Origin of the sequence: Rhizobium bangladeshense (assembly GCF_017357245.1) — a bacterium.
Classification (GTDB): domain Bacteria; phylum Pseudomonadota; class Alphaproteobacteria; order Rhizobiales; family Rhizobiaceae; genus Rhizobium; species Rhizobium bangladeshense.
In genome coordinates this window covers 745,662-860,311 of the sequence record NZ_CP071612.1, presented here as the reverse complement: position 1 = coordinate 860,311, position 114,650 = coordinate 745,662, and the positions used below count along the sequence as shown (strand labels likewise).

The 114,650-nt window shown below is 60.6% G+C and carries 104 protein-coding genes, 2 tRNA genes and 1 pseudogene (1 of these 107 only partly in view); 33 read left to right on the top strand and 74 right to left on the bottom strand.

Going from position 1 to position 114,650, the window contains the following annotated elements:
- Both J2J98_RS04130 and J2J98_RS04125 read right to left on the bottom strand, forming a co-directional pair.
- A protein-coding gene (locus J2J98_RS04130) for a 3'(2'),5'-bisphosphate nucleotidase CysQ (protein ID WP_207602410.1) crosses the window boundary here: on the bottom strand, positions 1-33 show its 5' portion. 777 nt of this gene lie to the left of the window's left edge; only the first 33 of its 810 coding nucleotides appear in the window; its start codon is at positions 31-33; the stop codon falls past the left edge of the window.
- Between the two features lie 32 nt (positions 34-65).
- Positions 66-1,412 carry a TldD/PmbA family protein gene (locus tag J2J98_RS04125; RefSeq protein WP_138393842.1) on the bottom strand — a complete coding sequence of 449 codons (1,347 nt, stop codon included), beginning with the start codon at positions 1,410-1,412 and terminating at the stop codon, positions 66-68.
- A gap of 118 nt (positions 1,413-1,530) precedes the next feature.
- Here J2J98_RS04125 and J2J98_RS04120 point away from each other — a divergent pair, with 118 nt between their 5' ends.
- The 4 genes from J2J98_RS04120 (at position 1,531) to J2J98_RS04105 (ending at position 5,753) form a co-directional block, all read left to right on the top strand.
- Positions 1,531-3,345 (top strand): monovalent cation:proton antiporter-2 (CPA2) family protein, encoded by a 1,815-nt coding sequence (locus tag J2J98_RS04120; protein WP_064706256.1) that lies wholly within the window; start codon positions 1,531-1,533, stop codon positions 3,343-3,345.
- An 82-nt stretch (positions 3,346-3,427) separates the two neighbouring features.
- Positions 3,428-3,832 (top strand): hypothetical protein, encoded by a 405-nt coding sequence (locus J2J98_RS04115; protein WP_207603076.1) that lies wholly within the window; start codon positions 3,428-3,430, stop codon positions 3,830-3,832.
- Between the two features lie 85 nt (positions 3,833-3,917).
- Complete coding sequence (locus J2J98_RS04110; RefSeq protein WP_207602409.1) at positions 3,918-5,291, top strand: PepSY-associated TM helix domain-containing protein; 1,374 nt, start codon at positions 3,918-3,920, stop codon at positions 5,289-5,291.
- A gap of 12 nt (positions 5,292-5,303) precedes the next feature.
- Positions 5,304-5,753 carry a copper uptake system-associated protein gene (locus tag J2J98_RS04105; RefSeq protein WP_207602408.1) on the top strand — a complete coding sequence of 150 codons (450 nt, stop codon included), beginning with the start codon at positions 5,304-5,306 and terminating at the stop codon, positions 5,751-5,753.
- Positions 5,754-5,777: 24 nt separating this feature from the next.
- On the opposite strand, the gene J2J98_RS04100 is transcribed toward J2J98_RS04105, so the two are convergent.
- From J2J98_RS04100 to J2J98_RS04090, 3 genes are read right to left on the bottom strand one after another with little or no spacing between them, the layout of a single operon-like run.
- The gene (locus J2J98_RS04100) at positions 5,778-6,659 is read right to left on the bottom strand and encodes a patatin-like phospholipase family protein (RefSeq protein ID WP_064706253.1); all 882 of its coding nucleotides are present in this window, start codon (positions 6,657-6,659) and stop codon (positions 5,778-5,780) included.
- A gap of 13 nt (positions 6,660-6,672) precedes the next feature.
- Positions 6,673-7,233: a 16S rRNA (guanine(966)-N(2))-methyltransferase RsmD gene (rsmD, locus tag J2J98_RS04095; RefSeq protein WP_207602407.1), complete on the bottom strand. Its 561-nt coding sequence runs from the start codon at positions 7,231-7,233 to the stop codon at positions 6,673-6,675.
- A complete protein-coding gene (locus J2J98_RS04090) occupies positions 7,214-9,118 on the bottom strand; it encodes a pseudouridine synthase (protein ID WP_207602406.1) in 1,905 nt (634 codons plus the stop codon). The genes rsmD and J2J98_RS04090 overlap by 20 nt, the downstream gene beginning before the upstream one ends.
- A gap of 90 nt (positions 9,119-9,208) precedes the next feature.
- Between J2J98_RS04090 and J2J98_RS04085 the strand changes: the two genes are divergently transcribed.
- Complete coding sequence (locus J2J98_RS04085; protein WP_207603075.1) at positions 9,209-9,646, top strand: nucleoside deaminase; 438 nt, start codon at positions 9,209-9,211, stop codon at positions 9,644-9,646.
- Positions 9,647-9,890: 244 nt separating this feature from the next.
- Here J2J98_RS04085 and J2J98_RS04080 read toward each other — a convergent pair whose 3' ends face one another.
- From J2J98_RS04080 to J2J98_RS04065, 4 genes are all read right to left on the bottom strand, one after another.
- Entirely contained in the window at positions 9,891-10,520 is a 630-nt protein-coding gene (locus J2J98_RS04080) for a hypothetical protein (RefSeq protein ID WP_064706250.1), read from the bottom strand.
- A gap of 131 nt (positions 10,521-10,651) precedes the next feature.
- Complete coding sequence (ileS, locus tag J2J98_RS04075) at positions 10,652-13,558, bottom strand: isoleucine--tRNA ligase (protein WP_207602405.1); 2,907 nt, start codon at positions 13,556-13,558, stop codon at positions 10,652-10,654.
- A gap of 286 nt (positions 13,559-13,844) precedes the next feature.
- Entirely contained in the window at positions 13,845-14,828 is a 984-nt protein-coding gene (locus J2J98_RS04070; protein WP_207603074.1) for a bifunctional riboflavin kinase/FAD synthetase, read from the bottom strand.
- 14 nt (positions 14,829-14,842) lie between these two features.
- The gene (locus J2J98_RS04065) at positions 14,843-15,691 is read right to left on the bottom strand and encodes a TIGR01459 family HAD-type hydrolase (protein ID WP_207602404.1); all 849 of its coding nucleotides are present in this window, start codon (positions 15,689-15,691) and stop codon (positions 14,843-14,845) included.
- Positions 15,692-16,041: 350 nt separating this feature from the next.
- On the opposite strand from J2J98_RS04065, the gene groES reads away from it, so the two are divergent.
- From groES to J2J98_RS04050, 3 genes are all read left to right on the top strand, one after another.
- On the top strand, positions 16,042-16,338 hold the full coding sequence (groES, locus tag J2J98_RS04060) for a co-chaperone GroES (RefSeq protein ID WP_007530391.1): 297 nt from the start codon (positions 16,042-16,044) through the stop codon (positions 16,336-16,338).
- 71 nt (positions 16,339-16,409) lie between these two features.
- A complete protein-coding gene (gene groL / locus J2J98_RS04055) occupies positions 16,410-18,047 on the top strand; it encodes a chaperonin GroEL (RefSeq protein ID WP_064693968.1) in 1,638 nt (545 codons plus the stop codon).
- Positions 18,048-18,860: 813 nt separating this feature from the next.
- Positions 18,861-19,319: a hypothetical protein gene (locus tag J2J98_RS04050; protein WP_207602403.1), complete on the top strand. Its 459-nt coding sequence runs from the start codon at positions 18,861-18,863 to the stop codon at positions 19,317-19,319.
- Between the two features lie 46 nt (positions 19,320-19,365).
- Here the strand turns inward: J2J98_RS04050 and J2J98_RS04045 are convergent, their stop codons facing one another.
- Positions 19,366-20,076: a glutathione binding-like protein gene (locus J2J98_RS04045; protein ID WP_207602402.1), complete on the bottom strand. Its 711-nt coding sequence runs from the start codon at positions 20,074-20,076 to the stop codon at positions 19,366-19,368.
- Between the two features lie 213 nt (positions 20,077-20,289).
- On the opposite strand from J2J98_RS04045, the gene J2J98_RS04040 reads away from it, so the two are divergent.
- A complete protein-coding gene (locus J2J98_RS04040) occupies positions 20,290-20,727 on the top strand; it encodes a DoxX family protein (protein ID WP_064710873.1) in 438 nt (145 codons plus the stop codon).
- Between the two features lie 80 nt (positions 20,728-20,807).
- Here the strand turns inward: J2J98_RS04040 and hisG are convergent, their stop codons facing one another.
- From hisG to hisS, 3 genes are all read right to left on the bottom strand, one after another.
- Positions 20,808-21,503 (bottom strand): ATP phosphoribosyltransferase, encoded by a 696-nt coding sequence (gene hisG, locus J2J98_RS04035; RefSeq protein ID WP_064706245.1) that lies wholly within the window; start codon positions 21,501-21,503, stop codon positions 20,808-20,810.
- Positions 21,500-22,621: an ATP phosphoribosyltransferase regulatory subunit gene (locus J2J98_RS04030; RefSeq protein ID WP_138393851.1), complete on the bottom strand. Its 1,122-nt coding sequence runs from the start codon at positions 22,619-22,621 to the stop codon at positions 21,500-21,502. Before J2J98_RS04030 ends, hisG begins: the two co-directional genes overlap by 4 nt.
- A 231-nt stretch (positions 22,622-22,852) precedes the next feature.
- On the bottom strand, positions 22,853-24,376 hold the full coding sequence (gene hisS, locus J2J98_RS04025; protein ID WP_207602401.1) for a histidine--tRNA ligase: 1,524 nt from the start codon (positions 24,374-24,376) through the stop codon (positions 22,853-22,855).
- 128 nt (positions 24,377-24,504) lie between these two features.
- On the opposite strand from hisS, the gene J2J98_RS04020 reads away from it, so the two are divergent.
- Together J2J98_RS04020 and copM are read left to right on the top strand one after the other, a co-directional pair.
- Complete coding sequence (locus J2J98_RS04020) at positions 24,505-25,269, top strand: hypothetical protein (protein ID WP_207602400.1); 765 nt, start codon at positions 24,505-24,507, stop codon at positions 25,267-25,269.
- A pseudogene (gene copM, locus J2J98_RS04015) lies at positions 25,232-25,584 on the top strand (CopM family metallochaperone). Before J2J98_RS04020 ends, copM begins: the two are co-directional and overlap by 38 nt.
- A 61-nt stretch (positions 25,585-25,645) precedes the next feature.
- Here the strand turns inward: copM and J2J98_RS04010 are convergent.
- Positions 25,646-26,695: an aldo/keto reductase gene (locus tag J2J98_RS04010; protein WP_138393855.1), complete on the bottom strand. Its 1,050-nt coding sequence runs from the start codon at positions 26,693-26,695 to the stop codon at positions 25,646-25,648.
- 239 nt (positions 26,696-26,934) lie between these two features.
- On the opposite strand from J2J98_RS04010, the gene J2J98_RS04005 reads away from it, so the two are divergent.
- The gene (locus J2J98_RS04005; RefSeq protein ID WP_207602399.1) at positions 26,935-27,639 is read left to right on the top strand and encodes an HAD family hydrolase; all 705 of its coding nucleotides are present in this window, start codon (positions 26,935-26,937) and stop codon (positions 27,637-27,639) included.
- Positions 27,640-27,650: 11 nt separating this feature from the next.
- On the opposite strand, the gene J2J98_RS04000 is transcribed toward J2J98_RS04005, so the two are convergent.
- On the bottom strand, positions 27,651-28,163 hold the full coding sequence (locus J2J98_RS04000) for a hypothetical protein (RefSeq protein ID WP_207602398.1): 513 nt from the start codon (positions 28,161-28,163) through the stop codon (positions 27,651-27,653).
- Positions 28,160-28,789, bottom strand: a complete 630-nt coding sequence (locus tag J2J98_RS03995; protein ID WP_207602397.1) for a DNA-3-methyladenine glycosylase I — start codon at positions 28,787-28,789, stop codon at positions 28,160-28,162. Before J2J98_RS03995 ends, J2J98_RS04000 begins: the two co-directional genes overlap by 4 nt.
- Before the next feature lie 228 nt (positions 28,790-29,017).
- Here J2J98_RS03995 and J2J98_RS03990 point away from each other — a divergent pair, with 228 nt between their 5' ends.
- From J2J98_RS03990 to J2J98_RS03980, 3 genes are all read left to right on the top strand, one after another.
- Entirely contained in the window at positions 29,018-29,764 is a 747-nt protein-coding gene (locus tag J2J98_RS03990) for a L,D-transpeptidase (RefSeq protein ID WP_207602396.1), read from the top strand.
- 135 nt (positions 29,765-29,899) lie between these two features.
- Positions 29,900-30,592, top strand: coding sequence for a L,D-transpeptidase (locus J2J98_RS03985; RefSeq protein WP_207602395.1), 693 nt, complete (start codon positions 29,900-29,902; stop codon positions 30,590-30,592).
- A 122-nt stretch (positions 30,593-30,714) separates the two neighbouring features.
- Positions 30,715-31,389: an outer membrane protein gene (locus J2J98_RS03980; protein WP_207602394.1), complete on the top strand. Its 675-nt coding sequence runs from the start codon at positions 30,715-30,717 to the stop codon at positions 31,387-31,389.
- Positions 31,390-31,412: 23 nt separating this feature from the next.
- Here J2J98_RS03980 and J2J98_RS03975 read toward each other — a convergent pair whose 3' ends face one another.
- The 4 genes from J2J98_RS03975 to J2J98_RS03960 all read right to left on the bottom strand — a co-directional run bounded on the left by J2J98_RS03975 (position 31,413) and on the right by J2J98_RS03960 (position 35,935).
- Positions 31,413-31,850, bottom strand: a complete 438-nt coding sequence (locus J2J98_RS03975; protein WP_064706235.1) for a hypothetical protein — start codon at positions 31,848-31,850, stop codon at positions 31,413-31,415.
- 46 nt (positions 31,851-31,896) lie between these two features.
- Positions 31,897-33,207, bottom strand: coding sequence for a glycolate oxidase subunit GlcF (gene glcF / locus J2J98_RS03970; RefSeq protein WP_207602393.1), 1,311 nt, complete (start codon positions 33,205-33,207; stop codon positions 31,897-31,899).
- Positions 33,208-33,299: 92 nt separating this feature from the next.
- Positions 33,300-34,499, bottom strand: a complete 1,200-nt coding sequence (gene glcE / locus J2J98_RS03965) for a glycolate oxidase subunit GlcE (RefSeq protein ID WP_207602392.1) — start codon at positions 34,497-34,499, stop codon at positions 33,300-33,302.
- Positions 34,496-35,935, bottom strand: coding sequence for an FAD-linked oxidase C-terminal domain-containing protein (locus J2J98_RS03960; RefSeq protein WP_207602391.1), 1,440 nt, complete (start codon positions 35,933-35,935; stop codon positions 34,496-34,498). The genes glcE and J2J98_RS03960 overlap by 4 nt, the downstream gene beginning before the upstream one ends.
- Positions 35,936-36,094: 159 nt before the next feature.
- On the opposite strand from J2J98_RS03960, the gene J2J98_RS03955 reads away from it, so the two are divergent.
- Positions 36,095-36,991 carry a LysR family transcriptional regulator gene (locus J2J98_RS03955; RefSeq protein ID WP_207602390.1) on the top strand — a complete coding sequence of 299 codons (897 nt, stop codon included), beginning with the start codon at positions 36,095-36,097 and terminating at the stop codon, positions 36,989-36,991.
- 16 nt (positions 36,992-37,007) lie between these two features.
- Here J2J98_RS03955 and J2J98_RS03950 read toward each other — a convergent pair whose 3' ends face one another.
- Both J2J98_RS03950 and J2J98_RS03945 read right to left on the bottom strand, forming a co-directional pair.
- Positions 37,008-38,165, bottom strand: a complete 1,158-nt coding sequence (locus J2J98_RS03950; protein ID WP_207602389.1) for an adenosylhomocysteinase — start codon at positions 38,163-38,165, stop codon at positions 37,008-37,010.
- Between the two features lie 99 nt (positions 38,166-38,264).
- Positions 38,265-39,143: a LysR substrate-binding domain-containing protein gene (locus J2J98_RS03945; RefSeq protein WP_207602388.1), complete on the bottom strand. Its 879-nt coding sequence runs from the start codon at positions 39,141-39,143 to the stop codon at positions 38,265-38,267.
- A gap of 258 nt (positions 39,144-39,401) precedes the next feature.
- Here J2J98_RS03945 and J2J98_RS03940 point away from each other — a divergent pair, with 258 nt between their 5' ends.
- The 5 genes from J2J98_RS03940 to J2J98_RS03920 all read left to right on the top strand — a co-directional run bounded on the left by J2J98_RS03940 (position 39,402) and on the right by J2J98_RS03920 (position 44,873).
- Positions 39,402-39,914, top strand: a complete 513-nt coding sequence (locus J2J98_RS03940) for an NUDIX hydrolase (protein ID WP_207602387.1) — start codon at positions 39,402-39,404, stop codon at positions 39,912-39,914.
- A gap of 63 nt (positions 39,915-39,977) precedes the next feature.
- On the top strand, positions 39,978-41,477 hold the full coding sequence (locus tag J2J98_RS03935) for an inorganic phosphate transporter (RefSeq protein WP_207602386.1): 1,500 nt from the start codon (positions 39,978-39,980) through the stop codon (positions 41,475-41,477).
- Positions 41,478-41,595: 118 nt separating this feature from the next.
- Complete coding sequence (locus tag J2J98_RS03930; RefSeq protein WP_138393868.1) at positions 41,596-42,333, top strand: 16S rRNA (uracil(1498)-N(3))-methyltransferase; 738 nt, start codon at positions 41,596-41,598, stop codon at positions 42,331-42,333.
- 146 nt (positions 42,334-42,479) lie between these two features.
- A complete protein-coding gene (locus J2J98_RS03925) occupies positions 42,480-43,853 on the top strand; it encodes a glutamate--cysteine ligase (protein ID WP_207602385.1) in 1,374 nt (457 codons plus the stop codon).
- A gap of 150 nt (positions 43,854-44,003) precedes the next feature.
- Complete coding sequence (locus tag J2J98_RS03920; RefSeq protein ID WP_207602384.1) at positions 44,004-44,873, top strand: DUF937 domain-containing protein; 870 nt, start codon at positions 44,004-44,006, stop codon at positions 44,871-44,873.
- A gap of 86 nt (positions 44,874-44,959) precedes the next feature.
- Here the strand turns inward: J2J98_RS03920 and J2J98_RS03915 are convergent, their stop codons facing one another.
- Entirely contained in the window at positions 44,960-45,259 is a 300-nt protein-coding gene (locus J2J98_RS03915) for a DUF1127 domain-containing protein (protein WP_207602383.1), read from the bottom strand.
- A gap of 204 nt (positions 45,260-45,463) precedes the next feature.
- On the opposite strand from J2J98_RS03915, the gene J2J98_RS03910 reads away from it, so the two are divergent.
- The gene (locus tag J2J98_RS03910) at positions 45,464-46,420 is read left to right on the top strand and encodes a LysR substrate-binding domain-containing protein (protein WP_138393871.1); all 957 of its coding nucleotides are present in this window, start codon (positions 45,464-45,466) and stop codon (positions 46,418-46,420) included.
- A 6-nt stretch (positions 46,421-46,426) separates the two neighbouring features.
- On the opposite strand, the gene J2J98_RS03905 is transcribed toward J2J98_RS03910, so the two are convergent.
- From J2J98_RS03905 to J2J98_RS03895, 3 genes are all read right to left on the bottom strand, one after another.
- Entirely contained in the window at positions 46,427-47,113 is a 687-nt protein-coding gene (locus tag J2J98_RS03905) for a TetR family transcriptional regulator (protein ID WP_138393872.1), read from the bottom strand.
- 227 nt (positions 47,114-47,340) lie between these two features.
- A complete protein-coding gene (locus J2J98_RS03900; protein ID WP_138393873.1) occupies positions 47,341-47,757 on the bottom strand; it encodes an MAPEG family protein in 417 nt (138 codons plus the stop codon).
- Positions 47,758-47,861: 104 nt separating this feature from the next.
- Complete coding sequence (locus tag J2J98_RS03895) at positions 47,862-48,617, bottom strand: SDR family oxidoreductase (RefSeq protein ID WP_138393874.1); 756 nt, start codon at positions 48,615-48,617, stop codon at positions 47,862-47,864.
- A 94-nt stretch (positions 48,618-48,711) separates the two neighbouring features.
- On the opposite strand from J2J98_RS03895, the gene J2J98_RS03890 reads away from it, so the two are divergent.
- Complete coding sequence (locus J2J98_RS03890) at positions 48,712-49,629, top strand: LysR family transcriptional regulator (RefSeq protein WP_138393875.1); 918 nt, start codon at positions 48,712-48,714, stop codon at positions 49,627-49,629.
- A gap of 8 nt (positions 49,630-49,637) precedes the next feature.
- Here the strand turns inward: J2J98_RS03890 and J2J98_RS03885 are convergent, their stop codons facing one another.
- The 3 genes from J2J98_RS03885 to J2J98_RS03875 form a co-directional block, all read right to left on the bottom strand.
- Complete coding sequence (locus J2J98_RS03885) at positions 49,638-50,192, bottom strand: hypothetical protein (RefSeq protein ID WP_138393876.1); 555 nt, start codon at positions 50,190-50,192, stop codon at positions 49,638-49,640.
- 1 nt (position 50,193) lies between these two features.
- Positions 50,194-51,678, bottom strand: a complete 1,485-nt coding sequence (gene guaB / locus J2J98_RS03880) for an IMP dehydrogenase (RefSeq protein ID WP_064706219.1) — start codon at positions 51,676-51,678, stop codon at positions 50,194-50,196.
- 380 nt (positions 51,679-52,058) lie between these two features.
- Positions 52,059-53,051 (bottom strand): MBL fold metallo-hydrolase, encoded by a 993-nt coding sequence (locus J2J98_RS03875; RefSeq protein ID WP_207602382.1) that lies wholly within the window; start codon positions 53,049-53,051, stop codon positions 52,059-52,061.
- A gap of 245 nt (positions 53,052-53,296) precedes the next feature.
- Between J2J98_RS03875 and J2J98_RS03870 the strand changes: the two genes are divergently transcribed.
- Positions 53,297-54,721 carry a DHA2 family efflux MFS transporter permease subunit gene (locus tag J2J98_RS03870; protein ID WP_207602381.1) on the top strand — a complete coding sequence of 475 codons (1,425 nt, stop codon included), beginning with the start codon at positions 53,297-53,299 and terminating at the stop codon, positions 54,719-54,721.
- 9 nt (positions 54,722-54,730) lie between these two features.
- Here J2J98_RS03870 and J2J98_RS03865 read toward each other — a convergent pair whose 3' ends face one another.
- The 3 genes from J2J98_RS03865 to J2J98_RS03855 are packed head-to-tail and all read right to left on the bottom strand — an operon-like array spanning position 54,731 to position 57,458.
- Positions 54,731-55,114, bottom strand: a complete 384-nt coding sequence (locus J2J98_RS03865) for a VOC family protein (RefSeq protein ID WP_064706217.1) — start codon at positions 55,112-55,114, stop codon at positions 54,731-54,733.
- A gap of 57 nt (positions 55,115-55,171) precedes the next feature.
- Complete coding sequence (locus J2J98_RS03860) at positions 55,172-55,891, bottom strand: RlmE family RNA methyltransferase (protein ID WP_064706216.1); 720 nt, start codon at positions 55,889-55,891, stop codon at positions 55,172-55,174.
- A gap of 10 nt (positions 55,892-55,901) precedes the next feature.
- Entirely contained in the window at positions 55,902-57,458 is a 1,557-nt protein-coding gene (locus J2J98_RS03855) for a Ppx/GppA phosphatase family protein (protein ID WP_138393879.1), read from the bottom strand.
- Positions 57,459-57,703: 245 nt separating this feature from the next.
- On the opposite strand from J2J98_RS03855, the gene J2J98_RS03850 reads away from it, so the two are divergent.
- Positions 57,704-57,777 (top strand) — tRNA-Gln (locus J2J98_RS03850).
- 67 nt (positions 57,778-57,844) lie between these two features.
- Here the strand turns inward: J2J98_RS03850 and J2J98_RS03845 are convergent.
- From J2J98_RS03845 to gmd, 3 genes are all read right to left on the bottom strand, one after another.
- Positions 57,845-58,867 carry a methyltransferase gene (locus tag J2J98_RS03845; RefSeq protein ID WP_207602380.1) on the bottom strand — a complete coding sequence of 341 codons (1,023 nt, stop codon included), beginning with the start codon at positions 58,865-58,867 and terminating at the stop codon, positions 57,845-57,847.
- Positions 58,868-59,372: 505 nt separating this feature from the next.
- Positions 59,373-60,323 (bottom strand): GDP-L-fucose synthase, encoded by a 951-nt coding sequence (gene fcl / locus J2J98_RS03840; RefSeq protein ID WP_207602379.1) that lies wholly within the window; start codon positions 60,321-60,323, stop codon positions 59,373-59,375.
- Positions 60,324-61,385, bottom strand: a complete 1,062-nt coding sequence (gene gmd, locus J2J98_RS03835; RefSeq protein WP_207602378.1) for a GDP-mannose 4,6-dehydratase — start codon at positions 61,383-61,385, stop codon at positions 60,324-60,326.
- Between the two features lie 183 nt (positions 61,386-61,568).
- On the opposite strand from gmd, the gene rfbB reads away from it, so the two are divergent.
- Positions 61,569-62,624, top strand: a complete 1,056-nt coding sequence (rfbB, locus tag J2J98_RS03830; RefSeq protein ID WP_207602377.1) for a dTDP-glucose 4,6-dehydratase — start codon at positions 61,569-61,571, stop codon at positions 62,622-62,624.
- Positions 62,625-62,663: 39 nt separating this feature from the next.
- Here the strand turns inward: rfbB and J2J98_RS03825 are convergent, their stop codons facing one another.
- The 21 genes from J2J98_RS03825 to rfbA form a co-directional block, all read right to left on the bottom strand.
- Positions 62,664-63,635: a hypothetical protein gene (locus J2J98_RS03825; protein ID WP_207602376.1), complete on the bottom strand. Its 972-nt coding sequence runs from the start codon at positions 63,633-63,635 to the stop codon at positions 62,664-62,666.
- Positions 63,632-64,444, bottom strand: coding sequence for a class I SAM-dependent methyltransferase (locus tag J2J98_RS03820; protein ID WP_138393883.1), 813 nt, complete (start codon positions 64,442-64,444; stop codon positions 63,632-63,634). The genes J2J98_RS03825 and J2J98_RS03820 overlap by 4 nt, the downstream gene beginning before the upstream one ends.
- Positions 64,444-65,244: a CgeB family protein gene (locus tag J2J98_RS03815; RefSeq protein ID WP_245296556.1), complete on the bottom strand. Its 801-nt coding sequence runs from the start codon at positions 65,242-65,244 to the stop codon at positions 64,444-64,446. The genes J2J98_RS03820 and J2J98_RS03815 overlap by 1 nt, the downstream gene beginning before the upstream one ends.
- Before the next feature lie 344 nt (positions 65,245-65,588).
- Entirely contained in the window at positions 65,589-66,551 is a 963-nt protein-coding gene (locus J2J98_RS03810; protein ID WP_246569418.1) for a class I SAM-dependent methyltransferase, read from the bottom strand.
- A gap of 41 nt (positions 66,552-66,592) precedes the next feature.
- Positions 66,593-67,471 (bottom strand): glycosyltransferase family 2 protein, encoded by an 879-nt coding sequence (locus tag J2J98_RS03805; protein ID WP_138393886.1) that lies wholly within the window; start codon positions 67,469-67,471, stop codon positions 66,593-66,595.
- Positions 67,462-68,388, bottom strand: coding sequence for a TIGR04325 family methyltransferase (locus J2J98_RS03800; protein WP_138393887.1), 927 nt, complete (start codon positions 68,386-68,388; stop codon positions 67,462-67,464). The genes J2J98_RS03805 and J2J98_RS03800 overlap by 10 nt, the downstream gene beginning before the upstream one ends.
- Positions 68,385-69,251, bottom strand: a complete 867-nt coding sequence (locus tag J2J98_RS03795) for a motility associated factor glycosyltransferase family protein (protein ID WP_064710836.1) — start codon at positions 69,249-69,251, stop codon at positions 68,385-68,387. The genes J2J98_RS03800 and J2J98_RS03795 overlap by 4 nt, the downstream gene beginning before the upstream one ends.
- Positions 69,236-69,868: a PIG-L deacetylase family protein gene (locus J2J98_RS03790; protein WP_207602375.1), complete on the bottom strand. Its 633-nt coding sequence runs from the start codon at positions 69,866-69,868 to the stop codon at positions 69,236-69,238. The genes J2J98_RS03795 and J2J98_RS03790 overlap by 16 nt, the downstream gene beginning before the upstream one ends.
- Positions 69,865-70,566, bottom strand: a complete 702-nt coding sequence (locus tag J2J98_RS03785) for a WbqC family protein (RefSeq protein ID WP_138393889.1) — start codon at positions 70,564-70,566, stop codon at positions 69,865-69,867. Before J2J98_RS03785 ends, J2J98_RS03790 begins: the two co-directional genes overlap by 4 nt.
- A complete protein-coding gene (locus tag J2J98_RS03780) occupies positions 70,563-71,531 on the bottom strand; it encodes a PseG/SpsG family protein (RefSeq protein ID WP_207602374.1) in 969 nt (322 codons plus the stop codon). The genes J2J98_RS03785 and J2J98_RS03780 overlap by 4 nt, the downstream gene beginning before the upstream one ends.
- Positions 71,513-72,187: a glycosyltransferase family protein gene (locus J2J98_RS03775; RefSeq protein WP_246569389.1), complete on the bottom strand. Its 675-nt coding sequence runs from the start codon at positions 72,185-72,187 to the stop codon at positions 71,513-71,515. Before J2J98_RS03775 ends, J2J98_RS03780 begins: the two co-directional genes overlap by 19 nt.
- A complete protein-coding gene (locus J2J98_RS03770) occupies positions 72,187-73,203 on the bottom strand; it encodes an N-acetylneuraminate synthase family protein (RefSeq protein WP_138393892.1) in 1,017 nt (338 codons plus the stop codon). The genes J2J98_RS03775 and J2J98_RS03770 overlap by 1 nt, the downstream gene beginning before the upstream one ends.
- A gap of 112 nt (positions 73,204-73,315) precedes the next feature.
- Positions 73,316-74,386, bottom strand: coding sequence for a radical SAM/SPASM domain-containing protein (locus J2J98_RS03765; protein ID WP_207602372.1), 1,071 nt, complete (start codon positions 74,384-74,386; stop codon positions 73,316-73,318).
- A gap of 1 nt (position 74,387) precedes the next feature.
- Positions 74,388-75,233 carry an NAD-dependent epimerase/dehydratase family protein gene (locus tag J2J98_RS03760; RefSeq protein WP_138393894.1) on the bottom strand — a complete coding sequence of 282 codons (846 nt, stop codon included), beginning with the start codon at positions 75,231-75,233 and terminating at the stop codon, positions 74,388-74,390.
- A complete protein-coding gene (locus J2J98_RS03755; RefSeq protein ID WP_064710828.1) occupies positions 75,226-75,939 on the bottom strand; it encodes a nucleotidyltransferase family protein in 714 nt (237 codons plus the stop codon). The genes J2J98_RS03760 and J2J98_RS03755 overlap by 8 nt, the downstream gene beginning before the upstream one ends.
- Positions 75,932-76,912, bottom strand: coding sequence for an NAD-dependent 4,6-dehydratase LegB (locus J2J98_RS03750; protein ID WP_138393895.1), 981 nt, complete (start codon positions 76,910-76,912; stop codon positions 75,932-75,934). Before J2J98_RS03750 ends, J2J98_RS03755 begins: the two co-directional genes overlap by 8 nt.
- A complete protein-coding gene (locus tag J2J98_RS03745) occupies positions 76,909-78,228 on the bottom strand; it encodes an ABC transporter ATP-binding protein (protein ID WP_064710826.1) in 1,320 nt (439 codons plus the stop codon). Before J2J98_RS03745 ends, J2J98_RS03750 begins: the two co-directional genes overlap by 4 nt.
- A complete protein-coding gene (locus J2J98_RS03740; RefSeq protein WP_138393897.1) occupies positions 78,228-79,106 on the bottom strand; it encodes an ABC transporter permease in 879 nt (292 codons plus the stop codon). Before J2J98_RS03740 ends, J2J98_RS03745 begins: the two co-directional genes overlap by 1 nt.
- Positions 79,103-80,209 carry a DegT/DnrJ/EryC1/StrS family aminotransferase gene (locus J2J98_RS03735; RefSeq protein ID WP_138393898.1) on the bottom strand — a complete coding sequence of 369 codons (1,107 nt, stop codon included), beginning with the start codon at positions 80,207-80,209 and terminating at the stop codon, positions 79,103-79,105. The genes J2J98_RS03740 and J2J98_RS03735 overlap by 4 nt, the downstream gene beginning before the upstream one ends.
- 1 nt (position 80,210) lies before the next feature.
- The gene (locus J2J98_RS03730; protein WP_082928014.1) at positions 80,211-80,585 is read right to left on the bottom strand and encodes a sugar 3,4-ketoisomerase; all 375 of its coding nucleotides are present in this window, start codon (positions 80,583-80,585) and stop codon (positions 80,211-80,213) included.
- Between the two features lie 22 nt (positions 80,586-80,607).
- A complete protein-coding gene (gene rfbA, locus J2J98_RS03725; protein ID WP_207602371.1) occupies positions 80,608-81,519 on the bottom strand; it encodes a glucose-1-phosphate thymidylyltransferase RfbA in 912 nt (303 codons plus the stop codon).
- Positions 81,520-81,768: 249 nt separating this feature from the next.
- Here rfbA and J2J98_RS03720 point away from each other — a divergent pair, with 249 nt between their 5' ends.
- On the top strand, positions 81,769-82,566 hold the full coding sequence (locus J2J98_RS03720; RefSeq protein ID WP_064711255.1) for a glycosyltransferase family 2 protein: 798 nt from the start codon (positions 81,769-81,771) through the stop codon (positions 82,564-82,566).
- A gap of 28 nt (positions 82,567-82,594) precedes the next feature.
- On the opposite strand, the gene J2J98_RS03715 is transcribed toward J2J98_RS03720, so the two are convergent.
- Genes J2J98_RS03715 through J2J98_RS03705 form a run of 3 tightly spaced genes read right to left on the bottom strand, consistent with a single transcriptional unit; the run spans position 82,595 to position 84,580 of the window.
- Positions 82,595-83,395 carry an anti-sigma factor family protein gene (locus J2J98_RS03715; RefSeq protein ID WP_207602370.1) on the bottom strand — a complete coding sequence of 267 codons (801 nt, stop codon included), beginning with the start codon at positions 83,393-83,395 and terminating at the stop codon, positions 82,595-82,597.
- Positions 83,392-83,997, bottom strand: coding sequence for an RNA polymerase sigma factor (locus J2J98_RS03710; protein WP_207602369.1), 606 nt, complete (start codon positions 83,995-83,997; stop codon positions 83,392-83,394). Before J2J98_RS03710 ends, J2J98_RS03715 begins: the two co-directional genes overlap by 4 nt.
- Positions 83,998-84,043: 46 nt before the next feature.
- Positions 84,044-84,580 carry a tetratricopeptide repeat protein gene (locus J2J98_RS03705; protein WP_207602368.1) on the bottom strand — a complete coding sequence of 179 codons (537 nt, stop codon included), beginning with the start codon at positions 84,578-84,580 and terminating at the stop codon, positions 84,044-84,046.
- A 167-nt stretch (positions 84,581-84,747) separates the two neighbouring features.
- On the opposite strand from J2J98_RS03705, the gene J2J98_RS03700 reads away from it, so the two are divergent.
- The 3 genes from J2J98_RS03700 (at position 84,748) to J2J98_RS03690 (ending at position 87,620) form a co-directional block, all read left to right on the top strand.
- On the top strand, positions 84,748-85,800 hold the full coding sequence (locus J2J98_RS03700; protein ID WP_207602367.1) for a type III polyketide synthase: 1,053 nt from the start codon (positions 84,748-84,750) through the stop codon (positions 85,798-85,800).
- Positions 85,797-86,300 carry an isoprenylcysteine carboxyl methyltransferase family protein gene (locus J2J98_RS03695; RefSeq protein WP_207602366.1) on the top strand — a complete coding sequence of 168 codons (504 nt, stop codon included), beginning with the start codon at positions 85,797-85,799 and terminating at the stop codon, positions 86,298-86,300. The genes J2J98_RS03700 and J2J98_RS03695 overlap by 4 nt, the downstream gene beginning before the upstream one ends.
- A 72-nt stretch (positions 86,301-86,372) precedes the next feature.
- The gene (locus tag J2J98_RS03690; RefSeq protein ID WP_207602365.1) at positions 86,373-87,620 is read left to right on the top strand and encodes an NAD(P)/FAD-dependent oxidoreductase; all 1,248 of its coding nucleotides are present in this window, start codon (positions 86,373-86,375) and stop codon (positions 87,618-87,620) included.
- On the opposite strand, the gene J2J98_RS03685 is transcribed toward J2J98_RS03690, so the two are convergent.
- The 10 genes from J2J98_RS03685 to J2J98_RS03640 form a co-directional block, all read right to left on the bottom strand.
- Positions 87,610-88,146, bottom strand: a complete 537-nt coding sequence (locus tag J2J98_RS03685) for a gluconokinase (protein WP_207602364.1) — start codon at positions 88,144-88,146, stop codon at positions 87,610-87,612. The two genes, J2J98_RS03690 and J2J98_RS03685, sit on opposite strands and share 11 nt — an antisense overlap.
- Positions 88,147-88,249: 103 nt before the next feature.
- Positions 88,250-89,203 carry a peptide ABC transporter ATP-binding protein gene (locus tag J2J98_RS03680; RefSeq protein WP_064706183.1) on the bottom strand — a complete coding sequence of 318 codons (954 nt, stop codon included), beginning with the start codon at positions 89,201-89,203 and terminating at the stop codon, positions 88,250-88,252.
- Positions 89,200-90,216 (bottom strand): ABC transporter ATP-binding protein, encoded by a 1,017-nt coding sequence (locus tag J2J98_RS03675; RefSeq protein ID WP_064706182.1) that lies wholly within the window; start codon positions 90,214-90,216, stop codon positions 89,200-89,202. Before J2J98_RS03675 ends, J2J98_RS03680 begins: the two co-directional genes overlap by 4 nt.
- Positions 90,216-91,106, bottom strand: coding sequence for an ABC transporter permease subunit (locus J2J98_RS03670; RefSeq protein WP_064706181.1), 891 nt, complete (start codon positions 91,104-91,106; stop codon positions 90,216-90,218). The genes J2J98_RS03675 and J2J98_RS03670 overlap by 1 nt, the downstream gene beginning before the upstream one ends.
- Before the next feature lie 9 nt (positions 91,107-91,115).
- Entirely contained in the window at positions 91,116-92,120 is a 1,005-nt protein-coding gene (locus tag J2J98_RS03665) for an ABC transporter permease subunit (RefSeq protein ID WP_064710817.1), read from the bottom strand.
- Between the two features lie 87 nt (positions 92,121-92,207).
- Positions 92,208-93,803, bottom strand: a complete 1,596-nt coding sequence (locus tag J2J98_RS03660; RefSeq protein WP_064710816.1) for an ABC transporter substrate-binding protein — start codon at positions 93,801-93,803, stop codon at positions 92,208-92,210.
- A gap of 336 nt (positions 93,804-94,139) precedes the next feature.
- On the bottom strand, positions 94,140-94,622 hold the full coding sequence (gene rirA, locus J2J98_RS03655; protein ID WP_064710815.1) for an iron-responsive transcriptional regulator RirA: 483 nt from the start codon (positions 94,620-94,622) through the stop codon (positions 94,140-94,142).
- A gap of 110 nt (positions 94,623-94,732) precedes the next feature.
- Positions 94,733-95,782 (bottom strand): M48 family metallopeptidase, encoded by a 1,050-nt coding sequence (locus tag J2J98_RS03650; protein ID WP_207602363.1) that lies wholly within the window; start codon positions 95,780-95,782, stop codon positions 94,733-94,735.
- Positions 95,772-96,839: a YjgN family protein gene (locus J2J98_RS03645; protein ID WP_138393911.1), complete on the bottom strand. Its 1,068-nt coding sequence runs from the start codon at positions 96,837-96,839 to the stop codon at positions 95,772-95,774. The genes J2J98_RS03650 and J2J98_RS03645 overlap by 11 nt, the downstream gene beginning before the upstream one ends.
- A 157-nt stretch (positions 96,840-96,996) precedes the next feature.
- A complete protein-coding gene (locus J2J98_RS03640) occupies positions 96,997-98,493 on the bottom strand; it encodes a CoA-acylating methylmalonate-semialdehyde dehydrogenase (RefSeq protein ID WP_138393912.1) in 1,497 nt (498 codons plus the stop codon).
- A gap of 166 nt (positions 98,494-98,659) precedes the next feature.
- Between J2J98_RS03640 and J2J98_RS03635 the strand changes: the two genes are divergently transcribed.
- Complete coding sequence (locus J2J98_RS03635; RefSeq protein ID WP_207602362.1) at positions 98,660-98,971, top strand: putative quinol monooxygenase; 312 nt, start codon at positions 98,660-98,662, stop codon at positions 98,969-98,971.
- Positions 98,971-99,852, top strand: a complete 882-nt coding sequence (locus tag J2J98_RS03630; protein ID WP_138393914.1) for a LysR family transcriptional regulator — start codon at positions 98,971-98,973, stop codon at positions 99,850-99,852. The genes J2J98_RS03635 and J2J98_RS03630 overlap by 1 nt, the downstream gene beginning before the upstream one ends.
- On the opposite strand, the gene J2J98_RS30250 is transcribed toward J2J98_RS03630, so the two are convergent.
- From J2J98_RS30250 to J2J98_RS03610, 5 genes are all read right to left on the bottom strand, one after another.
- The gene (locus tag J2J98_RS30250; RefSeq protein WP_082928013.1) at positions 99,824-100,015 is read right to left on the bottom strand and encodes a hypothetical protein; all 192 of its coding nucleotides are present in this window, start codon (positions 100,013-100,015) and stop codon (positions 99,824-99,826) included. The two genes, J2J98_RS03630 and J2J98_RS30250, sit on opposite strands and share 29 nt — an antisense overlap.
- A 45-nt stretch (positions 100,016-100,060) precedes the next feature.
- Positions 100,061-100,498 (bottom strand): DUF4174 domain-containing protein, encoded by a 438-nt coding sequence (locus J2J98_RS03625; protein WP_207602361.1) that lies wholly within the window; start codon positions 100,496-100,498, stop codon positions 100,061-100,063.
- Positions 100,499-100,914: 416 nt separating this feature from the next.
- Positions 100,915-109,062, bottom strand: a complete 8,148-nt coding sequence (locus J2J98_RS30660) for a M10 family metallopeptidase C-terminal domain-containing protein (protein ID WP_207602360.1) — start codon at positions 109,060-109,062, stop codon at positions 100,915-100,917.
- Positions 109,063-109,764: 702 nt separating this feature from the next.
- Positions 109,765-109,841 (bottom strand) — tRNA-His (locus tag J2J98_RS03615).
- 130 nt (positions 109,842-109,971) lie between these two features.
- Entirely contained in the window at positions 109,972-110,421 is a 450-nt protein-coding gene (locus tag J2J98_RS03610) for a phasin (protein WP_064709924.1), read from the bottom strand.
- A 213-nt stretch (positions 110,422-110,634) separates the two neighbouring features.
- Here J2J98_RS03610 and J2J98_RS03605 point away from each other — a divergent pair, with 213 nt between their 5' ends.
- The gene (locus J2J98_RS03605; protein WP_207602359.1) at positions 110,635-114,459 is read left to right on the top strand and encodes an ATP-binding protein; all 3,825 of its coding nucleotides are present in this window, start codon (positions 110,635-110,637) and stop codon (positions 114,457-114,459) included.
- Positions 114,460-114,650: the final 191 nt, after the last annotated feature.

Sequence of the window (114,650 nt, the reverse complement as noted above, 5' to 3'; positions counted from 1 at the left end):
GCTCTGCCAGCGGAGCTTTTCCCTATCGCTCATCCCGTCAATCCATTTCCTGCTGCCCGTTTTTTTCACTGGCCGGCGAGCGTCATGCCTTCGATCGCGAAGGTCGGAGCCGCGACGCCGAACTTGCGGTCGATGTCATTTGCCGGCGTCAGGCGCATGAACATATCCTTGAGGTTCGAGGCGATCGTCACCTCGGACACCGGGAAAGCGAGTTCGCCGTTCTCGATCCAGAAGCCGGTGGCGCCGCGGCTGTATTCGCCGGTGATCATGTTGACCCCGTGGCCGATCAGTTCGGTGACGTAAAAACCGTTGCCGACGCTGCGGACCAGTTCCTCCGGCGAGATGTCGCCTGGTTCAAGGGCAAGGTTGGTGGAAGCCGGCGTGACGGCGCTACCGCCGCGCACGCCGCGGCCATTGGTCTGGAGGCCGAGTTCGCGGGCGGTCGAAGTCGAGAGGAACCAGTGCTTCAGGACACCGTCTTCGATCATGACGAGCCGTTCGCCTGATACGCCCTCCCCGTCGAAGGGACGCGAGGAAGGCCCGCGCACGACCAGCGGGTCGTCGGTGATCGACAAGCCCGACTTCAGCACCTGCTGACCCATTCTGTCACGCAGGAAGCTGGTCTTTCGGGCGACGGCGGCACCGTTGATCGCACCGGCGATATGGCCGACGAAGCCGCGGGCGACACGCGGATCGAAGACGACGGTGACGTTCTTGCCCGTGGGCACCTGGCGCGGATTGATGCGCTTGACCACCCGTTCGCCGGCACGGCGGCCGATTTCGGAGGGGTTGTCGAGCTCGGCGTAATAGAGCCGGCTGTCGAAGTCATAGTCACGCTCCATGCCGGTGCCTTCACCTGCGATGACGCTGACGGAGTTGCCGAAACGGGAGGCCATGTAGCTGCCTTCGAAACCATGCGAAGTGGCAAGAACGAGGCCGCCCATGCCGGCCGACGCGCCGGCGCCGGAGGAATTGGTGACGCCATTGACGGCAAGTGCAGCCGTCTCGGCGGCAAGAGCCGCCTCGCGCAGCATTTCCGAGGAGACTTCCGTGGCATCGAACAGTTGCAGGTCAGGGTAGGACTTCGCAAGGCCCGCCTCGTCCGCAAGGCACGCGAAAGGGTCTTCCGGAGAAACCTTGGCCATGGCGACGGCACGTTCGGCAAGCGCCTGCAGGTCGAAGCCCGGATTGGCCGAAACGCTGGCGACGCGCTTGCCGATAAAGACGCGCAACGAAAAATCGTCGCTTTCGGAGGATTCCGTTCCCTCGACCTTGCCGAGCCGAACGCTGACCGATTGCGAGCGAGAGCGCACGACGACGGCGTCGGCGGCGTCGGCCCCTGCCTTCCTTGCCAGATCGATCAATTGAGTTGCGCGGGAAAGAAGTGTCGAGGAATCGATTTCTGAGGACATGATTTGGCCTTTCCTTCGGCTTCCATTTATTGTGCACTCTGTCAGGCATCAAGGCCGCCGCCGCCGATTCTTTGTGAGGGCAGCCGGATGTTTCCCGCCATCGAAAGAAATTGCCAGCATGTCAGCGCCCAACGACCTTTTTTCCGAAACGATCCTGCTGCTCGGCGGCGCGGTGGTCGCCGCTCCGATCTTCAAGAAGCTCGGGCTTGGCACGGTGCTCGGCTACCTCGCCGCCGGCATCGTCATCGGCCCGGTCTTCCACGGCATTACCGACGGCGAACAGATCCTTGCCGTCGCCGAGCTGGGCGTCGTCTTCCTGCTCTTCATCATCGGCCTGGAGCTGAAGCCAAGCCGCCTCTGGCAGATGCGGCGCGACATCTTCGGCCTCGGCACGGCGCAAGTGATGGCGACAGGGCTGGTGCTGACCCTGCTCGCCTGGTTTTCTGAAGTCCTCGATTGGCGCGGCAGCATCGTCGCCGGCTTCGGCCTGGCGTTGTCTTCGACGGCCTTCGCCATGCAGATCCTCGAAGGCGACGGTGACGTCAATACGAGATACGGGCAGCGTTCCTTCTCAATGCTCCTGTTCCAGGACCTGGCGATCGTGCCGCTGCTCGCGCTGATCACCGTTCTCGACGGCAGCGGCGAGGGCAGTAACGCGCCGCTTTCCGATTTCGCCATCGCCATCGGCGCGGTGGCGGCGATGATCGTCATGGGACGCTATCTGCTGACGCCGCTCTTCCAGGTCATTGCCCGTACCGGCGCGCGCGAGGCGATGATCGCGGCAGCTCTTTTCGTCGTCATGGGATCGGCAAGCCTCATGCAGCTTGCCGGGCTTTCGATGGCGATGGGCGCTTTCCTGTCCGGCGTGATGCTCGCCGAATCCTCCTACCGGCACGAACTGGAGGCCGATATCGAGCCTTTCCGCGGCGTGCTGCTCGCCATCTTCTTCATAGCCGTCGGCCTGTCGCTGGAGCTCGGCGTTCTTCTCGACAATGCGCTCTTCGTCATCGTCGCAGTGCCGATCGTCATGGCCGTCAAGGCGATCATCATCTATGGGCTCTGCCGGATATCGGGCTCTGCGCACAATGACGCGATCCGGATCGCCTTTCTGCTGCCGCAGGGCGGCGAATTCGGTTTCGTGCTGTTCACCACCGCAGGTGCGGCCGGGCTGATGTCGACGAGCACTGCATCGCTGCTGGTGGCGATCGTCACGCTGTCCATGGCGCTGACGCCGATCGGCGCGGCGCTGTCGAAGCGGCTGCTCAACGGCGATGAACAGGAGGAACTGGACGAGGATTTCGAAGGCGCCGGCGCCGACGTGCTGATGATCGGCTTCTCGCGTTTCGGCCAGATCGCCGCCCAGATCCTGCTTGCCGGCGGGCGCAGCGTCACCGTCATCGATTTCTCCGCCGACCGCATCCGCCAAGCCTCCTCCTTCGGCTTCCGCATCTATTTCGGCGACGGCACCCGAAAGGATGTGCTGCGCTCGGCGGGGATCGACCGGGCGAAAATCGTGCTCGTCTGCACCCAGAAGAAGGAGATCACCGACAAGGTGGTGGAACTGGTACAGGCGGATTATCCGCATACCCGCCTTTATGTGCGCTCCTACGACCGCCTCCATTCGATCGAACTGCGCAACAAGGGCGTTGATTATGAGCTACGCGAAACGCTGGAATCCGGGCTGCTGTTCGGACGGCGAACGCTGGAAGCGCTCGGCGTCTCCGAAATCGACGCCTTTGACATCGGCGAGGATATCCGCAAGCGCGACGAGGCGCGGCTGGCGCTGCAGGTTTCCGAAGGGCTGCAAGCCGGTCGCGATATGCTGTTTGCCCACCCTGTCCGTCCCGAACCGCTGGTCAAGCCTAAGCGGGCCGCCGATCCCTTCGGGGACGATCCGCTGGCCGGCACCGCGGAGGCGACGGCGGACGCCTGACCGCGGCTGATCGTCTTGCGAAATTGACGCATTGAACCCGGGCCTGCGAGCGTCTATCAGACGGGCGGCTGGAGAGAGCATGGTGATCAGACGGGTGAGATACATCGAAGAATGGGCGCTGCGCATCCTGTGCGCGCTCACGCTCGTTCTCGTCGGATTCGCCCATCAGCCTCCTGCCATCGCCGGCGATCCCGGTCCGGCGGGCCTTGCCCAACATGTGCTTCCTGATGGGACGCTGCCGACGCTTTGCGTCACCGTCAGCGACACGTCCGATCAGGGCCGGCAAGACAAAATTCATTCGCATGGCTGCGAGGCCTGCCGGATCAGCGCCTCGGTCCTGATGCCGGCGCTGGCTGATGTCGCCGGCGCTCCCATAGTCTTTGCGGCCGCGGTCGAATTGCCGCGTCGGGCAGAGAGCTTCCGGCGCCGGCCTTTCCCGCCCAATACCCGTCCCCGCGCGCCTCCCTCCGATCCGATCCTTGCCTGAACTTCGTGTTGCGGCGGGCGCCGTGACGCGCCTTTCAACGCCGGCCGAGCTGCATGGCATCGGCCGTGGATACGGACCCATTCTGATGTCAACTATTTCCGCTGCCGCAGCGGTAGAGGGCGCCGCAAGCGGCGTTTCGCTCTACCGCGCCATCTGGCGCTGGCATTTCTTCGCCGGGCTTCTGGTCATACCTTTCATGCTCAATCTCGCCGTTACCGGATCGCTCTATCTTTTCAAGGATGAGATCAACAGCACCTTCTTCGGCTATCGTTACACCGTCCAGCCGACCGGCAAGGCGCTGTCCGCCGAGCGGATCGCAGAAATCGCCGCATCGGCCGTGCCTGACGCAAAGGCGACATCCTATAAGGATCCGGCTCGGGCCGATCGGTCGGCCATCGTCACGCTGTCCGGCAGTACGGGCTCGACGCTGGTTTTCGTCAATCCTTATGACGGCAAGGTGCTCGATGTCATCAAATCGACCGACGAGTTCAACTATGTGGTCAAGCGCATCCACAGCCTCGCCTATTTCGGCAGCATTGCGAACCGGCTGACGGAAATTGCCGGCGGCTTCGCCATGGTGCTCGTCGTCACCGGCATTTACCTCTGGTGGCCGCGACGCCAGACTGGGGGCGTCGTAACGGTGCGGGGAACACCCGGCCGGCGCGTTTTCTGGCGCGATCTTCATGCGGTGACCGGCGCTTTCGCAGGCATGCTGATCTTCTTCCTTGCGATCACCGGGATGCCGTGGTCGGGCTATTGGGGCGCCAACGCCAATGCCTGGCTGACCGAGCACGGCCTCGGCTACCCGGTCCAGCTCTGGGACGCGGTGCCGAAGTCGCGCAAAGTTGCCGAGGACATTCTTCCGAAGAGCGGCTGGGTCATCGAGAAGGCGCCGGTTCCGCTTTCCGATATCGCCGCGGCGCAGTCAGCAAGACCGATCGGGCTCGACAAAGCCGTCGAGATCGCCAGACGGCTCGGCATGACGCGGGGCTTCGATGTGGCGATCCCTTCGGAGGAGACCGGCGTCTATACAGCCTCTGTTTATCCGGACGATCTTGCCGGCGAACGTACCGTCCATATCGACCAGTATTCCGGCAAAGCCTTGATCGATGTTGCCTTCGATCAATATCCGTTCCTTGGCAGGGCGATCGAGTGGGGCATCAATGTCCACCAGGGACAGGAATGGGGACTTTTCAACCAACTGCTGATGCTCGCCACCTGCCTCGCCATCATTCTAAGCTCGGTGACGGCCGTCGTCATGTGGTGGAAACGGCGGCCGGCCGGCGGCCTCGGCGTGCCACCCATGCCGCCGAAGCGCTCGGTCTATTACGGTCTGTGGGTGATTGCGGGGCTTTTTGGCGTCGCTTTCCCGATGAGCGGGCTCGCCATTCTCGTCATGATCGCCTTCGACCAGATCGTCGTGCGGTTCGTGCCGCTGCTGAAACGCGCTCTTGCCTGAGGAGGACATCCGATGAAGACGATCATCGCTATTCTTGCAGGCCTGCTGCTCGCATCCGTGGCATCTGCAGACGACGATCCGCAACAGGTGATACCGGCAGGGCTGAAGATGATGTTCGAAAGACCGGACAAGCCGCTCGATATCAACCCGGTCGTCGTTCAGGCCGGTTGGGCGATCGTCGGGTGGCGACAGGACGGACGGGGCGGACGCGTCCTCATGAAGAAGACGCATCATGGCTGGAGCGCCTATCTCTGCAGCGGCGACAGTTTGAAGGATGCCGGGACGCTGGAAAAACTTGGGCTCCCGGCCGATGACGCCGCCGCCCTGGCTGGCAAGCTGGAGAATGCCGAGGCCGGCCTCGATTCGTCCGCGCTCGCGCTCTTCTCAAGCTTCGAGGGTACAGTCATGCTGAACGACGCATCGACCGGCGCGGCCGGCGGCCATGAGGGTCACGGGCCGTGAGCTCACACCCTCAGGCATTCTGCTTTAGCGCTTCAGCCGCGCCTCGATTTCGCGGTCGAGGGCGAATTTCAGGTCGTCCTTGACGCCGACGGACATGGCCAGCACTTCGCGGGCCTTGAGGAAATCCATGACACCGGTGCGGCCGACCGTCGGGCGCAGAAAAATGTGCGGCTGGCAAAGCTTCAGCTTTAGGGAGATCGCCGTCTGCATCATCAGCTGGCCGGACCCGAAGATGCTCTCCATGCGGTTCGGGATATGAGTGCCGTCGCCTTCCGGCGCGCCGACGACATCGATGCCGATGACGATGTCAGCCAGATCCATCAGGCATTCATAGGGGACCGGATTGCTGATGCCACCATCGATCATCACGCGGCCATGCAGGCGCACCGGCATGAAAACGGCTGGAATGGAGGAAGAAGCGGCCAGTGCAGGAAAGAGCTCGCCCGCTTCGATGATGACCTGGTTCTGCCCATAATAGTCCGTCGTGATGACCTTCATCGGCACCAGCAGATCGTCAAATCGGGCCGGCAGCTCTGACGGCAGGAAGGCTTTCAGGATTCGCTCCAGATTGAACTGGCCAATGCGGATGCCTTTGGCCACCGCATCGCGCACGGTGGTCGGCCTCAGGCCCCAGATGCGGGCCACAACGGCCGTCTTATTGCCGACGGTGGCCAGCGCATGTTCGCGGATTTCAGCGCCGGACATACCGGCGGCCATGCCGGCCCCCATGATGGCGCCGATCGACGAACCTGCAATCGCCACCGGGCGGATGCCGAGTTCGTCGAGGGTTTCGATGATATGAATATGAGAAAGGCCGCGTGCGCCGCCGCCACCGAAGGCGACCGCGACTGTCGGCAAATCGCTGATCGCAGGCAGTTTCGGACTGATGATCTCTGCCTGCTGCACGCCCCGCCCCCGCTTATTGCGGCTGATACCGGAAGAAATGCACCCTCGTATCGCCAAAGATGCGGCTTTCGAGGAAAACATAGGAAGGGTGGACCGAAACGACAATGTCGGCGCGTTCTTCGAGCACCGCCATGGCGCCCGGCCGCAGCCAGCCGCCTTCGGCTGCCGCCGCCATCGCCTTCTCGCCGAGACCCTTGCCATAAGGGGGGTCGGCAAAGAGCACATCGAAAGGCTCAAGGTTGCCGACGCTGCCGAGATCGGTCGCATCCCGGCGCAGGATGCGGGTGCGGCCGTGCAGGCCGAGCGCATCGATATTCTCCCAGAGCAGCGCCCGGCCCTCGACGCTGTTTTCGACGAAGAGCGCGTGGCGACAGCCGCGCGAGACAGCTTCGAGGCCGACGGCGCCGGTTCCGGCGAAAAGATCGAGGATCCGGGTGCCGTCGACGCATTCCGGATAGGCATGGCTCAGGATGTTGAACAGGCTCTCGCGCGTCCGGTCGGCAGTCGGCCGGATCTCGTTGGATTTCGGCACGGCGAGAGACCGTCCGCGAAACTCACCGCCGACGATCCGCACCGCGCGCCATTCCCTTTCCTCTAGCACCACCTCGGGACGGGCCGCCCGCAGGCCTGTCACCGCCCGGCCTGTCACCGCCCGGCTTGCCACTCTTCGGCTTGCCGGAAAATTTCTTGGGGCCGCCGGGCTTGCCGGCAAAGCTCTTGCCGCGGGGCTTGTCACTCGAAGGCTTGTCTCCGAAGGACCTCTCTCCGCGCGGACGCTCGGAGCGGCCCTCGCCGGCAAAGCTTCTGGCTGCCCGCGGGCGCTCGTCACCCTCCTCGCGCGGCTTTCGATCGCCACGCGGCTTGCCGGCGAAAGTTCGATCGCCACGCGACGGACGATCGCCGAAGGGGCGTTCGCTGCGCGGACGCTCAGACCGGCCCTCGCCGGTGGAAGCTCTGGCGGCGCGAGGACGCTCATCACCATCGGCACGCGGCTTGCGATCACCACGCGGCTTGTCGCCAAAAGGCCGGTCGCCGCGCGAAGGACGATCGCCGAAACCGCGGTCTTCGCGAGCAGGACGGTCACCGAAGCCGCGCTTGCGGCCAAAGCCTTCGTCCTCATCCTTGCGGCGAGGCTGCTCGCTAGAGCGGATCCATTCGCCGTCCTCTTCGCGCACGCGGTTGATCGGCGTGCGCGGACGATCCTCGATGCGATCGAAAGCATTGTTCTTTGCCGCCGGCTGCTCGCCGCGCCGGCGCGCGGTCTGCGCATTCTTGGCGGCCTTGGCAGCCGCCTTTTCGCCGAGCGGCCGGGCGCCCGGCGCCATCCAGACATTGGTGCTGCGGCGCTGACCGAGCGGCTGCGGACGCTTCGGCTTGTCGTCGTCCCTGCGGCCGCCGTCGCGGCGATCGTCGTCTCTGCGCCCGCCGTGGCGGTCGTCACGTTTGGTGTCGAGGCGGCTTAGCGCTCGTTCGCGCTTGTCCTCCTGGCGACGCGGCCGTTCGCGCTTTTCCGGCGCCGCGACTTCTTCCTCTTCCTCGGCGGCGACAGGCGGTGCGTTGTAGATCGGCGCCTCGAAATTCGCCTTGGCTTCCTCGATCAGGCGCGGGCCGAGCTGGTCACGCAATGTGCGGCCGCGCACCTCGACGACATGGCCTTCGGGCAAGTCGCCGAGCTGGAACGGCCCATAGGAGATACGGATCAGACGGTTGACGTCGAGGCCGAGGGCGCCGAGCACGTTCTTGATTTCACGGTTCTTGCCTTCGCGAAGGCCCATGGTGATCCAGACGTTCGAGCCTTGAGTCCGGTCGAGCGTCGCCTCGATCGAGCCGTAGAGCACGCCGTCGACGGCGATGCCGTCCCTCAGCTTGTCGAGCGCCTCCTGATCGATCTCACCATGAGCGCGGACGCGATAGCGCCTCAGCCAGCCGGTCGCCGGCAGTTCGAGGGCGCGGGCGAGACCGCCGTCATTGGTGAGCAGCAGCAGACCTTCGGTGTTGATATCGAGACGGCCGATCGACATGACGCGCGGCAGTTCTTCCGGCAGGCTGTCGAAGACGGTCGGACGGCCTTCCGGATCGGCATTTGTAGTCACCAGCCCCGCCGGCTTGTGATAGAGCCAGAGCCTGGTGCGCTCGATGCCGCGGATCGGCACGCCGTCCACCTCGATGCGATCGGCCAGCGTGACGTTGACGACGGGAGTTTCGAGAACCGTGCCGTTCAGCGTCACACGGCCTTCCATGATCATGCGCTCGATGTCCCGGCGGGAGGCAACGCCTGCGCGCGCCATCACCTTTGAAATGCGTTCGGCCTTGGTCTCGCTGTCGGTTTCAGCCGCTGCCGGGCGCGCGGCTGAAACCTTCGCCGGCTTCGCGCCGCCCGCCTTCGGACCGGCCTTCGGCCTGATATCCCGTGAAAGGGGCTTGCCGCCCGGGCGTTTTGGCTTGTCTTTGAGTGTCATTTGCTGTTTGCCTGCCTTTTGGGCCTGTCTATCAGGTCACGCATCTGCGGTTAAGTGGAAATTCTTGCGATCGTGAAGACAAATCGTTTCATGGAGATGGCGCTTGAAGAAGCGCGCGCCGCCGGAGAACGCGGCGAGGTGCCGATCGGCGCGGTGGTCGTTGTCGACGATATTGCCGTTTCACGCTCGGGAAACCGCACGCGGGAGCGCAAAGACGTCACTGCGCACGCCGAAATCGCCGCAATCCGTCTCGCCTGCGAGGCGCTTGGGCAGGAGCGCCTTGTCGGCGCCGACCTCTATGTGACGCTGGAGCCTTGCACCATGTGCGCAGCAGCCATCTCGTTTGCGCGTATCCGAAGGCTCTATTACGGGGCCGAGGATCCGAAAGGCGGCGCCGTTGATCATGGCGTGCGATTCTATGCGCAACCGACCTGCCACCACGCACCGGAGGTCTATTCCGGCATCAACGAGGTCCAGTCGGCCGAGATATTGCGGAGATTCTTTGCGGAACGGAGGGATCCGCCGTAACCGCACGCGCCACGGCTGTCGGGTTCGGGCCTGTAGTTCTCCCCTCACCCTAGCCCTCTCCCCGTCAACGGGGTGAGGGCATGCGCCCTGCGAAAGGTTAACGGTTAACGGAGAGGGTGCGGCATACTCCCTTCGCCGCGTTTACGGGGAAAAGGTGCCGGCAAGCGGATGAGGGTCTGGCCAGCGATGGCGGCATGTCACACGACATTTGAAGCAACCGGACAACGCCTACATCCGAGATAAGCTACTGCAGGAAGTTCCACCACTGCTTGCCGGAATTGGCGATCGCCGCATCCTTCTTGCGCTTCTTCTGCTTCTTGAGCTCGGGCTCGCCGAGGTCCTCGAGCTTTGCCGGATCGTCGACGGTGCGGTAACCGGGCGGCGGGTCGGAAATGTAGCGGCGCTGATCGATATAGGAGCCCTTCTGCAGAGCGCGGGCCTCGCGATAGGCCTGGGTCTGGGCTTCGGTCGTACGCCGGCCGCCTTCAATGGCCGAGCTCGCCAGCGGCGAGCGATAATTCGGATTGTCCGAATTGGCGTCAGCCTCGGAAACGAGGCGAGCGCGGGTCTCCTCCGGCGATTCAAGCCATTGCGGATTGTCCTTGTTGGCCACCGTCGGCTGTGGCGCGACGAGGGTCTCGCGCTGCCCCTGGGCCGGCAGCACCAGCGTCGGACGCGGCGTATATTTGACGCCCTTGTTCTTCGGTTCCGGTCCGGTCAACGATACGGACTGGCCGAGATCGTCGGTCAACTGCTCCATGGCGGTCTTGTCGGTGCCGTAGGTCGGGCTGCTGGCGCAGCCGGACATCAGGGAGCATCCCGCCATGACAACAGACAGGCAGGCGCCTACACGGAACCAATGCGTTGCGAACATGAAAACCCTTCCAGCCACCGGTGCAATCGTCGCCCTACCGGACAACCGTCCCCCTGACGCAAAAATCCGGCCATTTTCAGGCAGCTTTTACCGGATGAACGCCGCAAAGGCAATTCACCCGGCAAATATCTTCAGGCGCGGATGCCGAGTTCGCGCAAGGCGGCAGCGTCCCGCGCCGACACGTCGGGATAATCCGGATCGGAACCGACATCGGTCGTGATGCGCCAGGAACGAGCGCATTTGACGCCTTCGGCAAGCGTCGGCACGACGGCGACGTCAGGCACCTCGGCCAAGCGGAAGGCGTCGGCCGGGCCGGCATCCGCCTTGATCGTGATATCAGAGGTGATGCAGACTTCGCTGAAATCCTGACCTTCGAGCGCCTTGCGAAGCTCAGCATCGGCGACATGCACGACGGGAGCTGCCTCGAGCGAGGAACCGATGCGCTTGTCCTTGCGCTCGATTTCGAGCGCGCCGGTCACGACGCTGCGGATTGCGCGGATCTTCCTCCACTTTTCGGCCAGCGCATCGTTGCGCCATTCCTTCGCGACCGGAGCAAACTGCTCCAGATGTACCGAGACGGCCGAGGGATTGCGCGAAAGCCACGCCTCTTCCGTCGTGAAGGGCAGCATTGGCGCAAGCCAGGTCACCACGCAATCGAAGATCATGCGGATGACGTAAAGCGCCGAGCGGCGGCGAAGGCTGGAGGGCGCATCGCAATAGAGCGCATCCTTGCGCACGTCGAAGTAGAAAGCCGAGAGCTCGACATTGGCGAAGTCGATCAAGGCGCGGGCGATCTTCTTGAAGTCGAAGGCGTCATAGTTCTCGCGCACGAGCCGGTCGAGCTCGGAGAGACGGTGCAGCATCAGCTGCTCCAGCTCCGGCAGATCGGTTAGCGCGATGACCTCGCCGTTGTCGTGGGCCAGAGTTCCGAGCATCCAGCGGATGGTGTTGCGCAGCTTGCGATAGGCGTCGACATTGGTCTGGATGATCGTCTTACCGACGCGCAGATCATCGGCATAGTCAGAGGTCATGACCCAGAGACGCAGGATGTCGGCGCCAGCGTCCTTCATCACTTCCTGCGGCGAGGTGACGTTGCCCTTCGACTTCGACATCTTCTCGCCCTTCTCGTCCATGGTAAAACCATGGGTGAGAACGGCGTCGTAAGGGGCGCGGCCGCGGGTGGCAGCCGATTCCAGCAGCGAGGAATGGAACCAGCCGCGATGCTGGTCGGATCCTTCGAGATAGAGATCGGCCGGCCATTTCAGATCGGGGCGGTCTTCCAGCGTGAAGGTGTGCGTCGAGCCCGAGTCGAACCAGACGTCGAGGATATCCATGACCTGCGTCCACTTGGCCGGATCATGCTCGTTGCCCAAGAAGCGCTCCTTGGCGCCTTCGGCAAACCAGGCGTCGGCGCCCTCGACATCGAAGGCATTGAGGATGCGCTGGTTAACGGCCTCGTCCTTCAGGACTTCGCCCTGCTCATTCACGAAGACGCAGATCGGCACGCCCCACGCTCTTTGACGGGAAAGAACCCAGTCCGGGCGCTGCTCGATCATCGCACGCAGACGGTTCTGGCCGGCCGCCGGCACGAAACGGGTGTCGTCGATCGCGCCGAGGGCCCGGCTGCGCAGCGTCGTTCCATCCGGCAGCGTCTTGTCCATATAGACGAACCACTGCGGCGTGTTGCGGAAGATCACCGGCTTCTTCGAGCGCCAGGAATGCGGATACTGATGTTTAAGGCGGCCGCGGGCAAAGAGCGCATTGCGCTCGATCAGCGCCTTGATGACGCGATCATTGGCATCGCCCTTCTTGCCGTTGTCGTCGATGACCCGCGCGCCTTCCAGGCCGGGAGCATCGGATGTGTAGAAGCCGCCGTCGTCGACCGGGAACGGGATCTTGGTCTCGATGCCGCGCGCCTCGATTTCACGGGCATGCGCCATCCAGACGTCGAAGTCTTCGCGGCCGTGGCTGGGTGCCGTGTGCACGAAGCCGGTACCGGCATCGTCGGTGACATGGTCGCCGTCGAGCAGCGGCACGGCGAATTGGTAGCCGCCGTCTAGACCCTTGAGCGGATGGGCGCAGGTGATGGCGGCAAGATCGGCAGCCGTGACATCCGAAAGACGCTTGTACTGCAGCTTCGCCTTGGCAAAGGATTCCTCAGCCAGCTTGTCGGCGAAGATCAGCTTCTCACCCGGACGCGGGCCGAAATCGTTCTCGGCAGCCGTGACCTCGTAAAGGCCGTAGGCAACACGTGAGGAATAGGCGATCGCCCGGTTACCGGGGATCGTCCAGGGCGTGGTCGTCCAGATGACGATGAAGGCATCCTTGACGCCATCGGGAGCCTTCTCGACCGGAAATTTCACCCAGATCGTGTCGCTCTCATAGTCGTGATACTCGACCTCGGCTTCGGCCAGCGCAGTGCGCTCGACGACCGACCACATGATCGGCTTTGAGCCGCGGTAGAGCTGACCGCTTGCGGCGATCTTCAAGAGTTCACCGGCAATGCGGCTTTCCGCGTGGAAGTTCATCGTCAGATACGGGTTTTCGAAGTCACCGACGATGCCGAGGCGCTGGAACTCGTCACCCTGGACCTTGATCCACTTTTCGGCATAAGCGCGGCACTCGCGGCGGAACTCGATCATCGCCGCCGGCTCGGTCAGGTCGGGCTTGGCCTTGCCCTTGGCGCGGTAGTTCTCCTCCTCGATCTTCCATTCGATCGGCAGGCCGTGGCAATCCCAGCCCGGCACGTAGTTGGCGTCATAGCCGCGCATCTGGAACGAACGGTTGATGACGTCCTTGAGGATCTTGTTCAGCGCATGGCCGATATGGATGTTGCCATTGGCATAGGGTGGGCCGTCATGCAGGACGAATTTTTCGCGGCCGGCGGCAGAGGCGCGCAGTTTCTTGTAGAGGTCCATCTCCTGCCAGCGCTTGACGAGCTCCGGCTCCTTCTGCGGCAGGCCGGCGCGCATCGGGAAATCGGTTTCGGGCAAATAGAGGGTCTTCGAGTAATCGATCTTTTCGGCTGTGTCGGTCATATCGGGACAATCGTTTCTGGCGGCCCAGGAAGGGGCGCTACGTGCGTGAAAAAGCTGGTGACGGAAGCGCTCGTGTCCAAGCGCCGAAAACCCGGACCTCCCGGCCGCTTAGCGCGCGCGGAAGGCCGGGCCGATAATTCGCATCGTGATCGCCAGCCGAAATTTCGTCATAGCGCCGGTTCATAGGCGTTTTTGCCGGGAAAAGGAAGAGAAGAATTCGTGAGCCTGTGATCACGGGTCATCACCCAAACCCGGCTCCCGGCAGAAGTTTTTTACCCGTGGCAATCTAGGGAAAACAAAGCTTCCGATCGAGTTCGCCTAGCGGCTTGACACCTGCCAGCAGCACCCTCGCCTCTTCCTCGTCGCGCTTGATCTGGGCGACGAGCGGATCGAGGCCGTCGAATTTCAGCTCAGGCCTGATATAGCCGAAGAAAGAGACGGCGCAGAGCTGGCCGTAGAGATCGCCGCTGAAATCGAACAGATAGGTTTCGAGCAGCGGCGCGCCGTTTTCGGTGACGGTCGGCCGGCGGCCGTAGCTCGCGACGGCATCGTGGAGCGTTCCGTCCTGGCGCCGGAAGCGGACGGCATAGATGCCGGCGGCGAGTTCGGCCTCCGGCGGCAGGCGCATGTTGGCGGTGGGAAAACCGAGCTGCCGGCCCAGTTTTTCGCCATCGATCACCTCGGCCTCGACCGTATAGCGGTAACCCAGCATGCCGGCGACTTCGCTGACATTGCCGTCCTTCAAGAGCGCGCGGATATGGCTCGAGGAAACGACATCAGCGTTTTCGTCGCGGAAGGCATCGATGAGAGTGACGCCGAAGCCATAGGTCTGACCGGCATTCATCAGGAAAGCCGGACCGCCTTCGCGGCCGCGGCCGAAATGGAAATCGAAGCCGGTGACGACTTCGGAAGCGCCGAGCCAATCCTTCAGGATCGAATGGATGAAATCGTCGGCCGAGCGCTGCGAAAACTCGTAATCGAAGGGATATTCGATGACCGCGTTGAAACCGAGCGTTTCCAGGATGCGGGCCTTGAGCGGCGCAGGCGTCAGCCGGAAGACCGGCATCTCGGGCCGGAAGACCGTGCGCGGATGCGGCTCGAAGGTCAGCACCAGAGCAGGAATGCCGCGCGCCTTCGCGATTTCGAGCGCGCGGTTCAGCACCGACTGATGGCCGCGGTGCACGCCGTCGAAATTGCCGATGGCGATGACCCCTCCCTTCAGATGGGCAGGCAAGGGATCCCGGGTTTCATTGCGGTGGAAGACGGTCATCGGCGGGCTTCTCTTCATGCAAGGCGCGGCATCCACCATTTCGGCGCGGCTTTTTCGCGTTCGAGATAGGCGTTGAGGATCGCCTCGTCGGTCTCGCCATTCAAGGTATATTCCTTAGCGTGGATACCGCCGCTGATGTAGAGAAGGTCGAGGCCGTAATTCAAGGCGCCGCGCACGTCGGTCGGCATGCCGTCGCCGATCGCCAGCACGCGGTCGATGGAGAAATCGCCGCGAAGCTCGCGGGCGGCCGCGAGCGTCGCCTCGTAGATCGGCCGGTGTGGCTTGCCGGCAATGCGGGTCTTGCCGCCGAGCTGCTCGTAATAGGCGGCCATGGCGCCGGCGCATGGGATGATGCGATGGCCGCGCTCGACGACGAGGTCGGGATTGGCGCAGATCATCGGCACGTCGCGCGCCTGGAAATCCAGGAGCATGTCGGTGTAATCCTCCGGCTTCTCCGTTTCGTCGTCAAAAAAGCCGGTGCAGACGAGCGATTGCGCTTCGGCGGCCGGCCGGCGCTCGACGCCGATGCCTTCGAGAAGCGCCTTGTCGCGTTCGGGACCGAGCAGAAAGACCGTCTTCGGCCCTTCGGAAATCAGCCCGCGGGTGACGTCCCCCGAGGTGACGATCCTGTCATAGGCGCCGTCGGGAACGCCGACATGGCGCAACTGCTCGACGACCTGCCAGGAAAGGCGCGGCGAATTGGTGATGAGGACGACGGCAAGGCCGCTCTCGCGCGCGGCTTGAAGGGCCGCGGCGGCCTTCGGAAACGGATCGACGCCGTTGTGAACCACGCCCCAGACGTCGCAGAGCACCACGTCGTAGTGAGCTGATATCTGCGAGAAGTTTTCGATCCGCCTGGCCATTCCAATTTCCCGATTTGCTTCAGTCACCGGTGACATTGCAAAGGCGCAAGGCGAAGGCAAGGCATTTTCTTCACCTTGGCAGGCAAGATCGCCGGCAAGCCCTGCGAGCGCGGACGGCAAGACATGGCGAGGTTGCCAAACGCAACGGCTAGACAACATTTCGGCGACAATCTCGGATAATTCGCCGCCTCTTCACAATTCCGGCGCAAAAATTCGTGATTGCTCTCATTGACTCCTCTCGGAGCCATCCCTAAATGCTCGAGCGCTAGCACTCACTATGGAGGAGTGCTAACACTTATCCATGTGGACCGCTCCGGTCCGCGAATGTCATTCGATCGAGGGATTAGACAATGGCAACCACCAATTTCCGTCCGCTTCACGACCGCGTCGTCGTTCGTCGCGTCGAGTCCGAAGAAAAGACCAAGGGCGGCATCATCATTCCCGACACCGCCAAGGAAAAGCCGCAGGAAGGCGAAATCGTCGCCGTCGGCTCCGGCGCTCGTGACGAGTCCGGCAAGGTCGTCGCTCTCGACGTCAAGGCCGGCGACCGCGTCCTGTTCGGCAAGTGGTCCGGCACTGAAGTCAAGATCAACGGCGAAGACCTTCTGATCATGAAGGAAGCCGACATCATGGGCATCATCGGCTGATCGGCCGGCCCGCTTCCCGAAATGACTGACGGGCCTTCTGCCCGAACACATCGAATTCAGGAGACACAAACATGGCAGCTAAAGAAATCAAGTTTGGCCGCACCGCGCGCGAAAAGATGCTGCGCGGCGTCGACATTCTCGCCGATGCAGTCAAGGTAACGCTCGGCCCAAAGGGTCGTAACGTCATCATCGACAAGTCCTTCGGTGCGCCGCGCATCACCAAGGACGGCGTTTCCGTCGCCAAGGAAATCGAACTCGAAGACAAGTTCGAAAACATGGGCGCCCAGATGGTCCGCGAAGTCGCTTCGAAGACCAACGACATCGCCGGCGATGGCACCACGACCGCAACCGTTCTCGCCCAGGCGATCGTTCGCGAAGGCGCCAAGGCCGTTGCAGCCGGCATGAACCCGATGGACCTGAAGCGCGGCATCGACCTCGCCGTTGCCGAAGTCGTCAAGGATCTCCAGGCCAAGGCCAAGAAGATCAACACCTCGGAAGAAGTCGCCCAGGTCGGCACGATCTCTGCAAACGGCGAACGTCAGGTCGGTCTCGACATTGCTGAAGCCATGCAGAAGGTCGGCAACGAAGGCGTCATCACGGTTGAAGAAGCCAAGACCGCCGAAACCGAACTCGAAGTCGTCGAAGGCATGCAGTTCGACCGCGGCTACCTCAGCCCCTATTTCGTCACCAACCCGGAAAAGATGGTCGCCGACCTCGAAGACGTCTTCATTCTCCTCCACGAGAAGAAGCTCTCGAACCTGCAGTCGATGCTGCCGGTTCTCGAAGCCGTCGTCCAGACCGGCAAGCCGCTCCTCATCATCGCTGAAGACGTCGAAGGCGAAGCCCTCGCAACCCTCGTCGTCAACAAGCTGCGCGGCGGCCTGAAGATCGCTGCCGTCAAGGCGCCTGGTTTCGGCGACCGCCGCAAGGCCATGCTCGAAGACATCGCCATCCTGACCGGCGGCACCGTCATCTCCGAAGACCTCGGCATCAAGCTCGAAAGCGTCACGCTCGACATGCTCGGCCGTGCCAAGAAGGTTTCGATCTCCAAGGAAAACACCACGATCGTCGACGGTTCGGGCGCCAAGTCCGACATTGAAGGCCGTGTTGCCCAGATCAAGGCCCAGATCGAAGAAACCACCTCCGACTACGACCGCGAGAAGCTGCAGGAGCGTCTTGCCAAGCTCGCCGGCGGTGTTGCCGTCATCCGCGTCGGCGGCTCGACGGAAGTCGAAGTGAAGGAAAAGAAGGACCGCATCGACGACGCCCTCAACGCGACGCGCGCTGCCGTTCAGGAAGGCATCGTACCGGGCGGCGGCGTTGCCCTGCTCCGTTCTTCCGTCAAGATCTCGGCCAAGGGCGTCAACGACGACCAGGAAGCCGGCATCAACATCGTTCGCCGCGCTCTGCAGTCTCCGGCCCGCCAGATCGCCGAGAACGCTGGAGATGAAGCCTCGATCGTCATTGGCAAGATCCTCGACAAGGATCAGGACAACTGGGGTTACAACGCCCAGACCGGCGAATATGGCGACATGATCGGCATGGGCATCATCGACCCGGTGAAGGTCGTTCGCACCGCCCTGCAGGACGCCGCTTCCGTTGCATCGCTGCTGATCACCACCGAAGCCATGATCGCCGAGCTGCCGAAGAAGGACGCTCCGGCTATGCCGGGCGGCATGGGCGGCATGGGCGGTATGGACATGATGTGATAGGCCTCTGGCCTGTCACAGCATCGTCCATGAAACCGCCCATCAACCAAGATGGTTCAGCGCGTCAAGCGCGCTGAACTGGCGGTATGGACATGATGTGATAGGCCTCCGGCCTGTCACAGCATCGTCCATGAAACCACCCATCAACCAAGATGGTTCAGCGCGTCAAGCGCGCTGAACTGGCGGTATGGACATGATGTGATAGGCCAAAGCCATCACTGACATCCATTCCGGCACATTCGGAACAGGAAGGGCGACCCTCGGGTCGCCCGTTTCTTTTGCCGCTGCGATTCGATTCATTGCGCACTATTTTATCCCGTGCAGCGCGCCAGCCGACCTCCAAGCTTTCGTCAGGCTTGTGTCGCTGCTCATTTTCCGATCCGGCGAAATAGGCAGAGGCGGCCCGTTCCGCGGCAGAATTTGTCCAGCGTCCTGGAGTAAAGGCGCTATAAACGCGTCAAAAGGGGCAATTTTCGTTGCTTTTCCGACGAGCGGTTAGATACATGACGGAGCCTCCGGAGAAAGCGGCCGCACCACCGCCCCCCGAAAAAGCCGTTGCCGTTTGTTTAAAAGCTCCTATAAATCCGCGCAGCAATTGACGTGCGCCCCGGCGATAATCTTCGCCTGCAGGCGAGCCCGGAGCGCGAAATGCGACGCCATAATGTTCGGCCTAACGTTTCCGGTTTCGGAGGCCGATGGCTGTGGCAACGGCCGGCGACCGCCAGCGCGGGCATAATGCCCGCTGCTACATGATCCTGTTTCTTGTGTTGACGCGCGTGCGGCGGAGGGGCCGCATCCGAACTGGGGAACGCCTTGTTTAAGATCGCCAAAGCCAATGCAGCCGTCCCGTTGATGCCGGGGCTGAACGATAACAAGCGAAATCACGAGATGTTGTCGCAGCTTTCCGTTTCTGAGGCGTGGAGCGGAGATTTCTCGAGCGGCGTGATCCATCTCGGCGAATGGAGCTCGATGCTGCACGGGCTTTCCACACGGGAATGCGGGCTGTTGAGCCTGATCCGCTGCTATGAGGCAAAGGATCGCACCCGTGTGCTGGAGTTGTTAGAGCAGGCGGCGACGCACTGCTCCTCCTTCTGCTTTTCGACGACGATCATCATGCCGAACGGCTTGCGCCAGCCGCTCTTCTGTATGGGCGAGTCGAACGGGTTCCAGGAGAAATACAGCGGCAGCATTACCGGCGTCTTCATCTTTCCCCGCTTCAAGCTCGAAGGCGCAAGGCAGATCACAAGCCGGCAACAAGAATGGCGATTATGAATAAGGCCGCCTATCGGGCGGCCTCCGTGATTTCCGGGAACCGTCGCTACTCCGGTTTGACCGGAATATTCAGGCCCCTTTCGCTTGCCGGACGATCGATGCAGCGCGCCAGCCAATCGAAAATCGCTGGGAATTTCGCATATTCGAGAACTTCGCGACCGCCATAGAAGATGTCGGCACCGCGAATCCAGGTGAAGGTGGTGATGTCGGCGATCGTATATTGATCGCCCATGATCCACTGGCGACCCTGCAGCCGGTTCTCGAGTACGCCGAGCAGGCGCTTGGATTCATCGCGATAACGCTCCACCGGATAGGAGTTGTTGGCGACCTTGTCGGCGGCGAATTTGTAGAAATGACCAAACTGGCCAAACATCGGCCCAATGCCAGCGGTCTGAGAAAATACCCACTGGATGCATTCGTAGCGGCCGGCGGCATCGGTGGCGATGAGCTTGCCGGTCTTTTCGGCGAGATAAAGCAGAATCGCGCCGGATTCAAAAAGGCCAATCGGTTTCCCTCCGGGCCCGTTCGGATCGATGATCGCGGGAATGCGGCCGTTCGGGTTCAGAGATTCGAATTCGGGTGACTTCTGCTCATTGGCAGCAAAGGAAACATAATGCGGCTCATAGGCGAGGCCGAGTTCCTCAAGGGCAACTGATACCTTCACGCCGTTCGGCGTCTGCAGCGAATAGAGCTGGATGATGTCGGGATTTTTTGCCGGCCAGCGCTCGGTGATCGGAAACTCGGATAGGTCTGCCATCGGGTTCTCCTTGCTGGGTGCCGACCATAAGAGACCTGGCTCAACAAAGGCAAGCGGTGCCTCGCAAGCACATCGTTTCATATTATTGAACGAAGTGTCCGCTTCCGTTTATCTTTCCACAACCGAAGAAAAAAGCGACATAGGAGCCATCCGAGGTCGATACGGTGCCGGGGCACCAAGATCTCCAGAGTCATTCAAACGGAGACAACGTCCATGTCGAACAACGTCATCATCCTGATTGCCCGTGTCCTGCTTTCCTTCATGTTCATCTTCGCCGGCTTCGGCAAAATAACCGATCCGGCTTCGACTGCCGGCATGATCGCCGGTGCAGGCCTGCCGGCTGCCACGGCGCTCACCTATCTCGCCGGCCTCTTCGAACTCGCTGCCGGCCTTGCCGTTCTCGTCGGTTTCCAGGTTCGCATCGTCGGCTGGCTGCTCGCCGTCTTCTGCGTCTTCACCGGCTTCGTCTTCCACTTCTCGCCGATCAACGTTCCGGATTTCCCGGCGGCCGCCAATGCCTGGCTGAACGGCCTGAACTTCGTCAACTTCATGAAGAACATCACGCTCGCCGGCGCCTATATCATGCTCGCCACCAACGGCGCAGGCGCCTATTCGCTCGATGCCCGCCGCGGCGCCTACGCGGTTGCCTAATACAGCAGGTCCTCCTCCCAGACATGCAGAACCCGCCGTCACATCCGACGGCGGGTTTTCTTGTGCCTCGATCGCGGAGTTCAGAGGGCGGTGCGCACGGCCTCGATGATCGCCTGCACGGCCGGCTCATCCGCGTGGCTACCCTTGCAGGCCCGCACGAGGCAAGCCTCTGAATGCAGGATGATCCCGTCCTTGAGAACCTTCAGATGATTGGCGCGCAGCGTGGAGCCGGTGGAGGTGATATCCACGATGATATCGGCCGAACCGGACGCCGGAGCCCCCTCGGTCGCGCCAAGGCTTTCGACGATGCGATAAAGCTGGATGCCGTGCTGGCTCGAAAAGAACTGCTGGGTCAGGCGCCAGTACTTGGTAGCGATGGCAAGGCGCCGGCCGTGGCGGGCGCGGAAATCGGCAGCGACATCGCCGAGATCGGCCATGGTCTCGACATCAAGCCAGATTTCAGGCACCGCGACGACGACATCGGCGTGACCGAAGCCAAGCCGGGCGCAGAATTCGACACGCTTGTCGACCTCGGCAAAACCCTCCCGCATCAGGTCTTCGCCGGTGACGCCGAAATCGACGGTGCCGTTGCCGAGCTCCCGGGAGATTTCAGACGCCGAAAGAAAGGCGATCTCCACATTGTCCCAGCCTTCGACGCGGCCGCGATAGGAGCGGTCGTTGCCGACTGCCGATATCGGCATGCCGGCCCGCTCGAAGATCGCCGAAGCGTCGTCCTTCATCCGGCCCTTGGAGGGAAGCGCAATGGTGATGGTCATGCGGCTGCCCTTTCGGTTTCGATGCGGTCGAGCCAGAAGGAGAAGCCGACGGCAGGAATGCGATCCGTCGCGCCGAGGAAGGTTAAGAGCCGGTCGAAGCGGCCGCCGCCGGCGAGAACAGCGCTCGAGCCTTCCGCGGTGACCTCGAAGACGAGGCCGGTGTAATAATCGAGCGGACGCCCGAAAGCGGCGCGGTAATCAAGGCAGGACAGGTCGACACCGGCATCGGCAAGGGCGCCGACGCGGCCGTTGAAGCGAGACAGCGCATTGCCCAGCTTCAGGCCGGCAGCGTCGGCAAAGCCGGCAAGCGCTGCGGACGCATTGACGAGCGGCACGTGCAGCGACAGGAACTCTTCCAGCACATGGAAGGCGGCGTCGTCGAGGCGTGTTTCCGACAGAATCAGCTTTTCCTTGAGCCGCCGCGCGATCTCCAGCGGCGAACGGCTGGCATTCGTCGAGTAACCCGTCGCCTGCATTTCCTGCTCGATATGGGCGACCAGCGCCGGCTCGTCGTCTGATGCGACAAGCCGGGCAATATCGTCGTCGAGGCCGGTGACGAATTGCGAACTGACGAGGCTGGCCAGCAGCGCCTCCAGCTGCGTCATATTGCCGAAAGCATGGATCAGCCGCTTCTGCCAGCCGAGCGGCAGGCCGAGTGCCTGAACGACCGCCTCGAACACTGCCTGATCGCCAAGCGTCACCGACAGGCGCCGGCCCGGCAGCAGGCGGGCGAGAATGCCGGTGGCGTCACCGATGGCACGGGCGTCGGCGCCCGGTATGTTGATGTCACCGAGATCCTCGATACCGGCCTGATAGAACTCGTTGGCGCCGTCGCGGCGCTGGCGGAAGACCTCGCCGAGATAGGCGTAACGCTTGGGCGTGCCGGTCGCCGTCTCGATGTGGCGCAGACAGACGGGGATGGTGAATTCGGGACGCAGGCAGAGGCTCGCTCCCGTTTCGCTCTCGGTCATGAAGATGCGCCGGCGCAGATCCTCGCCGGCAATATCGAGGAATGGCTCGGCCGGCTGAATGACAGGCGTGTCGATGCGCTCGGCCTTGCGCGCGTCGAACTCCGCCAGCAGGTCAGCGGCGAATTCGGGGAGGTTGATCAGGGGCATGCCGCACTCCAAGTAACAGGCGAGGAGCGTTCCGGAAGTGCCCCCCCTCTGCCCTGCCGGGCATCTCCCCCACAAGGAGGGAGATCGGCAAGACGCACCGGTCTCCTGCTATATTGAGGGTGCGCCAAGTGGCGCTGGCGAACTATGGCGTTTGACGGGGGCAAGAGGCCGCCCCCATTCAATCTCCCCCCTTGTGGGGGAGATGCCCGGCAGGGCAGAGGGGGGTATAGCTCAGACATCGCCGCCCGCTCTCTTCCGATCCTCCGCCTGCGCGGCAAGGATTTCCTGCACCTTGGCGACGAGATCGGCTTCCGTAACCGTCTCCTGCGCCACGCGGGCTTCGCGCCAGCTGGCATTGTCCTCGATCTCGCCGGAAAGCCGCTTGCCCTCGATCAGATCCTTGATCTGGACGACGCCCTGAGCGCGCTCGTCACCACCCTGAATGATGGCGACGGGGCAGCCGCGGCGGTCGGCATATTTCAGCTGGTTGCCGAATTTCTTCCAGTTGCCCTGGAACATCTCGGCGCGGATGCCGGCGGCCCGAAGCTGCTGGGTAAAGCGCTGATAGCGCCCCATCGCCTCGACGTCGCCATCCATCACCGTCACCAGCACCGGCTCTATCACCTCGCTCGCCCCAAGCTTGCCGAGGTTCTTCAGCGCCGTCATCACTCTGGAGACGCCGATCGAAAAGCCGGTCGCCGGGACCGGCTGGCCCATGAAGCGGGAGACCAGTCCGTCGTAACGGCCGCCGCCGCCGACGGAGCCGAAGACGACCTTTTCGCCCTTCTCGTTGGTGACGTCGAAGAGAAGCTCGGCCTCGTAGACCGGGCCGGTATAATATTCGAGGCCGCGCACGACGGAGGGATCGATCTTGATGCGGTCGGAGCCGTAGCCGGCGCTCGTGATGAGCGCACCGATGAAATTCAGCTCCTCGACGCCTTCGGCGCCCTTCGACGTGCCCGCAACGAGATCGGCGAGACGTGCGGCGCTTTCGGCGTAATCCCTGATGCCGACGAAGAACAGCACCTTGTCGATCTGCTCCTGGTCGAGCCCGGCGCCCTTGGTGAAGTCGCCGGATTCATCCTTGCGGCCGGGACCGAGCAGCAGCGCCACGCCTTCCGGGCCGAACTTGTCGAGCTTGTCGATAGCGCGCAGCACGTTGAGCCGCTGGCCCGCCTTGCCGTCGCCGCCGAGGCCGATCGCCTCCAGAACGCCGTCCAGGACCTTGCGGTTGTTGACGCGGATGACATAGTCGCCGCGCTTGATGCCGAGGGCCTCAAGCGTATCGGCCATCATCATGCACATTTCGGCATCGGCCTGGACACCCGGCGCGCCGACCGTATCGGCATCGAACTGCATGAACTGGCGGAAACGGCCGGGACCCGGCTTCTCGTTGCGGAAGACGTAACCGGCGCGATAGGTGCGGTAGGGAAGCTGGATCTCGTTGAAATTCTCGGCGACATGGCGGGCGAGCGGCGCCGTCAGGTCGTAGCGCAGCGACATCCATTGCTCATCATCGTCCTGCAGCGAGAAGACGCCTTCATTCGGCCGGTCGCTGTCGGGCAGAAACTTGCCGAGCGCGTCGGTATACTCGAACAGCGGCGTTTCCACGGGGTCGAAACCATAATGCTCATAGACTTCCCGGATCTTTGCCGTCATCTCGTTGACGGCGCGGATATCGACGGCCGCACGGTCGACGAAGCCGCGCGGCAGGCGGGCCTTGAGCTTTTGCGGTTTCTTCTGCTTGTCGTTCATTTCCGGGAGTTCCGCTGACTATGACAGTGGCGGTGTCCTAGCGGATTGGGCGGGGAGCGGCAAGGGCGAAGGGACTTGATGGCGCTGCCAGAATCGATTGAACAATCAGGCATCTTCAGAATGCGGATATGCTCATGATCACCGAGGCGCTCCTCTATGCCACGACATTGCCGCTGACCGGCAAGCCCCACCGGAAGTTCATCCGCTATTCCGTCAACCTCTGGTCACGGGCCGGGCGCTGCGCCGGCGATTGGGCCGACCACGAGGAGAAGAGCCGCAACGCAATCCGTGCGGCGGCGGCCGGACTGAGGCAGAAGCGGACCGCAGTCGTGCTGGGGTCCGGCCTGTTGCGGGACGTGCCGATCGAAGAGCTGGCGCGCGATTTCGACACGGTGGTGCTCATCGATCTCGTTCATCTCGCCTCGGTGCGGCTGTGGCTTGCGGCGAAGGGCTATCGCAACATTCGGCTGATAGAGCGCGACCTCTCCGGCTATGACGATCTCGCCGCCGGCAGAGAGGTGGAGCCACTCGGCTTCCTGCGTGGCGTGCCCTATCTCGATCTTGTGATTTCCGCCAATCTCCTGTCCCAGATCGGCCGCGGCGTGAAGCGGCGCCATGCAGCCGAGGCGGCCGGTCGAATGCCTGAAGATACGGTGGAGAGACTGATCGCGGCGCATCTCACCGGGCTTTCGGGACTTTCCTGCCAGCACTGCCTTGTGACCGATATCGCCTATGCCGTCATAGACCGCAACGGCAAGACACATGAGGAGGCCGACCTGCTGCACGGCGTCGCCCCGCCGCCGGCAAAAGCTGCCTGGAAATGGCCTGTCGCTCCGCTCGGCGAGGAGAGCAGGGATTACCGGATCGAACACAAGGTCATTGCCGGCTGGTGATCAGGATGCCGGCCCCGTATTTGCCGAAGACAAGCTCATGAGCAAGCCGATGGGCAGCCATGATGCGGCCAGCCAAGCCTTCAGCAAGGCAAATGACAAGATGCACAAGAATATGATGATCGAATAGAGAGGCGATGCCGAAGTCGATTTCGTCCGCAGCATGACCCGCACCATCAGGGCGCAATCGACATGGCCAAGGTCGAGCTCCAATCCGGCAAGGATCCCGAAATCCGCAAGCTCGCCGAATCGGTCATCAAGGCGCAGGAAGCCGAGATCGCGGAGATGAATGCCTGGCTCAAGGCCCACGGGAAGTAATCAGCCATTGCTGAAGGGGATCGCCTGATACGGCAGGCGATCCCCAATCTTCAAACCGACCTCAGTCCTTCGGCTCGAAATCGGCCGGGCGGCGTCCGGCGGCCTGGCGGGCGAGCATCCAGCCCGGATATTCAGGCGCCAGCGCGCTCACCTCGTCGAGCCTCTGCATATCGCCTTCGTCGAGCTTCAGCCCAACGGCGGCAAGGTTCTGGTCGAGTTGATCGACACGCTTGGCGCCGATGATCACCGAGGTGACGAAAGGCTTGGCGAGGATATAGGCCAGCGCGACGGTCGCGACGCTGGCACCATGCTTTTCCGCGATCTCCCGCATGACGGCGACGCAGGCCCAGGCCCTGTCCCTGTCGACGGGCGGAAAATCGAAATTGGCGCGGCGGCCTTCGCCGTTGCCGGGTGCGCCGGGGCCATATTTGCCTGAGAGCAGACCGCCGGCGAGCGGCGACCAGACCATCAGCCCGAGCTTCTCCTCCTGCATCATCGGCACGATGTCCCGTTCGAGATCGCGGCCGGCAATGGAATAATAGGCCTGCACGGTTTCGAAGCGGGCAAAGCCGCGGCGTTCGGAGAGACCGAGCGCCTTGGAAATACGCCAGGCCTGCCAGTTGGAAACGCCGATATAACGCACGAGGCCGCGCGAAACGAGGTCGTCGAAAGCGCGCAGTGTCTCCTCGATCGGCGTCACCGTGTCGGTCGCGTGGATCTGATAGAGGTCGATATGATCGGTCTGCAGGCGCTTGAGGCTCGCCTCCACCGAATCCATGATATGGCCGCGCGAGGCGCCGCGGTCGTTCGGCTTGTCGCCCATGACGCCATAGACCTTGGTGGCGATGACGACGTCCTTGCGCGGCACATCGAGGTTCTTTAGCGCCTGGCCGAGCAGCCTTTCGGACTCGCCGGATGAATAGACGTCGGCCGTGTCGATGAAATTGACGCCTGCTGCAAGCGAGCGCTCGACGATCCGGTCGGCGGCATTCTGGTCGACATCGGCGATGGCGCCCCACATGCTGCCTTCTTTGGCTTCGCCGAAGGTCATCGTGCCCAGGCAGATTTCCGAGACGAAAAGCCCCGTATTTCCGAGTTGGTTGTAACGCATGGTCGAAAAAAATCCTTTGTTTCTGCCGCAAGAGGGACTTGCGGACTCAAGAACTTCATTTTTTGATTATTGGCCTGCGCGCGACAGGCACAGCCGTGGCTGGCTGCTGGGTGAGGCCAATTCGATGTAGTGCGACGGCGGCGTTTTTCAACGCCAGGCCTTGTCGCATCCGAAGCGAACGCCCTTGTCTCGACACAGGCGGCCGATAGATTGCCGGCCATAGTTCAAGAGGTGCACATGTGACGACGCGAGCCCTGACGACGATCGGCTTCGATGCCGACGACACGCTCTGGCAGAACGAACAATATTACCGACTGACGGAAGCTCATTTTACAGAGCTGCTTGCCGATTTCGCCGAAGGTCCGAAGATTTCCGAGCGGCTGCTGGAGGCCGAGAAACGCAACCTTCGCCATTACGGCTTCGGCATCAAAGGCTTCACGCTGTCGATGATCGAGACCGCAATCGAGATCACCGAGGGCAAGGTGCCGGCGAGCGTCATCGCCAAGATCCTCGATACGGGCCGCGACCTCCTCAGCCACCCGGTCGAGACCATGCCGCATGCACGCGAAACGCTGGAAGCGCTCGCCGGCAAATATCTCCTTGTCATGATCACCAAGGGCGATCTCTTCGACCAGGAGCGCAAGCTCGCCCAATCCGGGCTCGGCGACTTCTTCGATGCGGTCGAGATCGTTACCGACAAGACGGCCGTCACCTATCGCCGCATCTTCGCCAAGGTGGGCGACGGGCCCGAGCGGGCGATGATGGTCGGCAACTCGCTGAAATCGGATATTGTGCCGGCGATCGCGGCCGGCAGCTACGGCGTCTTCGTGCCGCACGAACTCACCTGGGTGCTCGAACATGTGGACGAGCCGAGCGAGGCACCGCGTTTCCGCAAGATCGGCCATCTCGGCGAATTGCGCGAGCTGATCGAACGGCTCGCATAGTCGGCCGTGCTTCATTTCGCCTTGGGCGGCGCCTTCGGAAACAGCGACGGAGATTCCGGCTCGGCGGGCGGCTGCGGCTGTGGCTGCTGCGGGGCAACCGCCAGTGGCTCGATCAGGATGCTGAAGGGCGCCCCGAGGCCGCGGCGCGGCGAAACCTTGGAGTAATAGGGACGCAGCAGCCAGGTGGTATTTTCCTTCACCGTCGTCTGGAAGCTCATGCCATCCTCGTCGGTGCCGAAGAAAGCCTCGTCATCCGGTTTCGACAGGTCGAAAATCGCCAGGAAGGCAAACTTGCTCTTGGTGGAAAAATCGATCTTCACGTGCTGACCTGCGCGCACCGGCAACGTGTAGACGCGGCCCTTGCCGAATTTCGTCCATCCCTTGAGCTGCATGGTGACGGCCGGGAACTGCAGCTTCTCCAGCTTCTCGCCGGGATCGAGCTGCGGCGTCTGCGCCATGGCGAAGGCCGGCAAGAAGAACAGGGCAAGGGCAGCGATCGAGATTTTCACGGACAGTTCTTTCATGGTCGAATCAGGACGGCGCGCATCGCCTCCACCTCGGGCCGGCAGAAGCAGCCCTCCAGATGATCGTTGACGAGGCCCATCGCCTGCATGAAGGCATAAACTGTGGTCGGGCCGACAAAGGTCCAGCCGCGTTTCTTCAGATCCTTCGACATGACTACCGATGTCGGCGTCGTCGGATTGGCGACGATGTGGCCACGGTCGACCACCGCCGGCCGCTCGTTGTGACCGGGCTCGTAGCGCCAGAAATAATGGGCGAGCGAGCCGAATTCGTCCCGGAGATCGATTGCGCGCTTGGCGTTGTTGATGGTGGAAACGATCTTACCGCGATGGCGGATAATGCCGGCATCGGCCAGACAGCGGGCGACATCCTTATCGTCGAAGAGGGCAACTTTCTCGAAGTCGAAGCCGGCGAAGGCGGCGCGGAAATTCTCCCGCTTGCGCAGGATGGTCAGCCAGGAAAGGCCGGATTGGAATCCTTCGAGACAGATCTTCTCGAAAAGGCGGATATCATCGGTGACAGGGCGGCCCCATTCCTCGTCATGATATCTGAGATAGTCCGGCAGATTGGCGTGCCAGTGACAGCGGCTCCTACCGTCCTCGCCGATGATGATGCCAGACGTGCTCATGTGCGCTTCATTCTCCGGGATCCGCTTCGTTCTCCGGTCATGATTCCGGCTTTACCATTTGCAAACCGTCTTTCCAAACCGATCGGTAACCCTGACGAAAAGTTTATCCGGCCGGCCGATCTTTCCTGAATCGATCTTTACCAATCGCTGGCGGATAAGGTGGCAGCGTCTCGGCGGGCGGACATATTCCGCCAGCGCATTTTCGGTCATTTGTAGAGAGTTCGTCCGATGATGAAACACCTTGTTCTTGCCGCAGCCTTCTGCGGCATCTTCTCCACGGCCGCCATTGCAGACGACCGCTACGCCACCCGGCCGCCCGTCATCCTCAGTCCCGATCTGACCGCGCCATGGATCAATCAGCTCGGCGGCAAGGTTCGTCCCGTCGTCTACCAGCGGCCGGTCGTCCAGCGGCAGCAGCGCGGGCTTTTCCAGCGCCGCGTCCTGCGCCAGGCGCCGCAGGCAGCGCCACAGACCGTTTCGACGATCAATCCCGGCATACCGGCGATCCGCCATCCGATCGAGCCGCAATACCTGCCGCAGATGGTCGACTACACCACCACGGAAAAGCCAGGCACAATCGTCATCGATACCAACAACCGCTTTCTCTATCTCGTCATGGAAGGCGGCAGGGCGCGGCGCTACGGTGTGGGCGTCGGCAAGCCGGGTTTCGAATGGGCGGGCGTCCACAAGATCACTCGCAAGACGGAATGGCCGAACTGGACGCCTCCTTCCGAGATGATCAGCCGCGAAGCCGCAAAGGGCCACTATCTGCCGGCGCGCATGGACGGCGGCCCGGAAAACCCTCTCGGCGCGCGCGCCATGTATCTCGGCTCGACGCTCTACCGAATCCATGGCACCAATGCGCCCTGGTCGATCGGCAGCGCCGTTTCTTCCGGCTGCATCCGCCTGCGCAACGAGGACGTCGTCGATCTCTACGACCGCGTCAACGTCGGCACCCGCGTCATCGTCATGTAACGGCACACCCTATAGTCTGGAAGCCGCAAGAACACGCGGCTCCACTCCTTAAAATTGCTTTATTAGGCCGTACCGATCTTGAATCGGGCAGAAGATCATGTAGCTTCGGCCGGAGTTGCTTGAGGGGAACCGATCATGATCAAATTGATGCAAGGACTGGCCGCGGCCGGACTTGTCCTGTCCTTGATGTCCACGCCAGCCTTCTCCGAGCCTGCCGGCTCAGCCTCCGATAATACACGGCGGCCGGCCCAGATCGTGCGCGTGGCGCAGATGCCGAAATATGTGAAGCCACAATTCAAGCGCAAGAAAGTGCGCTTGGTGACGACGGAAGCAGTCGGCACCATCATCATCGATACGAACAACAAGTATCTCTACCTCGTCGAAGGCAACAACCGCGCCACCCGATACGGCATCGGCGTCGGCCGCGACGGCTTCGGCTGGTCCGGCATCGTCAAGATCGGCCGCAAGGCCGAATGGCCGAGCTGGACGCCGCCGGCCGAAATGCGCCGCCGTGAGGCCGCCAAGGGCCACATCATTCCCGCTTTCCAGGAAGGCGGTGAGGACAATCCGCTCGGCGCCCGCGCCATGTACCTCTATCAGGGCGGCCGCGACACCATCTTCCGCATCCACGGCACCAACCAGCCCTGGACGATCGGCCTCAACATGTCTTCCGGCTGCATCCGCATGATGAACGCCGACGTGATGCATCTTTATGATCGCGCCGCCGTCGGCGCCAAGGTCATCGTCATCGGTCCCGGCAACAAGCAGGGCAAGGTCGCGTTCGAGGACAAGGGCATCGACGTGCTGCGCACGATGTTCGGCGGCTGAGCAACACTCACGAAAAAACGAAAGGCGCATTTCGACGCGCCTTTTCTTTTCCTTAGACTTTACGGCGGAAAGCTGGCACAGGTGCCTAAGAGTCGACATATTTGCAATATCGGGGATATTCAATGACATATGCGCTGCGTTCCTCCGCCTCCCTGCTTGCGGGCATCGCGCTTTTCACAATCTATTCAGCAGCCTCTGCCTCGGCGGAAGATCTGGAATTCTCCATCTACGGCGGCTATCAGACCGCGCCGCACAGTGGCGTCGACGTCTCGGACGGGACCAGCTTCACCGCCGGCTGGGAAGGCAAGTCCTTCGGCAGCCCGCCCTATTACGGCGCCCGCGTCACCTGGTGGCTCGAGGACTTCAACAAGCCGAACTGGGGTATCTCGCTCGATTTTACCCATGACAAGGTCTATGCGGACGACGACACGCTCGCCAAGGCCGGCTGGTCTCATTTCGAATTCACCGATGGCCTGAACCTGCTCACCGTGAACGGTCTCTATCGTTTCAAGGATCCGGCCCGCCGCTGGACGCCGTATGTCGGCGCCGGTATCGGCGTGAACATTCCGCATGTCGAAGTGATTCGCCCGCAGGGCAAGACCTGGGCTTACGAATTCGGCGGCGTGACGCTGCAGGCGCAGGCCGGCGTCGACTTCAAGGTGACCGAGCGCTGGTCGACCTTCGTCGAATACAAGGGCACCTATTCGCGCGTCGACGTTCCGATCGACAGCGGTGACCGGCTGAAGACCAACATCTTCACCAACGCCGTCAACGTCGGCGTGTCCTTCCACTGGTAATGAATTGAATTTCAGCTGCGGGGCTATTTCGTGCCGCAGCTGACCTTGCCCTCGGCGACGTAGGGTTTCTCACCACCTTCGATCGTCAGGGAATAGGTACCGCTGAAATTCGCGGTCGGCTTGCCGCGCTTGCCGGCGACCACCACCAGATCCAGCGTTGCGCCGCCGGTATCGTCACCACCGCCGTCGAACACTTCCAGGAGCAGCTCGCCATCGCGCGACCAGTGGTTGCTCAGATGATGCGATTCGAACAGACGTTTTGCGAAGGCCGCTTGCGCGGGATCCTTAACGATCAGCGCACCGCGGAAATGGTTGAGCCTGTGGCCGGCATCGCTGGCAAAACCGCTTTCGAGGGTGAAGCGCGCTTGCGCGTCATCGGCGGAACAGAATAGGCGGCTGTCGGCCTGGGCCGCACCTGCCGCACCGAGCAGTCCCGCAAGTACAATCATTCCCCGCCACATCGCCCAACCTCCCGGGAGCGGCCCGAACGGGCCTGCTGCATTCTCTTCAGCCTAACGGCAAACCAGTTAATTTTTCCGGCACAGTGCCGCCATAGGCCCAATCGAGAAGCTCGACGGTATGCAGGATCGGGATATCGGTGCCGGTGGCGATCTGGGTGATACAGCCGATATTGCCGGTGGCGATGATATCGGCCTTGGTGGCTTCGATGTTCTTAACCTTGCGTGCTTTCAGCGCCGCCGAGATCTCCGGCTGCATGATGTTGTAGGTGCCGGCCGAACCGCAACAGAGATGGCCTTCGGCCGGATCGCGCACGGTGAAGCCGGCCGCCTTCAGCAATTGCTTCGGCGCAAGCGTGATGCGCTGGCCGTGCTGCAGCGAACAGGCGGAATGATAGGCGACCGTGATCCCCCTTGGCGTATGGGCAGGCAGGTCGAGGGTCGCCAGATACTCGGTAATGTCCTTTGCCAGCGCCGAGACCCTGGCCGCCTTTGCGGCATAGACGGGGTCGAGGCGCAGCATGTGACCGTAATCCTTGATCGTCGTGCCGCAGCCCGATGCGGTGATGATGATCGCATCGAGGCCCTGGCTCTCGATTTCGCGCGTCCAGATATCGACATTGGTGCGAGCGCTTGCAAGCGCCTGTTCAGCCCGACCCATGTGGTGGACCAATGAACCGCAGCAAACCTCGCCTTGCGGCGCCACGACCTCGACGCCAAGCCGCGTCAGCAGCCGGATCGCCGCCGCATTGATACCGGGATCGAGCACCGGCTGGGCGCAGCCGGACAGGATCGCCACCCGCCCCCGCCGTTCCGTCTCCGGCCGATGCGTGCCGGGTTTTGCGAAGTCTGAAGGCGCGGGGATGCGGCGCGGCGCCAGCGCCAGCATGGCGGCAAAGGATTTCAGCGCCGCCCCCCGCATCAGGCCGGCAAAGGGGCGGCCGAGACGGGCGAGATTGAGCGCCAGGCGGAAACGGCCGGGATAGGGCAGCACGGCCGCGAGAATGGCGCGCGTCAGCCGGTTCATGAACGGCCGTCTGTAAGTCTTTTCGATATGAGCGCGGGCGTGATCGACCAGATGCATATAGTCGACGCCAGAGGGACAGGTGGTCACGCAGGCAAGGCAGGAGAGACAGCGATCGATATGGGTAACGACCTCGGCATCGGCGGGACGGCCGTTTTCCAGCATGTCCTTGATCAGGTAGATGCGGCCACGCGGGCTGTCGAGCTCGTTGCCGAGCGTCACATAGGTGGGACAGGTGGCGGTACAGAAACCGCAATGCACGCATTTGCGCAGGATCTGCTCGGATTCGGCGACATGGGGATCGGCGAGCTGGGCCGGGGTGAAGTTGGTTTGCATCTAACGGAGTCTCGACATTGGGAGGATGTCGTAGATCGTGCGTGGCGTACCGGCCGGAGAGGAGCAACCCATGCATGGATCCATTTCGTTCTTCATGCCATCTTCCCTGGATTGAATATGCCGGCAGGATCGAACTTCTCCTTCACCCGCCGCGACAGCAGCGCGACGGCCTCCGGCTCAGGATGAAAGGCGGCGGTTGCCGCCCTCGCCGCAGCGGATGCGCGGATCAGCGTCGCATGCCCGCCGCCGAGCGCCTTGATGTAGCGGCGGACCGTTTCTGCTTCGGTGCCGGCCTCCATCCGCATCCAGACGAGACCGCCCTGCCAGTCGTAGAAGGCGTCGATGCCGGCTTCCAGGCGGAGTGCGGCGACGAGCTGATGACCGGTGCCGGGGGCGACCGAGACACGCCAGACCGGCCGCGCCGTACCGTCGGCATAGGGTGATACATCACGGATTTCCTGCCAGAGTCTCTGGCTTTCCGGCTCATCCAGCCGCGTCACCGTGGCAAAGGCCGACATCGCCGTCGCAAGCTTTTCGATGCGCACGTCGACCGAACCGGCCAGGCCTTCGACGCGCAGAACCGTCGCCTCGCCCTCGGGCAATTTTCCGGCGAGGAATTTCCAGGCCACGGTCAGCGGCAGATGGGCGGCACCGGAGACCTCGAGCGGCAACGCCATCGCCGCCGCCATGGCATTGGCCGCTTCGGCATCGTTGAGGCCGGAGAGAACCAGCGTCTGTTCGGTTCTCGGGCGTGGCGGCACGCGAAAGGTGAGTTCGGTGAGAAAACCGAGCGTGCCGTGCGAGCCGGCGATCAGCTTGACGAGATCGAGGCCGGTGACATTCTTCATCACCCGGCCTCCGGCCTTGATGATCTCACCCCTGCCGTTGACGAAACGCACGCCGAGCAGGCTGTCGCGGGCGGCTCCCGCAACGAGGCGACGCGGGCCGGAGACATTGGCGGCAAAGACGCCGCCGATGGTCGGCTCGCCTGAGGTGCCCATGACCGGGCGATGATCCATCGGTTCGAAGGCGAGCATCTGGCCGTTTTGCGATAGCGCCGCCTCGACCATGGCAAGCGGCGTGCCCGAGCGAGCGGTCATGACCATTTCGCCGGGATTATAGGCGACGATGCCGTCAAGTCCGGCCGAGCGCAGCCGATCTTCTGATGCAACGGCGTTGCCGAAGCCGGCGCGGCTATTGCCGCCGCAGATGGCGATCGGCCGGCCGCCCTCAGCATGATCGCGGATGATCGCCGCCGCCTCTTCCTCGCTTCCGGGTATCAGATCGATCATGCGGCGGGGCGCCCTTCCAGCGGGAAGACCTTCGACGGGTTCAGCAGCCAGCCGGGATCGAAGGCGGCGCGCACCGCCATCTGTTGGGCGAGATCGGCCTCTGAATACTGGTGGCGCATTAGGTCGCGCTTTTCGATGCCGACGCCATGCTCGCCTGTGAGGCAGCCGCCGGCATCGACGCAGAGCTTGAGGATGTCGTTGCCGGCGGCTTCGGCGCGGGCGGCATCCTCGGGGTCGTTGGCATTGAAGAGGATCAGCGGATGCATGTTGCCGTCGCCGGCATGGAAGACGTTGGCGACTCGCAGGCCGTAGTGATCGACGATCTCCGTGGTCTTCTTCAGCACATGGGAAAGCTGGCTGAGCGGCACGGTGCCGTCCATGCAGATATAGTCGGCGATGCGGCCGGTGGCGCCGAAGGCGGATTTGCGCCCCTTCCAGATCAGCGCCGCTTCCGTGGCCGACTGGCATTCGCGCACGGTCTTCACAGCATGGCGGCGGGCGATCTCGACGATATCCTTCAGGGTGGCGTCCATTTCGGCTTCCGAACCCTCGACCTCGACGATCAGCAACGCGCCGACATCGAGGGGATAGCCGGCATGGGCGAAGGCTTCGCAGATCTCGATCGCCGGCTTGTCCATGAATTCGATGGCAACAGGGATGATTCCGGCGGCGATGACATCGGCGACGCAGGCGCCGGCCTCTTCCGAGCTTTCGAAGCCGAAGAGCACGGGGCGGGCGCCTTCGGGCTTGGCGATCAGCCGCACCGTCGCCTCGGTGACGATGCCGAGCTGGCCTTCGTGACCGCAGACGAGGCCGAGCAGGTCGTAACCGGCCGCGTCCAGCGCCTTGCCGCCGAGCTCGATCACCGTTCCGTCGACCAGCACCATCCTGACGCCGAGCAGATTGTTGGTGGTGACGCCATATTTCAGGCAGTGGGCGCCGCCGGAATTCATGCCGATATTGCCGCCGATCGTGCAGGCGAGCTGCGAGCTCGGATCTGGTGCATAGAAAAACCCGTCCGCGGAGACGCATTCCGAGATGTTCAGATTGGTGACGCCGGCCTGAACCACGGCGACGCGGTTCGGCAGATCGATTTCAAGGATGCGGTTCATCTTCGACAGGCCGAGCACGACGGCATCCTCCTGCGGAATGGCGCCGCCGGAGAGCGAAGTGCCGGCGCCGCGGGGCACGACGGGAATGCCGTAACGGTGGCAATAACGCATGACAGCCGAAACTTCAGCCGTGGTGCGCGGCAGGGCGACGGCGAGCGGCAGGCGGCGATAGGAAACGAAGGCATCGGTCTCGAACGGCACCAGCTCGCGCGCCTCATGAACCAGGCATTCGGGCGGCAGAAGATCGGTGAGATCGGCAATGATCCGGGCGCGGCGCGCCAGCACATCAGCGCGCGGGGCGAGAAACGGAATGGCGTCGGACATGGTGTCCTCTCTGACCCTGACGACCTGAAATCACGGCGGAAAGATGACTGCGCGGCGGGCCGCCAGCCTCTGCCGCCGGTGAACCGGCTTAGCACTTTCCCGAAAGTGGCGCAAATGCTAAGCACTTATGTCAAAAGGGGAAAAAATCACGAAAATCGCATGACCAATCTGGGTGATCTCGAAATCTTTGCCAAGGTCGTTTCAACGGGAAGCATGTCGCTCGCCGGGCGTACGCTCGGCTTTTCGCCCGCGGTCGTCTCCAAACGGATCAAGCGGCTGGAGGACCGGCTCGGCACTCGGCTTCTGCAGCGCACGACGCGGCAGATCTCGCTAACGGAGGCCGGACAGGGTTTTTACGACCGCGTTCTCGGCATTCTCGCAGGGCTCGAGGAGGCCGAATTCTACATTTCCGGCCGCTCGGCGCAAATGCACGGCACACTGAAGGTCTCGGCGCCGACCTCCTTCGGTCGCATGCATATCGCGCCGCATCTGAAGGCGTTCATGCAGGCGCACCCGGAGCTTGCAATCAACCTGGTGCTGACCGATGAATTCAGCGACATCGTCGGCGGCGGCTTCGATCTGGCGATCCGGATTGCGGAACTGACCGATTCCAGCCTCGTCGCCCGGCGGCTGGCGCCCGTGCGCCGGCTGCTCTGCGCCTCGCCCGATTATCTCGCTGTGCATGGCGAGCCCAGGCATATCGACGATCTGAAACACCATCGTTGCCTGCCGGCGCACAATAACGACACCTGGCGACTGAACGGGCCCGACGGCCCCCTCAGTCTGCGGCCGGACGGCATGCTGATCACCAATTCCAGCGAGGTCATCCGCGAGGCTGTCATCGCCGGCCTCGGAATCGCGCTGCGCTCCACCTGGGATATCGGGGAGGAACTCAAGGCCGGTCGCCTGGTGCAGGTTCTGCCCGCCTATGAGGGCTCGCACAATGTCACACTCTCGGCCGTCTATCCCAGCCGACAGTTCCTGCCGGCCAAGGTGCGGCTTTTCATCGACTATCTCACCGAGCTTTACGGGCCTGTGCCCTATTGGGAGCGCTGATGGCTCGGCGCCCGGTTCACCGCGAGAGATCGAGATAGGCGCTGGCGACCATCGCATCGATTTCGGCCGGTACCGGTACGACGCAGGATTCGGCACTGACCTCGCCCCTGGCGATCCGCTCCAGGCAGCGGGCCTGGAGCGTGAAGCCGAGATCCATAGACTCGACCGTGTTGCCGAGCGGCCGCGGCCCGGCGAGATTGGCCATATGACCTCCGCCAAGCACGTGGAAGCAGCGGCCGTCCTTAAGACGGAAGGTCTCGATATGATCGGCCTCGTAGAGTTCGATGCCGACGACATCGGGATGGCTGCGAAAAGCCTCGACGTCGATCTCTTGCGGGAAGTGACCGCCATTCATGAGGATCGCACCGTCCTTGAGGAGCGGCAGGTCGGCAGCCGTGACGATGCCGGCGAAGCCGGTGACCGTGACCAGAATATCGGCCGAACGAATCGCCGCCTCGCGCAGCGGCGTGACAAAACCGTCGAGATGAGCCTCCAACGTCGTCACCGGATCGATATCGACGACGCTGACAATCGAAAAGGCATTGCGGAAACAGGCCGCCGTGCCCTTGCCGCAGGCGCCGTAACCGAAGACCGTCACGCGTTTGCCGTTGGTCGAGCGGTTGGTGAAGCGCAGGTAGCTTTCGAACAGGCTCTGGCCGACGGCATGCCGGTTTTCGGCAAACTGCTTGATCGGGCTGTCATTGATAACGAGGACCGGCACGTTCAGGCGCGTGCGCAGCTGCAGCAGGCGTGTTCGTCCCGAGGTCGTTTCCTCTGTGCCGCCGAGAAGATTGGCGTAAGGCCTTTCCACGGCGATGGCGAAGAGATCACCGCCATTGTCGAGCAGCAGATCCGGCCTTTCTGCGATTACGGCCTCGAGAGTCCGATGGTGAGCGGCTGGATCGGTCGTCTGCGTGGCAAAGACAATGATGCCCTGCGCGCGCAGGAATTCGACCGTCGAGGGCTGGGTGCTGTTGAGGTTGCCTGTGCAGACAAGACGCCCGCCGCCGGCGCGAAGCGTCATCAGCAGCGCCACCGTCTTCGGCTCCAAATGGATGCCGGTGCCGATCGTCAGCCCCTCAAATGGGCGCGTACGCTCGAATTCCGCGGACGTCGCGGTGAGCAGCCGACAGTTGCTGCCGATCCACTCGATGCGGGTGGCCTTCCCTTCCATCGTGTTATCCTCTGCGTCTGATGTCGGAGCATTTCTAGCGGAGCGAAAGCACGCCGAGTATGGACGTTATTCTGGCGGAAGGGCAGAAAATCTGCCATTTCAAACCTCCGCACCACTGTGAAGCAGCCAGGTGGAAAGAGCAGCAAAAGCTGGCCGCCTGGCGTCGAGCGCGCGATAGCAGAGGCTGTAACCTGAGGGCCGGGAGATGAAGCCGTAAGGCGCGACCAACTGTCCACGCTCGAGATCGTCCTCTATCGAAGCGCGCGGCGCAAGCGCGATACCAAGTCCGGAGCGGGCGGCGCTTAGCGCCAGCAGCAGATCCTCGAATTCCTGGCGGCGGCAAAAGTCGACCGGAGGCGTGCCGCTTTCGGCAAACCATTCGTCCCAGAGCTTCGGGACGCTACGGCTGACAAGCATCGTCAGCGCACCCATTGCCGCGGGGTCCTTCGACAGCATCCCAGCAAGCGCAGGTGTGGCGACCGGACCGAACTGGTCCGCCATGAATCGCAGCGCCGTGATCCCTGCAGCCGGCCGGTACTCGCCGCCCATGATCACCGCATCCAACTCAGGGTGCATCTGCAGCGGTTCAGCCACCGTCATCGGTACGATATCGACCGCTATGTCGCCAAGGCTGGCCTGCATGTCCCCAACGCGCGGCATCAGCCACCAGACGGCGAAGGCGGAGGGAACACCAAGGCGAATCCGGCGCGTCCCGACACTTCCGAACTCCAAAGCAGCACGATGCAGGGTATCGAAAGCCACACCTGACGCTTCAGCAAAAGCGCTTGCCTCCCGGGTCGGGACCAGCCTGCGGCCCTCGCGCGTGAAGAGCTTGCGGCCGAAGTGATTCTCGAGCGTCGCGATCTGCTGGCGCACCGCCCCGCGGACGACATTCAGCTCCTCGGCGGCCTTCAGAATGCTGCCGTGACGGCAGACGGCCTCGAAGGCGCGGACGGCATTGAGAGGCGGTAGACGCATGGTGGCATATTCTCAAAAATGATCTGGAACTATTGATCCCACCATTGATTACAAGGCAAGCCGAAGTCATATTGTACACCTGTGCAATATGACGCTTTCGAAACAGGTCTTGCCGGATTTCTGAGCCCGTTCCAGCTCGATGTCCACTAAGTACGATGGTCAACCCGCTTCGGCGTCTGCGGCTTTGGAAAGCGTAAGCATTCCGTGATACAAGTATATGAGTGATTCCTAACAACCGCGGTAAAGGTGACCCGACAATTGACTCTTCTCGCCCGACTGGCTTCCGATGTGCAACTTATGTTCCGGCGTCCGCCGCGGCAGCAATATGGTGCGATCTGCTATCGGGTGAAGAAGAAAAGCGGGGATGTCGAGGTCCTCCTGATGACGAGCCGCGACACCGGCCGCTGGGTCATTCCCAAGGGCTGGCCGATGAACGGAAAGTGCGCCCACGAGGTCGCCGCGCAGGAAGCCCTGGAAGAAGCCGGCGTACGTGGATCGGCCGAGGCGGAAACGCTCGGTTCCTACACCTATCCGAAGGTGCTGCGCGACGGGGTCCAGGTCATCTGCAAGGTGCAGGTCTATGCGCTTGAGGTCACCGAGTTGGCGAAGAACTTCAAGGAAAAGGGCGAGCGCACCATCGAATGGGTCTCGTGCGACGAGGCGGCAAGCCGCGTGCGCGAACCCGAGCTCCGCAACCTCTTACTCGCCTTCAAGCGAGAGATGACCGACAGGCTTTCGGTCAAACCGGCGAAGCAAATCCCGGCGGAATGAATCCTGCCGTCTTGCACTGCTAGGAAAGCAGCGTAGAAGCAGATTCATCCTTCAGGAAAAAGAATGCCGCCACGTCCCGCAGTTCTGACGAAACGCACGCTCGACAAAGACCTCGATAAGATCACCTATGTCGAAGACGCCGCAAAGCATGTTGCGCGACGGCTGGTGGCGCCCGGGCTCGGGCTGATCTTCGTCGGCCTCGCCATGCTCTTTGCAGGCGTCTACGTCTTCGACCGGCCGGGAGCCGTGCTGATCGTGGCGGCAGCGGCCCTTGCCGGCTATATGGCGCTGAACATCGGCGCCAACGACGTGACCAACAATGTCGGTGCGGCCGTCGGTGCACGCGCCATGACGATGGGCCAGGCGCTGGTGATCGCTGCGGTTTTCGAGGTCCTGGGCGCCACGATCGGGGGCGGCGAAGTGGTCAAGACGATTTCCTCCGACATCGTCGACGCCGGCCACGTGTCGCCGGCGGTGCTTGGCTGGATCATGATGGCGGCGCTGACCGCAGCGGCCCTCTGGATCAACCTTGCAACCTGGATGAATGCCCCGGTTTCCACCACACACGCGATCGTCGGCGCAGTGATCGGGGCCGGCATCTCAGCTGTGGGGCCGGAGCCGGTGAACTGGCGGGTGATGTTTGAGATCACTTCGAGCTGGATCACCTCGCCGCTCCTTGGCGGACTGATCGCGGCCGGTCTGCTCTATCTCGTCAAGACTCTCATCATCTATCGCGACGACAAGATCGCGGCGGCGCGGCGCTGGGTGCCGGTGCTGGTCGCGGTGATGGCCGGCGGCTTCATGGCCTATATGGTGCTGCAGCTGTCGCCGGTCGGCAGATTTCCACCCCTCACGGTCGTTCTGATCGGGATCGGGATCGGTCTGGTAAGTTGGCTTGCCGTTCGGCCGCTTGTTCTCGTCCAGGCGCGGGATCTCGAAAACCGCAACAGCTCGCTGCGGGTGTTGTTCCGGTTGCCGCTGATCGGCTCTGCGGCGCTGCTTTCCTTCGCCCATGGCGCAAACGACGTTTCGAACGCGGTCGGGCCGCTTTCGGCAGTCGTCCACTCGGTCGGCATCGGCGGCGACGGCGGCGTGGGCCACCCGCCCCTCTGGGTCATGCTGATCGGCGCCTTCGGCATTTCCGTCGGCCTGCTGCTGTTCGGACCGCGCCTCATCCGCCTCGTTGGCGAGGAGATCACCAAGCTCAACCCGATGCGCGCCTATTGCGTCGCGCTGTCGACCGCTTTCACCGTCATAGTCGCCTCCTGGCTCGGCCTGCCGGTCAGCACCACGCATGTCGCCGTTGGTGCCGTCTTCGGCGTCGGCTTCTTCCGCGAATGGTACACCCGCCATTCCAAGCGCCGCATCGCCTATCTCAGGCGCAAGGCCGAGAGCTGGGAACTCGACGAGCCGGAGGAGCCGAACATTTATGAGCGGCGGCGACGCTATCTCGTGCGCCGCTCGCATTTAATGACGATCGTCGCCGCCTGGATCATCACCGTGCCGGTTTCGGGCGCGCTTGCGGCCATGATTTATTGGGTTATGTTCGCGCTCTTCGTTTAGTGCGCGTCGCGATCTTCGAGATTCGCGTGCTGCGCTTAGGGCTTTATTTTTTCGGATGTCATGATCGCAAGACCTTGCATGATCTTGCGGCATCGACTTCAAGATTTCGAGTTTTTCGATGCGCGCCAATTTCCGCATGCAACGGCTTTTCGTCGACGCGCCGCTTTCGAGTGGCGCCGCCGTGGAAGCAAGTGCCGAACAGTTCAACTATCTCGCCAATGTGCTGAGGATGGAGGATGGCGCGGAAATCCTCATCTTCAACGGCCGTGACGGCGAGTGGAAGGCTGCCCTCTCCTTCCCGACGCGTAAACGCATCCTGCTGACGGCAACCGAGCAGACCAGGCCGCAGCCGGCGCCCTCGGACCTGCATTACCTCTTTGCGCCGCTCAAGGTCGGCCGCATGGATTATCTCGTGCAGAAAGCGGTCGAAATGGGCGCCGGGCTGTTGCAGCCGGTCCTGACCCAGCATGTGCAGGGCAGGATCACCAGCCTCGACAAGCTTCGCGCCAATGTCGTCGAGGCGGCAGAGCAATGCGGCATTCTCGCCATTCCCGATGTGGCCGAGCCGGTACGCCTTTCCGAATTGCTCGACCGCTGGCCAAAAGAGCGTCGCATCATCTACTGCGACGAGGGCGATGCCGGGCAGAATCCTCTGCCGGTGCTGTCGTCGATCCGGGAAAGACATCTCGCCTTGCTGGTCGGGCCGGAAGGCGGCTTTTCGGAAGACGAACGGAAGCGGCTTCGAGGCCTCGATTTCGTCACCGCCATTCCTCTCGGGCCGCGCATCCTTCGCGCCGATACGGCCGCTGTTGCGGCACTTGCTGTGGTCCAGGCGACGGTCGGCGACTGGAGCTGACGGCGAAAACGGGTGGACATGGAAATCGCAGCTATTTTTTTGATGCGTCGTTGAAAGAATTTCACTTGCAACAGACGTGACTTGGGTCCTAATCAGCCTTCCAACTGCCCGGCCCCCTGGGCGCCTTTTGAATACAGGTACCCCGCATGGCCCGCGACACCACCGACCAGACACCGCTCTCTTCGGTTCAGGATCTGACCGATTACATCGCTGCGGGCAGCAAGCCGCGAGAGCGTTTCCGGATCGGCACCGAACACGAGAAGTTCGCCTTCTTCCGCGCCGACAACAGCCCGGTTCCCTATTTCGGGGACGCCAGCATCTCAGCCCTGCTTACCGGCCTGCAGAAGAAGAGTGGCTGGGAGCCGATCATCGACGGCGGCAACATCATCGGCCTTGCCGAACAGAACGGCATGGGCGCGATCTCGATCGAGCCAGGCGGCCAGTTCGAACTGTCAGGCGCGCCGCTGGAGACGATCCATCAGACCTGCAAGGAATCGAACCAGCACCTGGCGACGCTTCGCGAGATCGCCGAGCCGATGGGCATCCGCTTCCTCGGCATCGGCGGCAGCCCGAAGTGGGCCTATGCGGCAACCCCGCAAATGCCGAAGTCGCGCTATGAGATCATGACCCGCTACATGCCGAAGGTCGGCACCAAGGGTCTCGACATGATGTACCGCACCTGCACGATCCAGGTGAATCTCGACTTCTCCTCGGAAGCCGACATGCGCAAGAAGATGCGCGTCTCGATGAAGCTGCAGTCGCTGGCAACCGCGCTCTTTGCATCCTCACCCTTCACCGAGGGCAAGCCGAACGGTCTGCTCTCCTGGCGCGGCGACATCTGGCGCGATGTCGACAACCGGCGCGCCGGCCTGCTCGATTTCACCTTCCGCGACGACTTTGGCTTTCGCGATTACGCCGAATGGGCGCTCGACGTGCCGATGTATTTCATCGTCCGTGACGGGCACTATCACGACTGCACACACGTCACTTTCCGCCAGTTCATGAATGGTGCGCTGAAGGGGGAAGTAGCCGATCCGGCGCCGACGATGGGCGACTGGACCAATCATCTTTCGACACTCTTCCCCGACGTGCGGCTGAAACGTTTCCTGGAAATGCGAGGCGCCGACGGCGGGCCCTGGCGGCGCATCTGCGCATTGCCGGCCTTCTGGGTCGGCCTGCTCTACGACGACGCAGCCCTCGAGGCAGCCGACAAGCTGACGGGGGACTGGAGCTTTGCTGAGATCAGCGCTCTGCGCAATGCCGTTCCGGCCGAAGGACTGAAAGCCGAATTTCGCGGGCATACGCTCTTCGACATGGCGCGCGAGGTGATCGGCATATCAAGGGCCGGCCTGAAGGCGCGCGGCAAGCTGAATGGGGAGGGCCAGGACGAGAGCATCTTCCTGGCGCCGCTCGAGGAGGTACTCGCCAAAAAGGCGACCCTTGCCGAAGACCTGCTCTCCCTCTATCACGGGCGCTGGCACGGCTCGGTGGAGCCGGTCTTCGAGGACTACCAGTACTAGGTGTGCTGTCCCCGTACTCTCCAAGTCGGAAAACTCGCTCCACGCTTTGCCGTAACGGCTTCAAGTTCTTATGGCAAAAAGCCGTTTGCACATTACCTTTTCCGGATATAGTGGCGTTACACGCGTCACGACTCGGGGAAAGGGACTCCGATGCTGCCACTCTTCGACATGATGATGCAGGCGCAGAACGGCGCGGCGATGGAGGCGATCGCCCGGCAATTCAATCTCGCGCAGGAACAGGCGACGAAGGCGATGGCGGCATTGATGCCGGCCTTTTCCGCCGGCCTGAAGCGCAGCACTAGCAATCCCTATGATTTCGTCGGGCTGATGCAGGCCGTTGCCTCCGGCAACTATGCTCGCTATTTCGAGGATATGAGCCGGGCATTCACCCCGGAGGGCATTTCCGACGGCAACAACATCCTTGCCCAGCTCTTCGGCTCCAAAGAGGTTTCGCGGGCGGTCGCCGCCCAGGCGGCACAGATGACCGGGATCGGCCAGGAGATCTACAAGCAAATGCTGCCGGTATTGGCCGACACGCTGATGGGCGGGCTGTTCAAGCAGACGACCGGCCAGATGGCCTCTCCGGTCAACCCCTTCGCTAATACGGCGATGGGCGAGAGCATTCAGAAATGGCTGGAGAGCACCGGCTTTGCACCGAAACCGAAAGCACCGGAACCCAGCGTTTTCGACAATCCGTTCACGCAGGCGATGCAGCTGATGTTTTCAATGCCGAAACAGGAGCCGGCGCCTGCCCCGAACCCCTTTCTTGACAATCCCTTCGCCAAGGCTTTCCAGGAGATGATGGCCGGGCTCGGACAGCAGCCGGCCGCCAAGCAACCGGCCGCCGCCAAGGCGCCTGAGGTGCCGAAGGAAGAGGCGAAGGCCAATGCCGAGAGCTACACCGAAATGCTGAACGCCATGTTCGACAGCGGCCTCGAGGTGCAGAAAAGCTATCAGAGGAACCTGGAAGCGATTTTCGAAACCTCCCGGCCGAAGTCTTCCCCTGACAGCAAGGCATAAAAAACCCGGCGATGGCTTGGGAAAGCCGATCGCCGGGTCAAGCGGCAGGGCTATTGGCTATCACCCTGCGGGGAAACTCGACGCTCCTACTCGTCGAAGGAGCGGAAGAACTGAAGGCGCCAGCGATTGCGCGCCGAACGCGTCAGATGTTCCGACGGGTCCTCGAAAAAGGTCGAGGCCAGGAACGCAGAGGTCAGATCGGCCCTGGTAAGGCCGATATCCCTCAGCTGAGTGTCGTTCAGATCTTGCAGCGCGTTGATCTCCATGCGATTGCGGAACACGCGAAAGAGGGAGGTCAACGGCGAGAGGCCTGCCGCCAGACGCTGGGAAAACGTCGGGGTGAGCTTGCCGCAGTCGAGTTCTAGTGTCCGGTCTGTCATATGCATCGAACTCTCCTTTCTTTCGGGGCACGCAACAACCCACCCCTCCCGCGAGGTCGTACGGGAGGGAGCAGGCTGAATTCGGCTCGGACAGGCAGGTCACCTGTCCTTCACTTTGCTTGATTTGCATCCCGAACATGCCAAAGACCTATTGATCAGTCCAACGAATGTTTCTAATGATTATCATCAGCTATCTTTATAGGTGAAACCATGTCCGCGCCTCTTGATCTCGACCAGTTGCAGACTTTCATCGCCATCGTCGATTCCGGCAGCTTCACCAAGGCGGCCGACAGGGTCTACAAAACCCAATCTGCCGTTTCCATGCAGATGCGCCGTCTCGAAGAACGCATCGGCAAGCAGTTGTTCATCAAGGACGGCCGCGGCAACCGGCTGACGGTCGAGGGCGAAAAACTCCTCAATTACGCCCGGCGCATCATCCGCCTCAACAATGAGGCGATCGCCGCCTTCGACGACAACAGGCTGGAGGGGACGCTGCGCATCGGCACTCCGGACGATTATGCCGACCGCTATATGCCTGAAATCATCGGCCGTTTTGCCAAGACGCACCCGAACGTCGAGCTTTACATCGTCTGCGAGCCTTCGATGGACCTTGCCGAGCGCATGCACAAGGGCGAGCTCGATATCGCGCTCGTCACCCACAATCCGCGCGAGCGCATGTCCGATGTGGTGAGAACAGAACCGCTGTGCTGGGTAGGCTCGGCCAACCATCCTATCCGAGACGACGCGCCTGTGCCGCTTGCCGTTGGCCGGCGCGACTGCCAATGGCGCCAACTCGCCTGCTCGGCGCTTGATGCCGTCGGACGAGAACACCAGATCCTGTTCACCAGCTGGTCCTGCACGGTCGTCGCCGCAGCGGTGCTTGCCGGCATGGCGGTCTCCGTGATGCCGGAATCGGCGCTGCGGACGGGCATGAAGGTACTGAGCCAGGCGGATGGCTTCCCCGCTTTGCCTCCGGTGCAGATCGGGATCATGAAAAGGCCTGGCGTTTCGATCTCGCTGATGAACGCGATCACTGCGCATATCACTGCCTGCCTCGACAACATCACGCCGGCGGTTGTCGACGACAGCCTCGACGTGGATGTTAAATCCGCCCAGGCGCGGCTTTATCCGCGGCTGAAGGCCGCCAATACGATGCCGAGCTGGTAGGGCGCTTCAGCTCGTTATCTGCGAGTATGTCGTGATCCCGGCTCCGCTTCCATAGGCGGCGCTCGGCGCGGCAGCGGCGAAAAGGGAGGCGCGGATGACGCGTTTCCACTCGCCGAGCATGCGCCGGGCTATGGTCTCTTCGCTGACGGCGGCAAGCCGGATAACGGCGCCGATCAGGTGGCTGAAAAGGTAAGTGCGCGCGAACATTTCTTCGTCGCAAAGGTCGGGAGCCAACCTGCGTACGGCGTCATGAAAGATGCCGGCGACGCGGCCGCTATGCTCGATATTCAGCTGAAGCAGATCCTGATCCGTCTCGGTTCCCATCCAGACGCCGAGATAGACGGGATCGTCGCGATAGGATTCGTAATACCAGTCGATGGTGGCGCAGACGAGATCGAGGGCCTGCTCGAGTGACTGCACTTCGCTGAACATCGCAGCCGTCTTCGCCTGGATTGCCGAAGCGTGCTGGTCGAACAATGCTTTGACGATCGCTGCCTTCTCCGGGAAATACTGGTAAACCGAACCTATCGGCACCTTGGCGGCTACGGCGAGTTCCGTCATCCGCATGGCGCTGACGCCTTTTTGCGCGATTATTTTGGCAGCGGCGGCAAGAATAAGATCCAGCCTCTGGATGCTGCGCTCCTGCTTCGGCTTCCTGCGCAAGCCGATGCGTTCCATGCTTTCCGCGCCCATTTCGTTCCCATTCTTATTGTTCGCGGCGGATGCATCTGCGTCCGGCGCGTTGAGCGGATATGACATTGCAGGCGTTCATCAGCGGTAAATGGAAAAGCTCACATTTTAACGATCGGCAAACGTCAGTGAAATCAGACTTCTAGACCACATTACTCTGATTGATAGGCACGCAAAAAACGTTACCTGGTTGTAAGATCCGATGAGTTGCTGCCTGGACAGCGTCACCGTCAGCCCACCGCCATCCAGACGGCGAGCCAACCCCACATGGCTGCAAGCACCAGATAGCCGGCAGCAAAGATCGGGCTGCGGTAACGGAGATCATTGCTCGTGACGTGAATGGCGGCATGAGCGTAACGCAGGGCGACGAAGACCCAGGCAAGGCAGACGGCGACAAGATTGTCGGCCTCGGTGATAAAGAGAAGAATGCAGCAGGCGTAAAAGAGTACAGGCAATTCGAACTGGTTGGCGAGGCAATTCTTGACGACCAGGCTTTCTGGGGGTTCGTCACGATTTTCGCGATAATCCGATTTCCGGATCTTGCCGGCGCGCACCAATTTCCCGCGGCGCATGCCCAGGAGCACATAGAGACCATAGACCAGAGCCACATGGGCAAGCAGTGGCCAGAAGATTTGATAGCCGGTCATGGTCGCCGTTACTTTCCGCTCCTATATGTCGATGGCAGCATTAGCGGAAAGGATTAGCGGATGCCAGCGGCTCGCCGCCGGTATCCGCAAACCCGATATGGTCTTCACACCTGGGCGCTGCCGCCGTCGACGAAGAGTTCGGCACCGGTGACGAAGCTGGAATCCTCCGAGGCAAGGAAGAGTGCGGCAGCGGCAACTTCCTCGGCACGACCGACCCTGCCCATTGGCACCTGGGCCGCCAGGACGTCGAGCAAGCCCTGCTGTTGCGCTTTGTCCTTACCTGCCAATTCGACCAGTCCAGTCGTTTCCGTCGGGCCAGGACTAAGCGTGTTGATCCGAATCCCGCGATCCTTCAAGTCGAGGATCCAGTTGCGCGCAAAACTGCGCAAGGCGGCTTTCGATGCGGCGTAAACGCTGAAGGCGGGTGTGCCGGTCGAGCCTGCTGTCGATCCCGTCAGGATGATCGATGCTCCTCGCGAGAGCAGCGGTAAGGCCTTCTGCACCGTAAAGAGAACCCCCTTCACGTTCCGGTCGAACGTGTCGTCATACTGCTCTTCAGTGATTTCGCCGAGGGGCAACATGGAGCCGCCACCCGCGTTCACGAAGAGCACGTCAACTTTCCCAGCCTCTGCCTTCACCCGTTCATAGAGGCGATCGAGGTCGGCGAGATTGGCTGAATCAGCCTGGATTCCCACAACCCCGCCGCCGATCTCAGCGATTGCTGCATCGAGAACGTCCTTCCGGCGGCCGGTGATAAAAACGCGTGCGCCCTCGGCTACGAAACGCTTAGCCGCTGCAAGGCCAATGCCAGAAGTGGCGCCCGTGATAACCGCAACCTTCGCATTCAGTCGTTGTGTCATCGTGTCGTCTCCTTTGGTTCGACTGAAGCGGAGATATGGACGGCGGCGTCGTTTCGGAATAGAAAGAATTGAAATCCATTGTTTCAGGAATGAAATGAGCAAATTTCCAGATTTCGAGGGTCTGGCGATGTTCGCGAAGGTCGCCGAAGAGCGTTCTTTCCTTCGGGCTGCCCAGACGCTCGGCGTGTCAGTGCCGACAGTTTCGCGCGCCGTGAGCCGGCTTGAGCACAGGCTGGGCGCAAGGCTCTTCAACCGCACCTCACGGCAACTCGCGTTGACGGAATTCGGCCTGCGACTGGTCGACAGCGCCGCACGAATATATGCCGAAGCCGAAATGGCAGAGGACGCTGCCCGGGAGATTGCTACCCGGCCGAAGGGGCTCATCAGGCTTGCCGCACCGATGGCCTTCGGGACACGCTGGCTGGCCCCAATCCTACCCGACTTTTTCGAGCTCTTTCCGGATATTTCCATCGACCTGCACTTGAGCGATGCCGTCGTCGATATCGTCGCAGACGGCTTTGATGCGGCGCTCAGGATCGCGGTGCTGCCCGACTCCTCATTGGTCGCGCGCAAGCTGACGCCGGTGGATCGCTTCATTCTCGCTGCACCCGCATATCTCGATCGGTACGGCGTGCCGGAACATCCCCGTGAACTAGCGGCTCACCATTGCCTCGGATACACTTATAGGGCGCGACAGGATGTCTGGCGCCTGCGCAACAGTGAAGGCAAGGAGGAGGTCATCGTGCCAAGTGGCTCTCTCAAGGCCACCAATTCCCAAGCTTTGGTGCCAATGGCGCTACGCGGCCTCGGGATCATCGAACTACCCGAGTTTCTCGCGCATGACTATCTCATAGACGGCCGGCTGAAGCCTATCCTTCCCGCCTGGACGCTGCCGACCGGCGCACTGTATTTCGTCACACCTTCTGCTCGGAACCGGCCAGCGAAGGTCGAGGTCCTTTCCGATTTCATGATGGCGGGGCTGTCAAATCCGGTATGGCGGCGAAGGGGCTGATAGCCGCTTCAACCCCGGCCTGGCGAGAGCCAACGGGCAATGGCCAGCCGGGCGGCGACGATGAAGCAGATAGCGAGGCTTGCGAATTTCAACCGCGTCATCCATGGCAGCAGGTACGTTGCAAGACCTGCAGACGCGCCGTTGCCGAAGGCGATCAGACTGGAAATATTCTCGCCGTAATCGGAGATGCCGTAGATAAAAGGCAGCAGGTAGATCGCCTTGGCGAGGAGCGGATGAAGTGGCCGGCCGAACCACGAGCCGACAGGGCCAAGCCAGAGGAAGACAAGGAACAGCAGCGCCGTCAGCAATGCCGGAAAGATCAGCTCCGGCCCGAAATACATGGCGCTGAGCAGCCTCGCCGCCGTTTCGTTCCCGTCGAGCACCTTCTGCATGTGGAGGACGGCAGATTCCTCGTAACCGGCGAAATAGGTGTCGAGCACCGCCTGCCCGGTTTCGTGCTTAAAGGGAACGACGAAGCCGAATGTCGTCCAGGCAATCACCGCAAGGCAGAGGACTGCGAGCAGCGCGAGGATCCAGGACGGAATTGCGCTGCCCGCCTTCATATCAGAGGCCGGCGCCCGGATAGTTCGGGCTCTCTCGGGTGATCGTCACGTCATGAGCGTGGCTTTCGCGAAGACCGGCTCCGGAGATGCGCACGAAAGTGGCCCGCTCCTGGAAATCCTTCAGATCCTTGCCGCCGACATAACCCATGGCCGCCTTGAGGCCGCCGGCGAGCTGGTGGACGACGGCCGACACCGGTCCCTTGTAAGGCACCTGACCCTCGATGCCTTCCGGCACGAGCTTGAGTGTGTCGCGCACCTCAGCCTGGAAATAGCGGTCGGCCGAGCCGCGGGCCATGGCGCCGACGGAGCCCATGCCGCGATAGGCCTTGAAGGAACGGCCCTGGTAGAGATAGACCTCGCCCGGGCTTTCATCGGTGCCGGCCAGCAGCGAGCCGATCATGACGGCGGAGGCGCCGGCGGCGATCGCCTTGGCAAGATCGCCGGAGAATTTGATGCCGCCATCGGCGATGACGGGCACGTCCTGATCCCGCGCGGCCTCGACCGCCGACATGATGGCAGCAAGCTGAGGGACGCCGACGCCGGCGACGATGCGCGTCGTGCAGATCGAGCCCGGGCCGATGCCGACCTTGACGGCGTCCGCGCCGGCATCGATCAGCGCTCTGGTGCCGTCATAGGTGGCGACGTTGCCGGCCATGATCCTGACCGAATTGGAAAGCTTCTTGACGCGGGTAACAGCATCGAGGACACGCTGCGAATGGCCATGGGCGGTATCGACGACCAGAAGGTCGACGCCTGCCTCGATCAGGCGTTCGGCACGCTCGAAGCCGTCATCGCCGACGCTGATGGCGGCGGCGGCGCGAAGCCTTCCCTGGGCATCCTTGGACGCGTTCGGGTTCAGCTGCGACTTCTCGATATCCTTGACGGTGATGAGGCCGACGCAGCGGCCGTCAGCATCCACGACCAGCAGCTTCTCGATGCGATGCGAGTGCAGTAGGCGCTTGGCTTCCTGCTGATCGACGCTCTCCTTGACGGTGACCAGGTTGTCCTTGGTCATCAGCTCATGGATCTTCTGCTCCGGATCCGAGGCGAAGCGGACGTCGCGGTTGGTGAGGATGCCGACGAGGCGGCCGGACTTCTCGACGACCGGAATGCCCGATATGCCGTGTGACTTCATCAGGCTCAGCGCTTCGGCAAGCTTCGCGTCCGGGCCGATGGTGACCGGATTGACCACCATTCCACTTTCGAACTTCTTCACCTGGCGGACCTCTTCAGCCTGTTCGATCGGCGTCAGGTTGCGGTGGATGACGCCGAGGCCACCGGCCTGGGCCATGGCGATCGCCAAGCGGCTTTCGGTGACGGTATCCATGGCCGAGGAGAGGATCGGGATGTTGAGGTCGAAGTCGCGGGCGATGCGGGTGGAGATATTGGTCTGCCCGGGCATGACCTCGGAGTGGCCGGGCTGCAGCAGCACGTCGTCGAAGGTAAGCGCGTCCGCGCCGGTTGCCGTTTCAATGATGCGGGCCATGGCCAAATTCCTTCAGTTAAGAAAATGCAACCCGGCCCGGAAACGAATCGTCCGCCCCGGCGGTGTGCATGAATTGCTTGGAAGTTGGCGAGGGCTGGTAACACGTCTACGACAGGAAGGAAATAGCAAAAAGCCCGGTGTGGCCGCCGGGCTCGTCATGACAGCCATGCATCTACCGCATCGGCCCGAAATCGAATTCGATTCCGGAAAGCACGACGCGTAGATTCAAAGTGTTACAGCGTCCTTTGCGCGCCTGATAGACGCGCGGTCCGTAAAGCGCATCGCGTCAAACTTGATTCATGCGATGCGCTTTAGCTCTTTGCTTTTACGCATGTCGTTAACCCGGAACCGCTGCACACTTCCGGGCGACATGCGGTAGCTCAAATGTCGAATTGATAGGTCTTCGGCACGAAGCGATAGCCGCCGTCCTGCTTCTCGGCGAAGCCGACCGCCGGGAACGGCATGTGGTAGCCGAGGAAGGCGACCTTGTCGGTCGCGATCATGTCGAAGACCTTGCGGCGGCTCGCCGCCGCCTGCGCCTTGTCCATATCGAAGCGCACTTCCCAATCCGGGCGCAGCAGCGACAGAATATAGTGGTTGGCCGTATCGCCGGTCAGCAGCAGGCGCTTGCCCTCGGATTCCACATGGAACACCATGTGGCCCGGGCTGTGACCCGCCGCCAGCATCGCCGTCATGCCGGGCGCGACGCGGTCACCGTCCTTGATGAATGTGGCTTTTTCGACAAGCGGCGTCACGTTGGCGAGCACGGCCTTGTGGCCGCCTTCGGCGGGCGTGCCCTCGCGTGATTTGTTCGACCAGAAGTCATACTCAGCCTGGCCAACCACATAACGGGCATTCTTGAAGGCGGCGGCGCCGTCTTCCATCAGACCGCCGATATGATCCCCGTGCAGGTGGGTCAGCGCCACAAGGGTGACGTCGTCGGCGGAATATCCTGCGGCCTTCAGACCTTCGGCAAGCTGGCCGGCGCCGCGCGCCCGCCCCGCCGCGCCGAAGCCGGTATCGATAAGAATGACATCCGAACCGGTATCGATGATGGCAGGCGCATATCCGTTCAAGAACTTGTCGGCCGGCAGGAAGTTTGCGGTCAGCAAAGCCTTGACGGTTTCGGGGTCCTGATTGGTGCCGAAGGTTTCATTGGGTCTTTCGGAGATGTTGATGCCGTCGCGCACGACGGTGACCTTAAAGGAACCGAGCTTGAATTGATTGATTTCGGGCAAAGGCGCTGCATTCATATTGCTGCTTTCTCCAGTCGGGGCCGCTTCGGCCTTCTGTCTTAAAATTACCGGCGCCGCCAGCAGTCCGAGGCCTGCGGCAAAAAGCGTGCGCCGCTTTAATTGCGTTGAAATTGCCATGTCCACTCCCCTTTGTTGCGCGGCGTGTCGGCCGCACTGCCCCGACGATATGCCCGCCCGGATTCATACCGGGGCGAAGCGAACATATGTCAATCTTGATAGGGAAGGTTGCGGGGCAAGCCAGCTCACGCAGACGTGAACCAAACGTGCGATCGAAGCCGATTGAAGGATTGGCAGGCCCTGGAAGTGGGTCTACACAGCAAATGCCTTCCTCCTCCGATCGCAGCCTATCACGGCTCCCGTCTATGAACCGCATCGTCCCGCTGATCCTTGCCGTCGCTCTCTTCATGGAGCAGATGGACTCCACCGTGATTTCGACGGCGCTGCCGGCAATCGCCAAGGATCTCAACGTCGGGCCGATCACTCTGAAGCTGGCACTGACGTCCTACATGGTGGCGCTGGCGGTGTTCATTCCGGTCAGCGGCTGGATGGCCGACAGGTTCGGCGCCAAGAAGATATTCCGCCTCGCCATCTCGGTCTTCGTCGTCGGCTCGATCTTCTGCGCCGTCTCTTCCAATCTCGTCGAATTCGTATTTGCCCGCTTCCTGCAGGGCATGGGCGGCGCGATGATGACGCCGGTCGGCCGTCTCGTCCTGGTGCGCACCACGCAGCGCAGCGACCTCGTCTCGGCCATGGCGCTGCTGACCATTCCGGCCCTTGTCGGCCCGCTCACCGGCCCACCGCTCGGCGGCTTCATAACTACCTATTTCAGCTGGCACTGGATCTTCCTGATCAACGTGCCGGTCGGCATCGTCGGCATCTGGCTTGCGACGATCTTCCTGCCGGAGGTTGAAGCGACGGCGCCGCCGAAGCTCGATTTCACCGGCTTTCTGCTCACCTCGCTTTCGGCCGCGGGCGTAGTCTTCGGCCTGTCGGTGGTCAGCCTGCCGGCCCTGCCCCCGGTCATCGGCATCACCGCGACCTTGATCGGCCTTGCCTGCGGCATCCTCTACGTCAGCCATGCAAAGCGCCACCCGGCGCCGATCCTCAACCTCAATCTGTTCAAGAATCCGACATTCCGGGCTTCGACTACGGGAGGCAACCTCTTTCGAATCTGCGTCGGCGCCATGCCATTTCTGACACCACTGATGCTGCAGCTCGGCTTCGGGCTGACGCCGTTCCAATCCGGCCTCATTACCTTTGCCGGGGCGATCGGGGCGATCACCACGAAGTTCATGGCCAAGCGCGTTTTCGCAGCCACCGGCTTCCGCACGACGCTCATCGGCGCCGCCATGGTGACGGCTGTGGTGACCGTGATCACCGGCTTCTTCACGCCGGCAACCCCGCATCTCATCATCATCGGCGTTCTGCTTCTCGGCGGTTTCTCCCGGTCCTTCATGTTCACGGGCGTCAATGCGCTTGCCTTTGCCGATATCGATGATGCTGAAGCCAGCCAGGCGACATCGATGAGCTCCGTCATGCAACAGGTCAGCCTGGCGCTCGGCGTCGCCGTGGCGGCCGCAATTTTGGAGACCTCGATCCATATCAGGGGCGAGGCGTTGCAGGTTGCGGATTTCCACCTTGCCTTCTACATCATCGCAGGACTGACCGTGATTGCGACCATTCCCTTCATCCGGATGGACCGCAATGCCGGCGCGCTCGTTTCCGGCCACCGTCCCAGTCTCGTGAAGGCGTCTAAGATCAAGGCGGAACAGCCGGTCGTGAAATAGGCCCCCGTCTTATTCGGGGCTTTCGCAGACGGCACTCAGCTTGTTGCCGTCAAGATCCCGGACATAGGCCGCATAGAAATGGGCGTGGTAGGAACGCAGGCCAGGCTTGCCCTCATCCACCGCGCCTGCCGCTATCGCGGCTGCGTGGAAGGCATCGACAGCCGCCCGCGTTTCGGCCGCAAGCGCGACCATGGCACCATTCCCGGCAGTCGCACGGCGACGATTGAACGGCGTCACCACCCAGAAGCGGCAGCGCGTGTCACCATCGGCGGAATAGCCGATTTCCTCCTCCGAATGACGCTGGCGCCGATAGCCGAGCGCACCCAGCACGGCGTCATAGAAATGACCTGCGCGTTGAAGATCGTTGGTGCCGAGTGTGATATAGAGAAGCATCTGGCCAGCTGTATTAAAATCCTGCGCCGCCATCATCAGCCGGAATAAGTCTGAAGATCAACCCTCTTCTGTTTCGCCTTCCGTCTTACGCCCTTTAAAGCCCTTGGCCAGCAGGAACATTTCGACCGATTCGGCGCGCGACGAGGCGGGCTTGACATGGACGACCTGGCGAAAGTTCTGCTTCAGCATGGCGAGCAGATCACGCTCGGTGCCGCCCTGGAAGGTCTTGGTGAGGAAATGCCCGCCCTCCCCCAGCACCTCGATGGCGAAGTGGGCTGCGACTTCGCAAAGATGCATGGTGCGCAGATGATCGGTGCGATGGTGGCCCGTGGTCGGGGCGGCCATATCGGAGATGACGAGGTCGGGCGTGCCGCCAACAGCCTCCATCAGCTTTTCCGGCGCACTGGGATCGAGGAAATCGAGCTGCAGGATCTTGACGCCGGGAAGCTGGGCCATTTCGAGGAAATCGATCGCCGCCACACGCACGTCCTCATCCGTCGAGCCGGTGACCTTGGCGGCGATCTGCGACCAGCTGCCAGGAGCTGCCCCCAGATCGATGATGCGCTTGGCGCCGCGCAGGATGTGGTATTTCTCGTCGATCTCCAACAGCTTGAAGGCGGCGCGGGCGCGATAGCCTTCGAGCTGGGCGCGCTGCACATAGGGATCGTTGATGTGGCGCTGCAGCCATTGGCGGGAGGATGCCTTCATCTTCTTGTTCTTGACGCGCTGGCCGAGCTTGCGGCCGGTGCGGTTTCCCGCGATCGGTGCCTTTGTCATGCCCTTCCCCCTATTTCGCCCGCTGACCTCGGCGGTTGCGATGGCGCCGCCATACGCCGTCATCGGCCATCATGTCGGTGAGCAGGCCTTCCCTCAAGCCGCGATCGGCAACCCGCATGCGCGGGCTCGGCCAGCGGCGGCGGATCGCCTCGAGAATGGCGCAACCCGCCAGCACCAGATCCGCGCGGTCCGGCCCGATGCAGGGATTGGCGGCGCGGCTTTCGAAATCCCAGGAGAGAAGCTTTGCCTGCATGGCGGAGACCTCGTCATCCGAGAGCCAGATGCCGTCGACCTTGCGCCGGTCATAACGCGGCAGGTCGAGATGAACGCCGGCAAGCGTCGTCACCGTGCCCGACGTGCCGATCAGGTGGAAGTCGCCGGTCTCAGCGATCTCGATCTGCGGGCAATCGAAGCTTCCAAGCATGGCTTCGACCTCGCGCACCATGCCTTCGAAAACATCCGGCGTGACGTCGCGCCCGCCGTGACGCTCCGACAGCGTCACGACGCCGACCGGAAGGGAGGTCCAGTGGGTGATGTGATTGGCCAGCCGGCTAAAGCGATTGTCGCCGATGCGGATGACGGCGATCTCCGATGAGCCGCCGCCAATATCAAAGAGGACGACGGAACGGGTCTCGCGGCCGACGAGTGAGGAGCAGCCGGAGACCGCAAGCCGCGCCTCGGTCTCCCGGTCGATGATTTCAAGCTCGAGGCCGGTTTCCGCGACGACTCGGCCGAGGAACTCCGCGCCATTAATCGCCTGGCGGCAGGCTTCGGTGGCGATCAGCCGCATGCGGCGGATCTCCCGGTTCCTGAGCTTGCCGGCGCAGATTTTCAGCGCCTCGACCGCCCTTTCCATCGCCTCGTCGGAAAGACGACCGCTGGCGGCAAGGCCTTCCCCGAGCCGCACGATACGAGAAAAGGCATCGACGACGCGGAACTGACCCGGACGGGTCGGCTGGGCAATGAGCAGACGGCAATTATTGGTGCCGAGATCGAGCGCAGCATAGAGCTCGTCCGGCCATGCGTGCTCGCCGGCCTGGCGATCCCCCTGGCGACCGATGCTCTCCTGGCGCCCTTTACGGCCGTCGGCCGCGCCGTTCTGCATCTCGCCGGGGACGGCACTGAGCGCGGTCTCATCGACGCGGCTTTCCTGCAGCGGGACATGGGCAGGCTTTGCCGATGACAGCGGCCGGCCCTGCAGCCCGCGCTTGCCGCGATGCTTCCGGCGGTTGCGCCGGCTCGATGCCTGTTCGGCCCCGGACCGGGCGGCACTGGCTACCGCGCCTGTCTGTTCCACCGCCTGGTTTTGAAGCGAGCCATGCTGTGAAGCGCCCTGACCGCCACGACGGCGACGCTTCCGCTTGCGGGCCGGATTCCCGGCTGCATCTTCTATCGGGCGCGCAGGCTGTCCGGCACCGCCGGAAAGCTCATGCGAAGCGGGATGAGCCGCATTGCGGGATTGCCCGCCTCGCTTGCCCTTGCGGCGCCTGGACTTCTTGCCGTCCCTGCGCCCTGCCGCCGTCGCCCCGTCAAATTGCGGCTTGGCGCCGCCTTCGGGGTCTTCCACGTTGTTTTTCCACCGCGCCGCGCAAGTCCCTGGGATATGCAGCAGGCGCTCATTCGATTTTTGCGTTGCCGCAAGAATATCAGCGGCCGCCAAAATCACCAAATTCTTTTTTGGCAGAGGGCTTTGCGGAAGAGGTTCGCCCCTTGGCTGAGAGGGCCGATTTTTTTCAAAACAGGTATTTGCAATCGCCGGGCTTTTGTTTATAAGCGCCGCACACCAGCCGAACCGCCCGCCGGTTCGCTTGCTGGGGAATAGTTCAATGGTAGAACAGCGGACTCTGACTCCGTCGATCTTGGTTCGAATCCAGGTTCCCCAGCCAGTCCTTCTTCAACCTCAGATGAGCTCGGTTCTGTCGACAAAATAGGACAGACGGCTTTTTGTTGCGGCTATTCAAAGAGAATGAGGCTTGCAGGCGTCGGCGGCATCGGTTTGACCGTGACGCCGGCTAGTCCGGCCATTTTTGCCATCTCAGCCAACTCGCTTTCCTTATAAGCCTGGCCCGCTGGCGTGCTGGCGAGCATCTCCCAGGAGAAGGCCGCGGGAAAAGGCGGCGACACGCCATCTTCGTTCGGCACAAAATCGACCGCCACGATCCGACCATCCTTTGCAAGGCTCGCGATGATCTTTCGCAACAGCTCAGCGCATGTCGGCAAATCGAAATGGTGCAGAAAATTCGGAAGCAGGACGAGGTCATAACCCGTGCCCCACTCCACATCGAAGGCACTGCCGGCGATCGTCCGGTAGCGGTCCGCCACGCCGGCTTTTTCCGCATTCTGCCTCGACAGCTCCAAGACGGCGCCCCAGTCGACGGCGACGATCTCAGACGATGGAAAGGCCTTGGCAATTTCTATCCCGAAAACGCCTGGACCTGCGGCGATGTCCAACACCTTCTTTGGGGAGACCGGCCAGCCGGAGATTTCGCCAGCCAGTAGTTTGGCGCTGAGCCCGGTAAAGGAGCCCATGCCGCGCGCAAATTTCAGCCAGACCGGATTGTCTGGCGACATGTTCGCGAGCCCGGCCGAACCGCCGTTTCGCACGATGGCGGCCGGGTCGCGCAGAAAGTTATCCAGTACTTCGGGTGCGGCGACGAACTCGACAGCGGAGCCCATATAGGCCGGCGAATTGCGATCGAGGAACATTCTGGTCGAGGGCGTCGTTCTGTACCGTTCGCCCTCCTTGGTCAGGAAGCCATGGACCACAAGGTAATCGCAGAGGATGCGAACCCCACGCTCCGAGGCGCCTGTTGCCGACCCCAGCACAGCTGGCGTTTTGCCCTCGCTGATATGAGTGAAGAGATCAAGCTCGATGGCCGCTCTGATCGCCGCCGTCTTTCGGCATGCAAACAGTGCATCGACTACAAGTTCAGGCGACACTGCGCCAGCATGGGCATCCCCGATGATTGTTTCCATGGAATTCCCCCAAGAATTTCGACTGATCTTGCCTGGCAGCGCCAGCCGCAGAAATTATGCGTATATTCGGTCTCCCTACAATACTCACCGCGCTAACCCTATCGGGTTCCCCGCCGCAATGGCAGAGCTGTCCTGCGGCCGTCGACAAGAGACGCGATTGCTCTTCCACGCAGAGCGAACCACCCTTTCGCCTTTATCCTGACGGGGAGTGAAAGTTCAGACGACAATGCGGTTCCGGATTTCACAGCTGCCAGAACGCGATTTCCGAGCTGACAAGGATAGAAACTGAATGGAGCGAATGTTAACCGGCTGGAGCAGTTGCCGCGCATCGCCGCCTGTCACCACAAAGCCGACGGGTCATTGGGACCTTCCTCGCTCCGGCAGCCATGCGGATTTGGCCGACATTCACGGGATAATCTGGGCACCACGAGGAATTGAAGGCGACGCCTCCATGCCGCGAACATCGACGCGGGAATTGCAAAATGCTGATCTTGACCGCCTGGTATCAGACCGCTGGATCGGCTCCATTTTCGGACTGCAGAAACCAAGCGTAGGTGGCTCGGATGCCGTCCTCAAGCGGGATGCTTGCTTTCCAGCCCATGTCCTGCAGCTTCTTGTTGCTCATCAGCTTTCGCGGCGTGCCGTCGGGTTTAGAAAGATCATGAATGATCTCGCCCTCGTAACCAACAACGCGGCATACCAAACGCGCCAGCTCGATAATTTCGAGATCCGTGCCCGAGCCGACATTGACGTGCTGCGATCCCGAATATGTTTTGAGCAGAAACACCAAGGCGTCGGCGCAGTCGTCGACGTGAAGAAACTCCCGGCGCGGGGTCCCTGTGCCCCAGACCACTATGTGCGGGTCTTTGCGAAGTTTCGCGGCATGCGCCTTGCGGATGAGGGCGGGCATTACATGACTGGAATTCAGGTCGAAATTATCGCCCGGGCCGTACAGATTGGTCGGCATGGCCGAAATGTAATCGCGACCATATTGCTTACGATAGGCCTCCGCGAGCTTGATACCGGCGATCTTGGCAATCGCGTACCATTCGTTGGTCGGCTCGAGCGGACCGGTCAGCAGCGCCTCTTCGGGAATCGGCTGTGGAGCGAGTTTGGGATAGATGCAGCTTGACCCCAGGAAGAGAAGCCGGTCCACTCCCGCTCGGTGGGCGGCTTCGAAGATGTTGGCTTCGATGATAAGATTGTCATAGAGGAATTCTGCGGGATAGCTGTCATTCGCGAGGATGCCGCCAACTCTTGCAGCGGCGAGGATGGCCGCATCAGGTCGAACTGATTCAACAAATTTCTCGACCTCGTCCTGGCGCCTCAAGTCGACTTCCCGGCGGGTAGCCGTGATGATGCTGCAATTTTCCGATTGAAGCCTGCGCACAAGAGCGCTGCCAACCATACCACGATGACCGGCAACCCAGATCTTTTTGTTGGATAAGTCGTACACTCAGATCTCTTTCCGGCTGCCTTGAGCCTTCCAGTGCTTGATATCCTCGCGCACCATTTCGGCTGCGAGTTCGCGAACCGGCGTCTTATGGTGCCAGCCCAGATTCTGACGCGCCTTGGTCGGGTCGCCAAGCAGAAGATCGACTTCCGTCGGGCGGAAATATCGAGGATCGATTTCCACAAGGCACCTACCGGAGGCGGAGTCATAACCCCTTTCGTCGACGCCGGACCCCTTCCATTCCAAGGTGATGCCGACGTCGGCGAAGGCCCACTCGACAAACTGGCGGACACGCGTTGTCTCACCCGTCGCCAAGACGTAGTCATCCGGCTTGTTCTGTTGCAGCATGAGCCACATGCCCTCGACATATTCGCGAGCGTGGCCCCAGTCGCGCTTGGCGTCGAGGTTGCCCAGGAAAAGCTTGTCTTGAAGGCCGAGGCTGATGGCAGCCACGGCCATCGTGATCTTGCGCGTGACGAAGGTCTCGCCGCGAAGCGGGCTTTCATGGTTGAACAGAATGCCGTTCGACGCGTGCATGCCGTAGGCCTCGCGATAATTCACGACGATCCAGTAGGCATAGAGCTTGGCTGCGGCATAGGGAGAGCGCGGATAGAACGGGGTCTTCTCGTTCTGCGGCACTTGCTGCACGAGACCGTAGAGTTCCGATGTCGATGCCTGGTAGAATCGGCTTTTTTTCTCAAGACCCAGGATGCGAATCGCCTCAAGCAGCCTCAACGTCCCGATACCATCGGCATCGGCTGTATATTCCGGCGTTTCGAAACTGACGCCGACATGGCTTTGTGCGGCAAGGTTGTAGATTTCATCAGGCTGTGTCTGCTGCACGATCCGCAGAAGATTGGTCGAGTCGATCATATCGCCATAGTGGAGGATGAAGCGCGGATGGGCTTCATGCGGATCCTGATAGATATGTTCGATGCGGCCGGTATTAAAAGACGAGGACCGCCGCTTGATGCCATGCACCGTATAGCCTTTGCTCAGAAGCAATTCGGCCAAGTAGGCACCATCCTGACCAGTCACCCCGGTGATAAGCGCAGTTTTCGTCATTTTTCACGTCGTCTTTCGATGCAATCTTTGGGAGGTGTTTATGGAAACGCCCGAACTAGCGCAACCCCAATGTGACCGACACCTGGACAAACGAAATACAGCATTGCCGATCTCTTCGGTTGACGGCGGGTTGGCGCAATGAGACTAGAGCTTTCCATTTATCAGATGTCCAAAGGGAAAAACATGATCTTGGTGACGGGAGGCGCCGGCTTTGTCGGTGCGAATTTCGTGCTCGACTGGCTCGCGCTTCACGATGAGCCGGTCGTCAACCTTGATGCCCTAACCTATGCCGGCAATGTTGAGAATCTCGCCTCCGTTTGGAACGACCCGCGCCACCTCTTCGTCAAAGGCAGCATTGCGGACTACGGCCTTGTCGAAGAACTGCTGCGCTCCCATCAGCCTCGCGCCATCCTTAACTTCGCTGCGGAAAGTCACGTGGACCGATCGATCCATGGGCCAGAAGAATTTATCCAGACCAATATCGTCGGCACATTTCGCCTGCTGGAGGCGACCCGCGGATTTCTTGCCTCCCAGAACGAGCAGTTCCGGGAGCACTTTCGCTTCCTTCACATATCGACGGACGAAGTTTATGGTTCACTTGCTCCCGCCGAGGCCGGCTTCAGCGAACATCGCAAATATGAACCCAACAGTCCTTATTCCGCAAGCAAGGCCGCGAGCGACCATCTGGTCCGCGCCTATCATCACACCTACGGCCTTCCTGTTCTGACGACGAACTGTTCGAACAACTACGGTCCCTATCATTTCCCAGAGAAGCTTATTCCGCTGGTTATTCACAATGCCCTCTCGGGGAAACAGATTCCGATCTACGGAGACGGGATGCAGATACGCGACTGGCTCTTCGTCAAAGATCATTGCAGCGCGATCCGACGTGTTCTGGAGAGAGGAGAAGTCGGGGAAACCTACAATGTGGGCGGCAGGAACGAACTGACGAACCTATCGGTCGTCAACACGCTTTGCGAGATCCTCGACGAATTGAGACCCCTGCCAAACGGGGCAAGCTACAGGGGCCAGATTTCCTTTGTACGTGATCGGCCAGGCCATGATCGCCGTTATGCCATCGATGCGGCCAAGATAGAGAGGGAACTGGACTGGCGTCCCAACGAGACCTTCGAGACAGGCATTCGCAAAACCGTCGAATGGTATCTCGCCAACGAAGCCTGGGTAGAGAACGTCACAAGCGGCAGCTACCGCCAATGGATCGACCGCCAGTACCAATAACAACTTGGGAAAGGCAAGGCTCTGTCCGTGTGCGTGACGTCAATACCTGATGAAATGGTGCAAGAAACTTATGACCGGGCGGGGTACATGGCGTTGCACCCATCTGCGCGCTTTAACCTTGAAAAAGGGGCGAAGGCCGCCGGAAAAGCCTGGAGAAATCATCCTGATCACCTTCAGGGCACACATGAGAGCGCGCTCGTACGCCTCGTAGACAGCGGTCGGCTCCTTACAAACGGAGGTGTAGAAAGCTGACAGCCGATCGAACATGCCGTTGGTCAGCAACTGAAACTGGTGGAAGTGATAAAAGATCAGAGGCGAACCATCGACCTCGATCCTGCCCGACGCATCCCGCGAAAAATGCAGCTTTTCGTAATTCCAGGGAGCAACTCCGGCTCCCGGATGCTCGATGATATGGCAATTTGGATAGAGATCCGGCCATTCGTCCAAATACTTCTGGTCGCCCATCTTGCCGTCTTCCAGGCGATAGTAGCACCATTCAATACATTGCTCGCGCCAGCGCGCAAGGCAGCGCATCCCCTCTTCATCGCGCCGGAAACTCACCCATTCAACACAGAAACGGCCGTTAATTTCGCGGTTCTGCAGCCGTGGGGCAAAACGGTGTTCAATAATCGCGATGGAACTATTGCCGATTTCCTCGAAAATCGGGGTGACCGGTGAATAGAACAGCAGATCGGAATCAAGGTAAGTGATGAAATCAATTTCCGGATGCTGCTCCAGCACGAAACTCGGCAGACACGGAGACAGGGTCCAGCAATATTCAGCCACGCCACGCGATTTCTTGGCTTCCAGAAGTTCCGGCGTCTCCATATCCGCAAGAGCGATGCAGGTGATGTAGGGCCTCTTGGAGGCGGTCAAAATCTCCTGCGTCTGCTGGTCCATGCAAAGCACGAAAACATGCGCGTCAGGACACCACCGGACGAGGCTCTCCATCATGGCCATCCCTTTGATGAGATAGCCGCTGTCGAAAAGGGTACAAAAATAAGTCGTCATGATTGGGATTGTTTCCTGCACAAATAGGTGCGGCTTGCATTGCCTTTGCTACTATCACGTGGATCGGCGCTCTCGTTCAGCGTGAAGCTAGCCTGGACTTCCAGGCCATGAACTCGAAACATGTCCAATAGCTGCGGCTCGGAAAAATGGATCTCTATGGTCTCGACGCCATAGGCCTGCTTGCGGAAATACTTGGTGGGCTCGCCATAGACAACAGGCGTACGATGAAAAATCACGTATTCCTTGGCAACACGGGCGCTCTCTGCAATGGCCGCTTCATAGTTGGGAATATGCAGCAGGCAACATCCCGAGACGACGACATCGAAAGCCTCATCCTGATAGCTGAGCCGCGTCGCATCCTCCACGTCGAACGACAGTGCCGGATAGGTGCTGCGCGCCATATCGATAAAAGCATCGGAATAATCGCAGCCGCGGTAGCGTAGCGGCAAGCCACTCGCATCAAGCACTTCGGAATAATATCCGCTGGAACAACCGATTTCGAGCAGCGAACCATTGGCCGGAAGATTGTCGATCCTGCGCAGAGCGGCGGCAAAAACATCGAATACATCGATGGAAGCGCCGTTGCGATATTCCTTCAGCTGGCGCTCGACAAGAGCCCTCTGACGGGCGGGTAGATCACTCGCTTTCCAAGATGCGGCAAGGCGCGAACTTTCGCTGTCGCGACGAGACGCATCTATTTCCACATAGTGAGACGATATCGATGTCGCCGGCGACAGCCGTTCACGCAATCGCTTCAACTGGCTCTTCACCCCTGGGAAGCGATTGAGACTCGCGCGCAGAAACGACATCAGCCCAGTTTCTCCAGATATCGTTCGAGGATCGGCACCAGTTCTGCCATTCTCGACTTGTAGGTGTGGTCCTTCAGCGTCCTTGCCTGACCGGCCTTCGCGATGGCATCAGCCTCGTCGGGGTGGTCAATATAGTAGCGGATGAGTTCTGTCGCTTCCTCGGGAGTGGAATAGGCAACCACTTCCTTACCCACCTCGAAAATCTCACCGAGATTATCTTTCCTGTCGGTTATCAGCAGCGATCCCACACCGGTGGCCTCATAGAGCCGCATGTTATTGGCGTTGTTTTCGGCGACATTGATGTGTCGGTTCATAGTGATCCGGCTGCGAGCCAGAGCGCGGTACATATCCGGGCCCCAGACTTCGCCATTGTGGCGTTTACGGATCGGAGAGGAGCGTGGAAGCGTCCTGGCGCCGTAGCCGAAAAACTGTATCGGCGTAGTTTCGGCAAGATATTCGAGCAAAGGGATCGCCTTGCCATGATGGCGGCTTATACCGCCGACAAAGCTCACCGGCACATCCCGTGGAACGTCCCCGAGGATTTCGAGCACCCGAGTGTCGAAGCCAATCCGGAAATATTCGGATTTGATACCCATCTCGTGAAAACGAGGCACGAAATGTGGGAAGGACGTCAGAATGAGGTCATATGGACGCAAGAAGCCGTCCGGCGGCAACGGACAAGCGATCTGGCCCACGATCAACGGCACAGTCTTTTTCAGCTCGGTCAAAGCATGAGGAGGAAAGAAGCTGAGATCCTGGCAATAGAGCACATCCGGCTTGAATGCTCGAACCCGCGCCATCGCAACCTCCAGCAATCCAGGCAGCGCCGCCAGGCGTGCCCCGATATAAGGCAACCTGAAGAACCGATGTGGCAGTTTCATCGCCCATGGGCTGAATGGTTCGTTGTTCTCCTTCGCCCAAGCCGATTGAAGCGGAACACAATTTCCAATGATATCGATGACTTCGCAACCTAGGCCCTTCAGGTGGCGCGAATAGAAGTCAGACGTGCCGAATGCGGCCTCGAGCAGAGAATCCGTCTGCCTTTGAGAGGAAGCCGACCTCAAATCCCGATTGCGACGATAATGGGTCGTTAGAAATCGGGAATAGTAGGTATCGAATACGGCAATCCGCATGACTCTAAATCCTAGTTCTTCGCCGCGGATAGTCGGAGTTCTACCAAGAGGCTATCGCCCTGACCTATTGCGTCCAGAGCCCGGTTCCCCAAGCCCAGCATGACACCGGCAAGGCGGGCGCCGCGCGAAGCCGCGACATTGCGGAGCTTTTGAATGAAGCTCGGCCGATTCTGAGAACTGCCGCTTTCCGACCAGGTACTGGACGCCTTTCCTTCCTGTCGCTGCTCCCGTGAGGTCTTGAGCTGAAGCACTGACCAGAGGTTGGGAGTGATCGTCCTGATACGCCCGACGTCGTAACCGGATTTTCGCGCCAGCAGGGCAAAAGAATTACGATTGAAGTGGTTCTGGTGGTACGGAATGTGCCAGTTGATCCAACGCTCCTTCCACAGTTTGCGGTGGAAGGAACCCGTGTTCGGGAACGCCAGTATGACGCGGCCGCCGCTGTTTAGCCGATCCTTCAGAGCCGCGAGCAACGCAAGCGGATCGGGCACATGTTCGATGACCTGGTTCAGCACGATGAGATCGAATTTCTGATCTGCGAACGGCACGTCATAGATATTGCCGATATGGACACGGAGATCATATCTTTCGGCAATGGTACGGACGTTCGGATCGGCCTCGACACCCCAGCATTCCACGCCGAGCTTACGCATCTCCAGAAGAGAAAGGCACGAACCGCAGCCGATATCCAATATCTTCTCCCCCGGCTTGGCCAGATAGTGTCCTTGGTTATCGGTACCGGCAATCCAACGACGAAGACCGGCGAACGGCTTCTCGACGAGAGCAGCCTCTTTCTCCAGCGCATCAAAATCGATCTCCCGACGGGGATAATAATTGCTGTAGAGCGCCGGCAGGTCTTCCTCCGTCAGCCGTGGCGCCGTCGACATGTGGCCACAGGAAACGCACCGATCTATCGAGTAGACGCCGGGGCAGCCATATCGGTCGTCGCTGATGCGCTCGATGAAGATTTGCATGTTCGATCCGCATGCGATGCAATGCTGATGCTGGCCGCCGCTCATATCGTTTCTTCCTTTCGTTTCGCCAATGACCTCCACGTCGAAAACGCGCGGCTGCACGAGAAATACGCCATGCGGATCGGCGCGCTGATACGTTGTAACGGCGACCCGACAAGCGAGTAGAAAATTAGACGCTGAAATACGTTGTGAGGCGAACGCCTGCCAAACAACCGTTTTCGCCATGAAAGCCTGGATGCGTCATTTCCATAGACTGGAGGCGAATAGACGATTGCCTTGCTGCTGACAACCAGGGGCACCCCCGCACGCGCAAAACGCATGGCAATTTCATAATCGGCCATATAGTGCGGCAAAAGGTAAGGCCGCATGCCGCCATATCTGCGAAACAGGTGCGCCGGATAGAGCGTTCCGCGACCACTCAACGCGTCGACACAATACTGGCCACTGGGCGATCGCTTTTCGGCTTCGCTCAATTCCGAGAGGAGATCCCAGACGGCAAGCCTGTTGACGTTCAGCTTTGCCCCTATGCTGACGAGAGGCGGATCCCGCCCCTCCTCATGAATCACGCTTCCGACGGCAGCGTCACCGTTTGCCCTGGATGTCTGCACCAATGTCTCGACATAATGCTCGCCGAACCAGGTGTCATTGTTCAGAAACAGGATGTAATCTTCCGTTTGACAGGACGGAAGCACGTATTTCAGCCCTTCCTCGATGGCTCCCCCCCACCAAAGATTGCCGTCGCCTCGGATTTCGACCACATCGCCCTGCGACTTCAGGTATTCTGCCGTACCATCGGTCGAACCGTCGTTGATAACGACGATTGTCAGCGCGTTGACGAGAGTTTGTCTCCTGAGAGCTTCCAACACCCGCCGGGTGTGTTCCAGACGATTGAAGACTGGGATAATGACGTTCACGCGCATCGCTGAATTTCCGGCTTTTCGAGAAACCAGCCAATGTAAGGCCATTCGTGCTGCTGCGGCGCTGGTGAAACGCCAATGCCCCAACGCTTCAGTTCTTGCAAGGGTGGCGGAGTCACGGAGCCAAATGTCCCGGCTGGCTGGAAACGGTCCAATACCTCATAGCCATGCCTGGCAAAACTATCATGCAGTTCATTCCCGTTTAGGAACCAGATCGGGTAGCTCGCGCTGTAGATCCACGCCGGCACACGCTGCACAAAAGGTTTGGCTGCGACATCGAATTGCGCCGCAGTCCTATCGATCAGGATGAATTTGACGCCGCCCGACAGCAGACTTTCCAGGCATTCAAGAGGATATTCAAGATATTGGAGAACGCCGGAAAGCAGAACAAGGTCAGGCTTCACGCGGTCAATCGCCTCCTCCAGACTGTCGGAAAAACTCAATCTGTCATCTTCAAATTCTGTTCGACCAGCGCTCACAAAATGTGGTTGCTCGACAACGCACCATTTCACATCCGCAAGATGCGCAAGTGCCGTTCGGTTCTGAAAATAGGAACTTCCCAACGCGCCCCCAATATCAACGACCCTCAAGCGGAGATCGGATCTGGATGCAACATAGAGAAGCCAGGCAAGCAGCGGATGGGAGTAGCTTTTCTCCGTGAAAATGACAGTGTCTCGCTCATATGCGGCTCGACCTTCGACAACTGCACGTGTCGCTTCAAGAACCTTGGCAAGAATGGCCGGCGCATCATATCCATCGGAAGCAGCCGCGGCTGAGCGCCAACTATCGTAAGGCCCGTCGAAAACAATGTTATGTCGCCGAAATTCGCTCCAAATGTCCTGTTCCCGCGCTTGAGGTGCTTCTCGAGTCACCTCAAATAAACAGTGGATTCCCGGCAGCGAAAAAGCAAACCGTCTCATACTTCAAACCAAGCTTGGAAAGGCCGTCGCTCAAACTCGTCCAGCGCGCCACCGGGCGTGGAATTGAAGATGTGGATATCATTCGCTCTCGCGATATTTGCAATGGCTCGATATTGTCGCCACAGCCGGGCCGCCTGCTGAAAGTCGTCGTGACGGTTCGTTGTTGGGGTGCCGTCCGCATTGACGGTGAAATCTTTCCCCTTTTGCACCTTGAGTTCGAACGCGTATTGGTAGGGCGATGAGAGGAAACGATCGTGGTCGACGCCGAGCAGGATGATCTCTTTGAAACCAAGATACATCGCGACCATCAGGGCCATCACCGGCACCGAATCGACACGCGGCACCGGTTTGGAGATATCGACGATATCCACCGATGGTCTTTCGTCAAAGCTTTCGGCGAGCACGAGATACCGGACTTTTCGTCCTGAAAACAGATTGTGTTTTCGAACCAGCTCCGCTTCCGTGGAACTGAGGAACAGCTCCGTCCTTCCCAAATGCGAATGCATCTCCTCAAACCAGCGGACCACGTCTTCCGATGTCATCAATCCGTAGGTAATTTGCGGAACGCAATGATACAGAGACTGGAACTTGTCGAAATCGGAGTGCAGGTAACCGTTGGAAACGGTTATGACATTTTCGCCTTGAAGCCGCGACAGATCCAAGCCCTTGACGCTCGGGCCATTGCCCAAAATAAAACAGCGGCCACCCGCGTGCAGCCCGGCAAGCGGTCTATTTTCTGCCAGCGATCTCGCGACATCAGCAGATAACTTGTGACGATTCCTTAGCCTGCGCTTCAACTCATGCACACCATAGGGGAGCAGCATGGAGCCAAAGGTCAAAATCTTTCTCAGGGCTGCAGCCACTTCACCACCTCGAAGACTTCGGCGAATTTTACGCCGATGCGCTGGCCGGCGTTCTCGGCTTCGTTGCGGAAAAAGCTCACCCATTTCCGCCCCGTGCGCTCCATTTCGGATTCATGGGCAAGAATCGCTTTTTCCTTCTGGTCCCAATGGGCGGTGATGTCGACGTAGAAATTCCCCCTGAAATCGACGGTCGAATGATACCAGTTGCTGCGATACATCAGGAGACGGGGCACGTGGCGGCAGCTGTGCAGCGACGCGCGCGACAAAGCGAGATGGTCATGATGGATGTCCCCGACCCAGTGGGTGTAGACCATGTCGATCTTCAGATCCTGCACGAGCTTCAGGATCTCGATGTTCAGCGGGTCGACGAACTCGATCTGGAGCGTTTTGAATTCGCCGCAAAACATCTTGTGGACGCCCAGGATTTCCATCGCAGCATCCGCCTCCGCTCTGGCGACCTGGCTGCTGCGGACGGATTGGTCATATTGGTTGGAAAAGCCGGATACGGTGGCGACATAGACGTAAACCGTATCGCCGTTTGCTGCATGGCGCGCCATTGCACCACCACAGCCCAGTTCCACGTCGTCAAAGTGGGCACCGATCGCGAGAATATTCATTTACAACTCCAGAGCAGGTCACGCGTGCCTGCAATACCACAATTCAGCAGTGTGTCGAGAATGCTGAGATAGGGAATGAACTCGCCGAACGGCTGTGGATAAACCGGATGGACGAAATGCTGCCATTCGACTTCGATGCCGGCGGCCTCGAATACTTCCGGCCGCATATAATCGCGTGCGCCAAGGCCGGAGAGATAGCGTGTCGCTCCCACTTTGCGCAGCAGTTCGACGAGCAACTCGTTCCTATGCCCTTGCGGGCTTAGTGTACTCGAGCGCACCGTTGGCATCGCAATTTCAAGCATATCCAGAATCCCTTCCAGGAAATGCATGTTGAAATCGGCCAACAGATCGAACCGCTTGTCATAGAGGCTCTCAATGCGAGGAAAAACTTCGCTCCAGCCAGCAGACTTCCGATAGTTTTCGCGAAGCAGGGAAAGGTTCTGGTCTATCCATCCAGTACCGGTCGCCAGTTCCACCTCGTTGATCGGGGTGCCGAAGCTGGGCTTTTTGATTCCGACAGTGAGCCAACGATCTCCCAGCGCGGTCTTTATCTTGTCACGGTGGGTCCAGCTTTTGCTCGTTCCGTGAACAAACTGGACATGGTCCAGAACGATATAGAGGTCGGCGTTCAGAAAACGCTGAAAAAAGCCGAGATAGGAGGCAAAGTCCGGCTGATGAATCACTGCTGTCAGGGTCATGCAGCCAACCTCTCCAGCAAATCGGCCACGCGACCCACCCCGCCAAGGTCGACCGTGGTCATGGCAGTCTCGCTCATGCTCCTGATGGGAATCGCCGTTTCCAGAACACCGAGATCAAATGCCGAGTGATGGCCGGCGAAGAACGCTGCGCCCGACTGTTCAAGAGCGCGGCCGACTGGTATTTCAAAAGGTTCATTGGCGATCACGACGCACGGCAAGCCGGCCGCACAGGCTTCGAAGGGCGTAAGACCGCCACCGGTAATTGCCAGATCGTGACCATACATCTCTGCCGCAAGCGAAGGCACCTGCTTCAACAGCCTGAACCGGTCCGGCGCAGCGGTCGCGACGACCACTTCTTCAAGCTCTGCCATGTTCTGGAAGCTAGGGCCCGTGACGATCGTGACAGGGAAGGGATTGCTGCTCAGCCATTTTGCAACGCGAACCGTCACGCCGTAAGTGTCGGCGCCGCCAAGTGTGACAAGTATAGATGCAAGCTTTTCCCGAACTCGGCGATATGTCGCGATTTCAGGATTGAGGATCATGTACTCCACCCCCAGCCGAACATCCCTGCCTTTCAGATCCTCCGTGTTTTCGAACAGGAGAGCGCAGATATTCAAGTCGGCAAGTTCCGCGCCATCACCACGATCATCGAAGGTAACAAGCTTCGCGTCCAAGCCCTTGATCGTCTCGGTATGGAGCCGCTGCGTATTAAGGCGGTCGTTGATCCAGATCGGAGAGGAAGCAGCGGCTTCCAGGAAATCCTTCTCCCATCCCGTCACGACGGCGAGATCATAAAGCGACACATCAAAACCGCGCTCGCGGATGATCCTCAACGAATTCGGATGATCGTTCGCCAAAAATCGGACCGTATGACCGCGGGTACGCAGCTCGGAGGCGAGCGTCAGCGACCGAAACAGATGGCCCATGCCACGTGCATGCGAACTTTCTATGCAGAAGACGAACATAGCCTGATTGCTTCTTCTGTCCCGAGCCAGGTTCCACCCGCCAGCGCTGCGAGTGCACAGGCACGTCTCCAGTCTTCCTCAGTATCCACCGTCAGGCGCAGATCCGGAGCGACTTTGGCTTGGGGCACCTCAAGCCGACCAATCTTGAACAATTCAGGCCGATCGGTGAAGTATTCATTCACGTGCTCGCGATGATGCGGCAGCCTCCCCTCGCGATGACTGCGCGTGAGGGCTTCGAATGTGAATATCTCGGCACCGACGCCGATAGGCAGCTGGCCGAACGCATGGGTATAGTCGAATCCATGTTTTTCGTGGAAGTCGATCAGTTTCTCGAGTTCATCGATGTCGGTGAAAGGATTATCTGCGGTTAACCGCACGATATCCGACATCCCAAGTGATCTTGCACATTCGAAATAGCGGTCGAGCACATCGGCTTCGTCGCCACGAAAGCAGCTTACTCCGTGCTCAAGGCACCAGTCTTCGATGATATCGTTCTCGCTGGCCGCCGATGTCGCAACGACAATCTTGGCCGGGCGCTTCAACATCTGAAGTCTACCAAGAACATGTGCGAGAAGGGGCTTGCCGGAGATGTCGCGAAGGACTTTGCCCGGCAGCCGCGTCGATCCCATCCGCGCCTGGATGATGATCCCAAGCATCACGCCAGATCGCTCCACTGGAGCACCGCGTCCGCATCGACGTCGTTTGCAACCCGGCGTCCTGCGAGAGCTTCGAAATGCTTCGGTTCAATTCCTGTTCCAGGCCGCTTGACGGAAATGTCGCCGGCTGAGATGACATGGCCGGCCTTGAGTGGTCGATTGACGACAACGCTCTTGCGATTGTTCAATCTCGTCGTCGCTTCGCTCGCAGCCGGCTCCTTGCGGCCACTGCCTTTCATGATCTCGAACGCGCGTATCGCGTCAACGAGCCATTTCATTTCCGCGGGATCAGCGGAAAGCATGTGATCGGGACCGTCGGCGGTCTTGTCATAGGTGAAATGCCTCTCGATGACGCGGGCGCCCATTGCGACCGCACACAGGCTTGCGACGGGGTTCAAGGTATGGTCGGAATAACCAACGTCGAGATCCGGAAACGCTTCCATCATCGTTTGCATTGCACGCAAGTTCACATTTTCCGGATGTGTGGGGTAACTTGTAATGGCGTGCAGCAGAATGAGCTTGTCATTGCCGGCCGCCTTTATTGCCGCGACGGATTCCCGAACTTCGTCGAGCGTCGACATCCCCGTCGACAGGATAATTGGCTTACCCGTTTTTGCCAGATAGCGGAGAAAGGGAATGTTGACCGCGTCGTCCGAGCCTACCTTATGGGCCCCCACTCCACATTTCTCCAGCAGATCGACATCCGTTTCATGTGAGGGCGACGAAAACCAGTCCAACCCATGCTCCTCGGCGTAGCGGAAAACCGCTTCGTGAAGGTCGTGTCCGATTTCATATTTACGGAATAGTTCGAACTGGGAGGTAACGCCAGTGTTCTCCATGTCGAACATCGCGTTGCGGCTCGACAGAGTCTCAGCGCGATAGGTCTGGAGCTTGACAGCATCGACCCCCGTCGCCTTCGCCTCGTCAATCAGGCGCCTTGCCTGATCATACGTCGTGAAGTTTCCGCCGATCTCAGCGATGATATAGCACCGATCAGGCCGGTAATTCCGGAACATCCTGTTACTCCCTGTAATTCACGACCGGCAAGGCCGCCTCGCTCTGACGGCGATCGCAGCCCTTAAACTATAGGCCTGGCGACGTCTGGCCGTACCGCGCGGATTTGGCCGCTTACTGTCCGATTTCCTGACTACGGTCGACGTAATTCCGCACAATGACCTGCCGGCCGCAAATCTCAGCCGTCTCGTCATTGGTCTGTCTCGGCAGATAACACCTGCGGCAGACCTCGCTCTTCAGGAAACCTTGCGGCTCCTTGTGCAAAGCGCGCACGGCGTTCATCTTTTCCCCGTGCCAGATCTGATGCACGGTCTCGGTGTTCGCATCGCCGATGACCTCGCGGTTTTCCTCGTCGTTCGAGCACTTCATGACCAATCCGTCGGCACCAATCACCAGGCGTTGGTACTGCTGCGGGCATGTGAAGTTGTCGAGATAGGCAATATCTGAATCGTTGCCGAGATAATCGATCAGCGGGTTGAAGGCGACCAGATCCACATGAGGCGCGAACGTCTCATAATAGAGATCCGGATTTTCCCGGATCGCCGGCCAGATACCCTGCACCTTGATGACAGGACGGTGGAGACCGCGCTCCTCCTTGTATTTCTTTATGTCCTTGATCTTGTCGAGCAGAGCTTCGAACTTGATCGGCTTGCGGATCCGCTCATAGGTCTCACCGGTGCCGTCGATCGAAACGGTGATCCAGTCGATGCCGGCATCGACGAGCTGGGCGAAATAATCCCTGTTGAGCTTGAAGCCATGGGTGAGAGTCGAGACCTCTTTGATCCCATGGTCCTTGGCATAACGCACGCAGTCGGCAAAGCGCTTGTGCAGCGTCGCTTCGCCGCGCAGCGACAGGCGGATTGCCGGAACCTTGCCACCGATCTCGTCGATGATGCGGCAATAGAGGTCCCAGTCCATCCGGGTCGTATTGACGTGCTTCTTGAACTCGTCGCTGATCGTATAGCACATCGGGCAGCGCAGATTGCAGATCGACGCCAGCTCCAGATCGACCAGCAACGGATAATCCGAAACCTGCTGGTTCAGGGCATATTCCGACCATTTGCGCCGGTAATCGGCGTATTCAGCTTCCCAACCCTCGCCACGGTATCTGTCGAACGCGGCCTCGCGCTCATCCGTGTCCATCGAGTAGTTGCCTTTGTTGATCGGAACGTAACGTTCGTTCAATTTACGACTCCTTCATCAGCTCGCGGATCCCGGCCGGCAGATCCCATTCCGGCCGCCATCCGAGAACGGCGCGAGCCCGCGTAATGTCGGCCCGCACGTCAGGTATTTCATTCCGCCGAACAGCGCAAGACGACACTACAGGTAGATCAGTGCCGGCAGCTTCCTGCAAGATATCGATGATTTCCTGCACCGAATAAGACATGCCGGAGCCGATGTTAATGCAATGATAGCCTTCAGACACGTTCATGGCTTTTGCGAAGGCGCTCAGGACATCGTCAACGAAGACATAATCCCGCCGCGGACTGAGGTCCATGACCTGTATTTCCTGCTTGGTTCTTACCTGGTTCAGAAGCGTCGGTATCAGAAATTCCGGGCGCTGCCCAACCCCATATATATTGAAAAGGCGCAATACCACCACTGGTATCTGCTCGTGTGTGGCGGCGAACTCACAGAGTTGTTCGGCAAGATGTTTGGAAAGAGCGTAGGGATTGCTGGGTCTGACCGGAGCAGTCTCGTGGATCGGCAGCCGCTCCGGCACTCCGTAGACATAGGCGCTTGAGAATATAAGCTTGGCCTTGTTCCGTTTGCACCAGTTCAAAGCATGCTGCGTCCCGAGAACGTTGGCAGCCGTGAAGCTCGGGCCTTGCGTCCAGCTGTCGGGAACAAATGTCCTGCCGGCTAGATGAAACAGCGTACGCGCCGGGGGAAGTTCCTGCCACGTCCCCTCCTCACTTATGTCGCCATGAGTCCGGTCCAGCGCCAGCACATCAATGCGGGCCTGTTCAAGCCGCTCTACCAGACGTCTCCCGAGGAAGCCGCCAGCACCGGTGACGATGGCATCAACCATTCAAGAACCTGGACTGCATGTTTTCGAACTGCTCGATCGCCTGTGCATAATCGTCCGGGCGTCCGATATCGAGCCAATAGCCGGGAAAATCGCGAACGGTGGCCGGCTTTCCGGCCGCGAGGAGATCAAGCATCAGCTGGTCAAAGCCATAGGCACCCCGATGCGGAATGTGCTCGACCGCCCGCGAAGACACCATATAGACGCCCATGCTGACTTTATATTCAGCGGTCGGCTTCTCCCGGAAGCCGGTCAGACGTCCCGCCTCGTTTGTATCAAGAACGCCGTAGTCTATGCGATGCTGCCGTGTCTTGGACGAAATCGTAAAGATATTGCCGTCACGGACATGAGCATCATGAAAATCGGCGTAGTTTAGGTCCGTCAGAATGTCTCCGTTCATCACGAGGAAATTCTCCGGCAGATCCTTGATCAACCGCAGCGGCCCCATCGTGCCAAGCGGCTCGTCCTCAAGCGAATAGTCGATGCGTACGCCCCACTTGTCGCCATCCTGGAAAAACGCCTTGATCAGTTCCGCCTGGTGGTTGACGGCAAGGGTAATGTGCTGAAACCCGCCTGATATCAGCTGACGAATGATGACCTCGAGAATAGGATAATCACCGATCGGCATCAGAGGCTTTGGTAGGACGACAGTATAGGGCCGCAACCGCGTTCCCATCCCTCCCGCCAGAATGACTGCACGTCTAGACATTGAAAATATCCGCCTTATACCGCGCCAGATTGTGCGGCTGACGCAGCCATTCGATCGTTGCCTCGAGCCCGTCCTCCAAGCTGTAGCGAGGGGAAAATCCTGTCAGGGACTTGATCAGGCTGTTGTCGCAGCACAGGCGCTCCACTTCGCTGTTTGTGGGGCGCAAGCGCTGTTCGTCGCATTCGACCTCCACATTGACGCCGATGAGGTCGGCGATCAACTGAACGGTCTCGCCGATCGAGATCTCGCTGCCGGAGCCGATGTTGACCGTCTGGCCGACGGCTTCGTCACTGGCCGCAAGAGCCAGGAAGCCGTCGCATGTATCCTGCACGAAATTGAAGTCGCGGGTGGGCGAAAGCGCGCCAAGCTTCAGCGTCGTCCGCCCGCTCAGAAGCTGTGAAATGACTGTCGGAATAACCGCCCTTGCAGATTGTCTCGGGCCGAACGTGTTGAAAGGCCTTGCAATCGTCACGGGCAGGTCAAAGCTCGAATGGTAGCTGTAGGCGATCGCATCGGCGCCGATCTTGGACGCCGAATAGGGAGATTGCGCCTGTAGGGGATGGCTTTCGCTGATCGGGACGAAACGCGCCGTGCCATAAACTTCGCTCGTCGAAGTCTGGATCACCCTTCCTACACCAGCGTCGAGAGCCCCTTGAAGAACATTCAACGTCCCATGCACATTCGTATCGATGTAGCTTGAGGGTGCCTGATAGGAATAGGGAATCGCAATCAGAGCGGCGAGATGGAAAACCGTATCCACGCCTTTAGCGACGGCGCGCATTTGCGCGGGATCACGGACGTCTCCGAGGATTACTTCGAACTGGCCACGATGTTCGGATTGGTCCAGCCAACCCCAGCTGGAAAACGAATTGTACTGGCAGAGGGCGCGAACTTCGACGCCCGACCTGACTAGCGTCTCGACAAGATGAGAGCCGATGAACCCGTCTGCTCCGGTGACAAGCGCTTTCTTCATTTCAAAACACCCTCAGAATCGCGCAGGAAGACCTTCTCAACCTCCCAAGGTAACTGTATCGCCGAAATCGACGGCTTCCGTTGCTGACCCAGCATCTGGATGATTCCCACATTGTCCTCTACGTCAAACCGAATACCCTCGGCGACGGAATATATCGAGAACCGGCTCGATATCCCCAGCCGCACGTAGAACGTGCCCGTGTTGAGAAGGCATCCGGGAAATTTGACGCGGGCTCGATAATAGCCGGCTGGCCGGGCGTCGAGGCGCCCCACATCGAGTTCGGGATCGGAAAGGCTGACGAGGGGAGTATAGCCGTCCTCCATCATGATCTGCATTCCGACCGAGAGGCCGGAAAGCGGCTCCCTCAATTCGTATTCGACCTCGACGGAGAAGCCCTTAGACAGTTCCACCGTTCCCGAAACCTCGTCCTTCTCGTTCAGTACCGCAACACGGCAAATGACCGCCTTTCCATCGACGTCCTCGGGATTGACCGAGTAAATTGCCGTGCCGCCGAATTCCGGGCGGTCGAGGTAGGCCTTTATCACATCTGCGGTATCGCCCATCGCAGCGACTTTGCCGTCGGCCATCAGGATCGATTTCGGGCAGATGCTGCTGATCGCAGTCATATTGTGGCTGACAAAGATAATCGTTCGACCAGCCTTCGTGACTTCCTGCATGCGTCCCATGCATTTATTCTGGAAGTTGACGTCGCCGACAGCCAATACCTCATCAATCAAAAGAATTTCCGGCTCGAGATGCGCCGCAACGGAGAAAGCCAGGCGCACGTACATTCCGGATGAATATCGCTTCACCGGGGTGTCAATGAACTCGCCGATCTCAGCAAACTCGACGATCTCATCGAATTTGGATCTGACCTCGGCACGGCTCATGCCGAGGATGGCGCCGTTGAGATAGACGTTTTCTCGACCGGTTAGCTCCGGATGAAATCCGGTACCAACCTCAAGCAAGCTGGCAATTCTGCCGCGTATACCGATGAAGCCCGCATTGGGCATGGTGATGCGTGACATGACCTTCAGGAGCGTCGATTTCCCGGCTCCGTTCCTGCCGATAATGCCGACGATCTCGCCGTGTCCGATCTCGAAGGAGACATCATCAAGCGCATAGAAGATGTCACCCTTCAGGCGCGATGGTCTGCCGCGATCAGACGCAAAGTCGGAGACCGACACGTTCGGGTCCGGAAGGTTGCGCCACCTCGCCCACCAGCTCTGAAGGTCGCGATAGAGGGTGCCGTGATTGATCACGCCAAGACGATATAGCTTGCTGACATGCTCAGCTCGAATAACGATATCGTTCATCAGACGGTATCCATCGCGTTGGCTTCCGCGCGCGAGAAAAGTGCCAGCCCGCATATGGTGATCGCAACGGTCACCCCAAGGTTGGCAAGAAGGAGACCGACAGGCAAAGCAGAAACGTCAAATAGCGCCCAGCGGAAGGCCTGAACCGGTGCCGTCATCGGGTTGATGTAATAGAACCAATGATAGCGTTCCGGGATCTGGCTGAATGGATAGACGATCGGGGTAGCGTACATCCACAGTTGCGTCATGAACCCGACCGCATAAACGAGATCGCGAAACCGGACCGTAAGAGCGGAAACAACAAGGCCAGCACCAACGCCAAGCACTGCCGTATAGAGCAATACCAGCGGTGTCATAAGCAGGAACCAGTAGCTCAATGCCAGATCCGGGTCTGCGATTTTCATCCCAGCCGCGACCGTCAGCAAGAGCAGGAACTGGATAGCAAATGCGACAAGGCCGCTCATAGCAACGGAGAGCGGCACCACAAGTCGGGGAAAATAAACTTTCCCAAACAAATTGGCATTTTTTGAGAAAACTTCGGAATTATTGGTCAGGCAGGCAGCAAAATAACTCCAGATTATGGTGCCCGACATGTAAAACAAGAAAGGCGGAAGGCCGTCCGTGGAAAGGTTAGCAATTTTCCCGAACACAACATAATAGGTCATGGCCGTCAGCGACGGCTGGATGATGTACCAAACCGGCCCCAACACCGTCTGTTTGTAAAATGTCGTGAAGTCGCGCTTGAAGAACATCCAGACGAGATCACGATATCGCCAGACCAGCCCAAGATCCGGCGCGTTGCCCTTCGAAGGCTTGATAACGATATCCCAATCGTCATTCTCACGTGCCGAGGCCGGTCCTTTCATCTGCTCTGTCATGCCGCCAACTTCAGCTTTTCCGGGAGCGCAGCAAGAAGGCTGCAGACGCGCTCGATCTCATCCTTTCTATGCCCGGCCGAAATAGGCAGGCTCAGTTCGGTGGCATGCAGCTCATCGGCAATGGGATAATCGCCGGAAAGAATGCCTTGCATTGCCTTCTGCCTGTGCGGCGCGATCGGATAATGAATCTCGGTCTTGACGCCGTTATCGAGCAGCCACTGACGCAATTCGTCGCGGGCCGGGTGACGTATCGCGAAGATATGAAACACGTCAAACTCGGCAGATCGGCGAAGCGGCTGCGCAAGCCATTTGGGCAGATTGGCAAAATAGATATCGGCCAGTGCCCGCTTGTGCTCAGTCACCTGATCGAGGTGACGGAGTTTAACACGCAGGAATGCCGCCTGCATCTCATCAAGCCTGGAATTTACTCCGATATAGGCGTTCTCATATTTTTTCTTCGAGCCGTAATTGCGCATATGTCTCAAGCGATCGGCAAACGCATCGTCATCCGTGACGATCGCACCGGCATCTCCCAAGGCGCCCAGATTCTTCGTAGGATAGAAGCTGAAGCAACCGGCAATTCCGAAGGTGCCCGTCAGCCTGCCGTCATAGCGCGCGCCGTGAGACTGCGCGCAATCCTCGATCACTTTGAGACCATGCTCGCTTGCAAACGTGGCGATCTCAGTCATCCGGCATGCTTTGCCGAAAAGATGCGTCACGCATATTCCGCGCGTGTTCGATGTCAGCGCCGCAGGAAGCCGTTCCGGATCGATATTGAAGGTTTCGCGCTCGGGCTCCACCAGGATGGGTTTGTGGCCCGCGCGAAGAATTGCCAGAATAGTGGCTATATAGGTGTTGGAAGCAACCATAATCTCGCTGCCTTTCGGCAGATCGAGCGCTTCGATCGACAGTATCAATGCGTCCAGACCATTGGCCACGCTGATGCAATGTTTGCTTTCCGCGAAGGCGGCGAATTCAGCTTCGAAAGAGGAAACCTCGTTGCCAAGTACGTACCACCCGGAACGAATGACATGGGAAGCAACCGCCTCCAACTCTTCCATCAGCGCGCGGTTGGCCTGCGCAAGACTTTCATACTCAATCATCTCAGAGCCGTTCATAGGGAGTGTCGATGTAATCATCCTTATCATATCCGCGAGAGGCAAAAACGAGCAGGATTGAACCGGGACCGAAGGTCATTTCGTGCCAGTCCCTTGGCTCGACAAGCAGGCACTGGTCCGGTGACGACAAGGTGATCTCTTCCCTCGCTTTTCCATCGTCCATCAAAACCACCACGCTTCCCGAAATCGCCACCAAAGCCTGCCGAGTCTTGTGATGACGATGACCGCCGCGTGTATATCCGTCGGCACCATAGATCCAGAAGCTACGGACGACCGGAAATGGTAGTATTCCGTCCATGACGGTCAACGCGCCTCGTGCGTCGGACATCGTCTTCAACGTAAGCAGGGTGAAAGCAGACAAGATTGGTTTCCAGTTTTGCGGGTCAGCCAGGCGGGAAATGCGGAGCTGGCTCCCTCACCAGGCTGATGAGGTATCGTCCGTAAGAGCTCTTTTCAAGCGGAGCCGCCAGCCTTAGCAATTGCTCGGCATCTATGTATTTCAAATGAAAGGCGATTTCCTCGGGGCAGGCAATCTTCAGCCCCTGGCGCCGCTCGATGGTGGCAATGAACTGACTCGCTTCAAGGAGTGAATCGTGCGTGCCCGTATCAAGCCAGGCATGCCCTCTCCCCAGGACGGCAACGTTCAGCCTGCCGGTCGACAAATAATGCCGATTGATGTCGGTAATCTCGGTTTCACCACGCAGCGAGGGTTTCAAATCGGCAGCAATGTCAACCACGTCATTGTCGTAGAAATATAAACCCGTGACAGCGTAAGAAGAGCGGGGCCTGGATGGCTTTTCCTCCAAGGTTAGGACTTTGCCCTCCCCGTCAAATTCCACCACGCCATACCGTTCGGGATCGTGGACTTTATACGCGAAGATCGTCGCTTCATCCAATCTCTCGGAAGCCGCGGATAAATCCTGTGTCAGCAGGTTGCCGTAAAAGATATTGTCTCCGAGCACGAGGGCGGTTGCCTCTTGCCCGATGAATTCCCTGCCGATCAAGAATGCCTGGGGAATGCCTTCGGGCGCAGCCTGCACGGCATACTGAAGGTTCAATCCCCATTGGGCGCCGTCACCCAGCAGCTGTTCAAAACGCGGTGTGTCCTGCGGTGTGGAGATAATCAAGATATCCCGGATTCCCGCGAGCATGAGCGTCGACAGGGGATAATAGATCATCGGTTTGTCAAAAACCGGAAGAAGTTGCTTCGAGATGGCAAGGGTCGCCGGATGCAGCCGAGTGCCTGAGCCCCCCGCGAGCAATATGCCCTTGCGCAGCTTTTTCTTCGAAGACAAGAGACCTCCTGCAACCGGTAATTCGTGTGCAATCACGAGCTTGTCGTGATCACATCGCTCTTCGACAGTGCTCACTACAGTTAGATCGATCCGCATGCAATGCACTTAGCGAGAGAAGGAGCCGCCGCCGCTCGTCAATCGGGCGTTGATCGAGGATAACTTGCGGTACTCGATTGCGGTACTGCCTTTCCGTCTGCTACGGGTCGGCTAGATTTCGCCCGTTAGAATGTGAGCAAGACACCCGTCAAAATGGCTGCAGATACCGCCAATCCAAGCGCCCCCCGGATAAGCCTCATTACCGTTTGCTGGAATGTCGAGCAGACCATTGCCGATACCTTACGGTCCATCGACACTCAAACCTACCGCAATTTCGAACACATCATCGTCGACGGCGGCTCGCAGGATTCTACCCTCGCCATCATTGCTTCGGCGCCGGCGGAGAACCGCCGTGTGCTTTCGGGACCGGACGGAGGTATCTATGAGGCAATGAACAAAGGAATTGGTCTAGCGACGGGTGATATTATCGGATTCCTGAATGCCGACGATGTTTTCGAGAGCAGCGACTCCCTCGGAACCGTCGCGGCTGCGCTGGAAGATGAAGCATATGACGGCTGCTACGGTGACCTCGTCTATGTTTCCAACCGGCACGTGGATCGCGAGATCCGATACTGGAAATCCCGAGCCTTCAAATCCGGTCTCTTCGCACGCGGCTGGTGCCCGCCACACCCAACATTCTATGTTCGGCGCAACATCTATGACCGGTTCGGGCGGTTTGATCTGCGTTACCGGCTTGCGGCCGACGTCGAGCTGATGATGCGATTTTTGGAAGTCGCGCGGATCAGAACAACCTATATCCCGCGAGTCTTGGTCAGAATGCGCTTGGGGGGCGCCACGAACAAGAACGTTCAAAATATATCGCGTCAGAACAAGGAGGTGCTGCGCGCCCTTGCCGACAACGGCCTGAAGGTCTCAACATCGATGTTCTGGGCCTTTAAGATTGTGAACCGGCTGGGCCAGTTCCTGATGCGCAATCGATCGCGGCACTAATCAGCTTAAAGCCGCCGCCAATGGCCGGTCACACCGCCACCCTCCCCCGCACTGCATCCGCAATCGCCGTCATTCGGTCCGCCGCAGCATGCCCGATCAGCATGAAGGCATGCGTCGCATTCGACCAGTAGACGACATTCATACCTTTGCGGTTTTCGAGGTCGGGTGCCTTCGGCCCGGTGTCAGATCTAACGATGCAGAGCGCCATCGGGCCGGTCTCGGGGTCGAGATAGGCGATCTGGGCGAGCGCCTTGCCGTCATATTGCAGCAGCAGGGCGCGCTTGAAATCGATTCCCGGCAGCGCGACAGCTTCGGGGGAGAGCGATAGATCGAGCTTCTCGTCCAGACTGGCGAGCTGGGCGGCCTGGTTCTGCCTGCCGGGAACGGGGCCGGCGAGCGTTTCGGCCGTATAAAGCGAAATATAATCGGCGACCACGGCGCGCCATTCGCTGTTTTCGTCCTTTGGGAACAAGCGCCTGCCGATGCCGATGGCGGCGCGGTCGATGGCGATGCCGGCGACAAGCGAAGCGGCGAGCGCGCCGAGGAAGCGGCGGCGGGTAACAGCAGGCGCAAAGCCGGTTTTTGCGCCCTCACGCGCAGGAATGGCGGCCAGCATCGCCTCCAGTTTCTGGCGCGGGGCCTCCGAGAGGAGTGGGGCAAAAGCCTGCTCGAACGGCAGGCTGGCGCGCGTCAGGAATTCCAGCCTTTCGGCGACGCGTTCGTCGTCCTTCACGATGGCCTCGATGCGGGCGGCCTCTTCCGCCGGCAGCTCGCCGTCGATGAAGGCCGTGAGGTCCTCGTCGGAGGGAATGGTGTGTTTCGTGCTCATCGCCGTCCCCCTTCTGGTCCGGCACCGGAGAGCTTGGCGCGGGCGGCCGCCAGCCGGCTCATCACGGTTCCGATCGGAATATCCAATATGCCTGCAACCTCGCGATAGGAAAGTCCTTCCACATAGGCGAGGAAAACCACCGTCCGCTGCGCCTCGGGCAACGCATTTACCTGCTTCAGCACCTGCCCCGCCATCACATGCATTTCAGTATTTTGCGCGCCGTCGAAGCTCAGCGCCTCCCCGGCATCGACGAAACCCTGGCCCTGCCGCACCCGGCGCGAGCGGATCTCGTTCAGCCAGATCGAATGCAGGATCGAAAACAGCCAGCGGTCGAGCCGTGTGCCGGGGAGGAACTGATCGGCGCGCTCCAGCGCGCGCAGGCAGGTCGCCTGCACCAGGTCGTCGGCGACATCGCGCTGATGCGAGAGAACGAGGCCATAACGCCAGAGCCTGGCCAGGTTTTCCGTCAGGCCGCTCCTGATATCCGCTTCGCTCGCGATAGCCGCCTCCGCCGATCCTGCCTTGCTTGGAACCGCCTGACAGACCGGCGATTCCGTTCTCATGCGACTATAGGCAGGAAATGTGGTGCGCGCGACCGACATTCGGTTATCCTTTCCCGCTTCAATTTCCCGCCCAATGGCCTGCCGCTCAGATCTTCGACGGGTCGAGGATCGCAGCGTTCAGATCCTGATATTCTTCGCAAGCGGTGCCGCAGATCGTCATGATCGTGTTCAACTGCTCCTTTGCGAGATCGAGCCGGCCTTTGATGACATAGGCTTCGCCGAGATATTCGCGGACCTTGGCGTATTGCGGATCCATCTTCACCGATTGCAGGTAATAGGAGATGCCTTCGTCGGTGCGGCCGAGCTTGCGGGTGGCGTAACCGCGATAGTTCAGCACCTCGGCGCTGTTCTGGTCCTTGACCGTGTCAAGCATGGCAAGCGCCTCTTCATAGCGGCCGGCCTTGGCCAGCGAATAGGCATAATCGGTGCGGTTCTCATCCGAGACATTGGCGCCCTGCTGCTTGACGCATTTCTTGGTCTTCTGGTCGTAGATCTCGCCCTTCTTGCAGGTCGGCATCGTGCTGTTGTCATTGCCGACCGCAAAGACCGGGCCGGAAAACACAGATGCGGCAAGGCAGCCACCGAGAAGGATGGAAGCGATGCGGACTGTCGTGATCGTCATGGGAAAACTCCTCGAAAGTGACGTTGCGGGGAGAGAACACCGCTGCCCCAGCCTTTATTCGCCGGCCTCTCCATTTTCTCCATCACTGCTTCGTGAAGCCCCGAGGCCGAATAGATCATCGGAACCGGGTGTTCTCAGCGTGCGCCGGGAACGCCAAGGAGAATTCCGTGACCGATACCGTCAAACTCGTCAGCCTCGCCGTCGCCACCCCCGAACATGTCATCTTCCAGAAAGAGGCGGCCGAAGCCTCGGCGCGGCTGTTTGGCGATCGGTTCGAGGATTTCCGGCATCTTGCCCGCGTCTTCGACAGCGCCGGCATTCAGAAGCGCCACGCGGCGCGGCCGCTGGCCTGGTTCGACGAAACCCATGGCTGGCAAGACCGCATGCAGGCCTATGCGGAGGTGGCGGGCGCCCTTTTTGTCGAGGCGGCCACCTCGGCACTTCACCGGGCAGGTCTCAGCGCCGGCGATGTCGACTGTATTGTCACCGTCTCTTCCACCGGTTTTACGACGCCGAGCCTCGATGCGCAGCTGAGCAGCAGGATGGGCTTCAGGAGAGATATCGAGCGCGTACCGGTCTTCGGGCTCGGCTGTGCCGCCGGTGTCTCCGGCTTTGCGATCGCCGCGCGGTTGGCTCGCAGCCGGCCGGGCGCCGTCGTGCTTTTCGTCTCGATCGAGCTTTGCACGCTCGCCTTCCGGCTGGATGCGCTGACGCGGCCGAACATCATCGCGACGGCGCTTTTCGGCGATGGTGCCGCCGCCTGCGTGCTGCGAACCGGTGGAGAGGGGCTGGCAGAGGTGGAATCGACCGGCGAACACCTCTTTCCCGACACACTCGATATCATGGGATGGAAGATCGACGATGGCGGTTTCGGCGTCGTGCTGGCGCAATCGTTGCCGCCCTTCGCCGAACGGGAGCTCGCCCCGGCGGTGACGACCATTCTGGCGCGAAACGGGCTTAGACCGGAAGATATCGACCGCTTCATCTGCCATCCCGGCGGCATGAAGGTGCTGGCTGCGATGGAAAGCGCGCTTTCGTTGACACCGGGTACGCTCGATCACGAACGAGCCGTGCTTGCCGAATATGGCAACATGTCCTCGCCGACCGTGCTGTTCGTGCTGGAGCGGGCAATCCGCGCCGGGCTGCCGGAGCGGGCGGCGATGATCGCCATGGGGCCGGGTTTTTCCGCGAGCTGCGTGACGCTGCGGAGGGCGGCATGATGTGGCCGTCGATCGCGCTCCTGACGTTCGTGACGCTGCAGCGGCTGGGCGAGCTTGTCATCGCCCGGCGCAACACCGCTGCCCTTCTTGCCCGCGGCGGCCGGGAAGTTGCCCCGGAGCACTATCCCGTCATGGTGGCGCTGCATACCGCCTGGATCATCGGCCTCTGGCTGCTGGCACCGGGCAGGCCGGTCCAGCTCTTCTGGTTCCTGGTTTTCATGGGACTGCAGGCGTTACGGCTCTGGGTGCTGGCGACGCTGAAAGACCGCTGGACGACACGCATCGTCATCCTGCGGGGAGCGCCGCTCGTCAGCTCCGGCCCCTATCGTTTCCTGCGGCATCCGAACTATGCGATCGTCATCGGCGAGATCGCCACCCTTCCCCTCGCCTTCGGCCTGCCGGTCTATACGATCGTCTTTTCGCTTTTCAATGCCGCCATCCTGCATGTGCGCGTAAAGGCCGAAAATGCTGCACTGGAAAGCGCAATGATTTTGAAATAGATGCGATTTTTCGTTTGCGCCGTGGGATCGGCGGGGGCATTTTCAATCGACGACAAAGCGGAATGCAGGGGAATGACCAAGAACGCAATCGTGCTCGGCGCCGGTATCGTCGGGGTGTCAACGGCAATTCATCTTCAGCGGCGCGGCCGGCAGGTGACGCTGATCGATCGGAAGGATCCGGGCAGCGAAACCTCCTTCGGCAATGCCGGCCTGATCCAGCGCGAAGGCGTCGCGCCCTACGGCTTTCCCCAGCAACTCGGCCTGTTGCTGCGTTATGCACTCAACAACGAAATCGATGCCCATTATCATCTCAGTGCCTTGCCAAGCCAGCTCGCCTTTCTTGCCCGTTACTGGTGGAATTCGAATGCCCGGCGCCACGCGGTCATCACACGGGCCTATGCGCCGCTGATCGAAAACTCTGTTGCCGAGCACAAGGACCTGATCGAGGCCTCGCAGGCGCAGGCGCTGATCCGCAAGGACGGCTGGATTAAGATCTTCCGGACCGAGGCGACGCGCGACGAGGCGCTCGCCGAGGCCGCCCTTTGGCAGAGCGAATTCGGCGTGACCTATGACAGCCTCACGTCCGCCGATATCGCCCGCATCGAACCCGATATTACCGTCCGTTTCGCCGGCGGTATCCGCTGGCGCGATCCCTGGTCGGTGCTCGATCCGCATGCGCTGACAGCGGCCTATCGCCGCTATTTCGAGAGCCTCGGCGGCCGCTTCGTCACCGGTGACGCCGCCTCGCTCGGCCAGTTCGGCGCCGGCTGGAAGATCATGACGGGGGAAGGCCCGCTCGAAGCGGACGATGCAGTCCTCGCGCTCGGGCCGTGGGCGGCTGTCGCAACGCGCCGGCTCGGCTATTCCTTCCCACTCGGCGTCAAGCGCGGCTATCACATGCATTATGCCGCCAAAGGCAATGCCGTGCTCAACAACTGGATGCTCGATGCCGAACGGGGTTATTTGCTGGCGCCGATGAACCGCGGCATCCGCCTGACGACAGGGGCGGAGTTCGCAACGCTTGACGCGCCGAAGACGCCGGTACAGCTCGACCGGGCCGAAGCCGTGGCGCGTACGATCTTCCCGCTCGGAAGCAGGCTCGATCCCGAACCATGGATGGGCGCGCGCCCTTGCACGCCCGACATGATGCCTGTCATCGGTAAGGCGCCGCGCCATCAGGGCTTATGGTTTGCCTTCGGCCATGCCCATCATGGGCTGACGCTCGGGCCGGTGACTGGCCGCGTGCTTGCAGAACTCATCACCGGCGAGACGCCGTTCATCGATATCTCGGCTTACTCGCCGAAACGATTCAAGCCGTGACGCCGAGGGTGGAGAGACCTCTGAGGGCCGTCACGGTGATGCCTTCCACGGTATCGTCGATGTCGACGGTGACGACGCCGGGTTCGCCTGTCGGCACCTCAAGTGTCGCCAGCTGGCTTTCGAGCAACGAGACCGGCATGAAATGCCCCTTGCGCTCGCCCATGCGCTTGGCCAGCAGCGCCTTGGAGCCTTCGAGGTAGACGAAGAACAGATTGCCGGCAGCAGCCCTCAGCCGGTCGCGATAGATGCGCTTCAGCGCCGAGCAGGAGACGATGATGCCCTCGCATTTGTCCAGCGATGCCTGCATGCGTTTGCCGATAAGGTCGAGCCAGGGCATCCGGTCCTCATCGGTCAGCGGAATACCCTTCGACATTTTCTCGACATTGGAAGCCGGATGAAGCGCATCGCCTTCGACGAAGTCAAGGCGCAAGGCCTCGGCGATCTTCTCGCCGACCGAGGACTTGCCGCAGCCACTGACCCCCATGACGATGATTGCGTGGGGTCTGTTCATCCGCTGATCCGGCATGCTTCCTCCGAGCATCTAAGCTTTCGTCTAGTGCAATTCCCGGCAAAATCGCTTCGCGCTTTGCCTGGGAAAAGCGCTTCCTGGAATTGCTCAGGTTTCCCGCTCAGTCGAGCGGGAAATGACAGGCATATTGCTGTGCGCCTTCTCCACTTAATTCGGGAGAAACCTGACGACAATAGTCCTGCGCCTTCCAGCAGCGCGGATTGAAGTGGCAGCCGGACGGCGGCTTCAGCGGCGATGGCAGTTCGCCTTGCAGCCGGATGCGGTTCTTCTCGCGTTCGGGATCGGCGATCGGGGTCGCCGACAGCAGGGCGGCAGTATAGGGATGGCGCGGCCGGGCGAAGACTTCGGCGGCAGGACCCGTTTCGATCGGGCGACCCAGATACATCACCATGATCTCGTCGGCGATGTGATGGACCACCGAGAGGCCGTGCGAGATGAAGAGATAGGCAAGCCCCATCTCCTTCTGCAGGTCCATCAGCAAGTTCAGCACCTGCGCCTGGATCGACAGATCCAGCGCCGAAACCGGTTCGTCGAGCACCAGCACTTTCGGCCGCAGCATCAGGGCGCGGGCAATGGCGATGCGCTGGCGCTGGCCGCCGGAGAACATATGGGGGTAACGGCCGTGATGCTCCGGGCGCAGGCCGACACGGGCCATCATCTCCTCCACCTTGCGGCGGCGGGCGCCAGCATCGAGATCGGTGTTGATCTTCAGCGGCTCTTCCAGGATCGCACCGACCTTCTGGCGCGGGTTGAGCGAGCCGTAGGGATTCTGGAAGACGATCTGCACCTGGCTGCGCAGGCTGCGGTCGCCGACCCGCGCGGGCTTGCCGTCGATCAGCAACTCGCCGGCCGTCGGATCCTCGATCATGGTGACCAGACGAGCGAGCGTCGACTTGCCACAGCCGGATTCGCCGACGACGGCAAGCGTCTTGCCGGAATGGAGGCTGAAGCTGACGCCGTTCAGCGCCTTGACCGTAGCATCGGCTTTGAAGAGACCGCGGTTAACGGTGTAGAAGCGGGCGAGATCCCTGCCCTCGAGAACAGCGCTGGTCACACCAGGTCTCCTGCAGTTTCAACGCGCATGACACCGGGATGGCCCAGCGGCTTGCCGTCTTTCAATGGGTAGTTGCACAGCGCGCGACCGAGTTCCGGTCCCTGGCGTACGACGCCGCGATCGCATTCGATCGTGGCATAGCCGCAGCGCGGGGCGAAAAGACAGCCCGTCGGGCGGCCGTGCTGGCCTGGAACGACGCCGGCGATCGAGGGAAGTCGCTGCCCCACTTCGGCGCGTTCCGGCAAGGCGGCGAGCAGGGCTGCAGTATAGGGATGATGCGGATCGCGGAACAGCGCCTTCACCGGCTGCTCCTCGACCTTCTGGCCGGCATATTGCACCTGCACGCGTTCCGCGGTTTCGGCGACGACACCCATGTCGTGGGTAATCAGCACCAGGGCCATTCCCTGCTCTTTCTGCAACCGGACAAGCAGATCGAGGATCTGCGCCTGGATCGTCACATCGAGCGCAGTCGTCGGCTCATCGGCAATGAGGAGCTTCGGGTTGCAGGCGAGCGCCATGGCGATCATGACGCGCTGGCTCATGCCGCCCGACATCTGATGTGGGAAGTTCGACAGCCTGTCCTCCGGCGCCGGAATCCCAACGAGGCTCAAGAGTTCGATCGAACGTTCGCGGCGCTCTTTCCTGTTGAGGCCCATATGGACGCGCAGTGTCTCGCCGAGCTGGAAGCCGACGGTGAAGCACGGGTTGAGGCTCGACATCGGCTCCTGGAAGATCATCGCCATGTCCTTGCCGACGATCCTGCGGCGCTGGCGGGCGGAAATGCCGCGCAGATCCTGGCCGTCGAACTGCATGCGGTCGGCGGTGATTCTGGCCGTCCAGGGCAAGAGGCCCATCAGGGCCAGCATGGCGACAGATTTGCCCGAACCGGATTCGCCGACGACTGAGAGGATTTCACCCTTGTCGCAGGTCAGCGATACGCCGTCCACGGCGCGAAACAGACCGGATGACGTCTGGAATTCGACCGTCAGATTTTCGATTTCGAGGAGCGGCATCACGACCTCTTCAGCTTGGGGTCAAGCGCATCGCGCAGGCCGTCGCCCATCAGGTTGATGGCAAGAACGGTGATGAGGATGGCAAGACCTGGAAATGTCACAACCCACCAGGCGCGCGAGATGAACTCGCGGGACTCGGCGAGCATGGTGCCCCATTCGGGTGTCGGTGGCTGTGCGCCCATGCCGAGAAACCCGAGGGCGGCGGCATCAAGGATCGCCGCCGAGAAGGCGAGCGTCGCCTGGACGATCAGCGGCCCGAGACAGTTTGGCAGGATGGTCTTGAACATCAGCCGGAGGGTACCGGCGCCGGCGACGCGCGAGGCGATCACATATTCCTTCTCACGCTCTGAAATGACCGAGGCGCGGGTCAGCCGCACGAAATGCGGCTGGTTGACCAGCGAAATTGCGATCATCGCGTTGGTAAGGCCAGGCCCTAGCACCGCCACCAGCACGAGGGCGAGCAGCAGCGACGGGAAGGCCAGTATGATATCCATCAGGCGCATGATCGCCGTATCGAGCCTGCCGCGGAAATAGCCGGCGACGAGGCCGATCAGCACCCCGCATATGACCGACAGCGTGACGACCACGACGCCGATGAACAGCGAGAAGCGCGCGCCATAGATCAGCCGCGAGAGGATATCGCGACCGACGGCATCCGTTCCGAGCGGAAACGAGGCGTGGCCTCCCTCCATCCAGGACGGTACGGCGAGCAGCACCTCTCGGTTCTGCTCGTTCGGCGCATGTGGCGCAAAGACCGGTGCAAAGATCGCAACGACCAGAATGACGACGAAAACAACGAGGCCGATGACGGCGCCCTTGTTGCGGGAGAAATAATGCCAGAATTCCGCAAGAGCGGATGGCTGGCCGGTTTTGACGGTGACCGTGCTCATGGACCGCTCCTAGTGTCGAATGCGCGGATTGATGAAGCCGTAGAGGACATCAACTATCAGATTGACCAGCATGATGACTCCGGCGATCAGGAGAAGACCACCCTGCACCACGGCATAATCGCGCTTGAACACCGAATCGACCATCCATTTGCCGATGCCCGGCCAGGAGAAGATCGTCTCGGTGAGGATAGCGCCGGCAAGGAGAACGCCGATCTGCAGGCCGATGGTGGTGATGACGGGGATCATCGCATTGCGCAGCGCATGCACGCCGACGACGCGCAGCGGCTTCAAACCCTTCGAGCGTGCGGTGCGGACGTAGTCCTCGCCGAGAACCTCGAGCATGGCGGAGCGCGTCTGGCGGGCGATGACGGCGAGCGGGATGGTGGCCAGCACGATGGTGGGCAAAATGAGATAGCTGACGGCGGAGGCAAAGGCGCCCTTCTGGCCTGACAGCAGGCTGTCGATCAGCATGAAGCCGGTAACCGGCTTGAAGAAATACATCAGCGAGATGCGGCCGGAGACCGGCGTCCAGCCAAGATAGCCGGAGAAGAAGATGATCAGCAGCAGACCCCACCAGAAAATCGGCATGGAATAACCGACAAGGGCCACACCCATCACGCTCTGATCGAACCACGTGCCTCGTTTGACGGCGGCAAAGACGCCGGCGGGCACGCCAAGACAGACGGCGAGGATGATGGCGCATAGGGAGAGTTCCAGCGTCGCCGGAAACAGCGTCAGGAATTCGCCGAGGACCGGCCGCTTGGTGACGATCGAGGTGCCGAGATCGCCCTGCAGCACTTTTCCAAGATAATCGAAATACTGCACATACATGGGGCGGTCGAAACCGAGGTCGTGCATGATCTGGGCGTGCCGCTCCGGCGCCATCACGCGCTCACCCGAAAGCAGCATGACGGGATCTCCAGGCAGCAGGCGGATGAATGAGAAGGCAATCAGGGAAACGCCGAGGAATGTCGGGATCAGCACCGCAAAGCGGCCGATAAAAAAACGCAACATGGCAGATGTCCAATAGTTTCCGGCGGTCAGGAGGGTCCTGACCGCCGGCTGCGCCCAGCTCTGCCGGGCATTTTTGCATTATTTTTGTTATTCGGAAATGTCGACGCCGTCGAAACGGTGAATGCCGAGCGGGTCCATCTTGAAGCCCGAGACCTTCTTGCTCATCGGAACGAAGACGAGCGAGTGGTCGAGGGTCGCCCAGGGGGCTTCCTTCTTGAAGATCAGCTGCGCCTGCTCATAGGCCTTGGTGCGCTCGCCGACATCGGCCGTCATCTTGGCCTTGGTCATCAGGTCGTCATATTCCTTGTTGCACCACTGGGCACGGTTGTTGCCGCCGACGGCATCGCAGCCGAGCAGCGTATCCATGAAGTTGTCGGGGTCGCCGTTGTCGCCGGTCCAGCCGAGAATGACGGCGCCGTCGCGCTTCACGTCGGAGGAGAGCTTCAGGTATTCGGCCCATTCATGCGTGACGATCTCGACCTTGACGCCGACCTTGGCGAAATCGGCCTGGATCAGTTCGGCGGCGCGGCGCGCGTTCAGCATGTATGGACGCGATACCGGCATCGCCCAGACCTTCATGCTGAGATCCTTGACGCCGGCATCGGCAAGAGCCTTCTTGGCGGCATCCGGATCGTACTTGTCGTCCTGAACGGCATCGTTATACGACCACATCGTCGGCGGGATCGGGTTCTTGGCAACGGTGGCCGCACCCTGGAAGACGGCGTCGACGATCGCCTGCTTGTTGATCGCCATGTTGAGCGCGCGGCGGACTTCCGGCTTGTCGAAGGGCGCCATCTGCGTGTTATAGGCGAGGTAGCTGACGTTGAGACCGGCCTGCTCCTCGACGACCAGGTTCTCGTCCTTCTTCAGTTCGGGAACGTCGGCCGCATTCGGATAGGGGATCAGGTGGCACTCGCCGGCCTTCAGCTTCTGGGCGCGCACAGCAGCGTCAGAGGTGATGGCGAAAACCAGATCGTCGATCTTTTCCTTGCCCTTGAAATAGGTTTCGTTCGCCTTGTAGCGGATGACGGCATCCGGCTGATAGGCGACGAAGGTGAAGGGGCCGGTGCCGAGCGGCTGCTGGTTGAGCTGCGCCATCTTGCCGTCGGCCGCGAGCTTGTCCGCATATTCCTTGGAGACGATCGAGGCGAAATCCATGGCGAGGTCGGCCAGGAACGGCGCTTCGGGATGGTTGAGCGTGAACTTGACGGTGAGGTCATCGACCTTCTCGACCGACTTGATCAGTTCCGGGAAGCCCATGCCGGCAGCGTATTCGTAGGAGCCGCCCTCGACATACTTGTTCCACGGGTTATCGGACTTCAGCTGGCGCTCGAAGGAGAAGACCACGTCGTCGGCGTTGAAATCGCGCGTCGGGGTGAAGAAGTCGGTGGTCTGGAACTTGACACCGGGATGAAGCTTGAAGGTGTATTCCTTGCCGTCGTCCGAAACGCTCCAGCTGTCGGCCAGACCGGGTTCGATCTCGGTGCCGCCATGCTTGAATTCGACGAGGCGGCTGTAGACGGTACGCGAGGACGCGTCGAAGGTCGTGCCTGCCGTATAGAGGCTCGGGTCGAAGCCTTCCGGCGAACCCTCGGAGCAATAAACAAGGGTCTTGGACCAGGCCGACGTCGCCATGACCGAAATCAGGGCCGTCGCTGCCAGCATGACAGAGATCTTTTTCATAATATTGTTTCCCGGTTGTTCTTTTTTGATGTCTGGAGACCGCACGTAGGCATCCCGATCGACGGTCGATGGAACGACATTTATCTACTGAAAGCAACGGGCTACGGAGAAAATTTTTCCAGCTGGACAACTTTAGAAATTTTTGGTCAAGAATCAGCCTCATTTGGAAATATTCGGATAAAAATGCGCGAGATTTCGTCGCATTTTGGATAATTGCGCCCTCCCAGCATCGCATCCTGGACATATCAGCATTCTCGAGCCCGGCGATACGCCGCAAACAAAAACCGCGACTGCCGAGGCAACCGCGGTTTCATAAGTCTGTCCTGTTTCTTGCAATCAGGCGGCGGGGGCAACGACCGCCGGCTTGCGATATTCGTGTTCGCCGGTAATTCCGAGAAGGAAATTGATCTGCGGCCGCGCCTTGACGAGATCTTCGATCGTATATTCCGAGAGCACGCCGAAGAAGGCGTTGAGCGCCTTGCGCAGTGCCGAGTTCAAGCCACAGCTGTCGACCAGCGGGCATTCGACCATGCCGTCATCTTCGAAGCATTCGGCCATGGCGAAACTGTCTTCCGTGACCCGGACAACGTCGAAGAGCGTGATCTCTGCCGCAGGCTTGCCCAGGCGCACACCGCCGTTGCGGCCGCGCACCGTTTCCACCAGCCCCGCCTTGTTCAGCGGCTGGAGAATCTTGAAAAGAAAGAGTTCGGAAACCCCGTAAGCCTTGGCAATTTCCGGAATCCGGCTCAGCTGCCCTTCGTTGGCAGCACAATACATCAACATGCGAACCGCATAGTTGGTCTGCTTCGTCAACCGCATGCCGATCTCCTGACTCGTGCCTGTTCAGACGTATATAGGCGGTTTGGTAGTTTTGAACAATTCCAAAATATGAAATTCGCATTCAGCTTATGAGGCCATTTGCCGCGACGTCAATCCTGCTTCAGAGTACCGGCATAATCCAGGATCGCCTGCTTGCGCTCAGGCGTGCCCGGATGAGTGGACAGCATGCTGGTGTGGGAGCGATCGCCGAGTTTTTCCTCCAGCAGGTCGAAAAACCGGGCGATCGCAGCCGGATCCATGCCGGCCTTGCGCATCAGTTCGACGGAGCGCCGGTCGGCTTCGGCCTCTGCGCTGCGGGAATAGGACAATGCGAGCAGGCCACCGCCTTGGGTCAGGATATCCTCGACACCGGAGCCAACATCGCCAGCAATCAGCATGACGAGACCGGCAACGCCCGCGGCGCGATAGAGCTGCCTGAGGCTATGCTTGAATTCGACATGACCGACCTCATGAGCGAGAACGCCTGCGATCATCTCATCGTCGCCACCCGCGAGTTCCACCAACTGGTCGGTGATGATGATGTTGCCGTCGGGAAGCGCGAAAGCATTGGGACCGATCAGGCCGCCGTCGCGGAAATTCAGCACGTAACGCTCGGCGCCGGCTTGGGCATTGGCGGCAACCTGGCGAAAGCGAGCGGCGATTTCGGCCTGCCGCACGCTCGTCAGCCGACTTGGAGACAGGGCCGTCCTATCCAGCGTGTTGAGAGCGCCATAAGACATAGTCTCGGAGACGACGGGTGGCGTCACGAGGATGGCGACTTCGACGAGGGCGGGCAATGCATAACGATAGATGCCGACGGCGAGCAGAACGACAGCGATCGCGAAGAGGAAGAGACGAGGATGAAACTCCTCCAGCCGATGCACCCATCCGCTTCTGCCGCCGGCGCGAAGGAAAGTATCGATCGCCTCGTTGTCGGCGCTTTCGAAGACCGAGCCGTCAGCAAAGACCGCGCGCCGCGGGATCGACCCGACGCGCGGCGTGAAGGAGACTTGCCCAACATCGCCGTCAGCAAGAATTGCGTCTTCTGCGGTCACGGCGACCAGGCGGCCGCCGCGCGACAGCAGGCGCGCGGGAACGGCGCCGCTCGAATGCGGCGGATACCATTCCCCTCTCGCAATGGCTTCGCCTTCAAAAACCAAAATCGATACCTTCCATGCTCATATATTCCGAACTGATGGCAGCGCCGCTGGCCTGAAACTGCGTGAAAACCTCGCCGATCTCGCCCTCGATGCGAATTGCCGTGTGCTCGGTGACATAACGCGCCAACCGAACCGCCGCCCAGGGGCGCATCAGACCGAGGGTGAGCACCGTCACCACGACGTTCGATATGGCGATCCAGGCATAACGTGCACGGGAAAGATCGCTCCGCAAGACATGCCGGCCGTCGATCTGCGTCGATGACCAGACGATGTTGTGGACGGCTGCCCGATAGATGAGGCCGGCAAGGCCGTAGATGATAAAGAGGCCGAAGAGGCTCAAATAGATTGCCCCAAGGAGAGCCACCTCTTCGATCGAGCCGCCGCCGCCGGGGTCCACTACGAACATAAGTATAAGCAGTCCGACCAGCATGACACCGCCCAGCACGACCATCAGGGCCGGGACGAGAAGCGCGCCGTAAAGCGCGCCGATCTTAGGATCCGTTTGGAACGGTCGGTCGCCGTAGCGGAGATTGTTGAAGATATAGCGGTTGAGCCATCGGCTGGCGAAGGGCGCAAGCAGGCCGAGCGACAGGAAAGCGACGAGGCTTCCGAGCAACACGGAGACGAAGGCGCCGCCGGCGGTGCCGATGAAATCAAACCGCACATTTCGATAGCTGGTCACGCGAGCGTTGAAACGAAGGCCCCTGACGATCAGCCAGGGCAGAGCGATAAGCACCAGGATCGTGGTCACGACAGAGAACAACGGATGGATCGCCGCCAGAATGTTGGCCACCACAATGAAGGCGAAGACGATGACGCGGCCGATGAAGATCTGCTTGCCGGTGGCGTGATATTCGAAGCTGCGGCCAAGCAGGGCGGTGTTGCCGTAGAAGTAGCGGTTTCGCCGCACTTTCGCCCAGGCGGAATAGATGCCGAGCGTTACGATCGTCAGCAGGACATTGACAATCCAGATGCCGAAATATTCCGACGCCGTGCCGGTGAACCGGGCACGTTCGAACGCGTTTGCCGCGGAGTCCGCGGACACTCTGTTATCCATGATCTTTGCTTCCCCCAGCATGTCGAACCCGGCACCCGTGATGAGAATCGCGCGGCGGGCCCATTATCTGAAGAGCAAAGAGGCCCAGAAATCAACAACCTTAAATCGAAAACGGGGGCCGAAGGGCCCCCGAATTGCAGATCGATCTCTCGTGAGATTATTTCATGGTCGGCATGACGAATTCGGCGCCGCTCTTGATGCCGGAGGGCCAGCGGGCGGTGACGGTCTTGGTTTTCGTCCAGAACTTGATCGAATCCGTGCCGTGTTGGTTGAGGTCGCCGAAGCTCGATGCCTTCCAGCCGCCGAAGGAGTGGTAGGCGAGCGGAACCGGGATCGGAACGTTGATGCCGATCATGCCGATATTGATGCGCGAGGCAAAATCGCGGGCGGCATCGCCGTCGCGGGTGTAGATCGCGACGCCGTTGCCATATTCGTGCTTCATCGGCAGCGACAGCGCTTCCTCATAGTTCTGGGCGCGAACGACGGAGAGGACAGGCCCGAAAATCTCGGTCTTGTAGATATCCATGTCAGGCGTGACGTGATCGAACAGGCAGCCGCCGACGAAATAGCCGTCTTCATAGCCTTGGAGCTTGAAATCTCGGCCATCGACCACGAGCTTGGCGCCCTCCTCGACGCCGCGGTCGATCAGACCGCGAACGCGGGTATAGGCTTCCTTGGTGACGAGCGGACCCATGTCGGCCTTCTCGTCGGTGTAGGGGCCGATGCGCAGCGATTCGATCTTCGGCGTCAGCTTTTCGACGAGGCGGTTGGCGGTCTCTTCACCGACCGGAACGGCAACCGAGATCGCCATGCAGCGCTCGCCGGCCGAACCATAGCCTGCGCCCATCAGCGCGTTGACGGCCTGGTCCATGTCGGCGTCCGGCATAATGATCATATGGTTCTTGGCGCCGCCGAAACATTGGGCGCGCTTACCGTTCATCGCCGCCGTGCCGTAGACGTAGCGGGCGATCGGCGTCGAGCCGACGAAGGAGACGGCGCCGATATCGGGATCGGTGAGGATAGCGTCGACGGCACCCTTGTCGCCGTTGACTACGTTGAGGATGCCGGCCGGCAATCCGGCCTCGATCATCAGTTCGGCGAGGCGGATCGGCAGAGAGGGATCACGCTCGGAAGGCTTCAGGATGAAGGCATTGCCGCAGGCAATCGCCGGCGCGAACATCCACATCGGGATCATGCCCGGGAAATTGAAAGGCGTGATGCCGGCGCCGATGCCGACCGGCTGGCGGATCGAATACATGTCGATCGCCGGACCCGCGCCCTCGGTGAACTCGCCCTTGGCGAGATGCGGGATGCCGCAGACGAATTCGCAGACTTCGAGGCCGCGAACGACGTCGCCCTTGGCATCCTCGATCGTCTTGCCGTGTTCCTTGGAGAGCATTTCGGCAAGCTCGTCCATGTGCTTGTTCAGGAGTTCGACGAACTTGAAGAAAACGCGAGCGCGGCGCTGCGGGTTGGTGGCCGCCCATTTCGGCTGCGCGGCCTTGGCGTTCTCGACTGCGGCGCGCAGTTCCTCGACGCTTGCGAGCGCCACCGTTGCCTGCACTTCGCCGGTCGCCGGATTGTAGACGTTGCTGACGCGGCCGCTGGTGCCGGCGACTTGCTTGCCGCCGATGAAATGTCCGATCTCACGCATGGATGTTCCTCCTGTTTGGATGGCCCACAATTGCACTTCAATTTGCACAAATCAATGCGCTGATATAAGCAACCGTTGTGCGCATTTTGTAGCCCAGATGCAGGCGCTGCTGCTTCCAAACTTGGCACGGCATGCGGACAAGTCAAACTCAGCGGAGGATAAACCGATGAAGCAAAATCCAGTCGTGCGAATGGCGGAGTTGGAGATCGCCGCGGAGAGGCTCGAAGCCTATTGCGCATTGCTCAAGGAGGAAATAGAGGCTTCGGTCGCGCTGGAAGACGGGGTTCTCTCGCTCAGCGCTGTTGCCATCCGCGAGGCTCCGCACCGCGTTCGCATTCTCGAAGTCTACGCCGACCAGGAAGCCTACGAGGCGCATCTGCTGACCCCGCATTTCCTCAAATATAAGAGCGAGACGGCCGGCATGGTGACGTCGCTGATGCTTATCGATGTCGATCCGATTGCAATGCGGGCCAAATGATGAACTGGGACGACGTTCGCATCTTCCTCGCCGTCGCCCGAACCGGGCAGATCCTCGCCGCTTCGAAGCGATTGGGGCTTAACCACGCCACCCTTTCGCGCCGGCTGACCTCACTCGAAGAGGCGCTGAAGACGCGGCTGTTCGTGCGCCGGACGAATGGCTGCGAGCTGACGGCCGAAGGCGGCATCTTCCTGCACGCCGCCGAACGGATGGAAACCGAAATGCTCGCGGCGCAGGCCAATCTCGGCCATACCGATACGGCGATCGCCGGGACGGTGCGCGTCGGCGCGCCCGACGGTTTCGGCGTCTCCTTTCTTGCGCCGCGCATGGGCAGGCTGATCGAGCGCCACCCGGAGCTGAAGATCCAGCTGGTGCCCGTGCCGCGCTCCTTCTCGCTGTCGCAGCGCGAGGCCGATATCGCGATCACGCTGGAACGTCCCGAGCAGGGCCGGCTCGTCTCCTCCAAGCTTACGGACTACACGCTCGGCCTCTATGCCTCGCGCGACTACCTCGCGTCAAACGGCAGACCCGGCCATGTCGAGGCGCTTAAGGCGCATCCGCGCATCGGCTATGTCGAGGACCTGATCTTCACCGCCTCGCTGAATTTCTCCGGCGTGGTGATGCGAAGCTGGGATGCAAGCTTCGAGATTTCGACGGCGATCGGCCAGACCGAGGCGGTGCGGTCAGGCGCCGGCATCGGCATCCTGCATGACTATATCGCCCGGCAATATCCGGAGCTCGAGCGTATCCTGCCAGAGGTTTCAATCCGGCGCGGCTATTGGACGACCTATCACGAAACGGCGCGGGACCTCGTTCGCGTCCGCAGCGTCGTCGACTTCCTGCAGGAACTCGTCAGCGCCGAGCGGCAGATATTCCTTTAACCCCGGAGACGTGCTTGGCAGGCTCATCGTTCTCATCCGGGTTCGGAACCGGTGCCTCGTCCGGGAGCCTGTCCGGCTCCGGTTCGGTGATCGGCGGCACCGGTTTCCAGCCGGGTGCCGGCATCGGCGGCTGATCGGGAATGGGCTCGTTGGGCACGGACATGACCGCCTCCCTTTCGTGACGTTGGTTTTGCGCGGTCTCGCCGGGCTACCTGTCAGGCCTCAGCGTTTCGGCAGCACGCATCGGCATGCTGTCGATGATGGCGAAGAGTTCGCCACTGGTGATCGGCTCGCTGACCTTCAGCTTGACAGTTCCGTCCTTGCCGAGCAGGAAGGCGGCAAACTCGCCCGCCTCCGGCGCCTCGAGATCACGGCGGATCGCTTCGCCGTCGAGGTCATCGGCAGCGCCGAAAAGCGCCCGCACCGCGCCGGCCGAGACCTTCAGCACCACCATGTCGCGCTCATCGAGCGCGCTGCGTTCGGACAGCAGCTGGTTTTCCTGGCGCGCCGCGCGGGCATTATCCTTGTCGGCGAAGAGAATGAAGACGCGGTTCTTCCACTGGAAAGCGGCAAGGCTTTCGATCGGCGCATAGGCACTGTTGGATCCATCGATCTTGGTCGCGCCGTAGAGAAGGGTTTTCGACATGCGTATTTCTCCCGTCAGCTTGGAGAACGGCCCGACATGGGACGGGTTCCATCTAATCGACAGGATCCTGGTTTTCGTTCCTGCACTGGGAGGCGGCACGTGCTTCCAGATATCACCTCGCGAACCTCTTGAGAGGCCGGCCACGGCGCGTGATACTCAAAACTTCTCAGGATTTATCTTTAAGCTCGCGCGACGGAACTCATTCAGCTGTCGCAAATTGCGGCTGGCGAATGACACGGGCGAAAATGTATCTCAGAAGCGGCAACACTGCCGTTGCCACCTCGCTGGAGTGCCCACCAATGGTCGAAAGAACTCGCCCGTAACAACGTACGTCAATATCGGCCGAAATTGACACACGCCCTTACGGATTCGGCCCCCTTCCCGTCAAACAAGGTGCCGCGAGGTTCAAGGAAAGATCATGCAAACAAGAAGTCCCACGACTGCAGGCTTGAAAGAGCAACATTCCTTAACGTTATGGTGTTGTCGGAATCGGCAGTGATAATCGTGTCATTCCCGGATTGCTCAGTTGCCGCAAAAAGTGCATCCCAGTCGGCGAAAATGTTGTGATCGATCCAGATTGCGTCATGTGCGGAGCCGGTTGCCACGAAATTTGTGATCGTGTCATGGCCCCAGTTGGCCGAATAAATGAAGACGTCGGCCGCCGCTCCACCAGTGAGGATATCGTTGCCGGCGCCGCCCGTGAGCGTGTTAGAACCACTGCCGCCGATGATAACGTTGTTCAGCGCATTCCCTGTTCCGGCAAACGGCCCCGTTCCGATAAATGTGAGGTTCTCGACATTGGTCCCCAGTGTGTAGGCGGCCAGTGTCGTGCGAACCGTATCGGTCCCTGCGTCGGCGGCTTCGGTGACGATGTCGCCGGCATCGTCGAGGATATAGGTGTCGTTGCCACTCCCGCCGATCAAAGTGTCCGCACCAGCCCCGCCATTCAGCGTGTCATTGAAGGCGCCGCCGGTGATCATGTTGGCGAGCGCATTGCCGGTGCCGGTGAAGCTGGCGGAGCCCGTAAAGAGCAGGTTCTCGACATTGTTGCCGAGCATATAGCTGGCAAGCGCCGTCCGGACCGTGTCCGTCCCCTCGTTGGCATTCTCGATCACCACGTCGGTCGCGATATCGACCACATAGATGTCGTCGCCAATCCCGCCCAACATCGTGTCGGAACCAGCCCCGCCATTCAGCGTATCGTTGCCCGCAGCGCCTATAAGCTTGTCGGCGGCGACACCACCTGTGATGATGTTGTCGAGCAGATTCCCTGCCCCGGTAAAGGCTGCCGTTCCGATGTAGGTGAGGTTCTCGACATTGGCAGCCAATGTGTGGGCACTCAGGTTCGTGCGAACCGTGTCGATCCCCTCATTGGCGTTCTCGGTGACGATGTCGCCGGCATTGTCGACGATATAGGTGTCGTCGCCAACACCACCGATCAAATGATCGGCCCCGCCCCCGCCATTCAGCGTATCGTGGCCGACGCCGCCGGAAAGCGTATCGTTGGCAACGCCACCGGTGATCGTGTTGTCGAGATCATTGCCTGTTCCAGCAAAGGCTACCGTTCCGATATAGCTGAGGTTCTCGAGATTGGCGGCAAGCGTGTAGCTCGCCAATGTCGTGCGAACCGTGTCGGTTCCCTCGTCGGCGGCTTCGGTGACGATGTCACCGGCATTGTCGACGATGTAGGTGTCGTTGCCATCACCGCCGATCAAGCTATCCGCACCGGCCCCGCCATTCAGCGTGTCATTGAAGGCGCCGCCGATGATCGTGTTGGCGAGCGCATTGCCGGTGCCGGTGAAGCTTGCGGAGCCGGTGTAGGTCAGGTTCTCGACATTGTTGCCGAGCGTATAGCTGACAAGCGCCGTCTGGACCGTGTCCGTCCCCTCGTTGGCATTCTCGATCACCAGGTCGGTCGCGATATCGACCACATAGATGTCGTCGCCAATCCCACCCGACATCGTGTCGGAGCCGACCCAGCCGATCAATGTGTCGTTGCCGGCGCCGCCTGCCAGCGTGTCATTGCCGATGCCACCGTCAAGCGTGTCGTTGCCGGCGCCGCCGGTGATCGTGTTGACGAGCGCATTGCCCGTGCCGCTGAAGCTGCCGGATCCCGTAAAGAGCAGGTTCTCGACATTGTTGCCGAGCGTATAGCTTGAAAGCGCCGTCTTGATCAGATCGGTTCCTTCATTCAGAACTTCGGTGACCACGTCGCCTACGTTATCGACAATGTAGATGTCGTTGCCCGCACCACCGATCAAGCTGTCCGCACCGGCCTTCCCGTCCAGGGTATCGGCACCTGCCCCGCCCCTTATGGTGTTGGCAAGCTCATTGCCCGTTCCGGCAAAGGCTACCGTGCCGACAAAGCTCAGGTTTTCGACATTGGCGGTAAGCGTATAGCTTGCCAGCGTCGTGCGAACGATGTCGGTTCCCTCGTCGGCAGCTTCGGTGACGATGTCGCCGGCATTGTCGACGCTATAGGTGTCGTCCCCCGCGCCGCCGATCAGGCTATCCGCACCGGCCCCGCCATTCAGCGTGTCATTGCCGGCGCCGCCGGAAAGCGTATCGGCGGCAGCGCCACCCGTGATCGTGTTGTCGAGATTGTTACCCGTGCCGGCAAACGCGCCCGTGCCGGCAAAGCTCAGGTTCTCGACATTGGCGGCAAGCGTATAGATTGCCAGGTTGGTGCGAACCGTATCGGTCCCTGCGTCGGCGGCTTCGGTGACGATGTCGCCGGCATCGTCGAGGATATAGGTGTCGTTGCCACTCCCGCCGATCAAGGTGTCCGCACCTGCTCCGCCATTCAGCGTGTCATTGCCGGCGCCGCCGGTGATCATGTTGGCGAGCGCGTTGCCGGTGCCGGTGAAGCTGGCGGAGCCCGTAAAGAGCAGGTTCTCGATATTGTTGCCGAGCATATAGCTGGCAAGCGCCGTCCGGACCGTGTCCGTCCCCTCGTTGGCATTCTCGATCACCACGTCGGTCGCGATATCGACCACATAGATGTCGTCGCCAATCCCACCCAACATCGTGTCGGAACCAGCCCCGCCATTCAGCGTATCGTTGCCCGCAGCGCCTATAAGCTTGTCGGCGGCGACACCACCTGTGATGATGTTGTCGAGCAGATTCCCTGCCCCGGTAAAGGCTGCCGTTCCGATGTAGGTGAGGTTCTCGACATTGGCAGCCAATGTGTGGGCACTCAGGTTCGTGCGAACCGTGTCGATCCCCTCATTGGCGTTCTCGGTGACGATGTCGCCGGCATTGTCGACGATATAGGTGTCGTCGCCAACACCACCGATCAAATGATCGGCCCCGCCCCCGCCATTCAGCGTATCGTGGCCGACGCCGCCGGAAAGCGTATCGTTGGCAACGCCACCGGTGATCGTGTTGTCGAGATCATTGCCTGTTCCAGCAAAGGCTACCGTTCCGATATAGCTGAGGTTCTCGAGATTGGCGGCAAGCGTGTAGCTCGCCAATGTCGTGCGAACCGTGTCGGTTCCCTCGTCGGCGGCTTCGGTGACGATGTCACCGGCATTGTCGACGATGTAGGTGTCGTTGCCATCACCGCCGATCAAGCTATCCGCACCGGCCCCGCCATTCAGCGTGTCATTGAAGGCGCCGCCGATGATCGTGTTGGCGAGCGCATTGCCGGTGCCGGTGAAGCTTGCGGAGCCGGTGTAGGTCAGGTTCTCGACATTGTTGCCGAGCGTATAGCTGACAAGCGCCGTCTGGACCGTGTCCGTCCCCTCGTTGGCATTCTCGATCACCAGGTCGGTCGCGATATCGACCACATAGATGTCGTCGCCAATCCCACCCGACATCGTGTCGGAGCCGACCCAGCCGATCAATGTGTCGTTGCCGGCGCCGCCTGCCAGCGTGTCATTGCCGATGCCACCGTCAAGCGTGTCGTTGCCGGCGCCGCCGGTGATCGTGTTGACGAGCGCATTGCCCGTGCCGCTGAAGCTGCCGGATCCCGTAAAGAGCAGGTTCTCGACATTGTTGCCGAGCGTATAGCTTGAAAGCGCCGTCTTGATCAGATCGGTTCCTTCATTCAGAACTTCGGTGACCACGTCGCCTACGTTATCGACAATGTAGATGTCGTTGCCCGCACCACCGATCAAGCTGTCCGCACCGGCCTTCCCGTCCAGGGTATCGGCACCTGCCCCGCCCCTTATGGTGTTGGCAAGCTCATTGCCCGTTCCGGCAAAGGCTACCGTGCCGACAAAGCTCAGGTTTTCGACATTGGCGGTAAGCGTATAGCTTGCCAGCGTCGTGCGAACGATGTCGGTTCCCTCGTCGGCAGCTTCGGTGACGCTGTCGCCGGCATTGTCGACGCTATAGGTGTCGTCGCCCTCACCGCCGATCAGGCTATCCGCACCGGCCCCGCCATTCAGCGTGTCGTTGCCGGCGCCGCCGGAAAGCGTATCGGCGGCAGCGCCACCCGTGATCGTATTGTCGAGATTGTTGCCCGTGCCGGCAAATGCGCCCGTGCCGGCAAAGCTCAGGTTCTCGACATTGGCGGCAAGCGTATAGATCGCCAGGTTGGTTCGAACCGTATCGGTCCCTGCGTCGGCGGCTTCGGTGACGATGTCGCCGGCATCGTCGAGGATATAAGTGTCGTTACCCGCACCACCGATCAAGCTGTCCGCACCTGCTCCGCCATTCAGCGTGTCATTGCCGGCGCCGCCGGTGATCGTATTGGCCAGCGCATTGCCGGCGCCGCTGAAGCTGGCGGACCCGGTATAGGTCAGGTTCTCGACATTGTTGCCAAGCGTATAGCCGACAAGCGCCGTCCGGACCGTGTCCGTCCCCTCGTTGGCATTCTCGATCACGATATCAGTCGCGATATCGACCACATAGATGTCGTCGCCAATCCCACCCAACATCGTGTCGGAACCAGCCCCGCCATTCAGCGTATCGTTGCCCGCAGCGCCTATAAGCTTGTCGGCGGCGACACCACCTGTGATGATGTTGTCGAGCAGATTCCCTGCCCCGGTAAAGGCTGCCGTTCCGATGTAGGTGAGGTTCTCGACATTGGCAGCCAATGTGTGGGCACTCAGGTTCGTGCGAACCGTGTCGATCCCCTCATTGGCGTTCTCGGTGACGATGTCGCCGGCATTGTCGACGATATAGGTGTCGTCGCCAACACCACCGATCAAATGATCGGCCCCGCCCCCGCCATTCAGCGTATCGTGGCCGACGCCGCCGGAAAGCGTATCGTTGGCAACGCCACCGGTGATCGTGTTGTCGAGATCATTGCCTGTTCCAGCAAAGGCTACCGTTCCGATATAGCTGAGGTTCTCGAGATTGGCGGCAAGCGTGTAGCTCGCCAATGTCGTGCGAACCGTGTCGGTTCCCTCGTCGGCGGCTTCGGTGACGATGTCACCGGCATTGTCGACGATGTAGGTGTCATTGCCCTCACCGCCGATCAGGCTATCCGCACCGGCCCCGCCATTCAGCGTGTCATTGAAGGCGCCGCCGATGATCGTGTTGGCGAGCGCATTGCCGGTGCCGGTGAAGCTTGCGGAGCCGGTGTAGGTCAGGTTCTCGACATTGTTGCCGAGCGTATAGCTGACAAGCGCCGTCTGGACCGTGTCCGTCCCCTCGTTGGCATTCTCGATCACCAGGTCGGTCGCGATATCGACCACATAGATGTCGTCGCCAATCCCACCCGACATCGTGTCGGAGCCGACCCCGCCGATCAATGTGTCGTTGCCGGCGCCGCCTGCCAGCGTGTCATTGCCGATGCCACCGTCAAGCGTGTCGTTGCCGGCGCCGCCGGTGATCGTGTTGACGAGCGCATTGCCCGTGCCGCTGAAGCTGCCGGATCCCGTAAAGAGCAGGTTCTCGACATTGTTGCCGAGCGTATAGCTTGAAAGCGCCGTCTTGATCAGATCGGTTCCTTCATTCAGAACTTCGGTGACCACGTCGCCTACGTTATCGACAATGTAGATGTCGTTGCCCGCACCACCGATCAAGCTGTCAGCACCGGCCTTCCCGTCCAGGGTATCGGCACCTGCCCCACCCCTTATGGTGTTGGCAAGCTCATTGCCCGTCCCGGTAAAGGCCGCCGTGCCGATATAGCTGAGGTTCTCGAGATTGGCGGCAAGCGTGTAGCTCGCTGATGTCGCGCGAACCGTGTCAGTTCCCTCGTCGGCAGCTTCGGTGACGATGTCACCGGTATTGTCGACGCTATAGGTGTCGTCGCCCTCACCGCCGATCAGGCTATCCGCACCGGCCCCGCCATTCAGGGTGTCATTGCCGGCATCGCCGGTGATCGTGTTGGCGAGCGCATTGCCGGTGCCGGTGAAGCTGGCGGATCCGGTGTAGGTGAGGTTCTCGACATTGACCAAGGCGGCGATCGAGTAGGCTGCAAGCGCCGTGCGGATTTCGTCGGTGCCGGCACTGACCGCCTCGTTGATCACGTCGCCCGCACTGTCGACCATATAGATGTCGTTGCCGGCGCCGCCATTCAGCGTGTCATTGCCGGCGCCGCCGTCCAGAAGATCGTTGCCAGCGCCGCCGGTGATCGTATTGGCGATGCTGGTTCCAGTCCCGGTAAAATCGCCGGTGCCGATGAAGGCCAGGTTTTCGACATTGGCATTGATGGTCAAAGCATAGGAAGAAAGCGTCGTCTTGATCAGATCTGCTCCTTCATTCAGCCCTTCGGTGATCACGTCGGCAAGGGTATCGACAATATAGGTGTCGTTGCCCGCACCGCCGATCAAGCTGTCCGCACCGCCCTTCCCGTCCAAGGTGTCGGCACCTGCCCCGCCCCTGATCGTATTGGCAAGGTCATTGCCCGTCCCGGCAAAGGCTGCCGTGCCGATATAGGTGAGGTTCTCGAGATTGGCGGCAAGCGTATAGCTTGCCGATGTCGCGCGAACAGTGTCGATCCCCTCGTTGGCGGCTTCGGTGACGCTGTCGCCAACATTGTCGACGCTATAGGTGTCGTCCCCCGCGCCGCCGATCAGGCTATCCGCACCGGCCCCGCCATTCAGCGTGTCATTGCCGGCGCCGCTGATGATCGTGTTGGCGAGCGCGTTGCCGGTGCCGGTGAAGCTGGCGGATCCCGTGTAAGTCAGATTCTCGACATTGTCGCTGAGCGTATAGCTTGAAATCGCCGTCTGGACTGTGTCCGTCCCCTTGTTCGCACTCTCAATCACCAAATCGAAGCTAGAGTCAATCACATAGAGGTCGTTGCCGGCACCGCCGATCAGCGTGTCGTTGCCGGCGCCGCCATCCAGCGTGTCGTTGCCGGAGCCGCCGGCGATGGTGTTGGCGAGGCCGCTTCCAGTGCCGGTAAAAGCGCCGGTGCCGATGAAGGTCAGGTTTTCGACATTGGCAATATTGGTCAAGGCAAAGGAAGAAAGCGTCGTCCTGATCAGATCGGACCCTTCGTTTAGCCCTTCGGTGACCACGTCAGCCAGATCATTGAAGATATAAGTATCGTTGCCCGTTCCGCCGATCAATGTGTCGTTGCCGGAAAGGCCGTTAAGGGTGTCATTGCCGGCGTTGCCCCAGAGAGTATTGTCCGCCTCGTTGCCTGTGATCGTATCATTGCCGGAGCCGGCCTTAACGTTCTCAATCAACGACGCGGTATTGCCTTCATGAAGAAGGGCGTTGAAAATGTTGCCGCGGGCATAGCCATTATTCGGACCTCCTCCCAGGTAGGACAACTGGCCCTGAGAAAAAACCGAGTACCCGCCTGCTTGCAAGTCGATCTTGAGGGCGGTTGTATAAGCGCTCAAATCATAGGTATCGATACCGCCGCCGTCCCAGATTGTTGCGAAGATCCTGTTGGCAGCTGGCGTGATGGCCGCGACCCCGTTGACATAGGTGATGCCTTGGTTCGGATTCCACTTGTAGACAGTATCGCCACTGTTTGTAGTGTAGTCCGCGCCATACATTTCCTGCAGGGCGGCGATGTCAAGCATCATGAAGGTTTGTGGCGCGCCATCGTGCTCATACGTGTACCCACTCCCATTGTCGCCGATATATGAGCGGTAGGTCATGATCGTGTATTCGAGCGAATCGTACGCGCTCGGAACGACTATTCCGTATTCGTGAGCATGCTTCAGTCCGAGAGCGTGACCCAGCTCGTGCGCCAGGGCATGACCTGCATAGTTGCCGAACCTCGGGAAGCGAAGATCATCTTCGGTGCCAGCATACCCAGTCCCGAACCAGACATCACCACCCGGCCCGCCGCTGGCTGGTAAATAGGCCCACGCTGTCTCGAGATCGGGATGCGAGGATTGAGCGAACCGCACCGCTGCGGTGTTGGCGCTTCCGGCCTCGAAGTTGGCGTTCGTGAATCCCTCGACGGAAAAGCCGTCGTTCGCCGCACTCCCATAGGACTGCTCCATAAAGTACAAGGCAAGAGACTGCTGCTGCGACGAAATTGGAGAGAAAGAATAGTTTTTCTCGCCGTTGTAATCATACGCTGACGAAGTCGTGGGAAACGCATAGGTGATCGTTCCTCCCCAGGCAAAGTCACCCAAGAGCCCGTCTATCTTCTGATCCCCAGTTGAGCTGACGTACGTCGGCCAATTCGTAAGGTCCGCCATAAAAATCCCCGTTGCCTATTTCATCCGGCCGCGCCTATTGCCGATTTCTCTCTGCTTCATCTCAGGGAGAAATTCAACTAAAAGCTTTATTTGTATTCGAAAAGCATTTTGATCTAGCCGCCAGCCCTTATGAAGCGCTTCTTCTGGAACCTCTAAAATGGGCTAGAGACATTCCATGATCCTGCGCTCTGCCCGTCCAAACCCTCATAATTGCTGGCATGACTGCACTTAAATTGTGGTTACGGTCATCTGGTGAAATTTAGTAGGCTTGAGACTTATCGGGGAAGCGAGACCCGGGTTGTTTGCGCCACCAAACGTTGTTTGCCTCTCTTGCCGCGGGTGGGCTTCGCGGTTCGGATCCTCCGCAATTTGCTTGCGTGGCCGGTCCCATTCGAGTGGGGATGTGGCGATTGGGACCTCGCTGTTCCTGCGTGCCGCATATGTAGCTCACCCGGCGGCATGGCACCATACGGATGGGTTGTACTTCTTGAATGTTCGATTTGGTGTGGCAAATAAGCAGCAGATTCGCCCTCAGAAGCGTAGGTTCTCTTCAGGGCGCTGCGCAAGCACGCGCTTTCGTCGAGACACGACAAACATCCGTACAGGATCATTACAGATACAGTTAACGGCTGTACTTACGATGCTGGTTCGAAAAGACGTATCTAGAAGGATTTGTCTGATGGAAAGCTGACGTGGGGGAGATGGTACGGTTGGGGGGTCTCGAACCTCCGACCTCAGGTGCCACAAACCTGCGCTCTAACCAACTGAGCTACAACCGCATAAATCACGCTCGGCGCGATGGGGGTCACATACGAGGACTTGGCCATGAATTCAAGCCCCATTCCTCGTCAATATACAAAAAGGCTGGACACGAGGTCCAGCCTTTTGTTTCCGATCGGCAAAGACCGATCAGGCGACCTTGAAGGATGCCATCGCCTTTTCGGCGGCTTCCTTGGAGGGCTTTGCGAGCTTTTCGGCAACCTGCTTGGTGGTTTCCTGCATGGACTTCGCCTGATCCACGGCGAGTTCGGCCTGCTTGCGCAGGAAGGAGGTCTGCAGCTCGACGAATTCGGCGACTGACTTGACGCCGAGCAGTGCTTCCATGTGCGAGAGCGAGGTTTCGGCATTGACGCGCAGGACGTCGATCGCCTTCAGGCCGATCTCGACGGTGCCCGCCTGTGCCGTCTGGACGGTGGCTTCGAGCGTCTTGCCGGCTTCCTCGCCGGCAGTCTTCAGCTTGGCATAGGCTTCCTTCGACTGCTGTGCGCCCTTTTCGGCGAATTCACGGAAGGATTCAGCCAACTTGGACGGGTCGAAAGAAGCGATTGAAAAAACGTCATCGGTCTTTATGGTAGCCATGGGTCGCATTCCTTTGGGCTAAGGCAGTTGCTGCCTGTGGTCATTGAATGAAGTCTATATAGGGCATCTTATTGTGCATTGCAACATTTATTGTGCATCGCACAACTCGTTAACCCTTTCGGCTGAAAGGACCCCGCTGTTCTGGACCGGCATGCGACCTGCAGTTATTAATAAGCCGTTAATTTAGAAGGCCGACAGCGACAAGGTTCGATCATGCCCGCAGTCCAATACCCGTTCATCGATATCGCCGTGCATGCGCGGGTGCGGGAACGATTTTCACGCGGCGAGGCGATGGTCCTGCTTTCGGCCGATCTTGCCCGCCTGCTTTGGGCAAACGGTGCGGGTGCTGAGCTTTTCGGCCATTCAGCAGTCTACGATCTGCTCGACCAGGGCGTCGATCGCACCGATATCACCTTCCGCCAACTGGAAACGGCGGCGCGTCAGCTTGCCGACGTCGGCGACAACAGAAGCCTGATGATCCGTATCGCAAAGGGCTTTCAGCGCGTGCAGGTGCAGGCGACGGCCGAACTGATCCGGCTTTCATCGGGCGAGAAAGCCATTCTGTTTTCAGTGCCGGTGTCGGCAAAGCCGCTGACGGCAGGCGCTGCGGCGACCCGGATGCTGCAGGGTCTCGATGATCCCGACACGCATATGGCTGTCATCGGCGCCAATGGCGAGGTCATCGCCGCCTCGCCTGGCTTTGCCTCGCTCGCCATTTCAGTCGAGACCGCAAAGGCCTTGATCAACCTTGCCGGCGCCCATCCCGACCGCCTGGTGAAGCGCCCGGTCGCCACCGGCAGGGGTTATCTCCCGGCAGCGGTCGGCAGGCTGAGCGACGAGCCGGCGCTCAATCTGCTCTTTGCCGTGGAGACCGCGATCGGTCATCTCGACCCGATCGACGCGCCCGTGCTCGACGCAGTCGATGCACCGGCGCAGGCGGCTGATGCGGCTGCGGGCGAAGAAAGCACACCGCTCTCCGAACTTCCTCCGGAAGAGGCGGCTGCGGCGAACGGATTCAGCGAGATGGTCGACGCGGTCTCTGGGATCGAGGAGGTCGAGGAGACGCTGGAGGAGATCGTCGACGAAAGCGCCCGGCCGACCGCGGCAACTGCCACATCCGCAGAGGCACCGGTTGGGGAGAGGAATCCGGCCGAAGACGAAACGCCGGAGAACGACGGGCGCGCGAACGAGAGCAGCGTGAATGAGGCCTACGAGGCCGAGGAGCACGTCGACGCCGCCGCGATATACTCCGCCAACGAGACGGCGGAAGCGACCGCGATGGCGGAGACACCTGCCGAAGCCGGCCAAATGCCGGTCGATGAGGCGCCGGAAACCGTTCCCGAAGAGCCCGCCACCGCAGCTTCAGGCGCCTCCCCTGCCCCGTCGCTTGCGCCCGAACCCGGTTTCGTCTTCAGGCCGAACAGCCGCGCCACGCGCTTCGTCTGGAAGATCGACGCGGAAGGCCGGTTCAACGAGGTCAGCCACGAATTTGCCGAGGCTGTCGGTCCGCATGCATCCGCCATCATCGGCTCCGCCTTCAGCGATATTGCCGCCCTTTTCAATCTCGACCCTGACGGCAAGCTTTCGGAGGCACTCGCCCGCCGCGACACGTGGTCGGGCAAGACGATCCTCTGGCCGGTCGAAGGCACCAGCCTCGTCGTTCCTGTCGATCTCGCTGCGCTACCGACCTACACCCGCAACCGCGACTTCGACGGTTTCCGCGGCTTCGGCGTCGTCAGGCTCTCCGATGCGCAGGAAGATCCGCTGGCGCTCGGCCTGACGCTCGGTCCGAACGGCATAGGCCATGATGCGGCAAGCCTCGGCCCCGCATCCGAAACTGTCACCGACCCGACCCACGATGCTCAAGCGCCCGAAGCGGTCCTGGCGGAAACGACAGCCGCCGACGAGGTCGAGGACCAGACGCCGGCTGCAGCCGCCCCGACCGAAGAGACATCCCCCGAAGCCACCGTGGAAGAGGCCGGCTTCGAGCCGCCCGCCTTGGAAAGCGCCGCCGAAGAACCGCGGGACGGCGTCAACGCCGGCGCGGGTGAAGCGGCCCCGGCCGATGCCGCAGACGAGCCCCCGGCGCTTCGCGTCGCGGAAACCCCTAATCGCCGTTCCACCGACAAGATCGTGCAGCTTCACAGCACAGGCGCCGCATTGACGGCCGCTGAGCAGGCGAACTTCCGCGAAATCGCCAAGCGCCTGGAAGCCTTCGGCGCCCGCAGGGAAGAGCCTGACACCCCGGCACCGGCGGGCACCACCGCCACCGAAACGGCGTCTTTCGAAGAAATCGCGGAACCGCAAACCTTCACAGGCGAAGCGCCAGTCGCCGATAGCGCCGACACAGCTTCGCTCGATGAGATAGCGCCGCAGGAAGCGATCTTCGAGAACGCGGCCGAGGCGGTGCGCGAAGACGGCGCCACTGAAGAGCCCACCGCCATCGCCGAGGACGAGGCGACGGAAGGGCTCGAGGAGACGGTCAGCCAGATCGAGGTTCTCACAAGTTTCATCCCGCCGCGCGTGAAGATGACCGATGGGCTTTCGGCCGGAACGGTCGACCAATTGCCCGTCGCAGTCCTTATCCACGTCGGCGATGCGCTGATCCATGCCAACCCTGAATTCATGCGGCTGACGGGTTACCAATCGCTCGACGCGCTGCGCGAAGTGGGCGGGATCGAAGCCCTGCTGCAGCGCCGCGACCTTGAGGAAAAGGCGGCCGGTTCCGGCACCATGATGCTCGTCAAGGCCGACGACACGCTGACGCCCGTAACCGCGCGACTGCAATCGGTGCGCTGGGAAGATGCCAATGCGCTGATGCTGGCGCTCATGCCTGTAGAAGGCAAGGAGGATGTCCGCGGCGAAAGCAACCGTGCCGAGGCGCGTCCGGAGCGGATGGTCGAGAAGGTCGCCAAGCTTCAGGTCGAGGTCGAGGAATTGCGCTCGATCCTGGAAACGGCGACCGACGGCGTCGTCGTCATCGGCACGGAGGGCGACATTCGTTCGATGAACCGGTCGGCGAGCGCCCTGTTCAATTACGACGAGCAGGAGACGCGTGGCAAACCCTTTGTCATGCTGTTTGCTCATGAGAGCCAGAAAGCAGTTCTCGACTATCTGAACGGGCTCTCCGGCCACGGCGTGGCAAGCGTTCTGAACGACGGGCGCGAGGTGATCGGCCGCGAGGCCGGCGGCGGCTTCGTGCCGCTTTTCATGACGATGGGCCGGCTTACCTCGTCGAACGGCTATTGCGCCGTCATCCGCGATATCACCCAGTGGAAACGCACCGAGGAAGAGCTGCGCAACGCCAAGGGCGCGGCCGAGACCGCCAACGCCCATAAGACCGATTTCCTCGCCCGCGTCAGCCATGAAATCCGCACGCCGCTAAACGCCATCATCGGCTTTTCCGACATGATGGCCGGCGAGCGTTTCGGTCCGATCGGCCATCCCCGTTACATCGAATATGCCAACGATATCGGTCGCTCCGGCCGACACGTGCTGGATATCGTCAACGATCTCCTCGACATTTCGAAGATCGAGGCGGGCGAGATGGATCTCGACTTTGCCGCCGTCGGCCTCAACGAGGCGATCTCGGAGGCCGTCGCCCTCGTCCAGCCGCAGGCGAATGGCCAGCGCGTCATCATCCGCACGGCGCTGTCGCATTCGGTGCCAGACGTCGTGGCCGATCTGCGTTCGATCAAGCAGATCGCGCTCAACATCCTGTCGAATGCCATCCGCTTCACGCCCTCTGGCGGTCAGATCGTCGTTTCCACCTCCTACGAGGCGAATGGCAGCGTCGTGTTGAGGGTTCGCGATACCGGCATCGGCATGACGCGCGCCGAACTCGACCATGCGATGAAGCCGTTCCGTCAGGTTTCCTCGACCCAGTCACGCCATCGCGGCGACGGCACCGGGCTCGGCCTGCCCTTGACCAAAGCGATGGTGGATGCCAACCGGGCGACATTCTCGATCAATTCGGCCCCGAACGAAGGCACGCTCGTCGAGATCACCTTCCCGTCGCAGCGCGTGCTGGCTGGCTGATCCCCAGAGCCTTTCCTGGTTTGATTGCGGCATTCTGCCGCAGGTGAACTCGGTAGGGCAAATGCGGGTGGCGAAGGAACCTGAAACGCTGCACAGCAGGCAAAAAAAAGGCAGCCAGAGGCTGCCTTGAATGGGTGCTGTTCAACAAGAGCTCAGTCGATGAACGTCATGTTTCGTAAGCCCGAAGGCTT

Excerpts from the sequence above, each read along its gene's own strand:
- J2J98_RS03640 (WP_138393912.1), bottom strand. The coding sequence starts at position 98,493 with ATGCGTGAGATCGGACATTTCATCGGCGGCAAGCAAGTCGCCGGCACC.
- J2J98_RS03715 (WP_207602370.1), bottom strand. The coding sequence starts at position 83,395 with ATGAGCACGAAACACACCATTCCCTCCGACGAGGACCTCACGGCCTTC.
- J2J98_RS03750 (WP_138393895.1), bottom strand. The coding sequence starts at position 76,912 with ATGAAGAAAGCGCTTGTCACCGGAGCAGACGGGTTCATCGGCTCTCAT.
- J2J98_RS03755 (WP_064710828.1), bottom strand. The coding sequence starts at position 75,939 with ATGTCTAGACGTGCAGTCATTCTGGCGGGAGGGATGGGAACGCGGTTG.
- J2J98_RS03980 (WP_207602394.1), top strand. The coding sequence starts at position 30,715 with ATGACATATGCGCTGCGTTCCTCCGCCTCCCTGCTTGCGGGCATCGCG.
- J2J98_RS03610 (WP_064709924.1), bottom strand. The coding sequence starts at position 110,421 with ATGGCTACCATAAAGACCGATGACGTTTTTTCAATCGCTTCTTTCGAC.
- groL (WP_064693968.1), top strand. The coding sequence starts at position 16,410 with ATGGCAGCTAAAGAAATCAAGTTTGGCCGCACCGCGCGCGAAAAGATG.
- J2J98_RS04120 (WP_064706256.1), top strand. The coding sequence starts at position 1,531 with ATGTCAGCGCCCAACGACCTTTTTTCCGAAACGATCCTGCTGCTCGGC.
- J2J98_RS03900 (WP_138393873.1), bottom strand. The coding sequence starts at position 47,757 with ATGACCGGCTATCAAATCTTCTGGCCACTGCTTGCCCATGTGGCTCTG.
- J2J98_RS03805 (WP_138393886.1), bottom strand. The coding sequence starts at position 67,471 with ATGCGCGTGAACGTCATTATCCCAGTCTTCAATCGTCTGGAACACACC.
- J2J98_RS03800 (WP_138393887.1), bottom strand. The coding sequence starts at position 68,388 with ATGAGACGGTTTGCTTTTTCGCTGCCGGGAATCCACTGTTTATTTGAG.
- J2J98_RS03945 (WP_207602388.1), bottom strand. The coding sequence starts at position 39,143 with ATGCGTCTACCGCCTCTCAATGCCGTCCGCGCCTTCGAGGCCGTCTGC.
- J2J98_RS04125 (WP_138393842.1), bottom strand. The coding sequence starts at position 1,412 with ATGTCCTCAGAAATCGATTCCTCGACACTTCTTTCCCGCGCAACTCAA.
- J2J98_RS03995 (WP_207602397.1), bottom strand. The coding sequence starts at position 28,789 with ATGAGCACGTCTGGCATCATCATCGGCGAGGACGGTAGGAGCCGCTGT.
- J2J98_RS04110 (WP_207602409.1), top strand. The coding sequence starts at position 3,918 with ATGTCAACTATTTCCGCTGCCGCAGCGGTAGAGGGCGCCGCAAGCGGC.
- J2J98_RS03915 (WP_207602383.1), bottom strand. The coding sequence starts at position 45,259 with ATGCATATGACAGACCGGACACTAGAACTCGACTGCGGCAAGCTCACC.
- J2J98_RS30660 (WP_207602360.1), bottom strand. The coding sequence starts at position 109,062 with ATGGCGGACCTTACGAATTGGCCGACGTACGTCAGCTCAACTGGGGAT.
- J2J98_RS03630 (WP_138393914.1), top strand. The coding sequence starts at position 98,971 with ATGAACTGGGACGACGTTCGCATCTTCCTCGCCGTCGCCCGAACCGGG.
- J2J98_RS03960 (WP_207602391.1), bottom strand. The coding sequence starts at position 35,935 with ATGTCCGACGCCATTCCGTTTCTCGCCCCGCGCGCTGATGTGCTGGCG.
- J2J98_RS03865 (WP_064706217.1), bottom strand. The coding sequence starts at position 55,114 with ATGCTTCTCTATATCACACTCGGCACCAACGATCTTCAACGCGCAGGT.
- J2J98_RS03845 (WP_207602380.1), bottom strand. The coding sequence starts at position 58,867 with ATGGAAACAATCATCGGGGATGCCCATGCTGGCGCAGTGTCGCCTGAA.
- J2J98_RS03890 (WP_138393875.1), top strand. The coding sequence starts at position 48,712 with ATGAGCAAATTTCCAGATTTCGAGGGTCTGGCGATGTTCGCGAAGGTC.
- guaB (WP_064706219.1), bottom strand. The coding sequence starts at position 51,678 with ATGGCCCGCATCATTGAAACGGCAACCGGCGCGGACGCGCTTACCTTC.
- J2J98_RS04080 (WP_064706250.1), bottom strand. The coding sequence starts at position 10,520 with ATGTTCGCAACGCATTGGTTCCGTGTAGGCGCCTGCCTGTCTGTTGTC.
- J2J98_RS03810 (WP_246569418.1), bottom strand. The coding sequence starts at position 66,551 with ATGCAAATCTTCATCGAGCGCATCAGCGACGACCGATATGGCTGCCCC.
- J2J98_RS03885 (WP_138393876.1), bottom strand. The coding sequence starts at position 50,192 with ATGAAGGCGGGCAGCGCAATTCCGTCCTGGATCCTCGCGCTGCTCGCA.
- J2J98_RS04090 (WP_207602406.1), bottom strand. The coding sequence starts at position 9,118 with ATGACACTCAAAGACAAGCCAAAACGCCCGGGCGGCAAGCCCCTTTCA.
- J2J98_RS03950 (WP_207602389.1), bottom strand. The coding sequence starts at position 38,165 with ATGGAAGGGAAGGCCACCCGCATCGAGTGGATCGGCAGCAACTGTCGG.
- rirA (WP_064710815.1), bottom strand. The coding sequence starts at position 94,622 with ATGCGGTTGACGAAGCAGACCAACTATGCGGTTCGCATGTTGATGTAT.
- J2J98_RS04065 (WP_207602404.1), bottom strand. The coding sequence starts at position 15,691 with ATGGCCAGGCGGATCGAAAACTTCTCGCAGATATCAGCTCACTACGAC.
- J2J98_RS03875 (WP_207602382.1), bottom strand. The coding sequence starts at position 53,051 with ATGGCAATTTCAACGCAATTAAAGCGGCGCACGCTTTTTGCCGCAGGC.
- J2J98_RS03990 (WP_207602396.1), top strand. The coding sequence starts at position 29,018 with ATGATGAAACACCTTGTTCTTGCCGCAGCCTTCTGCGGCATCTTCTCC.
- J2J98_RS03815 (WP_245296556.1), bottom strand. The coding sequence starts at position 65,244 with ATGGCGCGGGTTCGAGCATTCAAGCCGGATGTGCTCTATTGCCAGGAT.
- J2J98_RS03975 (WP_064706235.1), bottom strand. The coding sequence starts at position 31,850 with ATGTGGCGGGGAATGATTGTACTTGCGGGACTGCTCGGTGCGGCAGGT.
- J2J98_RS03780 (WP_207602374.1), bottom strand. The coding sequence starts at position 71,531 with ATGTTCGTCTTCTGCATAGAAAGTTCGCATGCACGTGGCATGGGCCAT.
- J2J98_RS03775 (WP_246569389.1), bottom strand. The coding sequence starts at position 72,187 with ATGCTTGGGATCATCATCCAGGCGCGGATGGGATCGACGCGGCTGCCG.
- J2J98_RS04105 (WP_207602408.1), top strand. The coding sequence starts at position 5,304 with ATGAAGACGATCATCGCTATTCTTGCAGGCCTGCTGCTCGCATCCGTG.
- J2J98_RS03790 (WP_207602375.1), bottom strand. The coding sequence starts at position 69,868 with ATGAATATTCTCGCGATCGGTGCCCACTTTGACGACGTGGAACTGGGC.
- J2J98_RS03665 (WP_064710817.1), bottom strand. The coding sequence starts at position 92,120 with ATGTTGCGTTTTTTTATCGGCCGCTTTGCGGTGCTGATCCCGACATTC.
- J2J98_RS03625 (WP_207602361.1), bottom strand. The coding sequence starts at position 100,498 with ATGTCGAAAACCCTTCTCTACGGCGCGACCAAGATCGATGGATCCAAC.
- J2J98_RS04085 (WP_207603075.1), top strand. The coding sequence starts at position 9,209 with ATGGAGATGGCGCTTGAAGAAGCGCGCGCCGCCGGAGAACGCGGCGAG.
- J2J98_RS03660 (WP_064710816.1), bottom strand. The coding sequence starts at position 93,803 with ATGAAAAAGATCTCTGTCATGCTGGCAGCGACGGCCCTGATTTCGGTC.
- J2J98_RS03985 (WP_207602395.1), top strand. The coding sequence starts at position 29,900 with ATGATCAAATTGATGCAAGGACTGGCCGCGGCCGGACTTGTCCTGTCC.
- J2J98_RS03705 (WP_207602368.1), bottom strand. The coding sequence starts at position 84,580 with ATGACGATCACGACAGTCCGCATCGCTTCCATCCTTCTCGGTGGCTGC.
- J2J98_RS03930 (WP_138393868.1), top strand. The coding sequence starts at position 41,596 with ATGCGCGCCAATTTCCGCATGCAACGGCTTTTCGTCGACGCGCCGCTT.
- J2J98_RS04040 (WP_064710873.1), top strand. The coding sequence starts at position 20,290 with ATGTCGAACAACGTCATCATCCTGATTGCCCGTGTCCTGCTTTCCTTC.
- J2J98_RS04020 (WP_207602400.1), top strand. The coding sequence starts at position 24,505 with ATGCTCATGATCACCGAGGCGCTCCTCTATGCCACGACATTGCCGCTG.
- hisS (WP_207602401.1), bottom strand. The coding sequence starts at position 24,376 with ATGAACGACAAGCAGAAGAAACCGCAAAAGCTCAAGGCCCGCCTGCCG.
- J2J98_RS03720 (WP_064711255.1), top strand. The coding sequence starts at position 81,769 with ATGGCTGCAGATACCGCCAATCCAAGCGCCCCCCGGATAAGCCTCATT.
- J2J98_RS03760 (WP_138393894.1), bottom strand. The coding sequence starts at position 75,233 with ATGGTTGATGCCATCGTCACCGGTGCTGGCGGCTTCCTCGGGAGACGT.
- J2J98_RS03710 (WP_207602369.1), bottom strand. The coding sequence starts at position 83,997 with ATGTCGGTCGCGCGCACCACATTTCCTGCCTATAGTCGCATGAGAACG.
- J2J98_RS03935 (WP_207602386.1), top strand. The coding sequence starts at position 39,978 with ATGCCGCCACGTCCCGCAGTTCTGACGAAACGCACGCTCGACAAAGAC.
- J2J98_RS03745 (WP_064710826.1), bottom strand. The coding sequence starts at position 78,228 with ATGAACGATATCGTTATTCGAGCTGAGCATGTCAGCAAGCTATATCGT.
- J2J98_RS03645 (WP_138393911.1), bottom strand. The coding sequence starts at position 96,839 with ATGGATAACAGAGTGTCCGCGGACTCCGCGGCAAACGCGTTCGAACGT.
- J2J98_RS03785 (WP_138393889.1), bottom strand. The coding sequence starts at position 70,566 with ATGACCCTGACAGCAGTGATTCATCAGCCGGACTTTGCCTCCTATCTC.
- J2J98_RS03895 (WP_138393874.1), bottom strand. The coding sequence starts at position 48,617 with ATGACACAACGACTGAATGCGAAGGTTGCGGTTATCACGGGCGCCACT.
- J2J98_RS03670 (WP_064706181.1), bottom strand. The coding sequence starts at position 91,106 with ATGAGCACGGTCACCGTCAAAACCGGCCAGCCATCCGCTCTTGCGGAA.
- glcE (WP_207602392.1), bottom strand. The coding sequence starts at position 34,499 with ATGATCGATCTGATACCCGGAAGCGAGGAAGAGGCGGCGGCGATCATC.
- J2J98_RS04000 (WP_207602398.1), bottom strand. The coding sequence starts at position 28,163 with ATGAAAGAACTGTCCGTGAAAATCTCGATCGCTGCCCTTGCCCTGTTC.
- glcF (WP_207602393.1), bottom strand. The coding sequence starts at position 33,207 with ATGCAAACCAACTTCACCCCGGCCCAGCTCGCCGATCCCCATGTCGCC.
- ileS (WP_207602405.1), bottom strand. The coding sequence starts at position 13,558 with ATGACCGACACAGCCGAAAAGATCGATTACTCGAAGACCCTCTATTTG.
- J2J98_RS03605 (WP_207602359.1), top strand. The coding sequence starts at position 110,635 with ATGCCCGCAGTCCAATACCCGTTCATCGATATCGCCGTGCATGCGCGG.
- J2J98_RS03820 (WP_138393883.1), bottom strand. The coding sequence starts at position 64,444 with ATGTCGTTTCTGCGCGCGAGTCTCAATCGCTTCCCAGGGGTGAAGAGC.
- J2J98_RS03860 (WP_064706216.1), bottom strand. The coding sequence starts at position 55,891 with ATGACAAAGGCACCGATCGCGGGAAACCGCACCGGCCGCAAGCTCGGC.
- J2J98_RS03690 (WP_207602365.1), top strand. The coding sequence starts at position 86,373 with ATGACCAAGAACGCAATCGTGCTCGGCGCCGGTATCGTCGGGGTGTCA.
- J2J98_RS04070 (WP_207603074.1), bottom strand. The coding sequence starts at position 14,828 with ATGACCGTCTTCCACCGCAATGAAACCCGGGATCCCTTGCCTGCCCAT.
- J2J98_RS03740 (WP_138393897.1), bottom strand. The coding sequence starts at position 79,106 with ATGACAGAGCAGATGAAAGGACCGGCCTCGGCACGTGAGAATGACGAT.
- J2J98_RS03825 (WP_207602376.1), bottom strand. The coding sequence starts at position 63,635 with ATGACGACTTATTTTTGTACCCTTTTCGACAGCGGCTATCTCATCAAA.
- J2J98_RS03955 (WP_207602390.1), top strand. The coding sequence starts at position 36,095 with ATGACCAATCTGGGTGATCTCGAAATCTTTGCCAAGGTCGTTTCAACG.
- J2J98_RS03770 (WP_138393892.1), bottom strand. The coding sequence starts at position 73,203 with ATGTTCCGGAATTACCGGCCTGATCGGTGCTATATCATCGCTGAGATC.
- J2J98_RS03910 (WP_138393871.1), top strand. The coding sequence starts at position 45,464 with ATGTCCGCGCCTCTTGATCTCGACCAGTTGCAGACTTTCATCGCCATC.
- rfbB (WP_207602377.1), top strand. The coding sequence starts at position 61,569 with ATGATCTTGGTGACGGGAGGCGCCGGCTTTGTCGGTGCGAATTTCGTG.
- J2J98_RS03695 (WP_207602366.1), top strand. The coding sequence starts at position 85,797 with ATGATGTGGCCGTCGATCGCGCTCCTGACGTTCGTGACGCTGCAGCGG.
- J2J98_RS03905 (WP_138393872.1), bottom strand. The coding sequence starts at position 47,113 with ATGGGCGCGGAAAGCATGGAACGCATCGGCTTGCGCAGGAAGCCGAAG.
- J2J98_RS03870 (WP_207602381.1), top strand. The coding sequence starts at position 53,297 with ATGAACCGCATCGTCCCGCTGATCCTTGCCGTCGCTCTCTTCATGGAG.
- J2J98_RS03735 (WP_138393898.1), bottom strand. The coding sequence starts at position 80,209 with ATGATTGAGTATGAAAGTCTTGCGCAGGCCAACCGCGCGCTGATGGAA.
- gmd (WP_207602378.1), bottom strand. The coding sequence starts at position 61,385 with ATGACGAAAACTGCGCTTATCACCGGGGTGACTGGTCAGGATGGTGCC.
- J2J98_RS04030 (WP_138393851.1), bottom strand. The coding sequence starts at position 22,621 with ATGCCCCTGATCAACCTCCCCGAATTCGCCGCTGACCTGCTGGCGGAG.
- hisG (WP_064706245.1), bottom strand. The coding sequence starts at position 21,503 with ATGACCATCACCATTGCGCTTCCCTCCAAGGGCCGGATGAAGGACGAC.
- J2J98_RS04045 (WP_207602402.1), bottom strand. The coding sequence starts at position 20,076 with ATGGCAGACCTATCCGAGTTTCCGATCACCGAGCGCTGGCCGGCAAAA.
- J2J98_RS30250 (WP_082928013.1), bottom strand. The coding sequence starts at position 100,015 with ATGTCCGTGCCCAACGAGCCCATTCCCGATCAGCCGCCGATGCCGGCA.
- J2J98_RS03675 (WP_064706182.1), bottom strand. The coding sequence starts at position 90,216 with ATGCCGCTCCTCGAAATCGAAAATCTGACGGTCGAATTCCAGACGTCA.
- J2J98_RS04010 (WP_138393855.1), bottom strand. The coding sequence starts at position 26,695 with ATGCGTTACAACCAACTCGGAAATACGGGGCTTTTCGTCTCGGAAATC.
- J2J98_RS03925 (WP_207602385.1), top strand. The coding sequence starts at position 42,480 with ATGGCCCGCGACACCACCGACCAGACACCGCTCTCTTCGGTTCAGGAT.
- J2J98_RS03920 (WP_207602384.1), top strand. The coding sequence starts at position 44,004 with ATGCTGCCACTCTTCGACATGATGATGCAGGCGCAGAACGGCGCGGCG.
- groES (WP_007530391.1), top strand. The coding sequence starts at position 16,042 with ATGGCAACCACCAATTTCCGTCCGCTTCACGACCGCGTCGTCGTTCGT.
- J2J98_RS03685 (WP_207602364.1), bottom strand. The coding sequence starts at position 88,146 with ATGCCGGATCAGCGGATGAACAGACCCCACGCAATCATCGTCATGGGG.
- J2J98_RS03635 (WP_207602362.1), top strand. The coding sequence starts at position 98,660 with ATGAAGCAAAATCCAGTCGTGCGAATGGCGGAGTTGGAGATCGCCGCG.